The organism is Cryobacterium sp. TMS1-20-1 (assembly GCF_004402355.1).
Classification (GTDB): domain Bacteria; phylum Actinomycetota; class Actinomycetes; order Actinomycetales; family Microbacteriaceae; genus Cryobacterium; species Cryobacterium levicorallinum.
In genome coordinates this window covers 1-99,150 of record NZ_SOGF01000037.1, presented here as the reverse complement: position 1 = coordinate 99,150, position 99,150 = coordinate 1, and the positions used below count along the sequence as shown (strand labels likewise).

At 65.9% G+C, this 99,150-nt stretch carries 88 protein-coding genes, 1 tRNA gene and 1 other RNA gene; 59 read left to right on the top strand and 31 right to left on the bottom strand.

The annotated features are described in order from the left end of the window. Positions 1-128: 128 nt before the first annotated feature. Complete coding sequence (locus tag E3O45_RS08340) at positions 129-974, bottom strand: NAD(P)-dependent oxidoreductase (protein WP_134442979.1); 846 nt, start codon at positions 972-974, stop codon at positions 129-131. A 36-nt stretch (positions 975-1,010) separates the two neighbouring features. Then, a complete protein-coding gene (locus tag E3O45_RS08335) occupies positions 1,011-2,015 on the bottom strand; it encodes an aldo/keto reductase family protein (protein ID WP_134442988.1) in 1,005 nt (334 codons plus the stop codon). A 138-nt stretch (positions 2,016-2,153) separates the two neighbouring features. Between E3O45_RS08335 and E3O45_RS08330 the strand changes: the two genes are divergently transcribed. The 5 genes from E3O45_RS08330 to E3O45_RS08310 all read left to right on the top strand — a co-directional run bounded on the left by E3O45_RS08330 (position 2,154) and on the right by E3O45_RS08310 (position 9,067). Further along, on the top strand, positions 2,154-3,386 hold the full coding sequence (locus E3O45_RS08330; protein WP_134442987.1) for an ROK family transcriptional regulator: 1,233 nt from the start codon (positions 2,154-2,156) through the stop codon (positions 3,384-3,386). A 22-nt stretch (positions 3,387-3,408) separates the two neighbouring features. Further along, positions 3,409-4,686: a multidrug effflux MFS transporter gene (locus E3O45_RS08325; protein WP_241985281.1), complete on the top strand. Its 1,278-nt coding sequence runs from the start codon at positions 3,409-3,411 to the stop codon at positions 4,684-4,686. 100 nt (positions 4,687-4,786) lie between these two features. After that, entirely contained in the window at positions 4,787-6,472 is a 1,686-nt protein-coding gene (locus tag E3O45_RS08320; RefSeq protein WP_134442978.1) for an HNH endonuclease signature motif containing protein, read from the top strand. Positions 6,473-6,965: 493 nt separating this feature from the next. Then, on the top strand, positions 6,966-7,679 hold the full coding sequence (locus E3O45_RS08315) for a phosphatase PAP2 family protein (RefSeq protein ID WP_134442977.1): 714 nt from the start codon (positions 6,966-6,968) through the stop codon (positions 7,677-7,679). Between the two features lie 5 nt (positions 7,680-7,684). Further along, positions 7,685-9,067 (top strand): NAD(P)/FAD-dependent oxidoreductase, encoded by a 1,383-nt coding sequence (locus tag E3O45_RS08310; RefSeq protein ID WP_370450346.1) that lies wholly within the window; start codon positions 7,685-7,687, stop codon positions 9,065-9,067. A gap of 12 nt (positions 9,068-9,079) precedes the next feature. Here the strand turns inward: E3O45_RS08310 and E3O45_RS08305 are convergent, their stop codons facing one another. Then, on the bottom strand, positions 9,080-9,640 hold the full coding sequence (locus tag E3O45_RS08305) for a hypothetical protein (protein WP_134442976.1): 561 nt from the start codon (positions 9,638-9,640) through the stop codon (positions 9,080-9,082). Between the two features lie 328 nt (positions 9,641-9,968). On the opposite strand from E3O45_RS08305, the gene E3O45_RS08300 reads away from it, so the two are divergent. From E3O45_RS08300 to E3O45_RS08290, 3 genes are read left to right on the top strand one after another with little or no spacing between them, the layout of a single operon-like run. Then, positions 9,969-11,360, top strand: a complete 1,392-nt coding sequence (locus tag E3O45_RS08300) for a TrkH family potassium uptake protein (protein WP_134442975.1) — start codon at positions 9,969-9,971, stop codon at positions 11,358-11,360. After that, complete coding sequence (locus E3O45_RS08295) at positions 11,353-12,051, top strand: TrkA family potassium uptake protein (RefSeq protein WP_241978809.1); 699 nt, start codon at positions 11,353-11,355, stop codon at positions 12,049-12,051. Before E3O45_RS08300 ends, E3O45_RS08295 begins: the two co-directional genes overlap by 8 nt. Then, positions 12,048-12,284, top strand: a complete 237-nt coding sequence (locus E3O45_RS08290; protein ID WP_134442974.1) for a ferrous iron transport protein A — start codon at positions 12,048-12,050, stop codon at positions 12,282-12,284. The genes E3O45_RS08295 and E3O45_RS08290 overlap by 4 nt, the downstream gene beginning before the upstream one ends. Here the strand turns inward: E3O45_RS08290 and E3O45_RS08285 are convergent. Genes E3O45_RS08285 through pdhA form a run of 3 tightly spaced genes read right to left on the bottom strand, consistent with a single transcriptional unit; the run spans position 12,281 to position 15,690 of the window. Further along, positions 12,281-13,585 (bottom strand): dihydrolipoamide acetyltransferase family protein, encoded by a 1,305-nt coding sequence (locus tag E3O45_RS08285; RefSeq protein ID WP_134442973.1) that lies wholly within the window; start codon positions 13,583-13,585, stop codon positions 12,281-12,283. The genes E3O45_RS08290 and E3O45_RS08285 overlap by 4 nt on opposite strands. Positions 13,586-13,594: 9 nt before the next feature. Then, positions 13,595-14,614, bottom strand: coding sequence for an alpha-ketoacid dehydrogenase subunit beta (locus E3O45_RS08280; RefSeq protein ID WP_134442972.1), 1,020 nt, complete (start codon positions 14,612-14,614; stop codon positions 13,595-13,597). Continuing rightward, positions 14,614-15,690 (bottom strand): pyruvate dehydrogenase (acetyl-transferring) E1 component subunit alpha, encoded by a 1,077-nt coding sequence (gene pdhA / locus E3O45_RS08275; RefSeq protein WP_134442971.1) that lies wholly within the window; start codon positions 15,688-15,690, stop codon positions 14,614-14,616. The genes E3O45_RS08280 and pdhA overlap by 1 nt, the downstream gene beginning before the upstream one ends. Positions 15,691-15,857: 167 nt before the next feature. Here pdhA and E3O45_RS08270 point away from each other — a divergent pair, with 167 nt between their 5' ends. The 7 genes from E3O45_RS08270 to E3O45_RS08240 all read left to right on the top strand — a co-directional run bounded on the left by E3O45_RS08270 (position 15,858) and on the right by E3O45_RS08240 (position 25,557). After that, entirely contained in the window at positions 15,858-16,565 is a 708-nt protein-coding gene (locus E3O45_RS08270; RefSeq protein ID WP_134442970.1) for a metalloregulator ArsR/SmtB family transcription factor, read from the top strand. A gap of 106 nt (positions 16,566-16,671) precedes the next feature. Further along, entirely contained in the window at positions 16,672-20,436 is a 3,765-nt protein-coding gene (locus E3O45_RS08265; protein WP_134442969.1) for a nitrate reductase subunit alpha, read from the top strand. Then, the gene (narH, locus tag E3O45_RS08260) at positions 20,436-22,136 is read left to right on the top strand and encodes a nitrate reductase subunit beta (RefSeq protein WP_134442968.1); all 1,701 of its coding nucleotides are present in this window, start codon (positions 20,436-20,438) and stop codon (positions 22,134-22,136) included. The genes E3O45_RS08265 and narH overlap by 1 nt, the downstream gene beginning before the upstream one ends. Then, the gene (narJ, locus tag E3O45_RS08255; RefSeq protein WP_241978808.1) at positions 22,133-22,867 is read left to right on the top strand and encodes a nitrate reductase molybdenum cofactor assembly chaperone; all 735 of its coding nucleotides are present in this window, start codon (positions 22,133-22,135) and stop codon (positions 22,865-22,867) included. Before narH ends, narJ begins: the two co-directional genes overlap by 4 nt. 17 nt (positions 22,868-22,884) lie before the next feature. Continuing rightward, a complete protein-coding gene (gene narI / locus E3O45_RS08250; RefSeq protein WP_134442967.1) occupies positions 22,885-23,643 on the top strand; it encodes a respiratory nitrate reductase subunit gamma in 759 nt (252 codons plus the stop codon). Between the two features lie 9 nt (positions 23,644-23,652). Then, a complete protein-coding gene (locus E3O45_RS08245) occupies positions 23,653-24,003 on the top strand; it encodes a DUF488 domain-containing protein (protein ID WP_134442966.1) in 351 nt (116 codons plus the stop codon). 168 nt (positions 24,004-24,171) lie between these two features. After that, positions 24,172-25,557: a dicarboxylate/amino acid:cation symporter gene (locus E3O45_RS08240; RefSeq protein WP_370450344.1), complete on the top strand. Its 1,386-nt coding sequence runs from the start codon at positions 24,172-24,174 to the stop codon at positions 25,555-25,557. 133 nt (positions 25,558-25,690) lie between these two features. Here the strand turns inward: E3O45_RS08240 and E3O45_RS08235 are convergent, their stop codons facing one another. The 3 genes from E3O45_RS08235 to E3O45_RS08230 all read right to left on the bottom strand — a co-directional run bounded on the left by E3O45_RS08235 (position 25,691) and on the right by E3O45_RS08230 (position 28,798). Beyond that, positions 25,691-26,920: an NAD(P)/FAD-dependent oxidoreductase gene (locus E3O45_RS08235; RefSeq protein ID WP_134442964.1), complete on the bottom strand. Its 1,230-nt coding sequence runs from the start codon at positions 26,918-26,920 to the stop codon at positions 25,691-25,693. Positions 26,921-27,219: 299 nt separating this feature from the next. After that, positions 27,220-27,393 carry a hypothetical protein gene (locus tag E3O45_RS17515; RefSeq protein WP_166789438.1) on the bottom strand — a complete coding sequence of 58 codons (174 nt, stop codon included), beginning with the start codon at positions 27,391-27,393 and terminating at the stop codon, positions 27,220-27,222. Positions 27,394-27,472: 79 nt separating this feature from the next. Beyond that, entirely contained in the window at positions 27,473-28,798 is a 1,326-nt protein-coding gene (locus E3O45_RS08230; RefSeq protein ID WP_134442963.1) for an MFS transporter, read from the bottom strand. Positions 28,799-29,043: 245 nt separating this feature from the next. Here E3O45_RS08230 and E3O45_RS08225 point away from each other — a divergent pair, with 245 nt between their 5' ends. Together E3O45_RS08225 and E3O45_RS08220 are read left to right on the top strand one after the other, a co-directional pair. After that, complete coding sequence (locus E3O45_RS08225; protein ID WP_092448274.1) at positions 29,044-29,559, top strand: molybdenum cofactor biosynthesis protein B; 516 nt, start codon at positions 29,044-29,046, stop codon at positions 29,557-29,559. 50 nt (positions 29,560-29,609) lie between these two features. Further along, complete coding sequence (locus tag E3O45_RS08220; RefSeq protein WP_134469628.1) at positions 29,610-30,041, top strand: molybdenum cofactor biosynthesis protein MoaE; 432 nt, start codon at positions 29,610-29,612, stop codon at positions 30,039-30,041. Positions 30,042-30,158: 117 nt separating this feature from the next. Here E3O45_RS08220 and E3O45_RS08215 read toward each other — a convergent pair whose 3' ends face one another. Genes E3O45_RS08215 through E3O45_RS08190 form a run of 6 tightly spaced genes read right to left on the bottom strand, consistent with a single transcriptional unit; the run spans position 30,159 to position 34,850 of the window. Then, the gene (locus tag E3O45_RS08215; RefSeq protein ID WP_092448272.1) at positions 30,159-30,398 is read right to left on the bottom strand and encodes a MoaD/ThiS family protein; all 240 of its coding nucleotides are present in this window, start codon (positions 30,396-30,398) and stop codon (positions 30,159-30,161) included. Further along, the gene (locus E3O45_RS08210; RefSeq protein WP_134442961.1) at positions 30,398-30,670 is read right to left on the bottom strand and encodes a DUF6457 domain-containing protein; all 273 of its coding nucleotides are present in this window, start codon (positions 30,668-30,670) and stop codon (positions 30,398-30,400) included. The genes E3O45_RS08215 and E3O45_RS08210 overlap by 1 nt, the downstream gene beginning before the upstream one ends. A gap of 5 nt (positions 30,671-30,675) precedes the next feature. Then, positions 30,676-31,560 carry a molybdenum cofactor guanylyltransferase gene (locus E3O45_RS08205; protein WP_134442960.1) on the bottom strand — a complete coding sequence of 295 codons (885 nt, stop codon included), beginning with the start codon at positions 31,558-31,560 and terminating at the stop codon, positions 30,676-30,678. 4 nt (positions 31,561-31,564) lie between these two features. Next, the gene (moaC, locus tag E3O45_RS08200; protein ID WP_134442959.1) at positions 31,565-32,080 is read right to left on the bottom strand and encodes a cyclic pyranopterin monophosphate synthase MoaC; all 516 of its coding nucleotides are present in this window, start codon (positions 32,078-32,080) and stop codon (positions 31,565-31,567) included. Continuing rightward, a complete protein-coding gene (gene glp / locus E3O45_RS08195; RefSeq protein ID WP_134442958.1) occupies positions 32,077-33,558 on the bottom strand; it encodes a gephyrin-like molybdotransferase Glp in 1,482 nt (493 codons plus the stop codon). Before glp ends, moaC begins: the two co-directional genes overlap by 4 nt. Further along, positions 33,555-34,850 (bottom strand): ThiF family adenylyltransferase, encoded by a 1,296-nt coding sequence (locus E3O45_RS08190; RefSeq protein WP_134442957.1) that lies wholly within the window; start codon positions 34,848-34,850, stop codon positions 33,555-33,557. The genes glp and E3O45_RS08190 overlap by 4 nt, the downstream gene beginning before the upstream one ends. Positions 34,851-35,166: 316 nt before the next feature. Between E3O45_RS08190 and E3O45_RS08185 the strand changes: the two genes are divergently transcribed. The 5 genes from E3O45_RS08185 (at position 35,167) to E3O45_RS08165 (ending at position 39,642) form a co-directional block, all read left to right on the top strand. Further along, positions 35,167-35,571: a molybdopterin-binding protein gene (locus E3O45_RS08185; protein WP_092448266.1), complete on the top strand. Its 405-nt coding sequence runs from the start codon at positions 35,167-35,169 to the stop codon at positions 35,569-35,571. Then, positions 35,568-36,365 (top strand): molybdate ABC transporter substrate-binding protein, encoded by a 798-nt coding sequence (modA, locus tag E3O45_RS08180; RefSeq protein WP_134442956.1) that lies wholly within the window; start codon positions 35,568-35,570, stop codon positions 36,363-36,365. The genes E3O45_RS08185 and modA overlap by 4 nt, the downstream gene beginning before the upstream one ends. Positions 36,366-36,642: 277 nt before the next feature. Then, complete coding sequence (locus E3O45_RS08175) at positions 36,643-37,425, top strand: ABC transporter permease (RefSeq protein WP_134442955.1); 783 nt, start codon at positions 36,643-36,645, stop codon at positions 37,423-37,425. 241 nt (positions 37,426-37,666) lie between these two features. Then, positions 37,667-38,905, top strand: coding sequence for a sulfate/molybdate ABC transporter ATP-binding protein (locus E3O45_RS08170; protein ID WP_241978806.1), 1,239 nt, complete (start codon positions 37,667-37,669; stop codon positions 38,903-38,905). Between the two features lie 224 nt (positions 38,906-39,129). Beyond that, positions 39,130-39,642, top strand: coding sequence for a DinB family protein (locus E3O45_RS08165; RefSeq protein ID WP_134442954.1), 513 nt, complete (start codon positions 39,130-39,132; stop codon positions 39,640-39,642). Positions 39,643-39,766: 124 nt separating this feature from the next. On the opposite strand, the gene E3O45_RS08160 is transcribed toward E3O45_RS08165, so the two are convergent. After that, positions 39,767-40,600: a hypothetical protein gene (locus tag E3O45_RS08160; protein ID WP_134442953.1), complete on the bottom strand. Its 834-nt coding sequence runs from the start codon at positions 40,598-40,600 to the stop codon at positions 39,767-39,769. A 468-nt stretch (positions 40,601-41,068) separates the two neighbouring features. Then, positions 41,069-41,156: transfer RNA gene (locus tag E3O45_RS08155), tRNA-Ser, on the bottom strand. A 107-nt stretch (positions 41,157-41,263) separates the two neighbouring features. On the opposite strand from E3O45_RS08155, the gene ffs reads away from it, so the two are divergent. The 11 genes from ffs (at position 41,264) to E3O45_RS08100 (ending at position 57,496) form a co-directional block, all read left to right on the top strand. Further along, positions 41,264-41,360, top strand: an RNA gene (ffs, locus tag E3O45_RS08150) — signal recognition particle sRNA small type. 234 nt (positions 41,361-41,594) lie between these two features. Then, positions 41,595-44,045: a phosphoketolase gene (locus E3O45_RS08145; RefSeq protein WP_241985282.1), complete on the top strand. Its 2,451-nt coding sequence runs from the start codon at positions 41,595-41,597 to the stop codon at positions 44,043-44,045. Positions 44,046-44,272: 227 nt separating this feature from the next. Next, complete coding sequence (gene pta / locus E3O45_RS08140; protein WP_134442951.1) at positions 44,273-46,489, top strand: phosphate acetyltransferase; 2,217 nt, start codon at positions 44,273-44,275, stop codon at positions 46,487-46,489. Further along, on the top strand, positions 46,486-47,700 hold the full coding sequence (locus tag E3O45_RS08135) for an acetate/propionate family kinase (protein WP_134442950.1): 1,215 nt from the start codon (positions 46,486-46,488) through the stop codon (positions 47,698-47,700). Before pta ends, E3O45_RS08135 begins: the two co-directional genes overlap by 4 nt. Positions 47,701-47,898: 198 nt before the next feature. After that, positions 47,899-50,985, top strand: a complete 3,087-nt coding sequence (locus E3O45_RS08130; protein ID WP_134442949.1) for a DNA polymerase III subunit gamma and tau — start codon at positions 47,899-47,901, stop codon at positions 50,983-50,985. Positions 50,986-50,988: 3 nt separating this feature from the next. Next, positions 50,989-51,588, top strand: coding sequence for a recombination mediator RecR (gene recR, locus E3O45_RS08125; protein WP_134442948.1), 600 nt, complete (start codon positions 50,989-50,991; stop codon positions 51,586-51,588). Between the two features lie 576 nt (positions 51,589-52,164). Next, the gene (locus E3O45_RS08120) at positions 52,165-53,442 is read left to right on the top strand and encodes an aspartate kinase (RefSeq protein WP_134442947.1); all 1,278 of its coding nucleotides are present in this window, start codon (positions 52,165-52,167) and stop codon (positions 53,440-53,442) included. Between the two features lie 332 nt (positions 53,443-53,774). Further along, entirely contained in the window at positions 53,775-54,851 is a 1,077-nt protein-coding gene (locus tag E3O45_RS08115) for an aspartate-semialdehyde dehydrogenase (protein WP_134442946.1), read from the top strand. A 205-nt stretch (positions 54,852-55,056) separates the two neighbouring features. Further along, positions 55,057-55,518 (top strand): hypothetical protein, encoded by a 462-nt coding sequence (locus E3O45_RS08110; RefSeq protein ID WP_134442945.1) that lies wholly within the window; start codon positions 55,057-55,059, stop codon positions 55,516-55,518. After that, a complete protein-coding gene (locus tag E3O45_RS08105) occupies positions 55,515-56,993 on the top strand; it encodes a malate:quinone oxidoreductase (protein ID WP_134442944.1) in 1,479 nt (492 codons plus the stop codon). Before E3O45_RS08110 ends, E3O45_RS08105 begins: the two co-directional genes overlap by 4 nt. Before the next feature lie 194 nt (positions 56,994-57,187). Beyond that, positions 57,188-57,496 (top strand): hypothetical protein, encoded by a 309-nt coding sequence (locus tag E3O45_RS08100; protein WP_134442943.1) that lies wholly within the window; start codon positions 57,188-57,190, stop codon positions 57,494-57,496. Positions 57,497-57,688: 192 nt separating this feature from the next. Here the strand turns inward: E3O45_RS08100 and E3O45_RS08095 are convergent, their stop codons facing one another. The 3 genes from E3O45_RS08095 to E3O45_RS08085 form a co-directional block, all read right to left on the bottom strand. After that, on the bottom strand, positions 57,689-57,970 hold the full coding sequence (locus E3O45_RS08095) for a hypothetical protein (RefSeq protein WP_134442942.1): 282 nt from the start codon (positions 57,968-57,970) through the stop codon (positions 57,689-57,691). 16 nt (positions 57,971-57,986) lie between these two features. Continuing rightward, positions 57,987-58,346, bottom strand: coding sequence for a hypothetical protein (locus E3O45_RS08090; RefSeq protein WP_134442941.1), 360 nt, complete (start codon positions 58,344-58,346; stop codon positions 57,987-57,989). Positions 58,347-58,435: 89 nt separating this feature from the next. Then, entirely contained in the window at positions 58,436-59,665 is a 1,230-nt protein-coding gene (locus E3O45_RS08085; RefSeq protein ID WP_134442940.1) for a DNA topoisomerase IB, read from the bottom strand. A gap of 295 nt (positions 59,666-59,960) precedes the next feature. On the opposite strand from E3O45_RS08085, the gene E3O45_RS08080 reads away from it, so the two are divergent. The 5 genes from E3O45_RS08080 (at position 59,961) to E3O45_RS08060 (ending at position 65,441) form a co-directional block, all read left to right on the top strand. Continuing rightward, the gene (locus E3O45_RS08080; protein WP_134442939.1) at positions 59,961-61,151 is read left to right on the top strand and encodes an Rv2578c family radical SAM protein; all 1,191 of its coding nucleotides are present in this window, start codon (positions 59,961-59,963) and stop codon (positions 61,149-61,151) included. A 69-nt stretch (positions 61,152-61,220) separates the two neighbouring features. Next, positions 61,221-62,558 (top strand): sensor histidine kinase, encoded by a 1,338-nt coding sequence (locus E3O45_RS08075; protein WP_134442938.1) that lies wholly within the window; start codon positions 61,221-61,223, stop codon positions 62,556-62,558. Further along, complete coding sequence (locus tag E3O45_RS08070; RefSeq protein ID WP_134442937.1) at positions 62,555-63,964, top strand: hypothetical protein; 1,410 nt, start codon at positions 62,555-62,557, stop codon at positions 63,962-63,964. Before E3O45_RS08075 ends, E3O45_RS08070 begins: the two co-directional genes overlap by 4 nt. Further along, entirely contained in the window at positions 63,964-64,593 is a 630-nt protein-coding gene (locus E3O45_RS08065; RefSeq protein ID WP_134442936.1) for a thymidine kinase, read from the top strand. The genes E3O45_RS08070 and E3O45_RS08065 overlap by 1 nt, the downstream gene beginning before the upstream one ends. Positions 64,594-64,892: 299 nt before the next feature. Continuing rightward, the gene (locus E3O45_RS08060; RefSeq protein WP_134442935.1) at positions 64,893-65,441 is read left to right on the top strand and encodes a sortase; all 549 of its coding nucleotides are present in this window, start codon (positions 64,893-64,895) and stop codon (positions 65,439-65,441) included. A gap of 178 nt (positions 65,442-65,619) precedes the next feature. On the opposite strand, the gene E3O45_RS08055 is transcribed toward E3O45_RS08060, so the two are convergent. Continuing rightward, positions 65,620-66,462 (bottom strand): type II CAAX prenyl endopeptidase Rce1 family protein, encoded by an 843-nt coding sequence (locus E3O45_RS08055; RefSeq protein ID WP_134442934.1) that lies wholly within the window; start codon positions 66,460-66,462, stop codon positions 65,620-65,622. A 147-nt stretch (positions 66,463-66,609) separates the two neighbouring features. On the opposite strand from E3O45_RS08055, the gene E3O45_RS08050 reads away from it, so the two are divergent. The 9 genes from E3O45_RS08050 to E3O45_RS08010 all read left to right on the top strand — a co-directional run bounded on the left by E3O45_RS08050 (position 66,610) and on the right by E3O45_RS08010 (position 77,734). Continuing rightward, entirely contained in the window at positions 66,610-67,962 is a 1,353-nt protein-coding gene (locus E3O45_RS08050; protein WP_134442933.1) for a polysaccharide biosynthesis tyrosine autokinase, read from the top strand. A gap of 147 nt (positions 67,963-68,109) precedes the next feature. Next, entirely contained in the window at positions 68,110-70,023 is a 1,914-nt protein-coding gene (locus tag E3O45_RS08045) for a DUF4012 domain-containing protein (RefSeq protein ID WP_134442932.1), read from the top strand. Positions 70,024-70,073: 50 nt separating this feature from the next. Further along, positions 70,074-70,598 carry a hypothetical protein gene (locus tag E3O45_RS08040; protein WP_134442931.1) on the top strand — a complete coding sequence of 175 codons (525 nt, stop codon included), beginning with the start codon at positions 70,074-70,076 and terminating at the stop codon, positions 70,596-70,598. Between the two features lie 107 nt (positions 70,599-70,705). After that, positions 70,706-72,145, top strand: coding sequence for a polysaccharide biosynthesis tyrosine autokinase (locus E3O45_RS08035; protein WP_134442930.1), 1,440 nt, complete (start codon positions 70,706-70,708; stop codon positions 72,143-72,145). Continuing rightward, positions 72,142-72,744 carry a low molecular weight phosphatase family protein gene (locus tag E3O45_RS08030; protein ID WP_134442929.1) on the top strand — a complete coding sequence of 201 codons (603 nt, stop codon included), beginning with the start codon at positions 72,142-72,144 and terminating at the stop codon, positions 72,742-72,744. Before E3O45_RS08035 ends, E3O45_RS08030 begins: the two co-directional genes overlap by 4 nt. Next, on the top strand, positions 72,744-73,772 hold the full coding sequence (locus E3O45_RS08025) for a hypothetical protein (RefSeq protein ID WP_134442928.1): 1,029 nt from the start codon (positions 72,744-72,746) through the stop codon (positions 73,770-73,772). Before E3O45_RS08030 ends, E3O45_RS08025 begins: the two co-directional genes overlap by 1 nt. Positions 73,773-73,854: 82 nt before the next feature. Further along, entirely contained in the window at positions 73,855-74,178 is a 324-nt protein-coding gene (locus tag E3O45_RS08020) for a hypothetical protein (protein ID WP_134442927.1), read from the top strand. A gap of 261 nt (positions 74,179-74,439) precedes the next feature. After that, complete coding sequence (locus E3O45_RS08015) at positions 74,440-76,590, top strand: acyltransferase family protein (protein WP_166789437.1); 2,151 nt, start codon at positions 74,440-74,442, stop codon at positions 76,588-76,590. A gap of 151 nt (positions 76,591-76,741) precedes the next feature. Further along, positions 76,742-77,734, top strand: a complete 993-nt coding sequence (locus E3O45_RS08010; protein ID WP_166789436.1) for an acyltransferase family protein — start codon at positions 76,742-76,744, stop codon at positions 77,732-77,734. A gap of 112 nt (positions 77,735-77,846) precedes the next feature. Here E3O45_RS08010 and E3O45_RS08005 read toward each other — a convergent pair whose 3' ends face one another. The 3 genes from E3O45_RS08005 to E3O45_RS07995 all read right to left on the bottom strand — a co-directional run bounded on the left by E3O45_RS08005 (position 77,847) and on the right by E3O45_RS07995 (position 79,817). Then, positions 77,847-78,590, bottom strand: coding sequence for a hypothetical protein (locus E3O45_RS08005; protein WP_134442924.1), 744 nt, complete (start codon positions 78,588-78,590; stop codon positions 77,847-77,849). Then, positions 78,587-78,880: a hypothetical protein gene (locus E3O45_RS08000; protein WP_134442923.1), complete on the bottom strand. Its 294-nt coding sequence runs from the start codon at positions 78,878-78,880 to the stop codon at positions 78,587-78,589. Before E3O45_RS08000 ends, E3O45_RS08005 begins: the two co-directional genes overlap by 4 nt. 547 nt (positions 78,881-79,427) lie before the next feature. Then, positions 79,428-79,817, bottom strand: a complete 390-nt coding sequence (locus tag E3O45_RS07995) for a tyrosine-type recombinase/integrase (protein WP_134442922.1) — start codon at positions 79,815-79,817, stop codon at positions 79,428-79,430. A gap of 111 nt (positions 79,818-79,928) precedes the next feature. On the opposite strand from E3O45_RS07995, the gene E3O45_RS07990 reads away from it, so the two are divergent. Further along, the gene (locus E3O45_RS07990) at positions 79,929-80,513 is read left to right on the top strand and encodes an ArsR family transcriptional regulator (protein WP_134442921.1); all 585 of its coding nucleotides are present in this window, start codon (positions 79,929-79,931) and stop codon (positions 80,511-80,513) included. Positions 80,514-80,854: 341 nt separating this feature from the next. Here E3O45_RS07990 and E3O45_RS07985 read toward each other — a convergent pair whose 3' ends face one another. Continuing rightward, entirely contained in the window at positions 80,855-81,481 is a 627-nt protein-coding gene (locus tag E3O45_RS07985; protein WP_134442920.1) for a hypothetical protein, read from the bottom strand. Between the two features lie 355 nt (positions 81,482-81,836). Here E3O45_RS07985 and E3O45_RS07980 point away from each other — a divergent pair, with 355 nt between their 5' ends. The 3 genes from E3O45_RS07980 (at position 81,837) to E3O45_RS07970 (ending at position 84,819) form a co-directional block, all read left to right on the top strand. After that, on the top strand, positions 81,837-82,511 hold the full coding sequence (locus E3O45_RS07980; protein ID WP_370450339.1) for a FadR/GntR family transcriptional regulator: 675 nt from the start codon (positions 81,837-81,839) through the stop codon (positions 82,509-82,511). Positions 82,512-82,591: 80 nt separating this feature from the next. Next, complete coding sequence (locus tag E3O45_RS07975) at positions 82,592-83,365, top strand: SDR family NAD(P)-dependent oxidoreductase (protein ID WP_134442918.1); 774 nt, start codon at positions 82,592-82,594, stop codon at positions 83,363-83,365. Next, entirely contained in the window at positions 83,362-84,819 is a 1,458-nt protein-coding gene (locus E3O45_RS07970; RefSeq protein WP_241985280.1) for a four-carbon acid sugar kinase family protein, read from the top strand. Before E3O45_RS07975 ends, E3O45_RS07970 begins: the two co-directional genes overlap by 4 nt. 11 nt (positions 84,820-84,830) lie before the next feature. On the opposite strand, the gene E3O45_RS07965 is transcribed toward E3O45_RS07970, so the two are convergent. From E3O45_RS07965 to E3O45_RS07945, 5 genes are all read right to left on the bottom strand, one after another. Then, positions 84,831-85,655, bottom strand: a complete 825-nt coding sequence (locus E3O45_RS07965) for a DeoR/GlpR family DNA-binding transcription regulator (RefSeq protein ID WP_134442917.1) — start codon at positions 85,653-85,655, stop codon at positions 84,831-84,833. Positions 85,656-85,660: 5 nt separating this feature from the next. Next, positions 85,661-87,166 (bottom strand): GntP family permease, encoded by a 1,506-nt coding sequence (locus E3O45_RS07960; RefSeq protein ID WP_166789435.1) that lies wholly within the window; start codon positions 87,164-87,166, stop codon positions 85,661-85,663. 360 nt (positions 87,167-87,526) lie between these two features. Beyond that, positions 87,527-87,901 carry a rhodanese-like domain-containing protein gene (locus E3O45_RS07955; protein ID WP_134442916.1) on the bottom strand — a complete coding sequence of 125 codons (375 nt, stop codon included), beginning with the start codon at positions 87,899-87,901 and terminating at the stop codon, positions 87,527-87,529. Beyond that, positions 87,894-88,505, bottom strand: coding sequence for a bifunctional 4-hydroxy-2-oxoglutarate aldolase/2-dehydro-3-deoxy-phosphogluconate aldolase (locus E3O45_RS07950; protein ID WP_134442915.1), 612 nt, complete (start codon positions 88,503-88,505; stop codon positions 87,894-87,896). The genes E3O45_RS07955 and E3O45_RS07950 overlap by 8 nt, the downstream gene beginning before the upstream one ends. Positions 88,506-88,514: 9 nt before the next feature. After that, the gene (locus E3O45_RS07945) at positions 88,515-89,411 is read right to left on the bottom strand and encodes a sugar kinase (protein WP_134442914.1); all 897 of its coding nucleotides are present in this window, start codon (positions 89,409-89,411) and stop codon (positions 88,515-88,517) included. Positions 89,412-89,567: 156 nt separating this feature from the next. On the opposite strand from E3O45_RS07945, the gene E3O45_RS07940 reads away from it, so the two are divergent. The 8 genes from E3O45_RS07940 to E3O45_RS07905 all read left to right on the top strand — a co-directional run bounded on the left by E3O45_RS07940 (position 89,568) and on the right by E3O45_RS07905 (position 98,099). After that, positions 89,568-90,854: an alanine racemase gene (locus E3O45_RS07940; RefSeq protein WP_241985279.1), complete on the top strand. Its 1,287-nt coding sequence runs from the start codon at positions 89,568-89,570 to the stop codon at positions 90,852-90,854. Between the two features lie 140 nt (positions 90,855-90,994). After that, positions 90,995-92,254: an ABC transporter substrate-binding protein gene (locus tag E3O45_RS07935; protein ID WP_166789434.1), complete on the top strand. Its 1,260-nt coding sequence runs from the start codon at positions 90,995-90,997 to the stop codon at positions 92,252-92,254. A gap of 82 nt (positions 92,255-92,336) precedes the next feature. Continuing rightward, entirely contained in the window at positions 92,337-93,260 is a 924-nt protein-coding gene (locus tag E3O45_RS07930) for a carbohydrate ABC transporter permease (protein ID WP_166789433.1), read from the top strand. Then, a complete protein-coding gene (locus E3O45_RS07925) occupies positions 93,257-94,093 on the top strand; it encodes a carbohydrate ABC transporter permease (protein WP_134442910.1) in 837 nt (278 codons plus the stop codon). The genes E3O45_RS07930 and E3O45_RS07925 overlap by 4 nt, the downstream gene beginning before the upstream one ends. A gap of 5 nt (positions 94,094-94,098) precedes the next feature. Then, positions 94,099-95,280 (top strand): ABC transporter ATP-binding protein, encoded by a 1,182-nt coding sequence (locus E3O45_RS07920; protein WP_134442909.1) that lies wholly within the window; start codon positions 94,099-94,101, stop codon positions 95,278-95,280. 1 nt (position 95,281) lies between these two features. Continuing rightward, entirely contained in the window at positions 95,282-96,868 is a 1,587-nt protein-coding gene (locus E3O45_RS07915) for an amidohydrolase family protein (protein WP_166789432.1), read from the top strand. Positions 96,869-96,928: 60 nt separating this feature from the next. Continuing rightward, positions 96,929-97,660, top strand: a complete 732-nt coding sequence (locus tag E3O45_RS07910) for an IclR family transcriptional regulator (RefSeq protein ID WP_134442908.1) — start codon at positions 96,929-96,931, stop codon at positions 97,658-97,660. A gap of 52 nt (positions 97,661-97,712) precedes the next feature. Continuing rightward, the gene (locus tag E3O45_RS07905) at positions 97,713-98,099 is read left to right on the top strand and encodes a RidA family protein (protein ID WP_134442907.1); all 387 of its coding nucleotides are present in this window, start codon (positions 97,713-97,715) and stop codon (positions 98,097-98,099) included. Positions 98,100-98,203: 104 nt separating this feature from the next. On the opposite strand, the gene E3O45_RS07900 is transcribed toward E3O45_RS07905, so the two are convergent. After that, positions 98,204-98,866: a leucine-rich repeat domain-containing protein gene (locus E3O45_RS07900; protein WP_166789431.1), complete on the bottom strand. Its 663-nt coding sequence runs from the start codon at positions 98,864-98,866 to the stop codon at positions 98,204-98,206. Between the last annotated feature and the right edge of the window lie 284 nt (positions 98,867-99,150).

Genomic DNA, 99,150 nt, shown 5'->3' with positions numbered 1-99,150 from the left:
GAACAGGCCATCAGAATCGCTCATAATCAATTTTCCCAGACCAACACCCCAACCCCGGGAAATCGACCGGCGTTTTAAACTTTGGTACTACTGACCCACGCTCCTAGCAAGCACGCGTCAGCGAGCGGTTACACGTGATCCCGCCAGCTGTGCTCGGGACTAAAGCCGAGCATCCGCTTCGCCTTGTCGATCGACAGCAGTGTTTCGTGTTCGGTGACCGCTTTGACGACGTCGACGTTTGGAAAGACCTCGGCCGCCAGGCTTGCACTCGAACGGCTCATCACGGTGTCGGCGGCCGCGATGATGAACGTCTCGAAGCCCGGCTGGGCCTGCTCAAGCGCCCGCAGCACGGCCTGGGCGCCGTCGCGCCCGTCGATGTAACCCCAGAGGTTCCACTTGCGCAGGGTGGCGTCGGCGTCGTAACCGGGGAAGGCCGCGTAGTCGTCTTCGTCCATGACGTTGGAGAAGCGCAGCGCCGTGATGCTGAGCAGCGGGTCCCAGCGCACGAGCTGAATGGCCATCTGCTCTTCGAGGTGCTTGACCAGTGAATACGTGCTCTCCGGGCGGGCCGGGTACGCCTCATCGACGGGAATGTACGGTGGGTCGATATCGAAGGGCAAGCCCAGGGTCGTCTCACTGGAGGCGTAGACGATCGTCTTGATGCCCGCCCGCCGCGCGGCCTGGAACACGTTGTAGGTCGCGAGCATATTGTTATGGAAGGTGGCCACGTCGGGCAAAATGCCCGGGGCCGGAATGGCGCCGAGGTGCACGAGCGCGTCGAACCCGTCGGTGCGGTCGTCGATGCCGAACATCACGTCACTCACCTGGCCGTAGTCGGTCAGGTCGATCTGGGTGAATCCGGCGCTACGCACTCCCGACTGATCAAGGTTGGTGACGGTGTGGCCCTCGCTGGTCAGGCGCGCGACGACGCTGCGTCCGAGCTTGCCACTGCCGCCGGTAACGGCGATTCTCATTAAATACTCCTTCTTTTAATGACGGATGCCGCTGGCTTACGCTTCGCGCTGCTCCGGTGAGACGGTCTTGCGCGGGTCGAACTCGGCCAGGTCGCGTACGGCGGCGTCGATTTGTGTGAACACCTCAGAGTCGAGCTGCACTCCGGCGGCCTTCACGTTGTCGGCGACCTGCTCGGGGCGGGAAGCGCCCATGATGGCGGAGGCGACGTTCTTATTCGCGAGCACCCAGGCGAGCGCGAGCTGAGCCATGGTGAGCCCGAGGTCGTCGGCGATCGGGCGCAGCTTCTGCACGGCCGTGAGAACCTCGGTGCTCATCCAGCGCTGGATCATATTGGCGCCACCCTTGGCATCCGTTGCCCGGCTGCCTTCAAGGAGCGCCTGCCCCGGCAGATACTTGCCGGTAAGCACGCCCTGCGCAACCGGGGACCAGACGATCTGGGAAACGCCGAGTTCCTCAGCGGCCGGAACCACCTCGGATTCGATCACGCGCCAGAGCATCGAATACTGCGGCTGGTTGGAGATGAGCTGAATATTCAGGTCGGCGGCGAGTTTGTGGCCGGCTCGCAGCTGCTCGGCGTTCCACTCACTCACGCCAATGTAGAGCGCCTTGCCCTGGCGCACGACGTCGGCGAAGGCCTGCATGGTCTCTTCGAGCGGGGTCTCCACGTCGTAGCGGTGCGCTTGGTAGAGGTCGACGTAGTCGGTCTGCAGCCGGGTTAGTGAGCCGTCGATCGACTCGAGGATGTGCTTGCGGGAGAGTCCGACGTCGTTGTGGCCCTTGGGGCCGGTTGGCCCGAAAACCTTGGTGAAAATCTCGAGAGATTGGCGGCGTTCGCCCTTGAGCGCGTTGCCGAGCACCTGCTCTGCCATGGTGTTGGCGTACACGTCTGCGGTGTCGAAGGAGCTGATTCCCGCGTCGAGGGCCGCGCGCACGCAGGCCGTCGCGGCGTCGTTTTCGATCTGCGAACCGTGGGTCAGCCAATTGCCGTAGGTGATTTCTGAAACTTTTAATCCACTGTTGCCGAGATACCGAAACTCCATGACGTCCCTGTCTGGCACCCGTGTCCGTCAGCGCCGTCGATGATTTGTTGACTCTGGCAACGTATCACCCCACGATGTCTATCCGGAGCGGTAACCTGAATTCTGATCGAAAAATGAGAGTCGAGAGCAGTGGACGCCATGCAGGGCACCAACCATGACGATCTGCGTCGCCGCAACCTGTCGATCATTCTGCGCCTGGTGCACCGGAGCGGGGCAGCATCGCGCGCCCAGCTCACCCGACTGACCGGCCTGAACCGGTCGACCATCGGCGCCCTGGTTGCCGAACTCGTCGAGCGCGGGTTGGTTGAGGAACGCACGCCCGACCCGACCAAACTGGCCGGTCGGCCGAGTCCGATCGTCGCGGCGAGCGACCGCGTGGTGGCCCTCGCGGTGAACCCCGAGATCGACGCGATTACCGTGGGAGTGGTCGCTCTGAGCGGCGTCGTGCACCGCCGCATCCGCTTCGCAACGTCGTCGTCGCCGACGACCGCCGAGGCCGTCGCGATCACCGCCGGCATCATCGACGATCTGCGAAACGACCTGAGCGAATATTCCATAATCGGCATAGGCGTTGCTGTGCCCGGCCTGGTGCGTGCGTTCGACGGGCTGGTGCGCCACGCCCCACACCTCGGCTGGGTCGACGAGCCGCTCGGCGACCTCCTCGCGGCGGCAACGGGCCTGCCTGTCGTCGCGGCCAACGACGCGAGCCTCGGCGTCACCGCCGAAAGCTACTTTGGCGCCGGGCAGGGTATGACCGACTTGATCTACCTCAACGGCGGATCGAGCGGAATCGGTGGCGGCCTCGTCGTCGGGGGCGTCGCGGCCGGCGGTCGAGCGGGCTACGCCGGAGAATTCGGGCACATCCGGGTCAGTGCGAGCGGGCAGAAAGACTCGGCGGGCATCGCGGGCACCCTCGAAGCGGAGGTGACCCGCGACGCCCTGCTCGAAGTGCTGGGCCTGCGCTCGAGCGAAACGGATGCCGACACCCTCGAACGCGCGCTGCTCGCCTCCGATTCCGCGGCGGTGCACGCCGAGATCGCCCGGCAGCTCGACTTTCTGGCCGTAGCCCTGGCTGGCGCGGTGAACGTGCTCAACCCGCAGCTGATCGTGCTCGGCGGCTTTCTCGCCGCGCTGCACGCAGCCGACCCCGACCGGCTCAGCCGCGCGGTCGCCGCTCTGTCACTCGGGACAGCGTTCGACGGGGTGCAGATCGCGCCCGCGCTGCTCGGCTCGAATCTGCTGTTGATCGGGGCGGCCGAACTGGCCTTCGAGGCGCTGCTGCTTGACCCGCAGCTGGATCGGGGGAATACTTTCGCGCTCCCCGCGCTTAGCGCAAGGGTGGCCGTGTCGCCCGCCAGCCATCCTCACTAAACCAACCAAGGACATCCGCTACGTGATTACCGCCAGCATCCCCGTCATCAGTGCCGCGCAACTCTCCTCGACTGCCGTGCACCCCGGGGACAAGCTGAGCCGGCGACAGCGCATCGTCTACATTCTCATTCTCGGAGCCCTCACCGCCCTGGGCCCGTTCACGATCGACCTCTACCTGCCGGCCTTCCCGACACTCGAGAGCGAATTCGGTGTCTTGCCGTCGGTCATTCAGCTCACCCTGACCGGAACCATGATTGGTTTCGGGTTCGGGCAGCTCGTCGTGGGTCCGTGGAGCGACAAGGTGGGCCGCCGGCTGCCGCTCATGCTGGCGACCGGCGTGCACATCCTCGCCTGCGTCGGTGCTGCGATGTCGAACGACATTATTGTGCTCGCGGGGTTCCGCGTGCTGCAGGGCTTTGGCGCTGCGGCCGGTGCGGTCGTGGCGATGGCCATGGTGCGCGATCTGTTCGGCGGCAAGCCGCTCGTGCGTATGCTCTCCCGGCTGGCCCTGGTCAGCGGCCTCGCGCCGGTGCTTGCGCCGGTCATCGGTTCGCAGCTTCTGCTCGTGATGAACTGGCGCGGCATCTTTTGGGTGCTCGCCGCCTACGGCGTCATCGTGATTCTGGCCGTCGCGTTCTGGATCGTGGAGACGCTGCCCGAGAGCGAGCGCAACGTGAAGGGGCACAACACCCTGCCGCAGCGCTACAAAGCGGTGCTGAGCGACCGCACCTTCGTCGGCGTCGCGATCATCGGGGCGATGACCTTCACTGGGCTGTTCTCCTACCTCTCGGCGTCGCCGTTTCTCTTTCAGGATGTCTACCGGTTCAGTCCGCAGGAATACGGCCTGCTCTTTGCCGTGAACTCGCTCGGTGTCGTCACCGGTGTGCAGTTGAGCTCGCGGCTGATGCACCGATTCAACATTGGGCCGCAGTGGATTTTGTCGGTCTCTACCGTTGTGCTGCTGCTCACCGCTGGGGCGATCGTGCTTCTGGACGTTGCTGGCATGGGACTTTGGGGCACTCTGGTTCCGCTGTGGTTCTTCATCGCCGCCTGCGGCTTCACTTTGCCGAGCGTTCAGGTCATTGCCCTCAACGCGCACGGGCATGAGGCCGGAACCGCGGCGTCGCTGCTTGGTGCGGCGAACTTCGGTGTGGCCGGCCTGATCTCGCCGATTGTGGGACTGCTGGGAGTGGGAACGTCGATACCGATGGCATCCGTTATGGGAGTCGCCGCGGTGGTGTCGCTGCTCTCCCTCTGGCTAATCGTGCGCCCGCGCAGCGTTCCGGCGCTCGAGCGCTGACTTTCTCCGGAGCTTCTCCACAGGAGATAGGTTCGATTCGTTATCCACTGATAATGAGCTTTTCTCGTGGTTTCGGGGAGAGCGGTGGGAGAATTGGGGTATGCACAACCTCGCTGATGAGCTTCGCCAGGCGGCCGATCGGGTCGCCGCTCTGGGCGATTGCAGCGCGGCGTTTGATGCTTTGGGCGAGGCCGATGTGCTGGCCGGGCAGCGGTCACTGGCTGAGGCCCGGCGATTGCTCGACGTGTTTGCGGCGTGGATGGCCGGTACGGTCGCGCGCCGGTCCCGGCCCGAGCTGGGAAGCGAGGGTTTGGCTGCGCGGCAGGGGTTCGCGACGCCGGTGGCAATGGTGCAACACGTCAATGGCTCCAGCCGGGGGGAGGCGGAGAAGCTGGTCGCCTCGGGCATTTTGATGGGTGAAACGGATGCTGCCGAAAAGTTTTCGGCGGAAGGCGATGACGACGGTGCGGGTGGCATCGATGCCGGTGCACTGGTGGGCCGGCCGGTAGTGCCGTGGCAGGCGCCGATCGTGCATGCCGTTGCCGCCGGCACCCTCACGGTGGATCAGGCCGATGCGCTGCGCCGAGGTTTGGGCGAGATTGACCTGGCCGTGTCTGCCGATATTTTGCGCGCCGCGCTTACGGCGCTGGTGCCGGAGGTGACCGGGCTCAACGTTGAGCAGGTCTTCCGCCGGGCTCGCAGGTTGCGGGACCAGCTCGACGAGGCTGGCATTCGGGCTCGGGAGAAGCAGGCCCGCGACGATACCAAGTTCAAGCTGTTCCGCCGCCAGGACGGCATGGTCGTGCTCAGCGGGCTGTTCGCCCCCGAACAGGGCGAGTACTGGCTCAGTGCCTACGACTGCCTCACCAGCCCGCGCCAGCGCGGAGGCGTGCGCTTCGTAGATCCGGAGCAGGAGGCCTGGGCGGACCGGGTACGGAACGACCCGCGTACCGTGGACCAGATCGCCGCGGACTCCTTCACTGCGCTGCTCAAGACCGGCACCGACGCAGACCCCACCAAAATGTATGGCGGACGCCAGCCGGCGGTGCGGATCATCGTCACCCAGGCCGACCTTCAGCGAGCCGGACTCGTGCCGGCCGACGTCGCTGAAGCCCGGAACGAGATCACCGGGCAATCCGGCCTGAGCGAGCAGAGCGGCCTGAGCGAGCAGAGCGGCCTGAGCGAGCAGGCCGGCCTGAGCGAGCAGGCCGGGCATGCCGGGCAGACCGGGCAGACCGGGCAGGCCGGGCAGAGCGAGCAGGCCGGGCAGAGCGGGCAGAGCGGCCTGAGCGAGCAGACCGGGCAGAGCGGGCGGGTGGGGCATGGATTCCTTGAGGGCAACCCCGCCCCGATCTCCCTCGAAACGGTGCAACGGTTTCTCTGCAACACCGGCCAGCTGCGGCTGTTGGTAGACGAGGCGGGGCATCCGCTGAAATTGGGCCGCACCATGCGAACTTTCAGTGAGGCGCAGCGCGTGGCCATGGGCGTACGTGACGGCGGCTGCATGTTTCCGGGCTGCGACATGCCACCCTCCCGAACGGAGGCGCACCACGCCGACCAGTGGGTGCGCGACACTGGCGCGACCGACATCGACCTGGGGCTGTTGCTCTGCGGCCCCTGCCACCGCCGACTTCACCGGGAAGGCTGGCGGGTGATTGGCGAGCCGGGGGAGTTCTGGCTGCAACCACCCGCGAGCATCGACCCGACGCAGACGCTGATTCCGCTGGCCAGTAAGAGCCCGCTCATGCTCGAACTCAAGCGGAAGCAGGACGCCGAAGCCAACTGAACCCAGCAACGCGGATCAGGGAACGCGCCGCGGTGCGAATTGTTGGGTCTGAGCGGGTGCGGACCAGGCTGACGTGACCAGGCTGACGTGACCAGGCTGACGGGACCAGGCTGACGGGACCAGGCTGACGGGACCAGGCTGACGGGACCAGGCTCTGCGGGCGCACCTTACGGTCGCGGGCCCATGATCTAACCTGGGCCCGCGTTCCGGGCCCGGGCCCGGTGCAGGTGCGGGGGTGCACATCCGGGTTCACATTCGGGGGAGCGGATGGCGCGGGTCCGGCCCGGCGGGGAGCGCGCCCAAGATTTGCGGGAGCACGCGGGCGGGGCCCACCTTACGGTCGCGGGCCCATGATCTAACCTGGGCCCACGTTCCGGGCCCGGGCCCGGTGCAGGTGCGGGGGTGCACATCCGGGTACAGATTCGGGGAAGCGGATGGCGCGGGTCCGGCCCGCCGATGGCCCAATCCGGAGCGGCTGTTCTACGATGGCGAGATGACGAACCCGAAGTCTCCGGAGCGTGCCGCCGACCCCGCAGCGCGCCGCATCTCCCGCCGCTGGCCTGTGATCAGCGGGATAGCTGCCGTCGCATTGGCCGCACTGCTTGGCCTGGTCGTCGTCGTGCGTGCCAACGGACTCGCCCTCGAGGTCGACACCGAGTGGATGGGCGAGGTGATCGAACACCGCTCTCCGATCTGGGAGGTTCCGTCGCTGTTCATGAACGCCCTCGGTGGCGGTCTGTTCGGCGTGCTGATCGTGCCGATCGTCATCACCGTGGTCATCGTGTTCATCAAACGTCCGTGGGCGGCCGGCTACTATCTCGTGGCGACCGTGGTCAGTGCCGGCGCTGTGCAAGTCCTGAAGCAGGTCTTTGGCCGTGCCCGACCGGAAGACATGCTGGTCACGTCCGATTTTGGCTCCTTTCCGTCTGGCCACGTCGCCAATGCGGCGACCATGGCGGTGTGCCTCGCCATCATCTTTCCGCGGTTGTGGGTGGCCCTGGCCGGTGCCGCGTACACGATCGTCATGCTACTCAGCCGTACCTACCTCGGTGTGCACTGGCTGACCGACACCATCGGCGGGCTATTGATCGGTGCCGGAGTTGCAATTGTGCTGTGGGCTCCGGTCGCCGCGAAGCTCGATGGCGAGCGCGCACTCGCCGCCCGGCTGCGGCTTGAACGAGACCGAAAGAAGGCAGCGCAATCGTGACTCGAGTGACCCCGGTGCGCAATGGCGACGTCTCGTTCTGGTGGAACCAGCTCGGCCAGCCAGTGCCGCGGCCGACCCTGCCCGGGTCGACCCGTGCCGACGTCGTCATTGTCGGCGCCGGCTATACCGGACTGTGGACCGCGTATTACCTCAAGAAGGCGGCGCCGCAGCTACGCATTGTGGTGCTCGAAGCCCGTTTCGCCGGGTTCGGCGCCTCTGGACGCAACGGCGGCTGGCTCACCAACTCGATCACCGGTGGCCGCGACCAGTACCTGAAGCACCACGGCCGCCCGGCGGTTCAAAACTTTCAGGCCGCGATGAACGACACGGTCGACGAGGTCATCCGCGTGGCCGCAGCGGAGAGCATCGACGCCGGCATCGTCAAGGGCGGTGAATTCACCGTCGCCTACGATGCCCCGCAGCAGCACCGCCTCGAAGCTGCCGCCCGGGCCGAGCAGACCGGGGCGCACACCGACGTCGAGGTGCTCTCGCGGGCCCAGGCGCAAAACCGCATCAACGTGGCGGGAATGACCGGGGGTATGTGGCATCCGCACTGCGCCCGCATCAATCCGGCGGAGCTCGTGGCCGGACTGGCCCGCACGGTCGTTTCGCTCGGCGTTGAGCTCTACGAGAACACCCCGGTGAGCGAGATCGCGGCCAACCAGGCGGTGACCGAACACGGTACCGTCGACGCCGCGTTCGTTGTGCGTGCGACCGAGGGCTTCACGGCCACGCTCAAGGGGCTGCATCGCACCTGGCTTCCCATGAATTCGTCGCTGATCGCGACCGAGCCGCTCGACGCATCCGTTTGGGAAAAGATTGGCTGGTCGGGCCGGGAAACCCTGGGGGATATGGCGCACGCCTACATGTACGCGCAGCGCACGAGCGACGACCGCATCGCCATCGGCGGGCGCGGGGTTCCCTACCGATTCGGTTCGAAAACGGATGCCGACGGCCAGACCCCGCAAGCTACCATCGACGCTCTCCGCGCGATTCTGGTGCGCTTCTTCCCGGCGACGAAGGACGCGGGCATCGATCATGCGTGGTCGGGCGTGCTCGGTGTACCCAGGGATTGGGCCGCGACCGTCGGTCTCGACCCGCAGACCGGACTGGCCTGGGCCGGCGGCTATGTGGGCACCGGGGTGGCGACCACGAACCTGGCCGGCCGTACCCTGACCGACCTCATTCTCGGCCGGAGCAGTTCGCTCACCGAACTGCCGTGGGTGAACCATCGGGTGCGCCCGTGGGAGCCGGAACCGCTGCGCTGGCTCGCGGTCACGGCGCTCTATCGGGCTTACTCGCTCGCCGACCGCACCGAGCTGACCGGCCGCCGCACGACGTCACCGCTCGCGCGGGTGGCCGATGTGGCGTCGGGGCGCGGGCACTAGCGGTTCAGCCGTTCAGCCGTTCAGTCGGGCTGCGTGTCGCGCCAGGCGGCGCACCAGCTGAGGCCGCAGCTGGCCGAGTTCGGCCACGGTCAGCGGGTCGGGTGGGCGCAGCACAGCGACACCGAGCTGGTCGATCACACTCTCAATCGTGGACCGCGACCAGATTTGGCCACTCAGGTGCACGAGCACATCGCCGGCAGCATCAAGCAAATACAGGTGCGGCAGGCAATCGGCCGTCCCGCTCTGATAGAGCTCGACCAGCACCACGCTGCCGATATCGGCGGTGGCGACGTGCGTTTCGCGACCGAGCAGACTCCGAACCGATAGTCGGTCGGCGGTGACGCGCAGGGCCATTTTGCTGACTCCGAGCCCGAAGATCACACCAAGGGCGGTGAACCCGCATTGGATTTCGAGCACAAACGGCCAGGTCTGGCGAGGAATGGACAGCCAGTACAACACGAGAAAGAGCGGGATGAACAGGGCGAGCGCCGCGATGATCGAGTGCGAAACGATGCGCTCCCGCGGTCGCAGCACACGTATTTGCGCCGGTTCTACCTCATCACTTATCGTCATTGTCGATCCCCCAGGTTGAGTATTGCGCACTTGTTGTCGGAGTCGCCGACCGAAGTTGGGGGCTGGACGAAGCCCGTCAAACCGACTACAAATAACTGCCGCACAATCGAGGCTGGCACGTTCCTGTACGGGGCCCGGGCTCGGAATGCGGGCCCAGTCTAGAAACCGGGCCCAGGCTCGGAATGCGGGCCCAGTTTAGAAACTGGGCCCGGGTTCACAAGGTGGGCCCGGGGAGCCGGGTCCGCCCACGCGTCAGGCCCGGGGGGCCTGACGCCCCACATCCCTGCATGTCCGAGCCAGCGCGGACTCCCCGCGTAGAGTTGGCTCTGTGCACTCACGGGCCGTCCGCGAACGCGGCAACACATCGAAGCGGTATCGCCTGCACCCGGCGCAAGTCGTCGTCACCGGTTTTGCCCTGACCATCCTGGTTGGCACCGCGCTGCTCATGCTGCCGAACGCGCGGGTCGGGCCGGGAGGGGCGTCCTTCATGGAGGCGCTGTTCACCGCCACGAGCGCCGTCTGCGTCACCGGTCTGACCGTCGTCGACACGGCGGTCTACTGGACGCCGTTCGGCCAGATCGTGATTCTGGGGCTGATCCAGATCGGCGGCTTCGGTATTATGTCGTTCGCCTCGGTGGTCGGTTTGGCGATCGCCCGCAAACTCTCGCTGCGCTCGCGCATCACGGCCGCCGCCGAAACCAAGAGTGTCGGTCTCGAAGACGTCAAGGGACTCGTGCTCGGTGTTGTGCGCATCTCGCTGGCCATCGAGCTGACCGTCGCGATCATGCTGGCCGTGCGCTTCATGGTCGGCTACGGCGAACCGGTCGGCCGGGCCGTCTGGTTGGGAGTGTTCCACTCCGTGTCGAGCTTCAATAACGCCGGCTTTGCCCTGTTCAGCGACAACCTGATGGGTTTTTCAACGGATGCCTGGATCTGCCTGCCGATCAGCGCCGCCGTCATCCTGGGTGGGTTGGGGTTTCCGGTGATCGTTCAGTTGCGGCGGCAGCTGCGGCATCCTCGGTCAAAGAGTGCCTGGTCGATTCGCACCTGGACCATGAACACCCGCGTCGTCGTGGCCGGCACGATCGCATTGCTCAGTCTCGGAACGGTATATATCACCGCCGTTGAGTGGTCGAATCCGAATACGCTCGGGCCGCTCGACTGGCCCGGCAAGTTGCTGACCGGCTTCTTTCAGTCCGTGCAGACCCGCACCGCGGGTTTCAACAGCATCGACATTGGCCAGATGGATTCGGCGAGCCTGCTCGGAATGGACGTGCTCATGCTGATCGGTGGTGGCCCGGCCGGAACCGCCGGTGGCATCAAGATCACGACCTTCGCCGTCTTGTTCTTCATCGTCTGGACGGAGCTGCGCGGCGAGGTTGCCGTCAACGTTTTCGGCAAGCGGCTCTCCCGGGCGGTGCACCGGGAGGCGATCACGATCGCCCTGCTCGCGGTCGGCGTGATCATCGCCGCGACCGTGGCCCTCATGCTCATGACGGATATCTCAATGGACGCGTTGTTGTTCGAGGCGATCAGCGCCTTCGCGACCGTGGGATTGTCCACCGGAATCACTGCCGGGCTGCCCTGGGAGGGGCAGATCATTCTTATCCTGCTCATGTTCGTCGGCCGTCTCGGTCCGATCACCATCGGCTCTGCTATCGCCCTGCGCGAACGGCACACCACCTATGAACTCCCCAAGGAAAGGCCGATCATTGGCTAAATATTCGCTGTTCGGGCATCGTGACCCGGCCCGCCTGGCCGAAGCCGAATCGGTCGTCGTCATCGGCCTCGGCCGGTTCGGCAGCTCCCTGGCCCTCGAACTCATGAAGAGCGGCACCGAGGTACTCGGCATCGACGGTGACGAAGAAATCGTGCAGGCGCACAACCGGCTGCTCACGCACGTGGTGCGCGCCGACTCGACCAAGGAGGCGACGCTGCGCGAGCTCTCGGTGCCCGACTTCTCGAGCGTGGTGGTGGCTATCGGCGGTGACATTCAGGCGAACATTCTGACCGCGTCCCTGCTGCTCAAGCTCGGCATTCCGAATATCTGGGCCAAGGCTGTCAGTGACCCGCACGGGGAAATTCTTACCCAACTCGGCGTCAATCACGTTATCTACCCCGAAAAAGATATGGGCCAACGGGTCGCGCACCTCGTGCGCGGTGCCATGCAGGACTACATCGAGATCGGTGAGAACTTCGCGCTCGTGAAAACGGCGCCGCCGCGCGCGCTGATCGGGGTTCCGCTCGGCGAGGCGAAGGTGCGCGCCCGCTACGGTGTGACCGTGACGGCGTTTCATCGGCCTGGCGTGGGCTGGAGCTACACCTCGCTCGACACGGTGATCGAAGATGGCGACATCATTCTGATCGCCGGGGAGTCGGCGCGGGTCGAAAAGTACAGCCTGATGCGGTGAGCGATCCGTTCGCTTTTCTAGCGGATGCCCCGCTCGGCACCCGGGTCGTCGTGCGCACGCGAATCCACGGTGGCTATACGGACGCGCTCGGGTTTTTACGCAGCCGCAGCGCGGCATCCGTTTCGGTGGAAACCAAGCGCGGCCTGGTGACTCTGCTCATGGCCGACGTCGTCGCCGCCAAAGAAGTTCCCCCGGCGCCAGCGCCGCGCGAGCGCCGGGGTAGCCCGGGTTAGAGAACGATGCGCAGCGGCTCCTCGAGCAGCTGGGTCAGGTCGCGCAGGAACGCGGCCGCGACGGCCCCGTCGAGCACTCGGTGGTCGACGGTCAGGGTGATCTTGACCATGGGCACGCTGACGAGTTGGCCATCGCGCACCTGGGGGACCTCGGTGGCCGCGCCGATCGCCAGAATTCCGGCCTCCGGCGGGTTGAGTACGGCGGTGAACGAGTCGATGCCGAACATGCCGAGGTTGCTGATGGTGAAGGTTCCACCAGACATCTGCGCCAGGGACAGGCTGCCCGTACGGGCGAGCCCGGCCAGGGCGCGCGTCTCGGTGGCGATGGCGGCGAGCGACTTCTGGTCGACGTCGGCCACCACTGGAACGAGCAGTCCGTCGTCGGTCGCGACGGCCACGCCGACGTTCACGTGGTTGTGGCGCAGAATGACTCCATCGCCCCAGGATGCATTCACCTCGGGGTGCGCGCGCAGCACGACAGCGCAGGCGCGCACGAACAGGTCGTTCAGGCTGACCTTGCTGCCGACCGTCTCGAGCGAAGCGTTGACGTCGGTGCGGAACGCGACGAGACGTTCCACGTTGACGACGCTCGTCAGGAAGAAGTGCGGCACGGCCTGGCTCTCGGTGAGGCGGCGGGCCGTAACGGCGCGAATGCGGCTGACCGGCACGGAGACCGAGTCGGCCGAAACGGCGGTCGGGGCTGCCACAGCGGCTACCGGCACCGGAGCGGATGCTGCGGATGCCTGAGCCAGGATCGCCGTGTCAACGTCGGTGCGGGTGATACGGCCCTGCGGCCCGGTGCCCGCGATCGTGTGCAGGTCGATTCCATGCTCGCGGCCGATCTTGCGGGCCAGCGGCGAGGTCCGGAGCTCGCCGGTCGGCGTCGGCGTCGCGGCCGGAGCCTCCGGTGCGGCGGGAACGGTCGGAGCCACCGCGATGGGGGCCGGGGCTGACGCGGCGGGCAGTGCAGCCGGAGCTGCGGCATCCGCTGCCGGGGCAGTGGTCGCAACCGGAGCAGCCGTCGCAACCGGCGCAGCGGGTGTCGCGCCATCCTTGACGATATTGCTGCCGTCGCCGATGCGGGCGACTGCGTCGCCGATCGGCACCAGGGTGCCGGCGACGACGAGCAGCTGCTCGAGGACGCCGTTGTCGAAGGCCTCAAGGTCCATCGTGGCTTTGTCGGTTTCGATCTCGGCGAGCACGTCGCCCTTGTGGATCTCGTCGCCGACCTGCTTCATCCAGCGGCTGAGTTCGCCCTCCTCCATGGTGTCGGAGAGGCGGGGCATGATGACGTCGGGCATGGCCGGCTCCTACTTGTCGTTCGCGGTAGTTGAAATGTTGAGAACCTCACGCACGACCTTGGCGAGGTCGGCGGCATTAGGCAGCGCGGCCTTCTCGAGGGCCTTGGCGTAGGGCAGCGGAACCTCGGAGGCAGCGACGCGGCGCACGGGGGCGTCGAGAAAGTCGAACACGCCCTCGCCGATGGTCGCCGAGATCTCAGCGCCGATGCCGTAGCTGAGCCAGTCGTCTTCGAAGACGACGGCGTGGCCGGTCTTGCGAACCGAGGCGCAGATGGTGTCGCGGTCCAGCGGACGCAGGCTGCGCAGGTCGACGACCTCGATTGACAGGCCCTCGGCTTCAAGCTGATGGGCCACCTCGAGGGCAGTCGTGGTGCCGCGCGAGTAGCTCACGATGGTGAGGTCTGTGCCGGTCTTGACGACGGCGGCCTTGCCGATCTCGGCGACCTGTTCGCCGTCGGGAACCTCGCCCTTGGCGCTGTACAGCGAGAGGTTCTCCAGAAAGATCACCGGGTCGTCATCGCGAATCGCCGCGGTCAGCAGCGCCTTCGCGTCGGCCGGGGTCGACGGGGCGACAACCTTGAGCCCGGGAATGTGCGCGTACCAGACCTCGAGGTTCTGCGAATGGGTCGCGGCGAGCTGCTGGCCGCCACCACCGGGCATGCGAATGACCAGCGGAATGGAGACCTGACCGGCGAACATCGAGCGCATTTTGGCGGCGTGGTTCACGATCTGGTCGATCGCGATGAGGCTGAAGTTGATGGTCATGATCTCGACCACGGGACGCATACCGAGCATCGCGGCGCCGAGGGCCGCGCCCACGAACCCCTCCTCGGCGATCGGGGCGTCGAGCACCCGATCGGGTCCAAAGTCTTCGAGCAGTCCGGCGGTGATCTTGTATGACCCCTCGAACACCCCGATCTCTTCGCCGACCAGAAAGACCTTCTCGTCACGCTCGAGTTCGGCGCGCAGGGTCTCATTGAGTGCCTGGCGGTAGGTGATCGTGCGGGTTGTTGCTACTTCGGTAGTCATCACAGTGCGTCCATAACGGGTTCTCCGGGCAAAGCGGATGGCGCATTCGCCACCGGGGTTGCGTATACATACTTGAACAGGTCGGCGACCTCGGGCTCGGGGCTCTCGTCGGCGAAGTCGACCGCCTCAGAAACGCGCACGTCGGCGGCCTCGTCGATGGCGGCGGCATCCGCTTCACTGAGCACGCCGGAGGCGATCAGCTCGGTGCGAAAGCTTGGTACCGGGTCGGACTGCTGGGCGATCGTGGTGTCTTCGGGCGAGCGGTAGCGGGCCGGGTCGACCACGGAGTGGCCGCGCAACCGGTAGCACATGACCTCGAGCAGCACCGGCTGGCGGGATTCGCGAGCCTGCTTCAGGGCGTCGCGGGCGGCATCGCGCACGGCGAGAACGTCATCCCCGTCGACCCGGATACCGGGCATGCGGTACGACGCGCCGCGCTTGTACAGATCGGGTTCAGCGGATGCCTTCTCCACCGTCGTTCCCATGCCGAGGCCGTTGTTGACGATCACGTAGACGATCGGAAGCTTCCACAGGCCGGCCAGGTTGAGCGATTCGTGGAACGCACCGATGTTGGTGGTGCCGTCGCCGAGCAGGCACATCACGGCGGCAGCGTCGGGGCCGGCCGTTTCCTGATATTTCAGGGCGAGCGCGGCGCCGGTGGCCGGGGGAATCTGCCCGCCGACGATGCCGTAGCCGCCGAGCAGGCGCGCCTCGGCGTCGAACAGGTGCATCGAGCCGCCACGTCCGCCGGAGACGCCGGTGACCTTGCCGAACAGCTCGGCCATCACGCGCTCGGGGGAGAGACCGCGCATCAGGGCGTAGCCGTGGTCGCGGTAGCCGGTGAACAGGTAGTCGCGGGTCTCGATGGCGGCCATCAGACCGACGACTGTTGCTTCTTCGCCGAGGTTCAGGTGGCAGTAGCCGCCGATTTTGGCGCGAGCATACATCTCGCTGGAGCGCAGCTCGAAGGCCCGCACCAGCGACATCCGTTCGTAATAGTCACGCAGGATGTCTGCGGGTTCACCGCCAGTGGACTCGACTACTGCCTTTGGTCGCGTGCGGGCTTTTGCCGCCATGTGGTCCCACTTCCTGCGTGTTTCGTATGTTAAGACTATTACTTTGCGTTGAATGATTTGCTTCCCAGCCGCTCAGCCGGAGAATCTGCGGCGGGAGGGAGAGAAAGTGACAGTTTCTGCTGCTGCCCCCTGCAGTTGATTCACGCCTGGGAGGTCATAATGGAGTCATGGCCGCCCAACCTCCGAGTTACAAAACGCTCGCCAGTCTGAGCCGCATGAACCTGCTCTTTCAGCTGCAAAGTCGCGGAACGATGACGGTCAACGACCTCGCCGAAGCCGCTGGCCTGCACCCCAACACTGCCCGCGAACACCTCGATCGCCTGATCAACGACGGTTTCGTCACCTGTGCGCCCGAGCCGCGCGACAGCAAGGGTCGCCCGAAGATGCTCTACAGTGCCGCCGGCGGGGTCAGTACCGAACTCGGTTCGATTCGCGCCCGCAAGATCGAGGCCGCGCAGGAGCGTGCCGAGCAGTTGAGACGTATGCTGCTGCTTCTTCCTGCAGGCCAGCCCGCCTTGGCCGGCTGCACCGGCCCCGCAGCCCGGCGTCAGCTCGATGCCCTCGACGACCACCTGGATCAGGCCGGCTTCGATGCGAGCGTCGCCGCCAACGGTGAACAGGTCAACCTGCACGACTGCCCGTACTCGGAGATGGTCAAGGATCACCCCGAGGTCTGCGGCGTGCACTACCGGTTGATTCAAGGAGTGCTGGAGCAGGCCGACGGCCCCCTTCGCGCAGTCGGCCTGAACCTCATCGACGCCCCGCATCTCTGCGTGATCGACGTGGCTCCCCTTCCCGCTGAACGCGAGAGCGCAAAAAGTGCCCGATTGGACACCTCAAACGGGCACTTTTTGCGCTCTCGCGAACCGGGGTAAAACATTATTACCGGCACTTTGCGGTTGTCGGCCGCGGGGGGCACCGGCTTAGCTCGTTCTGAGGGGGAATAGCGCTTCGGCATTCCCCGGCAGGCAAGGGGCAGCCGTGAAAACACGCACAACGAGCACCACCAGCAAGCCCGGTACCGACGGTCCGGTCGCCGATTCGCTGCTCAAGCTCGGTCGCTTTCTGCGTCGCGGCGAAACCAGCGAGGACCTGCGCAGCGTGTTCAAGACCGGCGGCCGCGCCGCCGACGCGTTCTACCGTGACCGCTGGACCCACGACAAAGAGGTGCGCAGCACCCACGGCGTGAACTGCACCGGCAGCTGCTCCTGGAAGGTGTACGTCAAGGACGGCATTATCACCTGGGAAACCCAGCAGACCGACTATCCGAGTGTTGGCCCCGATTCACCCGAATACGAGCCCCGAGGCTGCCCCCGCGGCGCCGCGTTCAGCTGGTACACCTACTCGCCCACCCGGGTGCGGTACCCCTACGTTCGCGGCGTACTGCTGAACCTCTTCCGCGAAGCGAAGGCCCGTCTCGGTGACCCCGTGCTGGCCTGGGCTGAGATCACCGGCAACCCCGAAACTGCCCGCCAGTATAAAAGCGCCCGCGGCCAGGGCGGCCTGGTTCGGGCCAGCTGGGACGAAGCCGCCGAGATCGTCGCCGCCGCCCACGTGCACACCATCAAGCAGTACGGGCCAGACCGGGTGGTCGGCTTCAGCCCGATTCCGGCCATGTCGATCGTGTCGCAGGGCGTCGGCAACCGCTTCATCTCGCTGCTCGGCGGCACCATGCTCTCGTTCTACGACTGGTACGCCGACCTCCCCGTCGCCAGCCCGCAGGTGTTCGGCGACCAGACCGACGTGCCCGAATCGGCCGACTGGTGGAACTCCAGCTACCTCATCATGTGGGGCTCCAACGTTCCCGTCACCCGCACCCCCGATGCGCATTTCATGGTCGAGGCCCGCTACCGCGGCCAGAAGGTCATCACCGTCTCGCCCGACTACGCCGACAACTCCAAGTTCGCCGACGAGTGGCTCGCCGTGCACCCCGGAACCGACGGTGCCCTCGCCCTGGCCATGGGCCACGTCGTGCTCAAGGAGTTTCTGGTCGACCGCCGCACCCCGCGCTTCGTCGACTATATGAAGAAGTTCAGCGACTCGTCCTACCTGATCGCGCTCGTTCCGCGCCAGGATGCCTGGGTTCCCGGCAAGTTTCTGACGGCCGACGCGCTGCCTGGCACCGACGCATCCGTTTCAAGCGCAGCCTTCAAGACGGTCATGCTCGACGAGAACGGTGAGGCCTTCGTGCCGAACGGGTCGATCGGGCACCGGTTCAGCGAGGCCGACAAGGGCAAATGGAACCTCGACCTCGAGGGCCGCGACCCACTCCTTTCCATAGCGGATGCCCCCGACTACGACGGTCGCTCTGTCGCGATCGACCTGCCCCGCTTCGACGAAACGCCCGATGTTGACAGCCCCGCCGGGCAGCAGGAGGCCCAGCAGCACGCCGGAGCCGCCGGCATCGTGCGCCGCGGCGTGCCCGTGCGCGAGGTCGCCGGTGTGTTCGTGACGACCGTGTTCGACCTGCTGCTCGCTCAGTACGGCGTCGGCCGCGACGGCCTGCCGGGGGAGTGGCCAACCGGCTACGACGACGCCTCCACTCCAGGCACCCCCGCCTGGCAAGAGGAGATCACCTCGGTGCCGTGGCAGGCCGCGGCGCGCATCGGCCGGGAATTCGCGCAGAACGCCGAGGACTCCGAGGGCCGGTCGATGATTTTGATGGGCGCCGGCACCAACCACTGGTTCCACTCCGACACCATCTACCGGGCCTTTCTCGCGCTCACCACCATGACCGGCTGCCAGGGCGTGAATGGCGGCGGCTGGGCCCACTATGTCGGCCAGGAAAAGGTGCGTCCGCTCACCGGGTACGGCCAGTACGCTTTCGGACTGGACTGGGTGCGGCCGCCGCGCCAGATGATCGGCACCGGCTTCTTCTACCTCGCCACCGACCAGTGGCGGTACGACGGCCTGAGCGCAGACACCCTCGCCAGCCCGCTCGGCGCCGGGATATTCAAGGGACGCACCACCGCGGACACCATGGTCGAATCGGCTAAGCGCGGCTGGATGCCCAGCTACCCCACTTTCAACCGCAACTCGCTCGACTTGGTCGACGACGCGATCGCCGCTGGTCAGGAACCGGCCGAGTACGTCGTCGATTCGTTGAAGGACGGCTCGCTCGAGTTCTCCTGCGAAGACCCGGACGCGCCCGAGAACTTTCCGCGGGTGCTCGTGGTGTGGCGGGCCAACGTGCTCGGCTCCTCGGGTAAGGGCAATGAGTATTTTCTCAAGCACCTGCTCGGGGCGCCGTCCGCCGTGCGCGCCGTCGAGTCCATGCCGGCGCGCCGCCCGCAGACCATGAAATGGCATGAGAGTGCGCCGGAAGGCAAGCTCGACTTGTTGGTCACGAGCGATTTCCGCATGACCTCTACGACCATTTACAGTGACGTGGTCTTGCCGCCGGCCACCTGGTATGAGAAAAACGATCTCTCGACGACGGATATGCATCCGTTTATTCACTCGTTCAACCCCGCGATCGCGCCGCCGTGGCAGGCCAAGACCGACTTCGACATCTTTCACGTGCTCGCCGCCAAGATCTCCGAGATGTCCGTCACGCACCTCGGCGTGCGCAAAGACCTGGTCGCAGCGCCTCTGCAACACGACACCCCCGACGGCATGGCCACACCGCACGGCACCGTGCTGAACAACCAGCCGCTCATCCCCGGTGTCACCATGCCGAAGCTCGTCGTGGTGGAACGTGATTACCCGGCGTTCGCCGCGCAGCTTGGCGCGCTCGGGCCACTCACCGAAAAGCTCGGCATGGTCACCAAGGGAGTGAAATTCAACCCCGACGTTGAGGTTGCCTACCTCGGCAAGAAGAACGGTCTCGTGGTTGACGGCCCGGCCGCCGGCCGTCCGCGACTGTCGACCGCCATTCATGCTTGTGAAATGGTGCTCGCGCTCTCGGGAACGACCAATGGTCGTCTCGGCACCCAGGGTTTTCGGCAGCTCGAGGAACGCACCGGTGTGAAGCTGGCCCAGCTGGCCAGCGACAACGAGGGTCGGCGCTTCTCCTACCCGGATGTCCAGGGCGCGCCGGTCCCGGTGCTCACCTCCCCGGAATGGTCCGGCTCAGAGCACGGTGGTCGCCGCTACAGCGCCTTCACCATCAACGTCGAACATCTGAAGCCCTGGCACACCCTCACCGGACGCCAGCATTTCTACCTCGATCACGACTGGATGATCGAATTGGGTGAGCAGCTGCCGATCTTTCGGCCGCCGCTCGATATGCACCGCCTGTTCGACGACTCCATCGTCGGCGCGACCAGTAAGGCCCCGACCGGACACGCCGAGGTCGCCGTGCGCTACCTGACCCCGCACTCGAAGTGGTCGATCCACTCCGAATACCAGGACAACCTGCTCATGCTCTCGCTGTCCCGCGGCGGGCCGACCATCTGGATGAGCCCGCAGGACGCCGACAAGATCGGAGTGCGCGACAACGAGTGGATCGAGTCGTACAACCGCAACGGCGTCGTTGTGGCGCGGGCGATCGTGTCGCACCGCATGCCGGAGGGCACGGTGTACATGTATCACGCGAAGGACCGCACGATCAACGTGCCGGTGGCCGAAACCAGCGGTATACGTGGCGGGACCAACAACTCGCTCACCCGCATCCTCTTGAAACCGTCTCATCTGATCGGCGGTTACGCCCAGCTGTCCTTCGCCTTCAACTATCTCGGCCCGACCGGGAACCAACGCGACGAGGTCACCGTGATTCGTCGTCGCAGCCAGAAAGTGGACTACTAATGCGTGTCATGGCCCAGATGTCGATGATCATGAACCTCGACAAGTGCATCGGGTGTCACACCTGCTCGGTCACCTGCAAGCAGGTGTGGACCAACCGCACCGGCGTCGAGTACGCCTGGTTCAACAACGTGGAGACGCGGCCCGGCCTCGGCTACCCGCGCGAATACGAAAACCAGGAGAAGTGGAAGGGCGGCTGGGTACGCAACAAGCGCGGCCGGCTGCGGCTCAAGGCCGGCGGACGGCTGAAGAAGCTTTCGCAGATCTTCAACAACCCCAACCTGCCGCAGATCGACGACTACTACGAGCCGTGGACCTACGACTACGACATGCTCACCACGGCTCCGGCCGGCACCCAAAGCCCGGTCGCCCGCCCGAAATCGCTCTTGACCGGCCAGGACATCGACATCAAATGGTCGGGCAACTGGGACGACGACCTCGGCGGCTCGCAGGAGACCGCGAGCTCGGACCCGATCCTCGCCACGATGAGCGAGAAGGTGAAGATGGAGTTCGAAGAAACTTTCATGTTCTACCTGCCGCGCATCTGCGAGCACTGCCTGAACCCCGCCTGCGTCGCCGCCTGCCCCTCCGGCGCCATGTACAAGCGTGAAGAAGACGGCATCGTGCTTGTGGACGAAGACGGATGCCGCGGCTGGCGCATGTGCGTCTCCGCTTGCCCTTATAAGAAGGTGTACTTCAACCACAAAACGGGCAAGGCCGAAAAGTGCACGCTCTGCTACCCGCTGATCGAGCAGGGCAAGCCCACCATCTGCTCCGAAACCTGTGTCGGACGTCTGCGTTACCTTGGCCTCATGCTGTACGACGCCGACGCGGTGCTCGAAGCGGCCTCGATCGAAAACGAGCACGACCTGCTTGACGCCCAGCGTGCCTGCTTTCTCGACCCGTTCGATCCCGAGGTCATCGCCGCCGCCATGGCGGAGGGCATGGCCGACGACTGGATCGAAGCCGCCCAGAACAGCCCCATCTACAAGCTCATCTCCGAGTACGAGATCGCCCTGCCGCTGCACCCGGAATACCGCACCATGCCGATGGTCTGGTACATCCCCCCGCTGTCCCCGGTCGTCGACGTCGTGAGCAACTCCGGCAGCGACGGCGAAGACGCGCGCACCCTGTTCGCCGCGATCGACAAACTGCGCATCCCGGTGGAATACCTCGCCGGGCTGTTCTCGGCCGGCGACGTCGTTCCGGTCGAGCTGTCGCTGCGCAAGCTCGCCGCGATGCGCGCCTATATGCGGGGCATCAACCTCGGCAACGAGCCAGACGAGCGCATCCCGAACGCTGTCGGCATGACCGGCGAGACCATCACGGCCATGTACCGGCTGCTCGCGATCGCCAAGTATGAAGACCGTTACGTCATTCCGAAGGCGCACGTTGAGACCGCGCGGGAGCTCGACGAGCTCGGCTGCTCGCTCTCCAATGACGGCGGCCCAGGGATGGGCGGCCCGCGCGAGCACGCCGGCCCGCACAACGGCGGCGACGCCGGCCCCGCGGGCCCGTACAGCAATACCCCCGGCATGCCGCTGAACGCGACCGTCGACAACTACAACCAGATGGTCGGCGACTCGCCGATCATCAAGACCCGCCCAGTGACCCCTGGCCGGGTCAACCTGCTCAACTGGACTGGTGGCGGGGTGCCGAAGGGCATGTTCCCGCCCAAAGCGGATGCCGGGAGCGCGGCATGAGCGCCGCCACCCGCCTTCCTGCGGCACTCGCTGCGCGGGTGAATTTCGGCTTTCGGGCGCCGAAGGTGGCCCCGCGGTTCATGGCAGCCGTGCCGCTCACGCCCGAGCACGGCGTTATCGCGCACATGGCGGCGTCGATTCTGCTGGACTACCCCACGCCCCAGCGGCAGCGGCAGTTTTCGCTGGTGCGTTCAGGCGTTATTCAACTGCCCGAACCGCTGCGGGAGGCGTTCGTCGCGTTCTTCACGGCGATCGACGGCTGGAGCGAGCAGGAGCTCGCCACCCATTTCACCGCGATCTTCGATCTGAAGCGCAAATGCTGCCCGTACCTCACCTACTACGCGGCCGGCGATACTCGTCGCCGCGGCATGGCGCTGGTGCGTTTTGTCGAGGCGTATCGGGCGGCCGGCTGGCAGGTCGACGCCGACGAACTGCCGGATTACCTGCCGATGGTGCTGGAGTTCTCGGCGCTGTCGGACTCGCCGATCGCTCAGGAACTACTCGCCGCGCACCGCGACGGCATCGAGGTTCTGCGTGCGGCGCTGGAGAAATTCGATAGCCCGTACGCGCACCTGGTGCGCGCCGTGTCGCTGTCGTTGCCCGAGATCGATGATGAAACCCGCGAACGCTACCTGGACCTCGTCAACGAGGGGCCGCCGACCGAGACGGTCGGCATGACCTACCTCGGCAATTTGAAGCCGTTTTCCGTGCACGCGAATGAGGCCAGATAGAAATGGGTACTGAGAGTATGACCGCCTGGGATTACCTTCTCTGGGTCGCCTTTCCCTACGCCGCCTCCGGTGTGTTCGTGGTCGGGCATCTGCTGCGCTACCGCTACGACCAGTTCGGCTGGACGTCGCGATCGAGCCAGACCTACGAGAACCGACTGCTGCGCTGGGGCTCGCCGATGTTCCACTACGGCATGCTCATGGTGATCGGCGGGCACGTCGTCGGCCTGTTCATCCCGAAGCCGTGGCTCGAGTTCTTCGGGGTGACCGAGCATATCTATCACCTCGGGGCGACCTGGCTGGGAACCTTTGCGGCCGTACTCACGGTGGCTGGCCTCGCCATTTTGATCTACCGGCGACGCCTGACCAAACGGGTGCTGCTCGTCACGACGGTCATGGACAAGGTCATGTACGTGTTCCTGGCCAGCACGATCTTGTGTGGCACCACGGCGACGGTGCTGTACCAAATCTTCGGCGGCGGCTACGACTATCGTGGGTCGATTTCGCCGTGGATCCGCTCGCTGTATGGCTTTCAGCCCGATCCCTCGCTCATGAGCGACGTGCCGTTCTTCTTTCAGCTGCACGTGCTCACCGCGACGACGCTGTTTCTGCTCTGGCCGTTCACCCGGCTGGTGCACGTGTTCTCGGCGCCGCTCGGCTACCTCGTTCGCCCTTACGTCGTTTACCGTTCGCGCGATGACCCCCGCGGTGCCGGGTCGCGGCCGCCGCGGCGCGGCTGGGAGAAGAGCGAACGCCCGCTCGAACGCACACGAAAGTAGGCTGTTTTCATGGTGCGTATTAAGAGGGTGTACGACGAGGCATCCACTGACGACGGATGCCGGGTGCTGGTTGATCGACTCTGGCCGCGCGGTGTCTCGAAGGAGCGCGCCAAGCTCGACGAGTGGCTCAAAGATGTCGCGCCGTCGCCGAAGCTGCGCACCTGGTGGAAGCACGACCCGGAGCGAATGGATGAGTTTGCGCTGCGTTATCGCGCCGAACTCGACTCTGTGGCGGCGACCCAGGTGGCGGTCGCGGCGTTGCGCGCGCTCATCGCCGAGGGTGTCACAACCCTGGTCTACGGAGCCAAGGACCCGCACGTGAACCACGCTCGAGTGCTCGCGGAGTACCTCGCGGAGTAATCGGCGTATTGCCACAATGGGCCGAAGCGGAATAGTGCGCCGCCATTTGGGCTTGCAGCTAGAGCCGCCCACACGCGAACACTCGCCTCAACGAGTACTGGCCGGCCCGGGGAACGGGGCAGTCGAGCGTGCGCGGTACCACGAATGGCAACAGAAAGTGTCGTACTAGTGACTTCAGCAGATCGCGTCAGCACCAGCAGAATCCCCAAATGGGTACGCTCCTTCGGCGTTCAGATCATCGCCGCACTCATTATTGGCCTGGGCCTTGGGCTGCTCGCCAAATACACCGGTAGCACCGAAGAGAGCCCGACCGGTCTCGGCGCCACGCTGAAAATCATCGGATCGAGCTACGTCTCGCTGCTGCAGGCGGCCGTCGTGCCACTCATCTTTACGGCCGTGGTCAGCTCCATCGCCAATCTGCGCCAGGTATCCAACGCGGCGAAGCTGGCCTGGAACACCCTGCTCTGGTTCGCCATCACCGCGCTGATCGCCGTTGTGATCGGTATCGGCCTGGGCGTTCTGATCAAACCGGGTGCAGGAACCGGCATGGCCGAGACCGGCGAGTACTCCGGCCGAACCGGCGATTGGTGGGCCTTTTTGACCGGGTTGTTCCCGAAGAACTTCCTCGGTCTGGGCGCGAGCACCAGCGTCGTTGACGGCACCGCGACCACCAACATCAGCTTCAACGTATTGCAGATTTTGGTCATCGCCATTGTTGTGGGAATCGCGGCGTTGAAGGTGGGCAAGCTGGCCGAACCCTTCCTCAACCTGAACGCATCCGCTCTGGCGGTTATTCAGAAGGTGCTCTGGTGGATCATTCGAATCGCGCCGCTCGGCACGATCGGCCTGATCGGCAACGCGGTTGCGGTCTACGGCTGGGACACCATGGGGTCGCTCGGCAAGTTCGCGGTCACCATCTACATCGGCCTGGTACTCGTATTGTTCGTCGTCTACCCGGTGCTGGTCAAATCGCACGGGCTGTCCGTGAGGCAGTACTTCTCCGGCGTGTGGCCGGCGGTGCAGCTCGGGTTCGTGTCGCGCTCCTCCATCGGCACCCTGCCGTTGACCCAGCGCGTGACCGAGCGCAGCCTCGGTGTACCCCGCGCCTACGCATCCTTCGCCGTTCCGCTCGGAGCCACGACCAAAATGGATGGCTGCGCGGCGATCTATCCGGCCGTCGCCGCCATTTTCGTGGCCCAGTTCTTCGGCATTCAGCTGGACCTCACCCAGTATCTGCTGATCGTGCTCGTCTCCGTGCTGGGGAGCGCAGCGACTGCCGGTACCACGGGCGCCGTCGTCATGCTGACGCTGACCCTGTCCACGCTGGGACTGCCGCTGGCCGGGGTGGGCCTGCTGCTGGCCATCGACCCGATCATTGACATGGGCCGCACCGCTGTCAACGTCGCTGGCCAGGCGCTCGTGCCCACGATTGTGGCCAAGCGCCAGGGCATCCTGGACGAGACGCTCTACAACGCCCCGCGCACCGCGCAGCCGTTCACGGACGACGCCGCCGCGGAGTCGGCGCCGAGCGAGCTGGCCGACACGCGGGCCTAGCTCACTCGCGCTGCTCGTTGAGCGAGGAGCGAGCTAGCGAGCGATCGCGATCATGCGTGGATCTCGACCGCTCGTTCCTGGCGCCTCGACCGACTGGTGGCCTCGACCGACTCGTGGCCTCGACCAGCGAAGCCTAGACCTGGTCGAGGGGAATGGATTCGTCGGCGAGGCGAGCGGGATCGACCGGCTCGCCCCGACGAATCAGAGCCTGAACGGTGTCATTGACGTCCCAGACGTTGACGTTCATGCCCGCGACGACGCGGCCGGTCTGCTGCCAGAACACGATGAACTCGCGGGAATCCCGGTTGCCGCGGTAGACCAGCTCGGCGCCGTCGGTCAAGATGCCGAATCCGGAATACTCCATGCCGAGGTCGAACTGGTCGGTATAGAAGTAGGGAATGGCATCGAACGAAACGCTCTGGCCGAGCATCGCTCGGGCCGCGGCCGGACCGCCGTTCAGGGCATTCGCCCAGTGCTCGCTGCGCAGCCGCTGCCCAATAAGCGGATGCTCCGCGTTGGCCACATCGCCCGCCGCGAACACGTGGGGATCGCTGGTTTCCAGGCTCGCGCTGACCAGGATTCCATTGTCGACTGCGAGCCCGGCCTTTTCGGCCAGTTCGACGTTCGGAACCGCACCGATGCCCACCAGAACGAGGTCGGCCGGCACGGTTTCGCCGCCGGCCAGGAGCACCCCGGTGACCCGGCCATCCGTTCCGACCAGGCTTTCGACGGTCACGGAGCGGCGGATGACCACGCCGTTGCGCTCGTGCAGACTCGCGAACAGGTCGCCGAGCTCGTCGCCCAGCGCCGCAGCAAGCGGTACCGGGCCACGTTCCAGGATGGTGACCTCGTTGCCGAGGGTGCGGGCGGTTGCGGCGACCTCCAGGCCGATCCAACCGGATCCCACGACTACGAGTCGCTTGCCGCCGTCAGCCAGAACGGAGTGCAGCAGGTCGGAGTGGTCGAGGGTGCGCAGGTAGTGCACTCCGCCGAGGTTTGCACCCGGCACCGTCAGGCGTCGCGGCCGGGAGCCCGTGGTCAGGAGCAGCCGGTCGTAGCTCAGTTGCGCACCGTCGTCGGTATCGAGGAGGTGCGCGCTGAGGTCGAGGCTCACCGCCCGGGTGCCGGAATGCAGCTGCACCTCATGGTCGGGGTACCAGCTCGCACTCTGCACGAAGACGGAGTCGCGTTCGGCCGTGCCAGCCAGGTAGTCCTTCGACAGCGGCGGGCGAATGTACGGACGGTGTTCCTCGGCTCCGATCAGGTGAATCTCCCCGTCGAAGCCTTCTTCGCGCAAGGCTCGGGCAGCGCTCGCCCCCGCGAGGGACGCCCCCACAATCACAAAATTCTGCTGGTCGGCCATGTGTGGTCCTTCCTCGGGGGTGTGCTCTGACTGTACGAGGGTTTGGCGGTTTGGTCGAGGTGCGGCTGTGCCGGCCGCGCGCGCTACGCGGGACTTGCGCCAGTGCGCGGGAGTTCGGGACTGGCCAAAACTCCAGCGCCACGCGTCGCGCTGGAGTTGCGCCAGTGCGTGGGTGTTGCGCCTCCCGCGCAGCGGCGCATCACCCGCGCGATCGCTCGAGACCGCCATCGCCCAACGGTGGCTGCCCGCGGGGCGGCGGGACGGCGGGACGGCATCCGTTTAAAAGAGGATGCCAGGTTTCAGCTCGGTGCGACCAGGGTGTCGCAGCGCCAGCAGGTGGCGGGCAGCTCGCCCGGAACGAATGCACCGCACTCCGGGCAGACCTGTTCGAGCCAGCAGGCTGGGTCGCCACCAATCGGGTTGCCGCCGATTGCTGCATCGTCGATCGAGTCAGCGTCGTCGTGTGTGCTCATCGGTTCAGTATGGCCCTGGGCCGGGAAAGACCCGAAGCCCCCGCTGGAGGAGGAGGGGGCTCCGGGTGGGAGTCGAGAGTCAGCTCGGGTTGGGTGCGCCCGGGCGGGCGTAGTAGAACCAGGCCAGGCCCGTGCAGAGCACGCAGAATACCGTGCAGCCGATGAAGAAGGTGGTCGGGCTCATGGCGGTGAGGGCCATTCCCACGATGAATGGGCCGAAGGCGGCGATCGCGGCGGTCCAGCCGATCGCGCCGCCGGCCTGGCGCTTGGGGAAGATCATCGGCATCTGCTTGAACGTTCCGGCGTTGGCCAGGCCGGAGAAGAAGAAGATGGTGATCATGCCGGTGAGAAAGCCCTTGAACTCGTCGACGCTGGTCGGGGTGAGGAAGAACACCGTGACCAGGGTGCCGACGGCCATGCCGGCGCCGCCGATGAAGGTGAAGATGGCACCGCCGAACCGGTCGCAGAGCGGGCCGGAGGCCGCACGCACCAGGGCGCCGACGACCGGGCCGATGAAGGCGAAGGCGAGGGGGTTGGGTGCATCGGGGAAGTCGCCGTAGAGGTTGAGGATGATGAGGCCCATTTGGGCCGCCAGGCCGCTGAACGCGCCGAAACTCATGAGGTAGATGAGTGTCATGATCCAGGTGTGCTTGACCTTGAAGATGTCCATCTGCTGTCGAAAGTTCGCTTTGATCGGCACTTTACGTAGAAAAATGAGAGCGAGGACGACCGCGAGCAGCACCCAGGGGATGAGCACGAGGCCGCCGTTGTGCAGCCAGACCAATTCGCCGTTCGAGTCACTCTCCGGGGTCAGCACCGCGGTGCCGAGCAGGCCGAAGCCGACGACCCAGGGGGTGAGCAGCTGGATCAGTCCGATGCCGAAGTTGCCGAGCCCCGCCTGCAGGCCGAGGGCCGTTCCGGCGAGGCGCTTGGGAAAGAAATAGCTGGTCGAAGCCATGAAACCGGAGAAGCTGCCGCCGCCGATACCGGCTGCGAAGGAGAGCGCGAGCAGCACCCAGTACGGCGTCGACACGTCGCGGGCGACCATGGTCCAGCCGATCATGGGCAGCAGAAGGAGCGCACTGGAGAGGGCGACGAGGATGCGGGTGCCGAGAATCGGCGGCAGGAACATGAAGACGAGGCGCAGCAGGCCACCGGCCAGGCCGGGCAGCGCGACGAGCCAGTACAGCTGGCTGGTGCTCAGGTCGAAGCCGATGTCGTTCAGCCGCGGAGCGATCGCGCTGACCAGATACCAGGCCGCGAAGCCGAGGGTCATGCTGAACGTGGTGATCCACAGGGTACGCCAGGCGAGGTGTGAATCCCAGGTCTCTTCGTTTTCCGGATCCCAGTTCGAGAGGTCCGGCTTCAGCGTGGACGTGACGCGTGGTGGTGAGACGGTTGACATGGTTTCCTCGGCTGGTTGGTCGGGCAGCAGGCCCGCTTAGTAGCCAGCTTGTTCGCTTGCCGGTGCCGACGCATCGCACAAACGCCGTGAAAAATGATTCGGAGCGAAGCGGATGCCGGCGGCCCGGCGCGATCGCGTCCGCGGTCGCACCCCTCCGTTGATCGAGCTTGCCGTCGACCAAGGTGATTGAGTTGGGGGTCGCCGGCATCCGCTTCTCCCCGGGCGGGCCGCGGTACTGTAGAACGGTGAAAACTCAGCTCAAACTTGGGGCCGAACTCGGGGCCGTCGTGATCACCGTGTCTGATCGCTGTTCGCGCGGCGAACGCGAAGACAGGTCCGGCCCGGCCGTCGTCGATGCGCTCGGCGAGGTCGGCATTCCGTGCGGGCCGCCCCGGGTCGTCCCCGACGGAATTGAAAGTGTGGCTGGCTCTATTTCGGCGGCGCTCGCTGACGGCTCCCGCCTGGTCGTCACGACCGGTGGCACGGGCGTATCGGCGCGCGACCTGACGCCCGAGGGCACGGCGACGGTGCTGCACACGATTCTTCCGGGCATTTCCGAGCGGATGCGCGCGATCAGCGTCGCGACGATTCCCACCGCGGTGCTGTCCCGCGGCATAGCCGGCATCGCCGATTCGGTCGGCAACAACGGAGCCCTGGTGGTGAACCTGCCGGGTTCAGTTGGCGCGGTGCGGGACGGTGTGGCCATACTCGCGCCGCTCGTGCGGCACATCATCGACCAGCTCGACGGCGGCGATCACTGATGGGGGCACCTGCGTCGGACGCGGATTTCTCGGACGCGGATTCTTCGGGTGTGGGCCGCGCATCGCTCGGCTTCGCCCGTGTCACCGAGTCGCTGCTCGACGTCACCGAGCACGTTTCGGCCGTTTCGGGCGTTTCCCACGGTGCCGTGGTGACGTTCATCGGACAGGTGCGGGACCATGATCCCGATGCGCTCGGGCGCGTCACGGGCCTGGACTACAGCGCGCATCCCGACGCGGGGCGCATTATCGGTGAGATTGCCGAGCGGGTGTTGGCGCAGCATCCGCTGGTCGTATTGGCGGTCAGTCATCGCATTGGACACCTCGAGGTCGGCGACCTCGCCCTCGTGGCTGCGGTCGCGAGCGCCCACCGCGGCGACGCCTTTGCGGCCTGCGAAGCCCTCGTCGAGGCCGTCAAGGCAGAGGTCCCGATCTGGAAGAAGCAATACGAGGTCGACGGAACGCACTCCTGGGTTGGTTTGTAGCCTCGCCGACAGCGCTACTTCGCGGGTGCCGTTCAGAATCGCGGAGATCGCTGTTTCGGCGGCTGATCGGGGCCGTTGGGCGAAATTCTCCGCAGTTATGCGGGGAGCCGCTGGTACTTAGCCGCCGGCGAAGGGCGGGAGGACGTCAACGGTGTCGGTCGGCGCGAGCGCAACGGTGTCATCGGCGGCGCGGGCGCCGTTCACCAGCAGCGAGCAGAGGCCGAGCACGCGCACGAACTCGCTGCCGTAGCGTTCGCCGAGCTCGGCGCGCAGCTCGCCGATCGTGCCGGCATCGAGCGTGGCCGTTTCGGTCTGGGCGGCTTCGGCCGCTCCGGCGAAGAACCGCAGTGTCGCCATCACGGTTTTTCGGGAGTCCAGTCGAGGGCCAGTTCGCTCGCGGCGGCGCAGGCGGCCTCAATTGCGGAACCGCTACCCCCATTCTTCGCGGCTGCGAGGCCGATCAGAAAGGTGCTGAGTGGTGCAGCCGGCCGGGCCACATTGTGGGCCACGTCGCGGGCCACGTCGAGCAGGTCGCCGACCGGCACGTCGGCCGGATCGAGCTGGAGCCGGTCGGCGAGGGCGGTCAGCCAGTCGTCGAGCGCTTCGGGAGGCAGCGGTGCTGAACTCATTCTGGTCACTCCTCGGGTCGTGCTTCGGGTGCACCGGTCAAACGCGCGGTGCTGCTCTCAACATCCTGCCACGTGTCGACGTCGACCCCGGTTTCAGATTCGTCCATCAGCCCTATGAGCTTCAGCCCCGACAGTAGGTTGCGCATGCTGGCGCCGTTGACGCGATCGCCGAGGCGGTCCACGGCCGCGCGCAGGGCGGGCGCCCGGTAGATTCCGGCGAGCCACTGGGCGTGGCCGGTGTAATCGGTGAGGTGCACGCCGTCGGTCTGTTCACCGATCTCCTCCAGAGCGGATGCCGCGGTGATCAGCAGGCGCGCAGCATCCGCTCCCCACGGAAGATCGCAGGCGAGCACGAGCAGCCAGGTGGCGGGCTCGTCAACGTTCGCTTCGACCTTGGTCGCGCCGTGTGCGTCGCACTGTACTTCGACGTGTGCTGCGCCGTGCGCCTCGAGCGCGGCGAGGCCGGCCGCGATTCCGGCTACCGGGCCGCCGAACGGTGGGTCTTCGAGTGCCCAGATCAGTGCGGGCGGCGTGGCGGTTCCGGCTGCGGGCGTTGCGGCTGCGGGGCTTAGGGCCGTGGCCGTGGGCGACGCGAGATCGGGTGCGGGTGCGGGTGCAGGTACAGATGTTGAGGGTGCGGGGTGCGCGGCGAGTCGAGGCGTGTCGGCGGCGGGCACCGCTGCGGGCGGGCCGACAACGACGGTGTGCCGGGCGACCGGTCGGGCGTCGAGCACCCTGGAGAGCAGAGTGCGCCCGGCCACCTCGACTGCGGGTTTGAGCACGCCGCCGAGGCGGCTGCCACGCCCGCCCGCGAGCACGATGAGGTCAATGGTGAGTGCCGGAAGTGGGCTCATGAGGCGTGCCCTGGGCGCGGTCACGGGCGGGATCATCCGCTTAGCCTTGGCTGCGCAGCCAGTCGCCGGACTTGCCACCGCTCTTGGAGAGCAGCCGCACGTTCTCGATCGTGACGGACTTGTCGAGGCCCTTGACCATATCGACGATGGCGAGAGCCGCGACCGAGACGGCGGTGAACGCCTCCATCTCGACGCCGGTGCGGTCTGCGGTGCGCACGGTCGCGGTGATGCTCACCCGGTCATCCTCGACGATCAGTTCGACGACGGCGCCGTGCACGCCGATGACGTGGGCGAGGGGGAGCAGGTCGGCGGTCTTCTTGGCGCCCTGGATTCCGGCGATGCGGGCCACGGCGAGCACATCGCCCTTGGGAGCCGTGCCGTCGCGGAGCGCCGCGATCACCGTGGCACCGCAGCGCACGAAGCCCGCCGCGGTGGCACTGCGAACGGTCGGAACTTTGTTGGTGACGTCGACCATGCGGGCTTGTCCGGCCGAGTCGAGGTGCGTGAACGGCTGGGTGGGCACTGTCGCGTCGGGAATGTCGGTGGTGTGCGTCATGATGACAGCATGACAGTGATGAGGTCGCCGCCGCGAACGTGAGTCGTGTCTTCGGACACGATGGCAAGACCAGTTGCCTGCGCCAGCCCGGCGACGAGGTGCGAACCCGACCCGCCGCGGGAGGCCGGGCGCACCTCGATGTGGGTTCCGTCTCGGGTTCCGTCGGTGCCGGTGTCAGTCCCGGTGTCAGTCCCGGTCTCGGTTCCAGAATCGGTACGGTGCGTGACGATGACGGGCATGTACTGGGCGCGTCCGGGCGGGGAATTCCAGCCGTCGGCGACGGTCGCCGTGATGGTGCGGCGGTGCAGCTCCGGGTGCCCGAGCAGGCGGCGCAGCGCGGGTCGCACGAACACCTCGAACGACACGTAGGCGCTGACCGGGTTACCGGGCAGGGCGAAGATGAGCGGTCCGGGCACGTTTTCGGTAGCGGGCCAGCGTCCGAACCCCTGGGGCTTGCCGGGTTGCATCTTGACCGGTCCGAAGTGCACGGTGCCGAGCGGCTGCAGCACGGCCTTGACCACGTCGTACGCTCCGACACTGACGCCGCCGGAGAGCACAATCACGTCGACCGTTCCGGCCAGGTCGGTGAGCAACGCGCGCAGAGTGTCGTCGTCGTCGGGCACGGCGCCCACCCGAATGGCAACGCCGCCGGCTTCGGTGACGGCCGCCGCCAGCAGAAAGGAGTTGGAGTCGGGAATCTGACCGCGCCGGGTCGGGCTGCCTGGGGTGACGAGTTCGCTGCCGGTGGAGATGACCGCGACGCGCGGCGCCGGGTGCACCAGCACAGAGCTGGTTCCGGCGCTCGCCGCTGCGGCGACCCGGGTCGGCCAGAGCACGCTTCCCGCGCCCAGCACGCGGTCCCCGGCGTGGGCGTCTTCGCCGGCGCGGCGCACGTGCGCCGCGGCCGTGGGGGCGCGCACGATGGTGACCCGGTCGGTGCCCTGGTCGGTGTCTTCGATCGGAACGACGGCATCCGCTCCGTCGGGAATCGGCGCGCCCGTCATAATGCGCGCGACGTGCCCGGGCATCAGGTGTGGGTTCTCGGCGGTGCCGGCGGCCAGGTCGGCGACGACGGGCAGGCTGATCGGGTTCTGCGCCGAGGCGCCGAGCAGATCGGCGCGGATCACGGCGTAGCCGTCCATCGCGGAGTTGTCGAACGGAGGAGTATCGGTCGCTGACAGCACGTCCTCGGCGAGCACCAGGCCGCGCGCGGCATCGAGCGACACACGCACCGGAACCAGCGGCTTCAGGTTGGCCAGAATGACCGCCAGTTGTTCGGCGACGGTGCGAGCGGATGCGGCCGGCGCGCAGGCATCCGCTCTGTCGGAATGCATGTGGTCGTGCCTATGCCCATCTTCGTGCGCGCTGCCAGCGTGCGCACGTCGAACCTCGGACGGCTCCCCGGCGAGCGCATCGTGTTCGTTCGACAGGGATGATGTGTCCGGAGCGGAACCGCCGGGCAGATTCGTCTCGGTCATCGGCTAGTTGTGGCTGTCGGGCTGGCGGGCGCTGCCCTGTTATCCGGAGCCGACGCGTGGCGCCCGGTCGGAGTCGGCTCGAGGGACGGCCAGCGGCTGCCGATGCCGGGCGCGCGTCCGGCCGTGACGAGGTCGTCCCAGGCCACGATCCCGCCGGTGAGCACGGAGACGTCGGTGAATCCGGCCTCGCGCAGCGCGGCAGCAGCGCGGGCGGCTCGCCCCCCGGCGTGGCAGTGCACGATCAGCGGGGTCTCCACCGGGAGGGCGGCCCGGCCGGTGTCGGAGAGTACCCCGTCGGTGAGGAGCTCACCGAGCGGCACTAGTCGGGCCGTCGGAATGGAACTCTCGGCATTCTCGTTCGGCTCGCGCACGTCCAGCACGAGAAAGTTGTCGTTTCCGGCGCGTTGGGCTTCGAGGCGCTCGACGAGTTCGGCACCCGAAACCTCGGCGGTATTCTCTGCGGCGACGCGGGCGGTTTCGGCCGCGACCTCGGCAGCGGTCGGCTCGGCGGCGATGCCGGTTCCGACCAGTGGAATCTCGCTGAATCGGCCGGACAGGGCATCGATCACGAGCACCCGGCCGATCAGCGGGGAGCCGATTCCGGTGATGAGCTTGATGGTTTCGGTCGCCATGAGCGATCCGACCTGGCCGCAGAGAGCGCCGAGCACGCCGGCATCGGCGCAGTTGGGCACTTCACCGTCGGCCGGCGGTGTCGGAAAAAGATCGCGCAGGTGCACTCCGGTGACGCCTGAGCCCGCCGGCGGCGTGGCCCAGAACACCGAAAGCTGGGCATCGAATCGCAAAACGGATGCCCACACCAGCGGCAGTCCGAGCCGCGCGCAGGTGTCGTTCACGAGGAACCGGGTCGGAAAGTTGTCGGTGCCGTCGATGACCACGTCGTAGCCGCCCAGGATCTCGGCGGCGTTATTCGCGACCAGACGCTCGGCGTGCCGAACGACGGTGGTCTCCGGGGCGATCTCGGCGATACGCTCGGCGGCGCTGTCTACCTTGGGGCGACCGACATCCGCTTGACCGTGAACGATCTGGCGCTGGAGGTTGCTCGGTTCCACGTCGTCGCCATCGACGATACCGATGGTGCCGACGCCCGCTGCCGCGAGGTAGAGCAGCGCGGGGGAGCCGAGCCCGCCGGCGCCGAGCACGAGAACCCGAGCGTTGGCGAGGCGGCGCTGGCCGAGTTCGTTGAGCTGGGGGAGGCGGCGCTGGCGAGCGGTCCGCACGGATTCGGATGCGCTGAGGCGGTCAACGGGATCAACGAGGGGAGGAATGGCCATGGCTTAACGCTAGGCGTTGCGCGGCCCCTCGGCCACCCATCCCGCGCGCTCTCCTCTGCCTTCCCATCCGTCCAGCGTGATGTCACGAACCCCATCCGCCCCGGGTCGCCGGCGCCTAACTCCTGCAATTTCTCGCTCCCGGCAGTGCGATGCCCGTATTTACGGGGGCTTGGCCGACCGCCGCGATCAATTTGCAGGAGTTATGCCCCGGTGGTCGGGCTCACTTGGTGGCTTCCTGAATTAGCCACGACCGATCGCGAAGACAGGGACCCAGACACCGAGTCAAAACCGCAGATGCGGTGCTATCGTGCAATTCATGACGCAATATCGGATCAGTGAGGCCGCCGAGCTGCTCGGCGTTAGTGACGATACCGTGCGCCGCTGGGTCGACGGTGGCCGTCTCGTGGCGGATGCCGATGCATCCGGTCGCCTCGCGGTTGACGGAGCGGCGCTCGCCGCCTTCGCCGTCGACCAGGCGAGCACCCCGGCAGACCCGTCGAGCGTGGGCCGCAGTGCCCGCAACCGCTTCGTCGGCATCGTCACCGCCATCACCATGGACACGGTCATGGCCCAGGTTGAGCTGCAGTGTGGCCCGCACCGCGTCGTCTCACTCATGTCGAGCGAGGCCGTGCGCGAACTCGGGCTCGAGGTCGGGTCGCTCAGCGTCGCCGTGATCAAGGCCACCAATGTGATCGTCGAAACTCCGGGACGGATGCCGTGACCCGCCTCCCCCAGGCCCTCGCCGTTCTGGCCGTGCTCGCCCTGGCCCTCACCGGTTGTGCACCCTCGACCGTCACAGACACCGGGGCAACCGACTCGGCTGCCGCGGGCACTGAACTTGAGCCCCAGACCCTTAGCGTCTATGCCGCCGCGTCGCTCACCGGCGCTTTCGACGAACTCGCGACACTGCTCGAGCAGCAGAATCCGGCCGTCGATGTGCAGCTCACCTACGACGGATCTTCCACCCTCGCCACCCAGATCGCCGCCGGCGCCCCGGCCGACGTGTTCGCGAGCGCCGACCAGAAGAACCTGCAGCCGCTGGCCGACGACGGGCGCGTCGGCCCGGCCACCGTGTTCGCCGGCAACACCCTGCGCATCGCGGTCGCCCCGGGCAACCTGCTGCAGATCGACACCCTCGAAGATCTGGCCCGCCCCGGCGTAATCACCGTGCTGTGCGCGGCACAGGTGCCGTGCGGCGCGGCATCCGCTGCCCTGCTCGCCAACGCCGGTGTCACTCTCACGCCCGCCAGCGAGGAACAGAATGTGACGGCCGTCGTTACCAAAATCGCCGGCGGCGAAGCGGATGCCGGCCTCGTCTACGCGACGGATGTCGCCGCCAACCCCGGCCGCATCGACGGCCGGACCCCGGCCGGAGCCGACGCGGTCATCGGGCACTATCCGATCGCGGTCGTGGCGGGCAGCGCGCACGCCGAGGCGGCCCAAGCTTTCGTTGACCTCGTGCTCTCGCCGGCGGGGCAGTCCGTGCTCGCCGCCCACGGATTTCTCGCCCCGTGAGCGTTTCATGCCGACCGGGCCTGGGCCCGGAAACCGGGCCCAGGATAGAACATGGGCCCACCGACCGGGCCCGGGCCCGGACCGGGAGAAACCTCCCGCGGCACATCGCAGGCTGCGACGAAACGGCTACCGTTCGCGGATACGGGATCGCCCGCCTGGGCCCACCTTATGCAACCGGGCCAATGATCGAACATGGGCCCGCTTTCCGGGCCCGGGCCCGGGAAGCAATGCTCAGACACGTCACTCCCTCTGGACCGAGCACCGGGCACGGTCGCGCATGATTCCGCGCCTGCTCTACCTGCCCGCGAGCATCGGCCTCGCCCTGCTCGTGCTGCCGCTCGCCGGTCTGCTGTTCAAGGTCGACTGGCCCGGCCTCCCCTCCCTGCTCCTCTCGCCGGAAGCCCTGCAGCCGCTGGGGTTGTCGCTCGCGACGGCATCCGTTTCGACGCTGCTCTGCCTGCTGTTCGGCGTGCCGCTCGCCGTTGTTATCGCCCGGTCGCGGCCGCGCGTCGCCGGCCTGTTGCGCGCACTCGTGACCGTGCCGCTCGTGCTGCCGCCACTGGTCGGCGGCATCGCGCTGCTCTCCCTGCTCGGACGCGGCGGCGTGCTCGGCAGCACCCTCGAACTGGTCGGGCTGCGCATTCCGTTCACGACCGCGGCCGTCGTCCTGGCGCAGACCTTCGTGGCCTTGCCGTTTCTCGTGATCGCCGTCGAGGGCGCGCTGCGCACCGCCGGCACCCGCTACGAGAGGGTCGCCGCGACCCTCGGCGCCCATCGCGGCACCGTCTTCGCCCGCATTACGCTGCCGCTTGTCGGCCCCGGACTACTGGCCGGCACCGTTTTGAGCTTCGCCCGCGCCCTCGGCGAATTCGGCGCGACCGCCCTATTCGCCGGCAACCAGGCCGGAGTCACCCGCACCATGCCGCTCGCCATCTACACCGCCTTCAACGGCTCGGGCGTCACGACCGACCAGGCCGTCGCCCTGTCGCTGCTGCTGATCGCGGTCGCCGTGATCATTCTCGTGCTGGTCGGAACCCGCCGAGCGAGCGTACTGTCGTGACCATCCCGAAAACGGATGCCGCTGGCCGCGCCAGCTCCGCCGACACACTCCGGCTGGGGCGCACGTTTCGACCGTGCGCGCCGGTGTCACCGAGGGCAGTCGGCCGCGCCCAGCCCGAGAGCCGACGTCAGCCGATCGGGACAACGAACCAGGAAAGAGCTCGAAACGTGACCGTGAAGCCGACCTTGTTCCCGGCAGGGATGGACCTCCGAATCGCTGGCCAAAGTCGGAGCCCGCTCTCGTGACTCCCGCTCTCTGGAAATCCGCCGCCAACGACCTCCTCACCGCCACCCTGCACCTCACCCGCGACTCGTTCACGCTCGACCTGAAGCTCGCTCTCGCGCCGGGCGAAGTGCTCGCCCTGCTCGGCCCGAATGGCTCAGGCAAGTCGACCGTGCTCGAGCTGCTCGCCGGCCTCGCGACGCCCGACTCCGGAACCGTCACGATCGACGGCGCAGTCCTTACCGCGCCCGGCCGATTCATTGCGCCGGAAAAAAGGGCCATCGGGCTCCTCGGGCAGGAGCCCCTGCTCTTTCCTCATCTCAGCGCTCGCAACAATATCGCCTTCGCCCTGCGCGTCGGCGAAGCACATTTGAACGCCGCCGAGGCCCGAAAACAGGCCGACCGCTGGCTCGACCGCGTTGGTTTGCACAGCCTCGGCGAGAGCAAGCCCGGCGCTCTCTCCGGCGGGCAGCAGCAGCGCGTCGCCCTCGCCCGCGCGCTCGCCGCCGGCCCGCGCGTGCTGTTGCTCGATGAGCCGATGGCCGCCCTCGATGCCGAAACTGCGCCGCTTATGCGCCAACTCATCCGCGAGCAGCTCGCCGACACCGGCACGAGCGCCATCATCGTCACCCACGACATCGTCGACGCGGTCGTGCTCGCGGATCGCGTCGCCGTGCTGCACGACGGCGCGCTCATCGACGAGGGCACGACCGCCGCGGTACTCGCCGCCCCGCGCAACCCGTTCGTCGCGGCCCTCGCCGGCGTTAATCTCGTCGTCGGCACCGTGCAGAACGGGGCAATTGTCGCCCCCGACGGTCGCATCTTTTCGGTGCGCCCAACGGATGCCGCCGGCCTCTCGTCCACTGTTCCCTCCGTCACCCCCCGCGCCTCCGCAGCCGTTCCCGTCTCCACCTCGACCGTCGAGGCCTCGAGCGCAGAGGCACCCGCCTCCGCAACTCCGATCGCTGACGCCCTGGCCAACACGTCGGACCAGAACGCACCCGCCGCCGCGGTCTTTCGCCCGGCATCCGTTGTCGTGCAGACCGAACAGCCGCGGCATGCCAGCCCGCGCAATGTCTGGTCGGCGCGGGTGACCGGCATCGAACCGGGCAGCGGCGGAGTGCGCCTGCGCACGAGCGGCGACCCCGAGGTCATCGCCGAACTCACCCCCGCCGCGGTCGCCGACCTCGGTCTGCAGGTCGGCTCAACCGTCTGGCTGTCGGTTAAAGCCACCGAAGTGAGCGCCTACCGCCGCTGACACTGACACTGCTATCGCCGCTGTTACCGCCGCTGTTACCGCCGCTGTTACCGCCGCTGTTACCGCCGCCGGTGGCCCGGGCCTGGCGCACAACCGCCGCCTTCCGGGCCGGGAAGGCGGGCCCTGGGCCCAGCTTAGAATCTGGCCCCAAGTTCCGGGCCCCGAATGCAGTGGGCGCACGACAGTCGCCCGCGGTACGGTGGCAGAACCGACCGAGGAGATTTATGATCCCGTCCGAACTGCTCATCGAAGAGTTTTCCCGTATCCAGGGATATGTAGGTGCGACCCTGAAAAACGCTACCGTCGCCACCCTCACGTATCGAGCGGATGCCGACGCCAACACCATCGCCTGGCTCATCTGGCACCTGTCCCGCGTGCAGGACGACCACATCGCCGACCTGGCGGGCACCGCGCAGGTGTACACCGGGCAGGGCTGGGCCGAACGATTCGACCTTCCGTTCGGGCCGACGGCCACCGGCTATGGCCACACCTCTGCCGAAGTCGGCACCGTTCGCGCCGACGCTGAACTGCTCGTCGGCTACTACGACGCCGTGCACACCGCGACCGTGGCGTACCTGGGTACCCTCGTCGAGGCCGATCTCGACCGGGTCATCGACGAATCCTGGACCCCCGCCGTCACCGTCAGCGTGCGCCTCGCGAGTGTGCTCTCCGACGACCTGCAGCACGCCGGCCAGGCCGCCTTCGTGCGCGGTCTCGCCGATCGCGCCGCCGTCTAGCGCCCCGGCGTCTGCAGTCTGCCCGACCCGTGGAAGATATTGCAGGTCGCGTCTGCCGGCAAATTCCTGCCGGCCTATGCCAGGCAGTTATCAGGCCTGTAGGCCGCGGACCGCAATCGCTGGGTCAGAGCCCGGCTCTGGCCTTGTAGTCGATTTCATAGTTGGACCGGTTGCCGACCAGCAGCCGCGTCTCAGTCGAATAGGCGTAGGTGAACGTTCCGTCGAGAAAAATGTTGTTCTCGCCCGTGCCGTCGAATAGTTCCGGATGCTCGGCCTGCACCGATTTTTTGGTCTTCTCAGGTGAATAGCGAAGTTGAAAGGCGACGGTATCGGCATCAATGGCCCGGTATGAAGCCTTGGCGTTCAAGGTCACGATCACCTGGTTTGCAGTGCCCCTCGACAAGGGACCCGCGTAGACGCTCGTGACCGTGATGGAGCTTTGCACGAGGCGAGGGCCGCCATCCCGAATCAACGCGGGGGTATACCCGTTGACCACGACGGCGTTCGAATAGAGACCACCCTCCGCGGTGTACGGGTCGGACCATCCCGGGTCAAATAACGTTAGATTCTGCTCCACCCAGGCTTGACCGGCCGTGTCATTTCCGACAGTTCCGTCGGTATTGGTATCGAGGGCAGAAGAATCCAGGCCCTCGCTTCCGAGAAATTCGACGGCGGATCTCTGAAATGCGAGAGCGTCGTCGTCGCTGATCGCATACTGCGTCAGCGAAGCCCTGTCATATTTGCTGACGTCCTCCTTTATTGCGTCAGCATTCGGGTTGATGACGGTTCGGCAGTACGTACCCAGGTCGTCGGTGACGGTGCTATCGGCAACAGAATCACCGTAGCTATCGCTGGCTGGATTGCAGAGTTCGGCGCTTGCATCCGCCGTTTGGGTCGGTTGCGCGACCTTCTCGTTCTCAACGGCGCCTGCACAACCGGCCAGGCCGAGAACCAGCACACCGGGCAAGCTCGCGACAAGGAAGACGTGGCTCAACTTCGCTAGGCGGGGCGTGGTCGACCGTTGGCGCAGTGCGCGACCGTTGACGTTCGAAATAGTATCTTCGATTCGGTTCTGCACCGGATTTACCCCCATATGGCGCTGCTTCCTGCAGCCAACTGTTGACCAAACCTAACCCGAAATACCCAACGCACGGTACCGGTGAGTCGTGGCTCCAGCAGGGTCACGAAGGAGCGACAGGCGGCTCGTCGCGCTCGGCAGAGATGAAGCGGATTTCCCGGCAGCGGATCGCCGCGGTGCCCGCCGTGCTCGGCCTGCCCGCTCTGGCGGAGAATGGGGGGGATTCGAACCCCGCGAGTGGGGTTTGTGCGTCACCCAACACGCTGTACTGCAAGTCTGGCGGAGAATGGGGGATTCGAACCCCGCGAGTGGGGTTTGTGCGTCACCCAACGCGCTGCACTACATGTCTGGCGGAGAATGGGGGATTCGAACCCCCGAGGGCTTTCACCCAACACGCTTTCCAAGCGTGCGCCATAGGCCACTAGGCGAATTCTCCTGGCCGCCGTTCAATAAAGCAACGGCACCACAGAATCTTACCTGTTTCCAGCGGATGCTGCCGCCACCCTCGGTTGGTGCAGTCTCGTCGCGTGCCCTAAACTGAGGGTCGGCTCCTCGCGTGGCGCCACCCAGGCCAATTCCCCCAGGACGGAAACGTAGCAAGGGTAACCGGGCTCTGGCGGGTGCGCGAGGAGTCTTTTTCATACCCAACGCGCAAGGGTACCCGGGGCTGTGCCCCTGTACCGAGGTGCGCGAGGAGTCCTTTTTGGCCCCACCAGCATCCGCTTTCGCGTAATGAGCGTGAAATCCGCGTGAACGCTCGCGGGTCGGGACCTTTGGCCCTGCGCTGCGCAGCCACGGCTCAATAGGATTAAAGCAGCGCGGCTATGTCGCCGCACCACACTGCGGAGGACCAATGAGCCACGATTCCGGCACCATGCCCTGGCCCACACGCGCGCCGAAACCGCTCAGTGCAGCGGCGCTGGCTAGCATCGACGCCTGGTGGCGGGCCGCGAACTACCTCGCCGTCGGCCAGATCTACCTGCTCGGCAACGCCCTGCTCACCGAGCCGCTCACCCGCGATCACGTGAAGCCGCGCCTGCTCGGCCACTGGGGCACCACGCCCGGCCTCAACTTTCTCTACGCACACCTGAACCGCGCGATCGCCGAACGCAGCCAGAGCACCATCTACATCACCGGCCCCGGCCACGGCGGCCCCGGCATGGTCGCCAACGCCTACCTCGACGGCACCTACACCGAGGTCTACGCCGACATCGAGCAGAACGCTCAGGGCGTGCAGAAACTGTTTCGCCAGTTCTCCTTCCCCGGCGGCATCCCCAGCCACGCCTCGCCCGAGCTGCCCGGATCCATCCACGAGGGCGGCGAACTCGGCTACGCCCTGAGCCACGCCTACGGTGCCGCGTTCGACAATCCGAACCTGCTCGTGGCCGCGGTGGTCGGGGACGGCGAGGCCGAAACCGGCCCGCTCGCCACCAGCTGGCACTCCAACAAATTCATCGACCCGCTGCAGGACGGCGTCGTGCTGCCCATTTTGCACCTCAACGGGTACAAAATCGCCAACCCCACCGTGCTCGCCCGCATCCCCGAAGACGAGCTGCAGGACCTCATGCGCGGCTACGGTCACACTCCTTATCTGGTGAGCGGCGGCTTTGACGGTGAAGATCCGATGCTCGTGCACGCTCGCATGGCCGAGACTCTTGATGACGTGCTCAACCAGATCGCCGAGATCAAGGCCGCAGCCGCCCAGGCCGCCACCAACAACGAGGATTTCGCCCGCCCGCGCTGGCCCATGATCATCCTCCGCACCCCCAAGGGCTGGACCTGCCCCGCCCGTATCGACGGCGTTCAGGTTGAGAACACCTGGCGCGCCCACCAAGTTCCGCTGGCAAACGCCCGCGACACCCCGGCGCACACTGCCCTTTTAGAAAAGTGGATGCTCTCCTACCGCCCCGCAGACCTGTTCGACCAAGATGGTGCTCCCGTGAAACAGATCACTGACCTCGCCCCACAAGGCGACCTGCGCATGAGCGCCAACCCGATCGCCAACGGCGGAGTGCTGCGCCGCGACCTGCACCTGCCCGACTTCCGTGATTTCGCCGTGGACGTGCCCGAGCCGGGTGCAACGCGGAATGAGGCGACGCGCGTGCTGGGCGGCTACCTGGCCGAGGTCATCCGCTTGAACCCGGATAACTTTCGCATCTTCGGACCCGACGAAACCGCCTCGAACCGGCTCGCCCCGCCGGTCTACGAGGTCACCGACAAGCAGTGGAACGCCGAGATCCGACCCGGCGACACCAACCTCGCCCGGGCCGGCCGCGTGATGGAGATGCTGAGCGAACACCAGTGCCAGGGCTGGCTCGAGGGCTACCTGCTCACCGGGCGGCACGGGCTGTTCAACTGCTACGAGGCGTTCATTCACATTGTGGATTCCATGTTCAACCAGCACGCCAAGTGGCTCAAGGTGACGGCCGATATCCCGTGGCGGGCGCCGATCGCGAGCCTCAACTACCTGCTCAGCTCGCACGTCTGGCGGCAGGATCACAACGGGTTCAGCCACCAGGACCCCGGTTTCATCGACCACGTCGTCAACAAGAGCGCCGACGTGGTGCGGGTCTACCTGCCCTTCGACGCCAACACCCTGCTCAGCACCTACGATCACTGCCTGCGCAGCGTCAATTATGTGAACGTCGTCGTGGTGGGCAAGCAGCCGGCGCCGAACCTGCTCACCATGGACGAGGCTGTCGCGCACTGTACCCGAGGCCTCGGCATCTTCGACTGGGCTGGCACCGAACTTGCCGGTCAGGAGCCGGATGTCGTGCTCGCCGCCGCCGGTGACGTGCCGACGCTCGAGGTGCTCGCCGCCGCCGAGATTCTGCGCGAGAACCTGCCCGAGCTCAAGGTGCGGGTCGTGAACGTCGTCGACCTCATGCGGCTGCAGTCGGCGGAGGACCATCCGCACGGCCTGAGCGACAGCGCCTTCGACGCCGTCTTCACGCCCGACAAGCCGATCATTTTCGCCTATCACGGGTATCCGTGGCTGATCCATCGGCTCACCTACAAGCGTCACGGCCACGACAACCTGCACGCCCGCGGCTACAAAGAGATCGGCACCACGACGACCCCGTTCGACATGGTCATGCTCAACGACCTCGATCGATATCACCTCGTCATGGACGTCATCGACCGCACTCCCGGCCTCGCCGCCCGCGCCGGCCTGCTCCGGCAGCGGATGCAGGACGCCCGCCTGGCCGCGCGCCAATACACCCGAGACCACGGCGAAGACGCTCCCGCCATCACCGACTGGTCCTGGTCTGCCCAAGCGGATGCCGCTCCCCGCGCCGCCTCGACCGGCAGCGACAATGTCTAACCCAGCACTGCTCCGGCCTCCACCCGCGCGCGGGACGCCACCTGGCGTTGGTCGAGTTTGACGACCGCCATCGCCCCGCGCTGGCCGTCTGCGGAACCCCGCCATCCGCGCAGGCTAACCCAGCTCGACCGCCATCGACCCACCCAAACTCGGTATAGCGTGGGTTACGACTTACCTCTATGATCCCGCCGACGCACTCCCACTCCGAATACGCTTGAATGGATACCGTGGCTCGAAGCATCTATATCACCAGCGCAGAAGGCAATACCGGCAAGTCGACGATCGCCCTCGGCGTGCTCGACACACTCACCCACCTCGTGGAGCGGGTCGGTGTGTTCCGCCCGGTCGCCCGCACCGCGACCGAGCCCGACTACGTCGTCGAGCTTCTCCTCCGGCACCTGCAGGCGAACGCCGGCCCCGGCGCTGCCGCCGGGCAAACCTACGAGCAGAGCATCGGTGTCAGTTACGACGACGTCAACACCGATCCAGACGCTGCCCTGGCCCGCATCGTTGCGCGGTATAAAGCGGTCGAGGCCAACTGCGACACGGTCGTCGTCATCGGCAGCGATTACACCGACGTCGGCAGCCCCACCGAACTCGCCTTCAACGCGCGTATCGCGGCCAACCTCGGCGCCCCCGTACTGCTCGTGCTCGGTGGCCGAGTCGGCCCGGGCGAGGGCGAACGCCTCGGTCAGAGCGACGCCCGCTCGTCCGTGGACATCGCCCAGCAGACCGACGTGGCGCTGGCGGAATTGCGCGACGAACACGCATCCGTATTGGCGATCATCATCAATCGGGCCGACGAGAACGCGCTGCCGGCCATCATTGACGCGGTGCGGGCCACCACCAATGCCCAGCCGGCCCGGTCCGGCGGCGCTTTCGGCGTGCCGATCTGGGCCATTCCCGAAGACCCGTACCTCGTCGCACCGAGCATGCAGAGCATTATGGAGGCCACCGAGGGCACCCTGATCAAGGGCGACCCTGCCCTGCTGGCCCGTGAGGCGCTCGGCGTCGTCGTGGCCGCAATGTCGATGGTCAACGTGCTGCCGCGTCTGATTCAGGGCGCCGTCGTCGTTGTGCCGGGCGACCGCGAAGACGTGCTGCTGGCCGTGCTGCTGGCCAACGCCTCCGCAACCTTCCCGTCGATCGCCGGCATCGTTCTCAATGGCGGCTTCGAGCTGCCCGAGGCGATCCAACGGTTGATGGAAGGCCTCGCCCCCTCGCTTCCGATCATCAGAACCTCACTCGGCTCGTACGACACGACCATGCGCATCACGCGCGCCCGTGGACGCCTCGCCGCCGACTCCCAGCGCAAGCACGACACCGCGCTGGCGTTGTTCGAGACTCACGTCGACGCATCCGCTTTGCTGGACCGACTCGATGTGAGCCGCGCGGAGGTCGTCACGCCGCTCATGTTCGAGTACGCGCTGCTCGAACGCGCGCGCCAGAACCGTCAGCACATCGTGCTGCCCGAGGGTGAGGATGACCGCGTGCTGCGCGCCGCCGCGACCCTGCTGGCCCGCGACGTGGTCGAGCTGACCATCCTCGGTGAGGAATTCGAGGTGCGATCTCGAGCGATCGGCCTCGGCCTCGACATTTCCAAGGCCCACGTCGTGAGCCCGTACGACGATCTGCTGCGAATCAAGTTCGCCCACGAATATATGCAGTTGCGAGCACATAAGGGAATTTCACTCGACCAGGCCAATGAAACCGTCACCGATGTGAGCTATTTCGGCACGATGATGGTGCAGCTGGGCCTCGCCGACGGCATGGTGTCTGGCGCGACGCACACCACCGCGCACACCATTCGGCCGAGCTTCGAGATCATCAAGACCCAGGCCGGCGTCGGCGTGGTGTCGAGCGTGTTCCTCATGGCGCTCGCCGACCGCGTGCTGGTCTACGGCGACTGCGCCGTCATTCCGGTGCCGACGGCCGAGCAGCTGGCCGACATCGCCATCTCGGCCGCGGCGACGGCCGTGCAGTTCGGCATCGAGCCGCGCATCGCGATGCTGTCCTACTCCACCGGAACCTCCGGCGAGGGCGCCGACGTCGAAAAGGTACGCTCCGCGACCGCCCTCGTGCGTGAGCGCCGACCCGATCTGCTGGTCGAGGGTCCGATTCAATACGATGCAGCAGCGGATGCCGCGGTCGCGGCCACCAAGATGCCCGGTTCCAGCGTGGCTGGCCGCGCCACGGTGTTCATCTTTCCGGATCTCAACACCGGCAACAACACCTACAAGGCGGTGCAGCGCAGCGCGGGAGCCGTCGCGATCGGACCGGTGCTGCAGGGTCTGCGCAAGGCGATCAACGACCTGTCGCGCGGCGCCCTCGTGCAGGACATCGTCAACACCGTGGCGATCACCGCAATTCAGGCGGCCGGACTGACGGATGCCGCGGCCCTGGCGGCGGCAGTGGATGCGACGCCGGCTGGAGCCATTCGATGACCGCGGTTCTGGTCGTCAACTCGGGGTCGAGCTCCTTCAAATACCAGCTGATCGAGATGGACACCGAGACCACCCTCGCGAGTGGACTGGTCGAGCGTATCGGCGAGCTCATGGGGCACTCGTCGCATTCGGTGAGCGGTGTGGGTGGCGCCGAGAGCGCCAAGACCTGGCGTGAACTGCCCATTCCCGACCACACGGCCGGGTTCGCCGTCATGCTCGAGGCCTTCCACGCGCATGGCCCCTCGCTCGCCACCCATGCGCCGGTCGCGGTCGGCCACCGGGTTGTTCACGGCGGGGCTCGTTTTCACGAGCCGACCCTCGTCACACCGCAGGTGGAACGCGACATCGACGAGCTCTCCGGGCTCGCGCCGCTGCACAACCCGGGCGCGCTGCAGGGCATCGTGGCCGCTGAGATCGCCTTTCCCTCGGTGTCGCACGTGGCCATCTTCGACACGGCCTTTCACCAGACCCTCCCGCCCGAGGCGTTCACCTACGCGATCAACGTGGACCTGGCCGAGCGGTTCCGCATCCGTCGCTACGGGTTTCACGGTACGAGCCACAGCTTCGTCTCGCGGGCCGCCGCGGAATTCGTCGACCGTCCACTGGCCGACCTGAACCAGATTGTGCTGCACCTCGGCAACGGCGCATCGGTGTGTGCGGTGCGCGGCGGCCGATCGGTGGAGACGAGCATGGGCATGACCCCGCTCGAGGGACTCGTCATGGGCACCCGCTCGGGTGATATCGACCCGGGCGTGCTCTTTCACCTGCACCGCCGGGCCGGTCTCGACATGGACGAGCTCGACACCCTGCTGAACCGCGGCAGCGGGCTGCTCGGCCTCACCGGTCGCGGTGATATGCGCGACGTGATCGTAGCGGCGGAGTCCGGCGACGGTCCGTCCCAGCTCGCCATCGACGTCTACGTGCACCGGCTCAAGCACTATGTCGGCGCCTACTTTGCCCAGCTGGGGCGGGTCGACGTGATCACGTTCACGGCGGGAGTCGGCGAGAACGACCCGATGCTGCGAGCGCGCGCGGTCGGTGAACTCGAGGCGTTTGGAATCCGGATCGACCCGGAGCGCAATGCCGCTGCGAATCGAGGTGCGCGGCGCATCTCGGCCGACGACTCTGCGGTCACCGTGCTCGTCATCCCCACCAACGAGGAGCTGGAGATAGCCCGCCAGACCCTCGCCACGGTGCGCCAGCTGCACTGAGTCAGATCACGATCAGCAGAAAGCAGAGAAATGTCACTGCGCTCAGGCTGATTTGACGCTGAACTGAACCTTAGCGCGCGCGATCTTCGCACTTAAGCATGCCCGGTCGCGCACGTCATCCGTGGGTTCGGGGGTCTTGACCTTCAGGCTGACGCCTGCGCGCGGCCGAGTGTCGGTTGCGGCAAGTACCATTAGAGCGTGGTTACCGCCCTGTATCGCCGCTATCGGCCAGAGACCTTTGCCGAGATGATCGGCCAGTCCCAAGTGACTGATCCGCTGATGACGGCGCTTCGCACCAACCGGGTGAATCACGCCTATCTGTTCAGCGGCCCGCGCGGCTGTGGCAAGACCACGAGCGCGCGCATCCTGGCCCGCTGCCTGAACTGCGCCGAGGGCCCCACCGACACTCCGTGCGGCGTCTGCCCGAGCTGCGTTGAGCTCGCCCGCGACGGCGGCGGGTCGCTCGACGTCGTCGAAATCGACGCGGCCAGCCATAACGGTGTCGACGATGCCCGCGATATTCGTGAGCGCGCTATCTTCGCGCCGGCCCGCGACCGTTACAAGATCTTCATCCTCGACGAGGCGCACATGGTGACGCCGCAGGGCTTCAACGCGCTGCTGAAGATCGTCGAAGAGCCGCCGGAACACGTGAAGTTCATCTTTGCGACCACCGAACCCGAAAAGGTGATCGGCACCATCCGTTCGCGCACCCATCACTATCCGTTCCGGCTGGTGCCGCCGGGTCCGATGCTCGAATACGTGCAGCAGATGTGTGACGTCGAGAAGATGGTCGTCGCTCCGGGCGTGCTGCCGCTGGTCGTGCGCGCCGGCGGAGGCTCGCCGCGCGACACCCTGTCACTGCTCGACCAGCTCATGGCCGGGGCCGACGGTCAGTCCATTGAGTACGAGCGCGCCGTCGCCCTGCTCGGATACACGAGCGCCTCGCTGCTCGACGAAGCTGTCGACGCCATCGGAGCCCGCGATTCCGCGGCCGCGTTCGACGCCGTCGACCGGGTCATCCAGACCGGGCAAGATCCGCGCCGGTTCGTCGAAGACCTTCTCGAGCGGATGCGAGACCTCATCATCGTCGCGGCCACCAGCGTCGCGGGAGCAGCAGCGGTGCTGCGCGGGGTACCGCAAGACGAGCTGGAGCGCATGAGCGTGCAGGCATCCGCTTTCGGGCCAGCCGAACTCTCGCGTACCGCCGATATTTTGAACGCCGCCCTGACCGAGATGAGCGGGGCAACCTCGCCGCGCCTGCACCTCGAACTGATGATCGCGCGCGCCCTGATTCCCGCGACCGATGACACGACCAGGGGCGCCCTCGCCCGGGTCGAGCGGCTCGAGCGTCGCATCGGGGTCGACGGGGTCGGTGCGTCGGCGCCCGCGCCCCGGTCGGCCAGTGGCGATCTCGGCAAGCTCGATCAGCGGGTGGGGGCCCCGGTCGCGCCCGCGGCGGCACCGCAAGCTGGCGGCGTCGCCGCTCCCGGTGCTCAGTCGCCCTCCGCGCCAGGCTCTGCAACACCTGCCGCCTCCGCTCCCGGCGCGACCTCGGCCGCGCGAGCAAACTCCGCGACGCCTCCTGCTCCGCTGGTCCAGCCTGTTGAAACCGCCATCCCGGGAACTCAGGGCGCCTCCGCGGCATCACCTTCCTCCGCGGGTCCCGCGTCATCTTCCGGCTCCGCCCCTTCCGCGGGCGCAGCACCTTCTTCGAGCTCTACGCCGGGCTCCTCGTCTGCCGCTTCCGGCGCGCCTGTAACCTCCGCGGCCTCACCCTCTCCGCTGGTCGAAATCTCGACAGGCTCGATCCAAGGCCTGCCCAACGAGACCGCCATCCCGGGGGCGCAGACTGCCCGCCCGGCCGTTGTTCCGGGGGCGCCGGTCTCCCTGCAGCAGTTGAAAGACGCCTGGCCCGAAATTCTCGAGGCCGTGAAAACGGAAAAAACGACCGCGTGGCTCGTCGTCTACACCGCGCACGTGCTCAGCCTGAACGGTGACGTACTCGCGCTGTCGTTCCCGAGCGTTGCCGACGTTGACAGCTTCAAGCAGCAGAAGGTTCCAGGAATGGGAACGAGCGACTTCCTCCGCACCGCGATCGTCGCCGTGCTCGGCTTGCGCGTCAAGTTCATCGCCCGGGTCGATGCCGGCCGTGAAATGTCCTCGCCGAGCGCATCGTCCGGCGACTCGACGACCGTCGCCGCGGAGCCTGCGCCAGCGGTTCCCGCACCGAAACCGCCGGCAACTTCTGTGCCGACAACTTCCGTGCCGGCAGCTTCTGTGCCGGCAGCTCTCGGAGCCGACTCTGTGTCGAGCGCATCACCTGGGTCGACTGAAAACGCGGCCGACACAGCAGAATCCGCGCTCACCGATCCAGCCTCGACCGAGGCCGCGCAAGTCCGGTCGCCTGCTTCCGCGCCTGCGACCTCCGCGCCCTCTGCGTCTGCGTCCGGGGCTCCCGGGCCGGCTACTCCCACCGCTGCGCTCGCTGCGCTCGCTGCGCGTGCTACTGCGGCTACTGCGGCACCCGCGGCGGCGCCAGCTTCCACACCAGCAGGTGCCTCGGCCGTCGCCGCCTCGACCAGTGGGTGGGCCACCGTGGCGATTCCCGGCTCGCCCAACGGCCCGGCATTGCCTGCCGTCGTCGACGACACAACGGATGCCCCGGCCCCCGCCAGTCCCGCGGCTCCGATATCAGACGTACCCGACGCGGCTTCGGTCTCGGCTTCCTCGTCGTCGTCAACTCCAGTCTCAGCGCCGTCTTCGCTCGCCGACTCCGCGTCCCCGCGCCGGGACGAGCCGCCATTTGACGATGCGCCCCCGCCATTTGACGACGACGACGCGCCGCCCGAAATGGACGCGCCCGCGGAGGAACGCGTGCCCGACTACGGGGCCGACGCCGAGGCATCCGCTTCGCAGCTGACCTCGGGGCAGCCAAGCAGTGCAGGGCAGCAGGATTCGCGTCGCTCAGGCCAGCAGAACGCGGCCCACGCTCCCGGCCAGCAGCCTTCCGGCCAGCAGGGCCAGCAAATCCCCGGCCAGCCGAACGACCAGCGCAACGCTGGCCAGCCGAGCGATCAGCAAAACCGCGGCCAGCAGTCTGCGCCGGCGCAGCGTCAACACCCGAACGCATCCGGCCAGCGCGGAGCCGCGAAAGACCCGTCCCGCGCGCCGTCCTTCGCTGAGAAGCAGCGCTATGGTGAGGCCGTGGTGCGCGAGATCCTGGGCGCGACCTTCATCGAAGAACAGCCGTACACCGCGGCGCCCCGAACCAGAAACGACCACTAAACCATGTATGAAGGCATCGTTCAAGAGCTGATCGACGAGCTCGGCCAGCTTCCCGGCATCGGACCGAAGTCGGCGCAGCGCATCGCGTTCCACATTCTGCAGACCGAGAAATTCGACGTGACCCGGCTCGCCAACGTGCTGCTCGAGGTGCGCGACAAGGTGCGGTTCTGCGACATTTGCGGCAACGTGTCCGAGCAGCCGACCTGCCTGATCTGCCGCGACCCGCGCCGCGACCCCACCTCGATCTGCGTGGTCGAAGAGGCCAAGGACGTCGTCGCGATCGAACGCACCCGCGAGTTCAAGGGCCTGTACCACGTGCTCGGCGGAGCGATCAGCCCGATCGACGGCATCGGCCCCGACGACTTGCGTATCCGCCAGCTGATGCAGCGCCTCGCCGACAACACAGTGCAGGAGGTCATTATCGCGACCGACCCGAACCTCGAGGGGGAGGCGACTGCCACCTACCTCTCGCGCCTGTTGACGACGCTCGAGATCAAGGTGACCCGTCTCGCCTCGGGCCTGCCCGTCGGCGGCGACCTCGAATACGCCGACGAGGTCACCCTCGGCCGAGCCTTCGAGGGCCGCCGCGAGGTCACCCACTAGCCACCCGCCACCCGCCGCACCTGCGGCCGCCCCGCGCGGTCTCGTAGTACTTCCCGGGCCCGGGCCCGGAAACTGGGCCCATGCTTGATCATGGGCCCGGTTCCCTATCCTGGGCCCGGCGTCCGGATCTGGACCGCGGTTCCCTAACATTGGGCCCGGCGTACGTATTCGGGCCCGTCGGGTGGTTCGGTGCGGTGGCTTCCCCACGCGGTCTCGTAGTACTTTCCGGGCCCGGGCCCGGGCCCGGAAACTCGGCCCACGCTTGATCATGGGCCCGGTTCCCTATCCTGGGCCCGGCGTCCGGATNCCCGGGCCCGGGCCCGGAAACTCGGCCCACGCTTGATCATGGGCCCGGTTCCCTATCCTGGGCCCGGCGTCCGGATGGCGCCCTCCCCCGCCCCCGCCTGCACGCGTGCACGCGCACTCCTGAGTGCCCGCCCTGCACGCGTGCCCCTGAATTCGCTGAACGCCGCCGCACAGTGTCACATGGCACCCACCCGTCAGCACCAGCATTTAGGATGGGAACTTGGACGCGGCCCGAACATCGGCCAGCGACACCCCCATCTCAGGAGTCACATGAGCTTGATCGTGCAGAAGTTCGGCGGATCGTCCGTCGCCGATGCCGAAAGTATCAAGAGGGTTGCCAAGCGCATCGTGGACACCCGCAAGGCCGGCAACGAGGTCGTCGTCGCCGTCTCGGCGATGGGAGACAGTACCGACGAGTTGCTCGACCTCGCCCATCAGGTCACGCCGTTGCCCGCCCCGCGTGAGCTCGACATGCTGCTCACCGCGGGCGAACGCATCTCCATGGCGCTGCTCGCGATGGCCATCAAGAGCCTCGGCTACGACGCCCGCTCCTTCACCGGCAGCCAGGCTGGCATGATCACCGACGCGAGCCACGGCTCGGCGCGCATCGTCGACGTCACGCCCGGACGCATCCGCGATGCCCTCGACGAGGGTGCCGTCGCGATCGTCGCCGGCTTCCAGGGCTTCAACCGCGACACCAAAGACATCACCACCCTCGGACGCGGCGGATCCGACACCACCGCCGTCGCACTGGCCGCCGCCCTCGGCGCCGACATTTGCGAGATTTACACGGATGTCGATGGCGTCTTCACCGCTGATCCCCGCGTCGTTCCCAAGGCTCGCAAACTCGAGCGCGTGACGAGCGAAGAGATGCTCGAACTCGCCGCCGCTGGAGCCAAAGTTTTGTATATTCGCGCTGTGGAATATGCTCGCCGCCATGGGGTCACGCTGCACGTGCGCTCCTCCTTCAACAACAACACCGGCACCATCGTCTACAACGCCGCGACCGCGCGAGAAAATGGAGAAATTGTGGAAGAGCCCATCATCGCCGGAATCGCCGCCGACCTGAGCGAAGCGAAGGTCACCGTCGTCGGCGTTCCCGACATTCCCGGCAAGGCCGCCCTGATCTTCAAGATCGTCGCCAAGACCAACGCCAACGTCGACATGATCGTGCAGAACGTGTCGGCCGCGTCGACCGGACTCACCGACATCTCCTTCACCCTGCCCAAGTCGGAGGGCCAGCAGGTGCTCACGGCACTGACCAACGAGCGCGACCGCATCGGATTCGCTGGCCTGCAGTACGACGACCAGATCGCCAAGCTCGCCCTGGTCGGCGGCGGCATGCGCACCAACACCGGTGTCTCAGCGAAACTGTTCGAGGCGCTTTACGAAGCCGGGATCAACATTGAGATGATCTCGACGAGCGAGATCCGCATTTCGGTCGTCACCCGCGCCGACACCATCAACGAAGCCCTCCGCGTGGTACACACCGCGTTCGGGCTCGACGGCGACGCCGAAGCCATCGTTCACGGCGGCTCCGGCCGCTAACTCCCGCACACACCTCGGCGAGCGGATGCCCCGCCTCACCACCCAGTCCAGCCCCAGCCCGTTCATAACTCTTGCAAATTGTCATCATCGACTTTGACTGCCCTGTAATTGCGCGGGACTGAACCGGCGGGCGACGAAATTGCAGGAGTTATGCGCGAAGTGGGGGGAGAACCTCGCATCAACCACCCGCACCACCTCGTCACCCCACCTTTTGGGAGTTAATTCAGGGAATCGACCCGCAGCATCCGCTCTGGGGAGAAAATATCGGCAGGATCGCCGATGTTTCCTGAATTAGCCACGGGAGACAGCCCCAACGACGTTAGGAAACACACGTGACCACCTCAGTCAGCACTTCTGGAATCAACATCGGCGTCGTCGGAGCCACCGGACAGGTGGGCGCCGTCGTGCGTCGTCTGCTGGAGGAGCGTGACTTTCCGGTGAAGAGCATCCGCTTCTTCGCGTCGGCACGCTCGGCCGGCACCACCCTCACCTTTCGGGGCGAGTCAATCACGGTCGAAGATGCCTCCGTCGCCGACCCATCCGGGCTCGACGTTGCTATCTTCTCGGCCGGGGCCACGCTCTCCAAGGCGCAGGCTCCCCGCTTTGCGGCAGCCGGCGTGCTCGTCGTTGACAATTCTTCGGGCTGGCGGATGGACCCAGACGTTCCCCTCGTCGTCAGCGAGGTCAACCCCGAAGCCATCAAGCTCGCCGTCAAGGGCATCATCGCCAACCCGAACTGCACCACCATGGCCGCCATGCCCGTGCTCAAGGTACTGCACGACGAGGCCGGGCTCAAGCGCCTGATCGTCAGCACCTACCAGGCCGTCTCCGGCAGCGGCCTGGCCGGAGCGTTCGAACTCGCCAGCCAGGTGCGCGTCGCCGCGCAAGACGAGAACCTGTTCCAGCTCGTGCACGACGGCAGCGCCGTAGCCCTGCCAGAGCCCACCATCTACGCCCGGCCCATCGCGTTCGACGTGATCCCGCTGGCCGGCGCCATCGTCGACGACGGCCAGTTTGAAACCGACGAAGAGAAGAAGCTGCGCAACGAGAGCCGCAAGATCCTCGGCCTGCCGGAGCTGCTCGTCTCCGGCACCTGTGTACGCGTGCCCGTCTTCACCGGCCACTCCCTCTCGATCAACGTCGAGTTCGCGAAGCCGATCAGCGTCGCCCGCGCCGAGGAACTGCTCAAGACCGCGCCCGGCGTCGAACTGACCGACATCCCCACCCCGCTCCAGGCAGCAGGGCAGGATGCGAGCTTCGTCGGCCGAATCCGTCAGGATGAAGGCGTAGCGGATGGCCGTGGCCTGGCCCTCTTCATCAGCAACGACAACCTGCGCAAGGGTGCGGCGCTGAACGCCGTACAGATCGCCGAGCTCATCGCTGCCGACCGCCTCGTGCCCCAAGCCTGACCCGCGAGCGCGCCGAGACGTTCCGGGCCCGGAACGGGGGCCCAGTCTAGAAACTGGGCCTAGGTTCACAGGGTGGGCCCGGCCCAATACGGCCCAGTACGGCCCAGTACGGCCCAATACCGGCGCCGCAAGCCCACACAATCACCCGCACCAATACCCCCGCTCCGGCCCTCCTCCGGGGGTAAGTTGCGTTGGCTTTGACTGAGTGAGCCGAAGAAAGATTTGGGGCGTGCTGCAGCGCGTCTCCTTCGGAGTATTCGGCATCCTGGGCCTCGTCTTTTTTCCCCTGGCCGTCGCCGGGGTACTCGAAGATCTGGGCAGCAGAATTGTGCCGGTGCGCACGGCCTCGACCTACTGGTCCCAGGTCGGCCTGCCCACACCGGGAGAAGGTCGCACCGCTATCCAAACTGCCGTCGGTACCCTGCTGGGAAGCTTCGTTTTGGCCCTCGTCGCTATCGTGCCGCGCACCATGTGGGACATGCGTCGCCGTATCAACGGGGTCGTGCTCGGCAGCAACATTCTCAGCGCCACCCGCCGACTCGATTCAGCGGCCGAAGTGGCCGAGGCCCTCTGCCATGCCACGGCCAGTGCGGTCGGTGTGGTGACCCGCACTGAGCGGAGGTCGGGTCAGGGGCATCCGCTTGCAGCGATACACTCGACAGTGTGAATTCTCAGGGAACTGTCGACGTTGTCCTCATTGGTGGCGGCATCATGAGTGCCACCCTCGGAACGCTCCTCAAGGAGCTGCAGCCCAACTGGCGCATCGAGGTGTACGAGCGCCTCGGTGAACTGGCCCAGGAGAGCTCGAACCCGTGGAACAACGCCGGCACCGGGCATGCCGGGCTGTGCGAACTCAACTACATGCCGCAGGCTGCAGACGGTTCGGTCACCGCCGACAAGGCCGTTGTGATCAACGAGCAGTTCCAGATCAGCCGGCAATTGTGGGCGCACCTCGTTTCTATTGGTGCCCTGCCGGAGCCTGAAAAGTTCATCAATTCCACGCCGCACATGACCTTCGTGCACGGCAAAGCCAACGTGGAGTACCTGCGCAAGCGGCACGCCGCACTCGTCACCGAACCGCTGTTTGCCGGCATGGAGTTCAGCGACAACGTCGAAAAGATCGGCACCTGGACCCCGCTGCTCACCCGCAAGCGTCCGGCTGGCCAGAAGATCGCCGCCACGCGCATCGCGAGCGGCACCGACGTCGACTTCGGCGCCCTCACCCGGTTCATGTTCGACAACCTCGAAAAGCAGGGGGTCAACATGCACATGAACGAGCAGGTCGTCGGCCTGGGGCACAAAGCGGATGGTTCGTGGAACCTCAAACTGCTGCGTCAGGTCGGGCAGACCCGCAGCACCATCAACGCGCGGTTCGTCTTCGTCGGCGCCGGCGGTGGCGCGCTCGCGCTGCTGCAGCAGAGCGGAATCCCTGAAATTCAGGGGTTCGGAGGCTTTCCGATCAGCGGCCAGTTTCTGCGCACGAACAACCCCAAGCTTGTCGCCCAGCACCAGGCCAAGGTTTACGGCAAGGCGGCCAAGGGTGCCCCGCCCATGTCGGTGCCGCACCTCGACACCCGCGTGGTCGATGGCGAAAAGTCGCTGCTGTTCGGCCCGTACGCCGGATTCAGCCCGAAGTTCCTGAAGACCAGCACCTGGTTCGACCTGCCGTTCTCCATTCGCCCGCACAACCTCGGGCCGATGCTCGCGGTCGCGCGTCACAACTTCGACCTGATGAAATACCTGATCGGCGAGGTGTTCGCCTCGCGCAACGCCAAGCTCAAGGCCCTGCGTGAGTTCATTCCCGCCGCAGATTCAAAGGACTGGGAGCTCATCACGGCCGGCCAGCGCGTGCAGGTCATGAAGAAGGATGCCAAGCTCGGCGGAGTGCTGCAGTTCGGCACCGAGGTCATCACCTCGTCCGACGGTTCGATCGCCGGACTGCTCGGTGCCTCGCCGGGAGCCTCGACGGCCGCGCCAATCATGGTGGACCTGCTGGCCCGCTGCTTCCCCGACCGCATCGAGGGCTGGAAGCCGCGCATCCGCCAGATGATTCCGAGCTACGGCACCCGCTTGTCCGACGACCCCGCAGCTGCCGCCGCGTCCCTCGCCGCCACCGCTGAGGTTCTGCACCTCAGCAACTAGCACCCTCGCGCGAAAGCGCAAAAAGTGCCCGATTGAACCCTTCAATCGGGCACTTTTTGCACTCTCGCGGCCTGGTAGATGGGCGTTTCGTGAGAGTCACGTAGGAGGGGGCCGTCAACCCCGTCAACCCCGTCAACCCCGTGAAGGAGTGAGTGGGGCTACCTGACGGTCCCAAAGCGGCCCGGAGGCGGCAAGTGAACCCGAACAATGGCGTTTCGGATGCGGAGAACCTGCGCGTATCGCAACTCGGCATCCTCCAGCTCACACCCACCGAATGGCTGGTTCGAGATCCCGCACTACCGGACGGCGACCCGGCCGCCCTGATGGGAATCATCGAACAAATCGGGGGTGCCTACGGAGTGACCAAGCTCGGCGTGCTCAACACGCGCTGGTTCTACTCCTCGTTCGACCGCGCCCAATCCAGCTTTCTGGTGCCGGGTGCGCCCGAGCCTCCCGCCACATTTGGGCCGACCGAGCCCGTGAGCTCACGCGTCACCGACTAGCGCGCCCGTCGCCGAGTCGGTCGCTCTGATACACCAGGCGTTTGGCCCGCAACGCGACCCGGTGCCCAACCACGAGCCTGGCCCCATATCAAGGACGGGACTGGGACTAATCACCGGCGCGGGCGCCCGGGAGACCACCCGGCCGGACACCCCTACCGGGACTCCAGCCGGGGCGTCGGCGTCGTGGAGGATTTACAGGTCGTGGCCGTCGGCATCCGGGGTCGGATTTGCCTTGCGCTCCTCCTTCTTAATGGATGCCTCGGCCTGGTCGAGCAGACCGCTCACCTTGGTCTGCGCGACGGTGGCGGCGTCGCGCGCGATGCCTTCGGCCTGCGAGATGACCTTCTGGGTGCCGGGGTCGCCCCACATTTGGCGGGCCTTTGCGGCGATGCGGTCGTAGGCCTGGCGACCGGCCTTGGATCCGAGTACGAAGCCGGTCGCGGTGCCGGCGAGAAACAGAAACTTGCCCTTCATGGGGGACTCCTTGGGGTTAGGCGGTTGGTTCGGCGAGGTTGGGGGCTTCTCCATCGATATCGTGGCCGACCAGATCGGGGTTCGATGGGTTGTCGGCGGGGTCGATATCGTCGAGGTTCGGTTCGTTGTCGGGCTCGACCGGGCTGGCTGTGGCGGCTTCTCCGGCCGCAGAGCCGTCATCGCTCGGTGCGGGGCCGCCGGGACCGGTCTCGGCGCTGGCGACCGGAACGGCCGCTACGGTGCTTTCATCAGTTGAGCCGGCATGTTCCTGCGCCGGGCCGTCGGGTCCAACGAGCTGGTCGGGGTTTGTGGGAGTATTGGGCGGCTCAGGAATGTCCAGGGGTGGTTCTTCAACGGGGTCAGAGTCGTGGGTCACGGGCATACCTTTCTTATAGACAGCGGCCGGATCAGCTGAGCGGCACTCAAGTTATACCGCGAACGTGCGACATTCTTAAGCGTCGTTTCTCAAACATCGTCACCAAGTACGAGCGTGCGCAGTGCCGTCTCTGCCGAGACGCGGCCGGCCGGGTCTATGGTCTCGCCGGCGCGAAACAGATCCACGATGCGCGGGTCGACGTAGCTCGTGCGGGCGATCGCGGGGGTGTTGCCGAGCACCGCGGCCGCCTGCCGCATCGCTTCGGCAATGGCACGGGTGTCGGCGCGACGGTTGCGCGACGCCGCCCGCGGTTGCCGTGAAGCGGATGCTGCCGGCACGGCCCCAACGCCGGTCGCCGTCGCTGTAGTGCTGGGTTTCGTGCCGGCTCCGGCGGCGCCGTCCCTTGCCCCCTTCCCGGCGGTGCCGGATTTTGTCCCGCTCCCGGCGGTGCTGGCCTTCGCCCTGCTCCCAGCGCTGCCCGATTTTGTCCCCGCGTCGCTGCTCGCCTCATCCTCGTGCGTGGTCATGCCAGCCGCCGCCCTCAGATTCTGCGCGAGGCTCTGGGCCAGACTTTGGGCCGCAGCGGCCGTGCCCCGCAGGGTACGAAAGTCCTTCGCGCTGAACTCGCCGCCGGTGCGTTCCTTGATGAACGAGTTGATATCGGCGGCCGAGAGAGCACTCTCCTCCCCGTCGACCACCCAGGACAGTAGCGGGGCAGCCGGGCGCTCGCGCAGGCGGGCACGCAGATAGGTCGCGAGGTCAGCATCCGTTATCACGCCTTGAAATTGTTGGCCACTCTTGGCGGGAAAGTCCAGCCGCACCACGTCTCCCCGCACCGACACGTGCGAGCAGAGCAGGGTGGAGAGCCCGTGGCTACCGTAGTCGTCGGCATAACGCTCGCTGCCGATGCGCAACGAGGCGAGGTCGAGCATGCGAAATGCCGCGGCGAGGGCCCGCGCGCGCGGCTCGCTGTCCCCGCGCAAATCCCGGGTCACCTGACCACGCACCCGGGGCAGGGAGGCGGCCAGCTCCAACGCGCGCTCAAACTTGAGGCGGTCCTTTTGTTCGCGCCAGGCCGGATGGTAGATGTACTGGCGGCGCCCGGCCGCATCGAGGCCGATCGCCTGGATGTGCCCGTTCGGGTGCGGCGAGATCCACACGTCGGTCCAGGCGGGCGGAATCGCTAGCTCCGTGAACCGCTGCCGCAGCTGCTTCTCGGTGACCTTCTGCCCGGCCGGGTCGCGGTAGCTGAAGCCCGTGCCCGCGCGCCGCCGGGAATACCCCGGCCGGGTCGGGTCGCTGCGCCGCAGCCGGGTCACGCGGGTGCCGTCGGTGTGCGCATGCTGAAACAGTAGTGCGAATCGCCCTCGTCAGCACGAAAGCGGATGCCGCTGCCCGCCCATCGCCTGCCCGCCACGCTCTCGCTGGGGCCCGCAGCGCTGGCCGAGCTCGCGGCACTCGTGGCACCCCTGCGTCGGGGTGCCCGCGTCTCGAACGAGTGCCGCGACGCGCGTCCGCGACCGTTTCGGCGCGACGCGAGCTGCGGCATCCGCTTCAGTGCGGTTTTTTCTGGCATCACTTGCACTTTCCTAGAACTTGTGTTCGACTATAGCCATGCGGTGGAGCTCACAGGAACTACAGACCGAACAGGTCGGCGCCCTGCCCGGACTCGCCCGCCTGAATAACCTCGTACGCAGCGTGCAGACGCCCGAGTTCGCCGGAATCACGTTCCACGAGATCCTGTGCAAGTCGGCGCTTAACCACGTACCCGGTCAGAGCGCGCTGCCGTACGGCTACACGATCAACCCTTATCGCGGATGCTCCCACGCCTGCACCTACTGCTTCGCCAGGCCGACCCACCAGTACCTCGACCTCGACGCCGGCAAAGACTTCGATAGCGAGATCATCGTCAAGGTCAACGTGGCCGAGGTGCTGCGCAAGGAACTCGGCAAGCCCACCTGGGGGAGGCATCCGGTGGCGCTCGGCACCAACACCGACCCATATCAGCGCGCCGAGGGACGCTATCGACTCATGCCCGGCATCATCGCAGCCCTCGCTGACAGCAAAACCCCCATCTCCATTCTTACCAAGGGCACACTGCTGCGCCGCGACCTGGACCTGCTCGTCGAAGCGAGTGAGCACGTTCCAGTCGACCTGGCCATGTCAATTGCCATCTATGACGATGAGTTGCAGCAATCCGTCGAGCCGGGAACTCCCACGACGAAGGCTCGCCTCGCCACTGTGACCGCGGTGCGCGAACGGGGACTCGACTGCGGCGTCTTTCTCATGCCCATTTTGCCGTTCCTCACCGACACCCGCGCGCACCTCGATGAGGCGCTGCGGCAGGCCAAGGCGGCCGGAGCCACGAGCGTGCTCTACTCCGGCCTCAACCTCAAGCCCGCCGTCAAGGACTGGTACCTGCGCTGGCTCGACCGCGAGCATCCCGAGCTGGTTGCCCGCTACCTCGAGTTCTACGCCGGCGGCCAATACGCGCCCAAGGAGTACCGCACCTGGCTCGCCGCGCGCATCAAGCCGCTCATTCGCGCGCACGGCCTCGAACGCGGCATCGTCGACCCCGCGACCGGCGGCCTCCGCTCCAGCGCTCTCCCGTCTTCCCCAGAACGGATGCCCGCCGCCCGCCGGACGCCCGCCTTCACCCCCGCCCGTTCACCGGGCCCGGGCCCGGAAACGGGGCCCATGATGGATCATGGGCCCCGTTCCCTAAGGTGGGCCGGGAGCACGGAGGCGCCCCGTTCCCTGATCGCCGCCGAACTCCCGCCCGACTTGGCCCCGACCCTGTTCTGACCCCATCACTGCCTTCCCCGCACCCAACCCCTACCCACCCCGATGGCATACTTACCTATTGGGGGAAATATGTCTCTAGGGTTACCCGGCCACCTGGTCCAGCGCACGCTCGCACGCGCCATCGCACGGGCCGCGCACTGGTTCGCGCTGACCTGCTTTAGCGCCGCGATCCTGTCAGTCAGTATCCTGAGCCTCAGTACCCCCGAACTCTGGATCACCATCGTGGTTGTGGCCGCCATGGCAGCCCCGCTCATCCTCTTCACCCGGCATCGGCGCATCCCGCTGGCCGTTGCCTATCTGCTCGTTGGAACCCTCGGCGTTTACGTCTTCACAGCCACCGTGCTCGGCGTACCCGACGTATTCCCCGCGTCGAATATGTTCCTCGTCGCCCTGCCGAAGATGGCCCTCGTCATGGTCGGCGGCGCGGGATCCACCGCCCTCGCCGGCGTGCTCTGGAGCACCGCGGCGTTTCTGCTCGCCGAGGCGGCTGCGCTCCTCGCCATCGTCGGCGCGACCGTGCCCTACCAGCCCTACCAGCCCGACCTGTTCACCCTTTCGACCTACCTCGTACTCGTCGGGGTTATGGTGCTCGCCGGAATCGACCGCCGCGCCAGCAACGCCGCCCAACCCGCCATCCACCGCGCGGTGCAAGACGGCGCCAACCGCCAGCTGCGCGATGCCCTCGACACCCGCGCCATCGCTTTGCTCAACGACACGACCGTCTCCCAGCTCGTCGCGCTCTCCCTGGCCGAACCCGGCGCTCTCTCGCCGGGCCTCAAAGCCAGCCTGAGAGACACCCTGACCACCCTGCACGACACCAACTGGCTCGCCGATATCGACGCCCGCACGACCACGTCACCGCAGCCAACCGTCCACGAGCAAGCGCCAACACCAAGCCCGGCCTGGCGCTCCAGCGCCGTCTACACCGCCGTCGAACGCTGCCGTGATCGTGGGCTGAAAGTCGAGGTCACCGGCGACCGTGACGCCCTCGCTCGCCTCGACGCCGGCAGCGATCGCGACGTCGGCCTCGCCGTGCAGCAATGCCTCGTCAACGTCATCCTCCACGCCGGCATCGACTCCGCCGAACTCGCCATCGAGTCTGACCGCACCACTATTTCACTCCTCATAACGGATGCCGGCCGCGGCTTCACGGAATCGGAATCCGCTTCCGACCGGCTCGGTCTACGGCAGTCCGTGCGGCGACGTATCGAGCAGCTCGGCGGATCCGTGCTGATCTGGAGCCGCCCGGGCGCCGGCGCAAGCGTGCGACTGACCGTGCCGGCCGAAACCCCCAGCATCAAACCGAAGCCAACCCTGCCCACCCACCACACGCCGGTCCGGCCCGGCAGCCTCAACGCCAACCCGGCCAACGGCAACGCCACCCCCGCCCCCCGGAACCCCCGATGACCCGCGCGACCCCCACACCGCGCCGGCCGCGCGCACCGGCATCCGCTTCACAGCAGCGTCTCGACCCCATCGGTGGCCTGGCCGCCTGGCCGATCGCCCCGGTTGTCGCCCTGATCGTGGTGACCTACGCGATAGCCGCGACCGTGTCGCGTCCGCACGAAATCCAAATTGAGGAGCTCGCGGTCTCGGCCGTCGCCGCGCTCATTATCGCGGCCGCCGTGCTGGTCTGGTCGGCGCGCCCCGACCTGGCCCCGTTCACCCGCAGCCGTGCGATCGTCGTCGTGGCCCTCGGCCTGGTCGCCCACGTGCTCGCCGCGGCCAGCGCCTGGCAGTACAACGGCATGATCCAGGACGACTTCGCCCCGATCGGACTCGGCCTGCTGCTGCTCGCCCTCGCTCCGTTCCGGCCGTGGAAAGAAATCCTCGCGCTTGGCGGAATCTCAGCGATCATCGTCGGCGCCACCGCCCTCGGGCAATCGCCCTTTCTCGGCGTGCGAACCCCGCCCGCCCTGTTCGCGATCATCGCCATGACCCAGGTGCTCGCGCCCAGCCTCGCCGCCGCCGCGTTCTCGCGCCAGGTCGTCAATTCCATTCACCGTTGGCAAACGGATGCCCGCCGCGCGATCCGCGGGCGCACCGAGGAGAATCGCGACCTCCTCGCGCACGAGGTCGTCGACCATCGCGTCAAGAACCTCGGTGCAGATGTGCTGCCGTTCCTGGCCGATGTGCTCGAGCGGGATGCGCTCACCGCCGCCGACGTGAAGCGGGCCCGCTCCCTCGCTTTCCAGGTGCGTCGGGTGCTCGTGGCCGAAGTCGACCACACCTGGCTCGACGACCTGATCGAACGTGAGCGCGCCGGACTGACCGAGCGCGGCGTCAACCCGCTCTGCGTCATTGCCGACCTCGAGCGCCGAGCGACCGCCTTCGACTCCGACCAGCGTGCCGCCGCGGGCGCTATCCTCGTGGCGCTCTGCACCCTTAAGGGCTTTGATCCGACCAGCCTCGTCGTGCAAATCGACGGGTCCGGCCCCGCCCCCGCCGACACCGCCCAGGTCACCCAGGCCTTCGGTACCCGCGGAGCCCTCCCCACCCCGGCCACCGACACCACGACCATCGCCATCGTGACCGCCGCCCAGGAGCAAGCCGCCGCGCAGGCCCGCACCCAGGCCCAGGCACAAGCGCAGCTGAAGCCCCGATCGCGCTCGACCGGTGCACGCGCCGTCGACACCATCACCATCCAGGCCGGAATCTCGCTGCCCCCGTATCAGCGCCGCCGGGCCCTGCGCCCGTACCTCAGCGTGCTCCGCGCCGTCTTCTCCCAGGTGCGCGTGACCAGCCGGCATCCGCTTCTCACGCTAGAATTTGACGCTGACCGCAGCGGCTCAAACTCAACCAAAGGCATCTAATGGCGAAACTGTACTTTCGATACGGCGCCATGAACAGCGGCAAGAGCACCTCTATGCTGCAAGCGGCATACAACTACGAGGAACGCGGCCACCACGTGCTGCTCGCCAAACCGTCGGTCGACACCAAGGGCGACCGCGGAATTCTCTCCCGTCTCGGCGTGATGCGCGCCGTCGATTTTCTGCTCACCCCGCAAACGGATGCCTACGCCGTGTTCCAGCAGCACCGCGCGCAGGTCTTGAAAGAGTCCGGCCGTGACGTGAGCGCCCTGTTGCTCGACGAGGCCCAGTTTCTCACCGAGACCCAGGTCGACGACCTGCTGCGCATCGCCATTCTCGAGAACGTGCCCGTGCTGGCGTACGGAATCCGCACGGACTTTCAAACCGTCGCCTTTCCGGGAAGTCGCCGTCTACTCGAAGTGGCCCACAGCCTCGAAGAGCTCAAGACCATCTGCCGCTGCGGACGCAAGGCCGTGTTCAACGGGCGCCAGATCGACGGCGTCTATGTGTTCGACGGCGACCAGGTGGCCATCGACGGCGAAGAGGTCACCTACGAATCGCTCTGCGGCAGCTGCTACCTCGAAGAGAGTCACGGCGTGCTCAATAACCGCAGCCGTCCGGCACCGGAGTAAGCCAGCGCCCCAACGCTGCACGCACGCGTCGCCGAAATCTCAGGCGCTCTGGTTCCAAATCCGCAAACGAACAGGATGCTCCTTACAAGCGGCAAAGGCCCACGCGCGGGAGGCGTTAACCCCCATTTCAGGGTGAAACCCTTGATTTACTGCCCGTTAACCGAATGTTTTTGCAACCAGATTGTGTATTGCACCACTGTTCCCACTAACCTGAGAGCCACCTAGGTATTTCAAGATGATCTGCCGGGACTCGCCGTCTACGGCGTACACACCATCCAAATACCGGGGGGACCCTCATCATGTTCAAGAAAAGCCTGGCCACTGCGGCACTCGCCGTCATCGCCGTCTTCGCCTTCGCGCCGGCCGCCAACGCCGCCGAGTACGTTTCTGACACGCTCATCACCGTCGCGGCTGCTCCGGTAGCCGGCGAGTCCACGCCCGTCGCCTTCGACGACGGCGCCTTCGCAAATGGCGAAGACGTTGAGTTCTCGGTCACCGGTTCACACACCGCCGTCCTATCGGTCGTCAAGACCGCCGTCACCTCGTCGCTGACCAAGACGGCCACCGGCGCCGGCGCCGTCACCGTGACCGTGGCGATTCCCGCCGAGGCCACCGGCGACTACACCGTCTCCGCACGTGGAGTCACGTCCGGCATCGTCGGTACCGCGACGCTCGCCGTCGTTGCCGCCGACGCTGGAACTGCTGCCGTCAGCACCGACACGGGCCTCGCCTCCACCGGCTTCAACGCTCCGGTCCTCGTCATCTGGGGTGCCGCTGGCGTTCTCGTTCTCGGCGTCGCACTCGTTCTCGTGCGTATGTCGGTTCGTCGTCAGCACGCTGCCGCGTAATTAGCTTTCTCGAGTAGCCTCAGGGCCGCTCACCGAAACGCCTCGACCACCATACGGTGTCGGGGCGTTTCGTGTATCCTTGGGCCCGCCCGCCAGGGCGAAGGTGCGCGCCTGGTGCTCGGCAATCTTGGCCTGCGGGGGCCTGTGCCGCGCAGGCTGCGCCCCACGCACAAGAGGTTCAGATCCCCAGCAGCGCCGGCACGATAACGAGCCCGTTGAACGTCACGTGCGCCACGATCGCGCCGCCGATTCGTCCGGTTGCCAGCGCGAGCCCGGCCGCGGCGAGCCCGAAAATCAGGGTCGAGGCTCCGACCACGACCACGGTCGCCGTGTTTCCCGGGTCGATCGTCACGAGGTGCATGAGCGCAAACATCAGTCCGCTCACGCCGACCGCGATCGGCGCCGCCCAGCGCGCCGCGCCGAGCGTCGCCACTCGCGCATAGACGCCCCGCAGCACGAGCCCGCGAAAGAACAGCTCCTCCACGAACGGAGCCAGCAGCACCGGGGCCAGCAGCGCGCCGAACAGCCACCAGCCGTCGTAGACGGTCTCGCCGAAGGTGGCGCCGGCAGTTCCGATGCTGCCGAAGCCCAGAATCTCGATCAGGCTCGCCACCGTGCGAGCCAGCAGGCCGACCCCGAGTCCCCAGATCAGGTCGATCGGCCGAATCGATAGCCGGAGCAGGCTTTTTCCAGAACGGATGCCGTTCCCCGCGTCGTCCCCGCCCGCCCCAGCAGGAGCAGAGTCGCGACCCCCCGTCGGGTTTGAAGCCGACGCGGCCGTAGCCGCGTCGCGGCGATCCGCCGGACCCGGCCCATCCAGCGCCGAGCCCCAGCCGCCACGCGCCAGGCCAGCCCCGGCCACCCCAATCGCCACCAACATCGGAACCCACACGCACAGGTACCCCAACAAATTGGCCACATTCGCGTCCCCGAACGACGTGGAATCGGCCGATATCAGCAGCACAATGGCCACCACAAGGCCGAAGCCCGCCGGCATGAGAACGCTCACAGACTGTTGCACAACCACTTTCCCCATAAAGCCCAATTTACCGGCACCCACCGCCGGTCGGCGCGAGTCCCAAAGTTCGGTACCCTCAGAAGAGGGGAACCGCACGTTCGTGCGGTGCAGTACGGGTTGTATTCCTCGACACGAGGGGATCACCCAAGCATGGAACTTCGCGATTATATTCGCATTCTGCGCAAGAGCTGGGTACTCATCGTGCTGTGCACGCTGGTGGCCGTTGGCGCGGCATCCACTTATTCGATTCTGCAGACACCACAGTACAGCGCCACGTCCAAGGTGGTCACCCTGACGCAGTCCAGCGGGTCCACCGCTGACCTCGCCCAGGGCAATAACTTCTCGGTCGCGCGCGTCAAGACCTATGCCGAACTCGCGACCACGCCGATCGTGTTGCTGCCCGTCATCGCCAGCCTCGACCTCGGCATCACGCCCGCCGAGCTGGCCAAGAAGGTTGCCGCCGCCGCGCAGCTCGAAACCTCGATCATCGACGTGACCGTCACCGACACCGACCCGGTGCGGGCTGCCGACACGGCCAACGCGATTTCTAACAGCCTCACCCGCGTCGTCGAGGAGATTGAAACTCCGGACACGACCGACGCGACTTCGCCGGTCAAGCTCACCCTCACGCAGGAAGCGACCGTTCCGATCGCACCGGTCAGTCCCAACGTGCCGCTCAATATCGCCCTCGGAGCGCTCGTCGGGCTGGCCCTCGGCGTCGGCATCGCTGTGCTGCGCGAAACCCTCGAGACGCGCATTCGCAACACCCACGACGTGGAGCAGCTCACCGACCTGCCCATTCTCGGCGGCATCGTCTTCGACCCCAAGGCCAAAGAACGACCGCTCATCGTGCACGTCGACCCGCGCAGCCCGCGCGCCGAGTCGTTCCGCTCCCTGCGCACCAACCTGCAGTATCTCGACGTGGGCCGCGTCGACCGTTCCTTCGTCATCACCTCCTCGATCGAGAGCGAGGGCAAGAGCACGACGGGCGCCAACCTCGCCATCGCCCTGGCCGACGCCGGATCCCGCGTGCTGCTCGTCGACGCCGACCTGCGCCGCCCCAAGGTCGCCGACTACATGGACGTCGAGGGCGCCGTCGGCCTCACCGACGTGCTCATCGGCCGCGCCGACCTGGCCGACGTCATTCAGCCGTGGGGCAAGGGCCAGCTCTTTGTCCTCCCCGCCGGTCACGTACCGCCCAACCCGAGCGAACTGCTCGGTTCGACCCGCATGACGCAGCTCATCGCCGAGTTCAATCGGGCCTTCGACGTGGTCATCTTTGACGCACCGCCCCTTCTGCCGGTAACGGATGCCGCCATCCTCGCCAAAAATGTGGGTGGCGCCCTTATCGTCGTGGCCGCCGGTCGCACGCACAAGAACCAGCTCACCGGTGCCATCGCCGCTCTCAATAATGTCGGAGCCCCGATCTCCGGCCTCGTGCTGACCATGCTCCCCACCAGCGGCCCAGATGCCTACGGTTACGGCCACTACGGCTACAGCTAAGGCGATCCCGAGGCCATTGCGCCCTCGATCCCGGCTGAACCGGCCCGCGCCCGCGGCGCGCGCGTCAAGTCCTAGCCAGCCCGAGCGGGGCGTGCCCAGGTGCGCGCGTCAGTCCTGGCCAGTCCCGCGCTCTGCTTGAATAGGGCCATGCCCCCTCCAGACTCGGCACGGCTTGCATTCGACTCTGACGACCCCGCGCCGCACGCGGCCGACGTAGCCTCCGCTGTGCCCGAAGTTCCCGAGGCTGCACGGCCTGTGCCCGTCACTCCCGAGGCCGCCTCGCCCCCCACACCCCCCACACCCCCCACGCGCCGCCGCAGCATCGTCGGGCTCGTCGTCCTCGGCCTGCTCATCCTCGTCGTGGCGGCCACCGCCTGGGTCGGCGTTCGAGGTCTGCAGGCCAAAGATGCCCTCGAAGCTGCCGTGCCGCTCGCGTCGACCATTCAGGACCAAATCCTCGCCGGTAACGGTGAACAGGCGGCCCAAACCGCCGCCGACCTGGCCGAATTCGCGGCAATAGCGCGGTCGCGCACGAGCGACCCGATCTGGCGCGGCTACGAATTTTTGCCGTTTCTCGGACCGAATCTCACGGCCGTGCGCGAACTCGCCGTCGTCGTCGACGATGTCGCCCAGAACGCCGTTACCCCGCTGGCCGGTCTGGCCGGCACCCTCGACCTGAACGCGTTCAAGCCCATCGACGGATCGATCGCCCTGCAACCCCTGCTCGACGCACAGCCGCCAGTTAAACAGGCCAGCACCGCCCTCGCCCGCGCCACAGAAAATGTCAATTCCATCGACACCGACAGTGTGCTCGCCGTCGTGCGTGAGGCGGTCACCCGGTTGCAGACCGTCACAGAGCAGACCTCAAGCAGCCTGAACGCCATGGACCGCGCCGTCACCCTGCTGCCGGCCATGCTCGGCGCGAGCGAGCCGCGCGATTACATTCTGCTGTTTCAGAACCTGGCCGAGCTGCGCGCGACCGGCGGCATTCCCGGCGCTCTAGCCTTGGTGCATACCGATCAGGGCAGCGTCGAACTCACCCAGCAGGCCACCGCTGAGGACTTCGACCCGTTTGCCGCCCCGGTGCTGCCGCTCGGCGACGACACGACCCTCATCTACGGGGACATCACCGGCGAATACATCCAAAATGTTAGCCTCACGCCCGACTTCGCCCAAACCGGAGCCCTCGCCCGCGAAATGTGGCGCCTCCAATTCGGCCTCGAAGCCAACGGCGTGCTCTCGATCGACCCGGTTGCGCTCAGCTACCTGCTCGATGCCACCGGCCCGATCACCCTCGCCACCGGCGACGAACTCACCGCCGACAACGCGGTGTCACTGCTCCTGCGCGACGTGTACGCGCGCTATGACGACTTGAAGCAGCAGGACATCTTCTTCGCGGCCGCCGCCGGCGCCGTGTTCGACGCCGTCAAGAGCGGCCGCGCCGACCCGACCAAACTCATCAGTGCGCTCGCTCGCGCCGGAGCCGAACACCGCGTGTTGGTCTGGAACGCCGACGAGGCCGAACAGGCAGTGCTCGACGACACCACTCTGGTCGGCGGCCGCCCGGTCAGCGACGAGTCGACGAACCGATTCGGCCTCTACCTCAACGACCTCTCCGGCGCGAAAATGGACTTCTACCTCGACGTCGAAACCGCCATCGGCCAGCAGACCTGCCGCACCGACCGGCGCCCGCAATACACGCTCGAGGTCACCGTCACGAACACGGCACCAGCGGATGCCGCCACCTCCCTTCCCATCTACGTCACCGGCCGCGGCATCTCGGGGGTGCCGCTCGGCAACATCAAGACTCAGGTCTCGGCCTACGGTGTTCCGAGAATGTACAACCTCGGTGTCACACGGGACGGCGTCGCCGCCGAACATGTGCTGGCGACCGATGCCAGCTATCCGGTGACCTCGCTGGTTTTCGAACTGGCGCCCGGCGAAAGCACCGTATTGCTCTTCAACTGGCTCGGTGCGGCGCCGTTCTCCGGCGATCTCGAGCTGCGCAGTACCCCACTGGTCGCGCTCAACGACACGGCATCACTAGACTTCAGTTGCTAGGGGTTCGCCCAGAGCGTTCAAGCAACACAATGCACTGCGGGGGATTCGTCTTGTTTAGAAAAGTTCTTGCCACGCTCGCGCTCGTCGGAGTCGCCGTTTTCGCCGGTCCAGTGGCCGCGCACGCCGTCGGCTACGTGGCCGCCGACCTCATCACCGTGTCCGGCAGCCAGAGCGCTGGCAGCACCGTCACGGTAGCGTTCGATGACGACGCTTTCACCGCCGAGGAACAGGTGTCCATCGCGGTCTCCGGTGAAGGTTCAGCCACCCTGGCCACGCTGCGTGCCGCTACCGTCGACACCCGGAAGGCGGCCACTAGTACCGGCGCCCTCGACCTCAAGGTCACCCTGCCCAGCGACGCCACCGGGTCCTACACCCTCACCGCCATCGGAGACAGCTCGCAGAACATCGGCACCGCCACGATCACGGTCGTTGCCGCCGACGGAGCCAGCCTCGCCACCGCCGGATTCGACGTTCCGACCGCACTCATTTACAGCGCCGCCGGCGCACTACTGCTCGGCCTGGGCCTCGTCATCACCCTCCGCGTCACCCTGCGCCGCCGCGCTACCACCGCCTGATTCGACAGCTCACCCCCTGATTGTGGGCCGCTTGCGCAACCAAGTGGCCCATTCACCTGTGTCAAGCTACTGGCTGGCAACTTTGTCTCGCAACGAAAGGTAGCAGCGTGGAACTCCGCGACTACATCCGCATCCTTCAGAAGAGTTGGATGCTCATCGTGGCGCTGACCCTCGTGGCCGTCGCAGCGGCATCCGTTTTCTCGATTTTGCAAACACCGACGTTCAGCGCGACGAGCCGGGTGTTCGTATCGACACAGTCCAGCGGCAGCACGAGCGAACTCGTCCAGGGCGCGAGCTTCACGGTCGCTCGGGTCAAGACCTACTCTGGCATCGCGGTCTCACCGCTGGTGCTGCTGCCGGTCATCGAGACCCTCCGGCTCGACCAGACCGCAGCCGAACTCGCCAAGGACATCGCTGTGTCGGCGCCGCTCGATACCGCGATCATTGACATTGCCGTCACCGACGACGACCCGCGCCGCGCCGCCGACATCGCCAACGCGGTCTCCGAGAGCCTCGCCGTTGGCGTGCAGGAGATCGAGCAGCGCGACGCGGTCACCGGGGCGCCCACCGTGAAACTGACCCGCATCCAGGTGGCCAGCGTTCCGTCCGTTGCGGTCGCCCCGAACGTTCCCCTCAATATTGCGCTCGGCGCGCTCGTGGGCCTCGCCCTCGGCGTCGGCCTCGCGGTGCTGCGCGAAACGCTCGACACCCGCATTCGCAGCCAGCGCGATGTGGAACAGGTCACCGACCTGCCGATCATCGGCGGCATCGTGTTCGACCCGAAGGCGCAGGAGCGCCCGCTCATCGTGCACGCCGACCCGCGCAGCCCCCGCGCGGAGTCCTTTCGCACGCTGCGCACCAACCTGCAGTACCTCGACGTGGAGCGGGTCGACCGCTCGTTCGTGGTCACCTCCTCGATCGGGAGCGAGGGCAAGAGCACCACGAGTGCCAACCTGGCCATTTCACTAGCGGATGCCGGCACCCGCGTTCTGCTCGTTGACGCCGACCTGCGCAAACCCCGCGTCGCCGACTACATGAACATCGAGGGCGGTGTCGGCCTCACCGACGTGCTCGTCGGCCGAGCCGAACTCGAGGATGTCATTCAGCCCTGGGGCCGCGGCCAGCTGTTCGTGCTGCCCGCCGGGCATATCCCGCCGAACCCGAGCGAGCTGCTCGGGTCGTCGCGCATGGCGCAGATCATCGAGGACTTTAACAACACTTTCGACGTGGTCATTTTCGACTGCCCGCCGCTGCTTCCCGTGACAGATGCCGCCATCCTCGCCAAGAGTGTCGGCGGCGCCATTCTCATCGTCGCCGCGGGCCGTACCCAGAAGAACCAGCTCACCGGGGCCATCGCAGCGCTCGACAAGGTCGGCGCTCCGATCAGCGGCGTGGTCATGACCATGCTGCCGACCAAGGGACCGGATGCCTACGGTTACGGCCACTACGGCCAGTACGGTTACGGGCACACCTACGGCGACACCGGTCCGGCCCCCGAGGAGGCCATCGCTCCCGCCTACTTGCGCCGATCCAGGGCCAAAGCATGACCGCCCGCATCCTCATCGTCTGCACCGGAAACATCTGCCGGTCGCCACTGGCCGAGCAGCTGCTGCGGGATAACCTGCGCAGCGCCGGCATCGACGCCGTGGTCACGAGCGCCGGAACCCGCGCCATGAGCGGCAGCGCCATGACCCCAGAGGCCGCTGCACTGTCATTGCAGTACGGGGCGTCAAACACCGAGCACGTCGCGCGGCAGCTCACCGAGAAGCTCATTGCCGACGCCGACCTCGTGCTCACCGCGACCCGCGATCATCGTCGGGATGTCGTCACTCTGCTGCCCAAAGCCACTCGCTACACCTTCACTCTCAACCAGTTCGCCCGCCTGGTGGCCCCGGCGGATGCCGAAGACGGCACCGCGTTCGCCGCTGACGCCTCCCGCGCTGACGACCAAACAGGCCTCGACTTCCCGGCCTTCATCGCATCCGTCGCCTCGACCCGCGGCCTCCACCCCTCGCCCAACCCGCCGACCCTCGACGACGTCGAGGACCCTTACCGCCAGCCCGCTGCCGTCTATGACCGCGCCGCCGCGGCGATCAACGCCTCCGTCACCACGATCACCGCCGCCCTGATCGCGGCAGGAGCCTGATGACCCAGCACCCCCGCCGGCGTCGCATCATCGCCTACTCCGCTATCGGACTCTTCCTGCTCATCGATGCCGTGCTTATCACGAGCGCACTCACGTCGACCTCGGTTGATGCTGCCGTCGATGCGTCTTCGGAGCCGGCCGCCACGGCATCCGCTTTTCCCGTGCCGAGCGCCACCCCGACAGCCTCGCCAACAGTCGCGCCAGCCGTGATGCCCCTGCCGGCAGCCCGCCTGCTCTCCGCGGTCTCGGCCACCGCCGCCTGGCGTGCCAGCACCGGAAACTGCAGTGCCCCGGCCGCACCCGAACTCAGCACCGACTCCGGATCCAGCTGGACCGCCACCGATGCCACCGGCCGCTCCGGAGCCACCGCCCTGCAGTCCATCGCCGCCCAGAGCGAATCGGTCGCCGAGTTCATCGGCCTCGACGAAGACTGCGCCCCGCAGTTCATCAAGACCTTCGTCGCCGGAGACAACTACTCCAGCTACCCCGACGAGCTCGACGACGCGTGGTACGTCGACCCGGCCGACCGCGCCGCCGTGCACGGACCCGACGGCCTGGCCTCGGCGCCGTGCGACGCGGTCGTCGCCCTCGCCGCGAGTCCGGCCGACGCTGACTCCGCCGCCGTTCTCTGCGCCGACGCACGCATCTTCGCCACAACGGATGCCGCCGCCTCCTGGTCAGCGCCCCTGACCGTCCCCGGAGTGCTCACCCTCACCGCCACCGACCTGGGCTACATCGCCCTGGCCGCGGGGGAGCCTGCCGCCTCGTCGACGGACGCCGCCTCGGTCGCGTGCCTCGGCCTCAGCGTCGTCGACGTCAGCGTGATCGACCCAGCCGCTGACCCGGCCACCGACCCTGCCACCGAGACCGCTGCACTGAGCGCGAGCACCACGGGTTGCTACGCCACCGACGAAGCTCCCGCCGAGCTGGCCGCAAACATTGCGGTCGCATCCGCCGACGATACCCTCTGGCTCTGGATCGGGGACCTCACCCTGCGCTCCACCGACGCCGGCCAGTCCTGGCTCTAGTTCCCCCGAGTGTGCGGCGCCCACTTCTCCACAGTTCCTAGAATCCCCAGCACACCCCTGCCAGCGGGACTAGTCTCACTCCATGGACGACAACGTCTCGTGGCTGTTCGAGAAGCAAGACGTGCAACGTCCGCGCCTCTGCTCGCAATGCGGGGACGCCATGGAGGTTGCCTGGCACGGTGACGGCTATGACTACGGCTGCACGAATCTCGGCTGCACGCAGCTCTACTTCGGGCCGCCCTATTCCGAGGCCGAGCTGGCCAGCGATGCTCCGCTCGAGCTGAGCCCGCCCAATTGCCCCCGCTGCCTGATGCGCATGGGGGCTGTTTCCGACGGAGAGACGTGGCAATTCGTTTGTCTCCAAAACGGATGCGACGGCATCTGGCCGCCCCGCGACTCCCGTTAGCGGCCTCTCCCGCTGACCGCCCCGCCCCCGCGTTGGTCGAGACGCGAGCCCCTGTTCGCTGGTCGTTTCGCAAGAAACGAACGATCGAGACCTTTCGTCCGGGATCTCGATCGCTCGTAAGCTCGCGCTTCGATCGGCGAGTCGGATGCCCCCAGTTCGCGCACGAATAGCGAGCAACCCTCACAATCCGCTACCCTCGACACGTTAGGACCATCACGCATCCAGCGCTGAATGCACACTGCCCCGACCACAGGGAGAACAATGTCATCCACCGCTCAGCTGCGGCGCGCGCCGACTGTCACGAGCGGCGTCCGTGCCGACATCCAGGGGCTCCGTGCGCTCGCCGTCGTGGCCGTCATTTTCGACCATATCTGGGCGTGGCCATCCGGCGGCTTCGTGGGCGTCGATGTCTTCTTCGTCATCAGCGGCTTTCTCATAACAGGACTCCTGCTGCGTGAGCATGAGCGCACCAACCACATCTCGTTCACCGTCTTCTATCAGCGCCGCATCAAGCGCATTATCCCGGCAGCGACGCTCGTCTTACTGGTCACCGTGGGTACGGCACTCCTCCTGTTCAACCGGGGCCGGTTCTACCAGACCTTCTGGGATGCGATCTGGGCGTTCTTCTCCACCGCGAACTGGCACTTCGCAGCCACCGGCACCGACTACTTCCTGGCGGATGGCCCCGTTTCCCCCCTGCAGCACTACTGGTCGCTCTCCGTCGAGGAGCAGTTCTACTTCGTCTGGCCGTGGCTGATGCTGGCCGTCTTGATTCTCGCCGCCAAGGTAGGAGTCAACCGTCGACGCCTGGTTACCGGCCTCGTCATGGCCATCATCATCGGCGCGTCCTTCGTCTGGGCCATGTTCGACACGCAGGCCAACCCGACCCTGTCCTATTTCTCCACCCTCACCCGGGCCTGGGAACTCGGCGTCGGCGCGCTCATCGCCATCACGGCGCCGTGGTGGTCACAGTTGCCGGCCCGAATGCGTCCCGTTCTCGCGTGGGTGGGCTTGCTCGGCATCATCGTCTCCATCTTCGTCATCAACGGCACCATGCCCTTCCCCGCGCCGTGGGTGGTGCTCCCCGTCGTCGCCACGGCCCTCGTTCTTGCAGCCGGAATAGGAGGCGAACAACGTTTCCTCTTTCCGCTGACGAACCGGGTCAGCGGCTACCTCGGCAACATCTCCTACTCCCTGTACCTCTGGCACTTCCCGGTCATCATCTTCGCCGGCACCCTGATCCGGCCATCGTCGCCGGTGTACTCCGTTGTCGTTGTCGCGGCCATCGCGGTGCTGTCGGCGCTCGCCTACAACCTGGTTGAGCTGCCCCTGCACAAATCACCGTGGCTGGGCGGCAAGATGAGTCGCCATCGCCGCCGATCCGAGTGGTTGGCCTGGCGGCGACAGTACGCTCCGGCCATGAAACGCAACGGGCTGGCCGGTGCCTCGCTCCTGGCCTTGGGCGTCGTCGTCCTCGCCATTCTCCCGTCGCTGTCACCCAACCCCGCAGCCGGCTACGTTCCGCCGGCTCCCACGACGGGCCCCTCCACCTCTCCGCAGGCCGATGCCGTGCAGGCGCAGCTCTCCGCGGCGTTATCGGCGTCAACCTGGCCCGAATTCAACCCGCCGATCGTCAATTTGGCCGATCAGCGAGTGCCGCAATGGACCGAAAACGGATGCCTGAACGTCACGGCCCGCAATTTCGATCTGTGTTCCTACGGAGCATCCGCTCCCACCCGCACCGCGGTCGTCATGGGCGATTCCATCGCGACCAGCTGGCTTCCGGCCGTGATCTCGGCGCTGGAACCCCTCGGCTATTCGGTACAGGCACTCACCAAGGAGAGCTGCCCCATTGCCAGAACGGATGTCTTCGACCCGGCCGCCCGAGACACAGTGTTTACCGCGTGCGCATCATTCACCGACTGGGCGCAGCAGAAGGTGCAGCAGCTCGACCCGGACCTGATCATCCTCTCCGATTCTTTTCTCTCCATCAAACGACTTGCGTCTCAGGCGGAAGGGCCGGTCGCGGAATCCGAGTGGACCGCTGCCTACGCGGCCGCGCTCGCCGAGCTGCCTGCCCGCGCGTCGAAGGTCAGCCTGATGCCGCCGCCCGGTGCCCAGAATTTGCAGTCCTGCTACACCCCCTTGTCTCAACCGGGTGATTGCATCCGTTCGATTCAGGATGACTTCAATCTTCTCCTCCGTGCCGAAACGAGCGCCGCAACTACGGCAGGCACCACTTTCATCAACACCCAGCCCTGGTTTTGTATTGACGCTCTGTGCCCCGCCTTTGTCGGCACATCAGCCGTGTACGCCGACTCCGGTCATCTCACCGCGACCTACAGCGAAAGCATCGGTGCAGTGCTCCAAGAAAAACTACTCTCCATCAAAATCGCTCCGCCGAGCCCCTAAGGTCGCGCGTCGGCTGCAACCGGCTCAACTCACTGCTCGACGGTTAGGGGAAAGGGGTCAGGGTGCAAAATCTGCCCCGGGGTGGCGCGAGCGTGCGGCTCGCCAGAAGAAGTTCAGCGAGCTGGAAGCGCGGAGCCCTAGGCTTCGCCAGGTGGACAGTACAAGAATGCGCTCGGCCGCGATCGATGGCTTGCGCGTTATCGGCATTGTGGCCATCGTGGCTGGGCACGTCTGGTCGGACCAGAGCAATGACATCGCCCGCATGGGTCTCTACACCTGGCACGTTCCCGTGTTCTTCTTTCTCAGCGGATACCTCTGGGCCAACGAACGCACGCTGGGCGTCGAATTCAGCAAGCGGGTACGCACTCTGCTCGTGCCCTACGTCGCGTGGCTGCTCGCTATCGGCGCCGTCTACGGCACGTACCTCTGGGCAAACGGGCAGGCTCTGCACGTAGGTAACGTGTTGCTCGGCGGTTCCTACATGGGCGCACCATTCTTCGCCTTCTGGTTCGTTACCGCGCTCTTCGGCGCCTGCCTGTTGCTTCGTGCACTGCAGCGCTTTCCCGTCTGGCTACCCTGGGCGGTTGCCGTTGCCGGGTTGACCGTCGCCTACCTCGCCCCCGACGCGTTGACCGCCGTCCCCTTCTCGCTGGGCGTTGCCGTGCCCGCCATGATCTTCATCCTCGCGGGCATTTCCTTTCGCCGGATCGCCCCGCGGCTCAGGTCGAGGGGCTGGGTTTCAGTGGCCCTCCTGGCCGGCTCAGCAGCCCTCATCGTCACCGGCCTCTCGCAGCCACTAGACATGAAGCAGGGTGATTTTGGCACTCCTGTCGTGAGCGTCGTGGTTGCCAGCGCCATCTCTGCAGGTCTCGTCCTCTTATTTCAAAGGGTGTTTGCTTCCATCAGGCCACGGGTTGCCGGAGCTGTTACGCGGGCGGCCACCGTCGGGCTCGCGGTTGTGCTGACCCACAGTGCATTCATTTTGTTGTTGAGCAAGATCCCGCTCTATATGCCCCCGGTCGCGCACTTCGTCATTGTTCTCGTGGTGGCATGGTCACTCGCGTACCTCCTCAGTCAGACGCCGCTCGGTAGCGTATTCACCGGTGCTGCCGCGACTCCCGCTCGACGACCGAGCGACAGTTAAGTGCGGCTTGCCACCCGGACCCGCAGTGGCGCGACAGCGACAGCAGGGAGGAGCCAGAGTTGACGATCTCATTGCTCGAGGTCACCACGATGCCGTGTGGCTTCACGACTGACTACTTGCCCAGCAGCTCCGATAACTCGGCGAGCGTTTCACGTCCGAGCGCCTGAACGACGTCATCATGGTTGGCCCAAGGCCCTGTCTGCTCGGTCAGTACATTGACAAGTGCTCGCACCCGTCGGCGGCTTCGTTGGCTCAGCCCGATCAGCGCCTCGCGGGCATCATCCATACAGGCGAGAAGCACCACTGCGTCTTCAGCGTGTCTGCCTCGATCTCGGGAGTCTTCCAGATAGGCACCTCCTTTGAGTACCAGCGCGCCACGGACAGTCGGGATGACGAGCCTGACCGTGTCCGCTTCGGTCAATACATCAATGTTGATTGTCTGCTGCAGTGCGCGGGTCCCTCCGGGGATTCCGAACAGCGGGCGGCCGTCGTAGCGGGGGCGTTTCCACGTGGATTGACGGTCTGAGCACATGAGGTCCACGCGATCTGGTCCTCGATCGAAACGATATGCGTGCTTGGTTGTTGTGTCCAAGACGTAGCCAGCTCCCTGCAAACGTGTGGCTGCCTGGGCAAAAGTGTTCGCCCGGGTTTCGAGGTGAAGGGCAGAGTCCACGTCTACAGTCGTGCGCGGGGCCGGCAGCCCAGCCAGCTCAGCATGAAGTTTCACCATGAGGCCACCAACGAGTGTCCATGAGCCCTGCGGAAGCAGGCGCGCGAGCTCGAAGGCCGACGGCCAGGGTGGTTCTTCCCATTGGCTCGATCGAGCGTCAATCTTGATCAGCGGGCGGTCATTCATACGCCTTCCTGGGCAGAGGTGATCCATTGGGTCGCGGCTGAGCATTCGCGCGCATCGCCGTAGGTGTAGAGAGCCAGGGCTTCAAGCACTCGGCGGTGTACCTCGTCGCCTTCAATGACAGCAATATCGCCGGAGTCATCGAGGCCCAGACGAGACCTTCTGGCCGCTCGGCTGGCGTCATGTGCGACCACTACGCCCAGTCCGCCGCCAGCGGAGAGGCCAAGCTCACTGACCAGCACGGAAACGAAACGACTCTTGGCCTCGTCGCTTGCAGCTCGTCTCAGCGACACCCGGCCCCGAAGGACCTGGCCCGCGAGCGCGCCTACGTCCAAGCTCCGGACGCGGTGCTTCAGTCGGCTCCGTTCGGTGCTGCTCAACTCAGTTGTCTTCCCCGTGGCGAGTAGGTCAAGAGCGGCCTTCTGTACCGCGTCTGTCCAGTTGCGGCCCCGGTGCGCCGTGCGCTCAAGGGCCTGAATCTGACGCTGGGAGATTGCGTGGGAGGTGCCGTACTTCGCAGCAACTATGCGACCACTCGCGACCGCTCGCCTCACCTGCCGGGCGGTAACCCCCAGCTCCGTCGCAGCTTGAGACGTAGATAGGTGCATGCACATATGGTCCCATGTCGGACTATATCTGTCAATATTGTGTGGATTTTGCTGCGGCGGTTAATGGCGGGCACCGAGTGAAATCTCGCTGACACAAGTGCGTGATTGCACGGCACCCTTGCCCCGAACGTCAGTTGCTTGCTAATAAGCGGATGCCGCACCCCGACGATACCGCCGCCTACGTCGCTGGATGCTCGCGACGTGGGCATGCTTCCTCCGGCGATGTACGCGCTCACCCGGTGTGCGGCGTGCCGCTCTTGGTGAGCACGACGGGGCCGGTGGTCCGGTCCCCGGCAGCCGCGAGGAGGGCGCGCAGCACCGGCTCCGGTAGGGGCATTGTCGCGTCCTTGTTGCCCTTGCCGGTGAGTCGGAGCACGCGGTGCCCGCGAACCTCGTCCTGGAAGTCTTCGATCTGCACATCGCAGGCCTCGCTCACGCGGAGGCCCATTAGTCCCATGAGCGCAAATAATGCGCCGTCGCTCGGGGAGGACGCCGATGCAACCTGTAAGAGCTTGCCGAGTTGAGACCGGTCGAGGCCGAGCGCGCGCGTCTCGTCATAGGTATGCCAGCGTTTCGCTCCCACTCGGGCGCGCAGCGTCACCACAGCCCGAGATGCTGTCATTCACGCAGGCCGCGAGCTAATTCGGCCTGGTGGAGCGGTCAGGGGCCGACGCAATAAATCGCGGCGCAGCGCCCGCTTGACTTTCAATAAAGATTGCATATGCTTTCTTTTATGAAACCGTCCGTCCCCCTGCTGAGCCCAATCCTGCGGTCTGACACCCAAGGACGTCTGTTGGCTCAGCTTTTCGCGCACCCGCAGCGAGAGGTCAGCGTGAGTGAGCTTGCACGTTTGGCTGAAGCCACGTTGCCCACGGCACTCAGAGATGTCGATCGTCTCGTCCAGGGGGGCTATCTGACCGAACGCCGCGTGGGACGCAACCGCATGATCCGTGCCAACGAGGAGCATCCGCTCTATGCAGCCCTCAAGCAAATAGTCACCTACGGATATGGGCCGACTGTCGTCATTCCCGATCTGCTGCGCGGTCTGCCCGGTATCGATGCGGCATACATCTACGGTTCGTGGGCCGCTCGTCTGGACGGCGAGCCGGGGACCGATCCGAACGACATTGACCTGCTGGTGGTCGGCGACGTCGAACCAAGCCAGTTCTACCCGATAGCACTCGAGGCAACGAAAATGCTGGGTCGTGAGGTGAGCATCAACGTGATCTCACCGAACCGTTGGCAGCGTGCTGACGACGGATTTATCAAGACGGTGCAGGCCCGGCCACTCGTGCCGCTCGATTTGGGGGGATCGTGATTGCGCGCTGGCAGCAGGGACGAGCCGGAGTCGACGATCTCATCGCTCGCGGTCACATCGAGAGAGTGCGAGCCGACCGCGCGTTGGCGGACCTCATGCTGCAGGAAGCCGTTCGGCACCTCGCGTCGTCCCGGCTAACCGCGGATACCGACCCGAGCCGCGACTCCGACACATGCAACAGACTCGGTCAGACAGTTCCGTTCGCTGCGGCCATCCACGGCACAATACAAGCGGATGCCGCTCAATCCACTGGTCGAGCTTGGCGAGACCGCAGTCGACCAACGCGGGCTGTCTGCGGAACCCAGCGGGCACATACGACGACAATGGCGCCCTGCACCCAGCTACCCCGCGAACTCAAACTCGACAATGACCTCAGGGTCGACGCTTGCGATGATCCCGGAGTAGAACACCGCGGCCTGATCTCTCAGCGCTGCTGCGTTCTGGGTGATGTACTCCTGCTTGTTCTCATCGCTGAGAATGTTGTTGATCAGGCGAGTTTGCACGGCTGCCGGTGTCAGCCAGCTCAGCGCGTTGTTGCTCTCAAGAGCGTCTTCAAACACGGGATCGTCAAAACCGATCCCAATAAATTCAGGGATAGTCACGCGAAACGACTCCGGGCCGGTGGATTCGATCTTCACCTGTGACCCATCGATGCCTAATTTTGCGTCGAAGCTGTACTGAAGAAGCGTCGTTTTCTCGCTCGCGGGCACGGCCACGCCGAATATCTCTCCACTGCTTTCGTGCTTCGAGACACCCTCAATGTGCAGGCTGAGCAGGGCGACCTCTTGCACGCTCGTGACGGACTCAACGACCTGCGAATCGCGTTCGGTCGAGCTGCTGGTGAAAATTGAGCTGAGAGCGAGAGCATTGAGGCCACCGAATACGAAAGCGGCACCCATTCCCCCGACAACCAGCACGCCGATCAGCAGCAGAGGCCAGAGCAAAACTCGTGCTTTGAAAAAGATCATGAAAGTCTCCAGATTTGTTCGACGTTGAAACGCCCTCGCAATTGCGCGGTGTGAACCGGCCACAACAGATCGCCGCGTCAAGCCCCGCCTCGAACCATATACGTATGCAGCGACTTGTCGATAGCTGCGCGCCCCACCGGCCAACCCTCTGGTCGAGGCGGCGGCGTGCCGGTTGTTGAGCTTATCGAAACACGCCAGCATCTCGAGACCGCGCTCGTGCAACCAGCCGGGGGAGCACGCTCGCACCCTGATCGACGCACAATCAGCGGGCTCGATACACTGAACCGAGAGTCCGACGCCGCGCCGGGACGAAGGAATAGGTTTCATGAGTCGAACATCGCTGGTCGATGACCTGGTGGAGAGTCTCCTCGACCGGATTCTGCGGGGGGTGTTCGCGGCGCAGGAGATGCTTCCTCCGGAGGCGGTTCTGGCCGAGGAAGCCGGCGTCAGCCGCCTGACGGCCCGCGAGGCGATCAAGACCCTTCAGGCACAGAAGATTGTCTCGGTCCGGCGCGGGCTTGGCACCTTTGTCAACCCACCTTCGCACTGGTCGAGCCTCGACGCGATCCTGCGCGCCGCCGCGCACGACCTGGGCAGTTCCGAGGTGCCGCTGCGGCTGCTCGAGGTGCGGCGCATGGTGGAGACCGGCTCGGCCGAGCTGGCAGCGCGCAACCACCAGGACAGCGACCTCGTGTCGCTCGATGCGACGATCGCCGAAATGGAAGCCGCCTACGTGGATGGCGACCTCGACCGCCTCACCCGGAACGATATCGCGTTCCATGACATCATCCTCGCGGCCAGCGGCAACCCCTTCGTGCCCGCTCTGATGGGACAACTCGGGCAACTGCTCTATACGCTGCGGCGGGAAACATCCGCTTTCACTGAGGTGCAGGAACACGCCATCGCGCATCACAAAATCGTGCGCTCGGCGATTGCGAGCCGCAACCCCGATGAGGCGCGCCGCGCCATGGAAGCGCATATTCAGCAGACCTTTGCGGATTACGAGAACTTCATTCAAGGGCAGTCCTAACGAGACATCAGACGTCAGATATCTATTAGGCTGGTGGTGCGGTCCACACAGAAGTGGGCCCTCGACCGAAGGAATGACCCGTGAGCGACATTACTTTTCCCACCGACCGCACGGCAGTCTTGACCGGTGCCGCCTCCGAACGCGGAATCGGCCGGGCAACGGCCGACAAGCTTGCCTCGCTCGGCTGGTCGATTGCCATCGTCGACATTGACGGCGATGCGGCGCGAGAGGCGGCCGCCGCGATTACGGCGGCTCGCGGCATCCGTGCGATCGGCGTCGCTGCCGATGTCTCGGACAAGGAATCGGTCAACGCGGCCATCACCGAAATCGAGGCCGCGATGCCACCGATCGTGGGCCTCGTGAACCTCGCCGGCATCAGCTCACCCACCGAATTCATGAATGAAACCGTTGAGGCCTGGGACCGCGTCTTCGCCATCAACATGCGCGGCTCGTTCCTAGTCTCTCAGCGCGTGCTCGCCGGCATGATCGAGCGGCATCTCGGCCGCATCGTGAGTATCTCCTCCATCTCCGCCCAGCGCGGTGGCGGCACCTACTCCAAGGTCGCCTACAGCGCCTCCAAGGCCGCCATCATCGGCTTCACACGCGCCCTGGCCCGCGAAATGGGCCAGCACAACATCACCGTGAACGCCGTGGCTCCCGGCCCGATCGACACCGACATCATGGGCGGCACCCTCTCAGACGAGCGCAAAAACGCTATGTCCGCCGATATTCTCATGGGACGCGTCGGCACCCGCGACGACGTCGCCGCGCTGATCGCCTTTCTGCTGAGTGCGGACGCCGGCTACATCACCGCAGCGACCTACGACATCAACGGCGGGCTGCAGGTTTCATGAGCCCCACCGACGGCGCCGGGCGGATGCTCGCCCAGGAGCTGCTGGCGGGGTTCCCCGCTGAAGTGGAAGTGCTGGCTCAGGATGTCGCCGCCGTTGTGGCCGCAACCGGTCGCGTTCTGATCGTGCTCGATGACGACCCCACCGGAACCCAGTCGGTAGCCGACCTGCCGGTACTCACCCACTGGGAGCCCGAAGACTTTCGCTGGGCGCTCGGCCTCGGGGCGCCGGCGATCTATGTGCTCACCAATACGCGCAGCCTGGAACCCAGCGCGGCCGCCGAGCGCAACCGCCAGGTCGTCACCAATGCGCTCGCCGCCGCCGACGGGGCCGCGCTGGCTTTCGTCAGCCGGGGGGATTCAACCCTGCGTGGTCACTTTCCGCTCGAACCCGACGTCATCGCCGAGACTCTGCGCAGCCGCGCCGGGGCGGAGACCGATGGCGTTGTGATCGTTCCAGCTTTTCCGGATGCCGGGCGGGTGACCATCGGCGGGGTGCACTACATGCGCTCCGCGGCCGATGAGCTCACTCCCATCGCCGACACCGAGTTCGCCCGGGACGCAACGTTCGCCTTCGCGCACTCGCGCCTGGCCGACTACGTCGAGGAAAAAAGCGGCGGACGGCTGCCGGCCTCGGCCGTCATCGGCATCGACCTGGCAATTTTGCGCGCCGGCCCCGGAGCGATCGCAGCCGCGATCGAGCCCGCCACCGATGAAACCTCGATCGTCGTCGACGCGGCCACCGAAAATGACCTGCGCCTGCTGGCCCTCGGCCTTGACGAAGCAGAGCGGCGCGGCAAACGACTGATCTACCGGGTGGGCCCGCCGTTTGTGCGGGCACGCATCGGCCAGGACGTACGCCAACCGCTCAGCGCAGCGGATGCCTTCGGCGACACCGTTCCGGCCCGCGCGGGCGGCCTGATCGTCGTGGGCTCGCATGTAGCCATGACCACTCGCCAGCTCGACGCCCTCACGAGCGCGCACTCGGCGGCCCAGGTGGTTGAGATCGACGTTGCCGGGCTCCTCTCGCCCGATTCGCCGGCCGACCTGGGCGTGGTTGTCGACCGTGTGGTCGACGCACTTGCGGGCGCCGACGTCATCCTGCAGACCAGCCGGGTGCTGGTGAGCTCGACGGACCCGGCCGACAGTCTGCAAATCGCCCGAACAGTCTCCGCCGCGGTTGTCGAGGTCGTGCAAGGAGTGGTGGCGCGCACCCGTCCGCGGTTCGTTATCGCCAAGGGCGGTATCACCTCCTCGGATGTCGCCGCGCTCGGCCTGCAGATTCGCCACGCGATCGTGCGCGGGCCCATGTTGCCCGGCATCGTCTCGCTCTGGCAGCCGGTGAACGGGCCAGCAGCCGGCATCCCCTACATCGTGTTTGCCGGCAACGTCGGCGACGATGAATCGCTCCTCGCCGTCGTGCGCACACTCAGCGCGTTTGGTGTGGCGCCGGAGTAGTCCCGATTCGGTCAGCGAGGCTCGGCGCCCACCTCGACCGAGATGACGGCGACACCCTCCGACCGGTAACGGTCGAGGATGTCGTCGTCGACCTCGTTGGTGATCAGGGTCCACCCGTGCGGCAGTGGCGCCCAGGCCGGCACCGCGCCGCGGGCGAGCTTGCTCGCATCGGCCAGAACGACGACGCGGCGCGCGCGGCGGGCCGCCGTGTCTTTAACCTGAGCCTCAGACAGTGTTGGCTCGCCGACGCCATCGACGGGGTCAACGGCGTCGACCCCGAGAAAGGCGACGTCCACCATGTAGCGGCCGAGGGCGAGATCTGTGAGTGGCCCCACGAGCCCGTGGCTGGTGCGGGCCACCCGGCCGCCGGTGACGACGACATCGACGCCGGGAGCGGATGCGAGATACAGCGCGCTATCGAGGCTCCGGGTGACCACGGTGAGACCCTCGGCGTGCCAGAGCTGCCGAGCGACTTCCCCGCAGGTAGACCCGGCATCGAGAAAGATGGTGGCGCCTGGCGGCACGAGTTCGACGGCGCGGGCAGCAATCGCTACTTTTGCCGCGTGCTCAACGGTGACGCGGTCGCTGAGTTCACGCTCTCTAAACGGCGGTGCAGAGCTGGCGCCGCCGTAGGTGCGGGTGATGGCCCCGGTGGTGTTGAGGTGGGCCAGGTCGCGCCGCACGGTGGACCGTGAGATCTGGAGTGCGGTCGCGAGCTCGTCGACCCCCGTCGATCCGGCCCGCACCAGAGCGAGGAGTCGTTCGTGCCTCACCCGGGTGCCGCGTCGGTAATCGGTCGGCGCCGGGGCATCCGTTTTGCTGGGCCTGGTCGCCATGAGCGTTAGCCGAGGATCAGGTTTGCGAGGAACAAAAGCGGGATGGAACCGGCCCAGATGGCGGTGGTAATGCCCGACCAGCCCTTGAGCGCGCTCGTGCCTTCGAGACCGGTGAAGGTGGTGACGACCCAGAAGTAGGAGTCGTTGAAGTAGCTGAACACCATGGAACCAGCGGTGCAGGCCAGAACGGCGACGATGGGGTCGATGCCGAGGGTTGTGACCAACGGAGCGGAGACGGCGGCTGCAGTGATCATGGCGACGGTACCGGAGCCCTGGGCGATGCGCACGACGGTCGCGATGAGAAACGGGATGAGGAAGGCCGGCAGGTTGGTGGAACCGATCGCTTCGGCGAGGGCGTCGCCGACTCCAGAGGTGCGCAGAACCTGGCCGAGTGCGCCGCCGGCACCCGTGATGAGCAGAATGAGTCCAGCGGATGCGGCGGCCTCAGCGAGCCAGCCGTTGACCTTACCGCGCGGCGTCCAGCGGGGGAGGAGCACGTAGACGGCGAGCAGCATGCCGATGATGAGTGCGATCACCGGGTTTCCGATGAAGGCGAGGGGAACGACCCAGCCCGAGGGCACGTAGTCGCCGGTAAGGGCGCCCTGGGCGCTCTTGTCAATGGCGGTTCCGACGGTGTTGATCAGAATGAGCAACAACGGCACGGCGAGCGGAAGGCCGGCAAGCAGGGCGTTGACGCGATGCGGCTTGGCGCCAGCGGGCGGCGTGCCGAGGTCGGGTTCGTCGTCGGCCTCGAGCTCGGCGAAGAGTGAGCCGGCGTCGGTCGAGTCGGTGTCACGCTCGAGGGTTGCGGTGGTCGTCGTGGCGCTGCCGCCATGCGACTGGCGGGTCACGGCAACGGTGCCGTAGACGGCCTGGCGCACTGCGGGGGTCACCGAGGACTCGAGCTTGGGGCCGATCCACTTGGCGTAGAGCACCACGATGGGCAGCAATAGTACGGTGAAGATGCCGCCGACGACGATGACCATGCCGAGGTCAGCGCCCAGAATGCCGGCGACCGCGAGGGGTCCAGGGGTGGGCGGTACGAGGTGGTGGGTGAGGGTCATGCCGGCGCCGAGGGCGAGGGCGATGGTCACGTAGCCCCCGCGCTTGACCCGCGCGATCGAACGGGCCAGCGGGTTCATGATGACGTAGCCCGCGTCGCAGAATACGGGAACCGACACGATGGCGCCGACGCTGCCCATGGCCCAGGGCTCGCGGCCCTTTCCGAAGAGCTTCAGGAACGCCTGTGCTAGTGATTTCGCTGCGCCGGAGACTTCGAGGATCTTGCCGATTCCGACTCCCAGCCCGATCACGATGCCGATCGACGCGAGGGTGTTGCCGAACCCGGTGGTGATGGCGGTGACAATCTCGAGGGCCGGTTGGCCGGCAACGAAGCCGGTGACCAGGGCTGCCGCGAGGAGAGCCGCAAAGGCGTCCAAGCGGGTGCGGAGCACCAGAACTATGATCGTCGCAATCCCTAGAACGAGAGCGGCGATGAGTCTTATATCCACGGTGATATCTCCTTGAGCAGGGCGAGGCCCGGCAGCAGCGCGCGGACTTTTCCAGTATGTCTAATGAAGATGCGCAATGCAAGCGACTTGGTGGGTCATGCTGCGCTTTTCATTCACATCTGCTGAACACTTGCGCAAGTTTGAGGCGAAGAGATTTACCCAAAATTCTGTGGGAACGCACCCAAATGCACATGCCGGGCGAGATTAACGCGACACCGCTGGAGAAGCTTTTCGGACGCCGCGGAGCGTTCGATGAGATTGTCGCGGGGCGTGGAACGACCCCCTCTCGCTCGAGGTCCCGGGCTGGGCTGACGCGGTGCGGGAGGATCTGCTCTAAGCTGTCGAACCCTCGAGCGGATGCTACAGCGCCCCGCCCGCCGCCCCAACCAGCGGGTCCACCCGCGGATGCACAACGCCACCAGCGGTTTCGACCGCCAGCCCAGAGCGGTACCAGTACTCGAAGCCACCGATCATTTCACGCACTGAGTAACCGCGCGCGATGAGCGAAGCGGCCGCTCGGGTTGCACCGTTACACCCCGGGCCCCAGCCGTACACGACCACGGTGCGCCCGGCCGGAATGTCGTCAAGCAGACGAATGGCGCCCAGCGCATGCCCGTGATCCCAGGATGCCTGCTTGCGCGTGTCCACGAGAATGAATTCGCCCGAGTCCAGCCCGGCCGCCGCATCGAGCACGTCTACCTCGTAGGCGAGCTTTGCCGTCAGGTAGTCAAGCATGGGCGATGGCTGCGAGCAGCTTCAGCTGATCGGGATCGCCAAGTGCCGATCCCACGGCCACGGTGCGCACGCCACTAGCCAGAAAAATCTCAGCATTTGAGGCGTCCATGCCGCCCGTAGCCACGAATTTGGCCTGAGGAAAGGGGCCGGCCATGGTCGTGAACCAGGTCGGTCCCAGAACGCTGGCCGGAAAAGCCTTCAGCCAGGTCAGGCCCGAGGCAAGCGCGGCCTGCATCTCCGAAGCCGTGGCAACGCCGGGCAGAGGTGGCAGTCCAGCATCAAAAGACGCACGCACAATTGCCGGGTCATAGCCGGGGCTTACCGTGAATGCGGCCCCCGCATTGTGGGCCTGGCGCACGTGCTCAAGGGAGACGATCGTGCCGGCCCCGACCGATTTACCGAGCGAGGCACCGGCGGCCACCACGGCGCAGAGCGCATCGATATCGCGGTTCGACTGGATCGGTAGCTCGACACAGTCGATGCCGAGAGACCAGGCTTGCTGCGCCAGCTCCACGCTGCGGTCAACGCCGAAGCCACGCAGGATGGCCATCAAGCGCTGGCCGTCGAGCAGGGGGCTGAGTGATTCGTTCGATAGTGCGATCATGGGTGCCTCTCAGGTATGGATGTGCAGAAAATCGCTGGTGGATTGCAAGACCAGCACGGCCCGTTCGTGTCCGGCCTGCAGGCGCGCAGCGCTGTCATGGCCGTGCAGCAATGCGTTCAGGTACCCGGCGGCGAACGCATCACCAGCACCAACCACCTCAACGACGTCGGTCGGCGTGGCCGGAACAAACACGGTGCCCGCGGAGGAGTACTCGGTCGCGCCGACGTCGCCGTCCTTGACGATCAGGTACGGCACTCGGGCGAACATCGCGCGCACCTGGTCAGGTGTGCGAGTCTCCCAGAGGGTTCGGGCTTCATCGAGCCCCACAAAAACGATGTCGGCTCCGCTTGCTGAGTGCGCGAGCGCGGGCGCCGCCTGGGCGACGGTCCACAGGGCGCTGCGATAGTTCACGTCGAAGCTCAAAAGCGCTGGCGCTGCGGCGACCCGAGAAATTACGGCCTCGACCATAGCTGCACAACTTGCCGACAGTGCTTCTGTGATCCCCGAAAGGTGCACGAGCCGAGCGCTTTCCAGGGGAACCGAAGAGATCGTGTCGGCGTTCATGCCTGACGCCGCAGACCCGGCGCGAAAATATTGCACGCCATTGCCGGGGTCTTTGAAGTACACACCCGTGGGCGCTGAATCAACCCGTCGCACCCACCGAGTGTCCACGTGACGTTCACGCAGCAGCCGTTCAATCCGGCGACCAAGTGCGTCGTCGCCGAGCTGGCTGACCCAGGCTGCCGGGGTGCCCAAAGTGCTCAGGTGGGAGGCCACATTCGACTCTGCCCCACCAGCATCGAGCCGAAATGAGCTGGCCGTTTCGAGTGGCTCGGCCTCAAACGGCGTCACGAGCACCATGGTTTCGCCAATGGTGATCACGTCGGGGGGTGAGGTCTGGCTCATGGCTCCATAGTCAACTATGTGCGCGTATATTGCAACATCGTTGCAAATGCTGCAACATGCTGGCGCGCGGGCGCCGCGTCTGATTAGATAATCGATAATAGAAAATGCAACTGCATGTGCAAGGCATGCAACAATCTGGATCGGAACGGTGTCGTTGTGAGTGCAGATAACAAAGTGGATGGCTCCCTGCTGTCGCCGCGCGACAAGGGGCTCCCGGCACGCGCTGCCGGAATGAGCGTCGAGCACTTCCTGGCCACCACGCCACGGCTATCCGAATTCTGGACCCCGCTCCTCGTGCTCAGCGATGACGCCCTCGCTCACAATCTGGCCGTCATGGCTGACTGGTGCACGCGGCACGGCTTCTCGCTCATGCCGCACGGCAAGACCACCATGGCGCCGACTCTTTGGCAGCGCCAACTCGAGGCCGGGGCCTACGGCATCACCCTTGCCACGGCGGGGCAGGTGCGCATAGCCCGCGACTTTGGCTTCGGTTCGATCATGCTGGCCAACGCGCTGACGGATGCCCGCGGCTTGCGTTTCGTCGCTGCCGAACTCGCCGACCCGGCCTTCTCCTTCAGCTGCTGGGTCGACTCCGTCGAGACCGTCGAGCTCATGGAGCGGGCGCTCACCGGCGTCGAGCTCGCCCGGCCGATCAATGTTTGCGTGGAACTTGGCGCCGCCGGCGGCCGCACGGGAGCGCGAACCGCGGCCGACGCGCGTGTCGTGGCCAAACGCATCCGTCAATCAGCGGTGCTCCGTCTGGCGGGTGTCGCGGGCTACGAGGGCTGCCTCGCGCACGATCGCAGCGAGCAAGGACTCGCAGCCGTGCGCGGATACCTCGAAAAAATGCTTGCGCTGCACGCGAGCCTGGCCGATGACTATGACGACCAGGAGGTCATTCTCACCGCCGGCGGCAGTGCCTACTTCGACATCGTCGACGAGGTCTTCAACGCCGTGAACAACCCGCTTCCCCGCACCCGGTACGTGCTGCGCTCTGGTGCCTACCTCACGCACGATGACGGCTTCTATCGAGGAATCTCGCCGCTCGACTCGTCACGTCTCGACGACCCCGATCCGGCGCAGGCGCTCCGACCGGCTATGCGCGGGCTCGCGCGCGTAGTGTCCCGACCCGAGCCGGGCCTCGCGCTCCTCGATGCCGGCAAGCGCGATTTTCCCTACGACGAGGGGCTGCCAGTGCCGTTCGCTTGTTCGCCAGACCTGGGCTCAGCCGGGTCGACGAAGCTCGCCGGGGCATCCGTCAGTGCGATGAACGACCAGCACAGCTTTCTGCGGCTCGAGCCGCAGCAGGAGCTCGCCATCGGAGCGGTGGTCACCCTCGGGCTGTCGCACCCCTGCACCGCCTTCGATAAATGGCGGTACATCCCGGTCGTACAGAGCGCGCAGTCCGACCTCGTCGTTGGTCTGGTCCAAACCTATTTCTGACCAAATGTGCAATATACGCACATAGTCGTGCAAATGTTACAAACCCGCAACATGCCGCGCTTCCGCCCGACCCAGGGCTGCACGATACTGAGTTCACAGCATCTGCAACATGCGTTGCAGTATATGCACAAGGAGGAAACGTGAAGGTTCTTAAGACAGTCCCGATCGCCGCAGTCGCGGTCGTCGCACTTGCACTCTCGGGTTGCGCAGGCGGTGGCGACGAAGCCGCCGAAACAACTGCCGCCGGTACGTTATCTGTGGCCACCTGGCAGTTTCTGGAGCCCACCCGCGGCGACGCCCTGTTTGACACCATCAACGGTTTCACGGCCGACAACCCCGATGTCACGCTCGAAAAGGTCGAGATCGCTCGGGCCGACTACGAAAAGACCCTCAGCACGCAATTTGGTGCCGGGGCTGGTCCCGACGTGTTCGTGATTCCCGACGCTTACTTCCCCCAGCTTGCGGATGCTGGCCTGCTCGAACCGCTCGACGACGTCGTCAGCGAAGCTGATCCCGCCGGGTTGCGCAGCATCAACGACAACTACGCCGTCGACGGCAGCCAGCTCGGCCTGGTCTGGGAAGTCGTTCCCTATTCTTTGTTCTGGAACACCGACATCCTCACCGCAGCCGGTGTCGAGCCGCCGACCACCGTCGACGAGCTGATCACCGCTGCGGCCACGATCACTGAGACCACCGGCAAGACCGGGTTCTCGGTGCGTCACCAGATGAACGAAGAAACCCCGTGGTGGACCGACCAGTCCAACTGGGAGTTCGGCTACGGCGGTGAGTGGTCCGACGGCGAGAACCTCACCATAGACTCCACCGAAAACGTCGAAGCCGTCGAAGCCTTCAAGTCGGTCTATGACTCCCCGGGCTTCGGCAAGGGCCAGGACGCCTCCACCTACCGTTCGGCTTTCGCGGCCGGTGAACTGGGAATGTCCATCGACAACTCCTCCGCCGTCATGACCCTCGTCGGCGATGCCGTTCCCGCCGACAAGATCGGCTCGGCCGTCCTGCCCTTCCCCGAGGGTGGCTCCGCCTACGCGGGCTTCGCCATCGGCATCAACGCTAACTCCGAGAACAAGGAAGCGGCCAAGGACTTCATCAAGTGGATGCTTTCCGACGACGCCCAGCAGAGCCTCGCCGATACGCTCTTCCCGTCGGCGATTGCCACCGAAGTTGACGCGTCCGACGAGCTGCTCAGCGCCAACCCCTGGGTCGGCGCGTTCCACGAACAGGTCAACAACGCCAGCAGCGTGATCATCGCCGGATTCGAGGCAGACACCTCGGCCATCCGCACGATCGTGCTCACGCAGATCGAACGCGTGCTCACCGAGGGCGTGTCCGCCGAGGACGCCCTCGCGGAAGCGCAGAAACAGGCCGAAGCACTCACGCAGTAGTACAGCCTGAACGGGTGCGATGGTTGCCGTTCGCCATCGCACCCGTGCAGGGTCGATTCCCGCCCGACTTCCGAGGAGTCGCATGGTCTCCGTAATTCCGCAGACGCGGCCCGCACGTGTCAAGAAACGCGCACGCTTGGCCCCGTACATCTTCATCGGCCTCGCCGTGCTCTACTTGCTCTTCTTCACGGCGTACCCGCTGCTGACCGGGGTGAACCTCAGCTTCACGAATAGCAAGCTGCTCAACCCCTCGGCCGGAACCTACGTCGGGTTCGACAATTACACCTCGCTCATCGCAAGCGGCGCGTTCATGAAGTCCGTTTACACGACGCTCGTCTACACCGCTGCCACCGTGGTCGGGTGTCTCGTTCTCGGTACCGCGTCGGCGCTCGTGATCAATGGATTCCTGCCCGGTCGGGCGATTGCCCGCACCATCATGGTGCTGCCCTGGGCGGTGCCGACCGTTGCCCTCGCACTCGTCTTTCGGTGGATCTACAACGACACCAACGGCATCGCGGGCGACGCTACTCAGGCGCTCGGGCTCGGTCAGATCGGCTGGCTCATCGACCCGAATTACGGAATGCTCGCGGTCGTGATCGCGACGGTCTGGAAACTCGCACCCTTCGTCATGCTCATCGTGCTCGCTGCGCTGCAGTCCGTTCCCGAAGAACTGTACGAGGCCACGCGCGTTGACGGGGCGGATGCCTTCACCACGTTCAAACAGATCGTCCTGCCGCAGATCGCCCCCACGATGCGCGTCGTGGCCCTGCTCATGACGATCTGGTCCTTTCGCCGCTTCGAAATTATCTGGCTGCTCACCGGTGGCGGTCCGGTCGACGCAACGACGACTATCGTGATCAACGTCTACCGGCAGGCATTCAACAACGGAAACCTCGGGCTGGCTGCAGCCGCCGGAGTGCTGGGTCTGCTCCTTTCCTTCATCGTCACCGTCGTCTACTTTTTCGTCGAACAACGCGCGATCAAAGCAAACGGGGCTGAATCATGATCGGCAGGCGCAATCTCACGATCGGGGTACGTTCAGTGCTGGCCCTTCTGCTCGTGATCCTCGCGGGGTTTCCCGTGTTTTGGATGATCAACACGGCGATGACGCCGACCGGAGATCTTTACTCCAACAACCAACGGCTCATCCCCGATTTCAGTCGCACCCTGAATATCTTCCAGGTGCTTGTGAGCGACTCCCCGTTCCTGCGCTGGTTAGGCAATTCCGCGCTCGTGGCTGCCGGAACGACATTGCTGAGCTTGTTGCTGGCGTGCCTGGCCGCCTATGCGCTGTCCCGCTACAAATTCGTCGGCAAGGGTCTGATGACCTTCGGCTTCTTCGCCACACAAATGCTGCCCGAAGCCCTGCTCATCGTTCCCCTCTATTCCATGTTCATGACCCTTGGACTGCTCAACGAGCTCTATGGGCTCGTGCTCGTGAACACGGCCTTCGCTATGCCCGTCGCCGTGTTCCTGCTGAAATCGGCCATGGACACCGTGCCCTACGAGATCGAGGAATCCGCGCGGGTCGACGGCTGCAATCCGCTCACGATTCTGCAGGTCATGTTCATCCCTCTCATTGCGCCCTCCCTCGCGGCCGCGGCCGTCATTACCTTCTTCGACGGCTGGAACGAATACCTCTTCGCGACAACGTTTATCCATGACACGTCGAATTGGGTCGCCTCCACGGGGTTGGCCTCCTTCATCGGGGAATTCACCACGCCGCTCGACATGGTCTTCAGCGGGGCGATTGTCTTCACGATTCCCGCGGCCATTTTCTTCCTTCTAATGCAACGCAAGATTGTCGCCGGTCTCACCGCCGGCTCTGTGAAAGGCTGACCCCGATGGCATCGCTCACATTTGACGCCCTGTCCAAGACTTATGGCGCCAACACCGTCATCAGCGACTTCAGCGCCACCGTCGAAGACAAGGAATTTCTCGTTTTGCTCGGTCCGTCCGGCTGCGGCAAATCCACCATGCTGCGCATGATCGCCGGTCTCACCGACATCAGCTCCGGCACCCTGAAATTCGGCGACGACCTGGTCAACGCGCTCACTCCCAAGCAGCGCAATATCGCGTTCGTGTTTCAGTCCTATGCTTTGTACCCCCACATGACTGTGCGGGCCAACATCGCGTTCCCGCTCATCATGGACAACTTTCGCTGGTGGCACCACTTTCCATTCGTAGGCTCGGCGATCAGATCGCGCCTACTGAAACGCCCAGACATAAAGGCGAAGATCGAGCGCACCGCCGAGATGCTCGAGCTCACCGACTACCTCGAACGGCGACCGAAAGCGCTTTCCGGCGGCCAGCGTCAGCGAGTGGCCGTGGCCCGGTCCATCATTCGTGAGCCGGCGATCTACCTCTTCGACGAACCGTTGTCCAACCTCGATGCCAAACTGCGCATGCAGATGCGGGCCGAAATTTCTGCCCTGCACGAGCGTGTGCAGAAAACGTTCGTGTACGTCACCCATGACCAGGTCGAAGCGATGACGATGGGCACGCGCATCATCGTGATGAACGAGGGCGTCGTGCAGCAGTACGGTACGCCCGCCGAGATCTATGGTGCACCGGCCAACGAATTCGTGGCCCGTTTTATCGGGTCGCCGCCCATGAACATCTTTACCGCCACTGTGCGCGAGGGTCTGCTCTATGTCGGCGACGCGCCGGTGCGAAATTCTGCCGGCTGGGCGGCATCCGTTTCTGCTCTCGGTCTGGAGACGGTATCTCTCGGCGTGCGGGCGGAGAAAATCGGGCTCAAGTCCGACGCGCCTGCCGGTGATCTGCTCTCGATCGAGGCGCACACTCTCGTGGTCGAACACCTCGGCGCCGAGACCATCGTTGGTGTCAAGACCGGGCCGGTCGGTGCCACGGTTGACGTGGGTGTCGGGGCCAGCCGTGGTTTGCACTACGCGCGCATCGCCGGTGAAGAGCAATTCACGACCAACAGTTCGTGCCGAATCACGTTTGCCAGCGATGCGTTGCACCTATTTCACCCCGAATCCGGCACCCGGCTGGAGCCCTGACATGTCCGGTTCGGCACGCCAGGTCTTGCGTAACGGCATGATCGTCGACGGCAGCGAGGGGGAGCCCTACCTGGCCGATCTGGCTATTCGCGGTGACCGCATCGAAGCCGTCGGTGATGTTCCGGCCGAAAGTGGGGACGTCGACGTGGATTGCACGGGACGGCTGCTGATGCCCGGATTCGTGGACGCGCATTCGCATGGCGACGGCAAGGTGTTTGATCCCGACGTGCAGCTCGCGCTGCTGCGCCAAGGCGTGACCACCCTCATCGGCGGCCAGGACGGGGTCTCCTATGCGCCCGGAAACGGGCACTATGCAGCGGAGTATTTTGCGGCCATCAATGGCCCCCACCCGACTTATCGCGGTTCACGTGTGTCACATCTTCTGACCACCTACGATCACACGACTCGAATCAACGTTGCCTACCTCGTGCCGGCGGGAACTGTGCGCCATGAAGTGATGGGCCGAAGCACGGCCACGGCCACCGCCCAGGAGATGGGCCGCATGCGCTACCTCATTACTGAGGGGTTGCGCGATGGCGCCGTTGGCTTGTCGAGCGGTCTCGATTACGTGCCTGGGCTCTACTCGGATACGGCCGAGCTGACCGCACTGTGTGAGCCTGTCGCGGCAGCAGGCGCGGTCTACGTCACTCACATGCGCGGCGGCTATGAAGCCAACTCGGCTGCCGGCGTCAGCGAGATCGCCGCGATCAGCCGGCACTCCGGAGTGCGAACCCACATCTCCCATTTCCACGCCGCAGCCGACACTCTCCTCCCAATCCTGGCGGGGCTGCGCAACGATGGCATTGACACCACGTTTGATGCCTACCCCTATACGCGCGGATGCACGCTGCTAGCTATGCCGCTACTGCCGCCGGAGCTTGCCATTCGCCCGGTGGACGAAATTCTCGTTGAACTGGCCAGCCCCAAGACGCGCGCTGCGTTGCGTCGGGACTGGTTTCCTCTCGTCGATCAGAAACCGAGTCTCGGGCCGGAATGGCCCACCATGATCACCCTGGGCCACATTCGCGCGCCCGAGTATGCGTGGGCCCACGGCCTGACGATTGCCGAGGGAGCCGTGCGGGCCGGAGTTGACGTGATCGACTTCGCCCTCGACGTGCTGCTGGCCTCGCAGCTTGAGGTCAATGCGATCATGGCGGTGCGTTATGCCCGCCCGGTGGCGGAACTGGGGCGCATCCTCTCCCATGATCAGCACGTCGGCGGGTCTGACGGCATCTTCGTCGGGGCACACCCGCATCCGCGAGCGCACGGAACATTCGCCCGATACCTTCGTGAGTTCGTGCGCGAACACAATTTCTACACCTGGGCTGTCGCGGTAGCCCACCTGGCGACTCGGCCGGCCGAGATCTTCCAGTTGGGTCAACGCGGGAGGTTGGCACCCGGTCAGATCGCCGACCTGATCGTCGTCGATCCCGCTGCGGTCGTTGATCGTGCTACCTACGAGCACCCCCTCACCCTCGCCACCGGCATCGGCGATGTCTTCGTCGCGGGGGAGCGGGTGCTACGCGACGGCCACCTCACCGAGGTGCTGCCCGGTCGGGGATTACGGCGCGTTCCAATTGGGCGATAACGTCACAGTGTTGCAGTATTTGCATCATTCAGTTCGGTACTAAAACGGAAAAGTGGTCACATGTCGAAGAGTGTTCGTCGCGCTGCGCTCATCATCGACTCCATTGCGGAGGGGCCGAAGACGGTGGTGGAGCTATCTGAAATGTTCGAGCTGCACCGATCCACCATGTTCCGCGAGCTGCAGTCGTTGGAAGAGGTCGGGTACGTGCATCGACGTAAATCCGGCCAGTACACCCTCGGGTTGCACCTCATCTCGCTCTCCAAGCTGGCATTCGACAACCTGGACCTGCGCGAGGCAGCCCACGATCACATCCGTCGGCTGCACAAGACGGTCGGCAATACCGTGCACCTGGCCGCACTGATGGAGAGCAGCATCGTCTACGTTGACAAGGTCGAAGACCCCAACGGTGTGCGCATGTACTCCCGCATCGGCAAGGCGGTTTTGCCCTACTGCAGCGGCGTCGGCAAGGCCATCCTGGCCGGCCTCGACGAGAGCGGTCGGAATGCGGTACTGGCAGGGTCGACCTGGGAGAAATTCACAGAACACACCATTACCTCCCGGGATGCCCTCGACCGTGAGCTGGACATCATTAAGAAACAACGGTGGGCCGCCGATGACGGGGAGTTTGAAGACTTCGTCAATTGTGTGGCCGTGCCGATCCATTCTTCGATGGGTGTGGTCGGCGCATTGTCAGTCACAGCCATCCGCATGGTGCAGAACCTGCACCAGCTCAAGGCGCACCTCCCCTTGATGCAAAAGACTGCCGAGCTCATTTCTCGAGAGCTCGGATGATACAGGGTTCGGCGCCACAACTGTGGCACGCACCCACCACGAAAGGAACAACATGACAAAAATCGCCATCAGAACCGCCAACGCTCCCCAGCCGGCCGGCCCCTACAGCCAGGGTGTCGTAGCCAACGAGTTCTTCTACAGCGCCGGTTTCGGCCCGCAGCACCCCGAGACCGGCGAGAAAGCCGAGACAGTGGGCGAGCAGACACGCCAGGTGTTGCGCAACATCTCAGCTGTGCTCGCCGAACGCGGACTCACCCTTGATGACTCCGTCAAGGTCACCGCACACCTGCAGAACCTCAACGAGGACTTCGGCGAGTTCAACGAGGCCTACAAGGAGTTCTTCACCGCCCCGTTCCCCGTGCGTACCACGGTCGGCTCCCAGCTTGCCAACATTCTCGTCGAGATTGATGTGGTCGCGGTCCTGCCAGCCGGCGCATAGCCGCAGCGGTCGTAACCGCGTCGGCTGCACGGCTGGGGATGCGCATCAGGCGCCTACCCCGCCGTCTCGCCGGCGCCCGACGCCAGCGCGGCACGCAGCCTGAGTCACGAATACGCCACAGCGGCATAACCTCTCCAGGTCGGCGATGTGAACCCCGCAGCCTGGTAGTACCCGGTGACGCCATCATCAAAGGATGAAAGCTCAGCGCCGAAAATCGACGGCGCTGCACTGACGAACGTCACCGAGGCCAGGGGCGACCCCGTGAACTCGCCGGCACCGATACTGCGCACCGACGCCGGAATGGCAACAGCGGTCAGCTTGGTGTGCGCAAACGTCCAGTCGCCAATATTCGTCAAGCCGTCATGCAGCGTGACCGAGGTGAGCGGATTATAGGTAAACGCGTCGCCTTCGAGCACGGTTACAGACGCCGGAATGTCGAGATGACTCAGCCGGTTCCACCCGAAGGCAGCATCACCAATGTGGGTCAGCGAGTTCGGAAGGGACACGGTCGTCAGCCTGTTTTCGAAGAACGCCTCGTGACCAATATCGGTCACGTTCGCGCCGATCGTGAGTACTGTGAGACCGGCGCGCGCGAAGGCCTCCGCTTCAATGGCGGTAACGAGGTAGATCTCGCCGTCGTGTTCGACCGAGTCGGGAATGACGACGGTCGAGGAGATGCGGTTATAGCGAAGCGCGGTCAGCGTGCCGGCTGCTGCGCCCAGTCCGTAGGTGATGCCGTTGCCCGCCAGGAAAGTCGGTGCGGTCACTACGCTCTGACGCCGTATCCCGCCAGCGGATGCCGCAGCCACCCCCGAGAGATACCGTCGCGTTGCTGAGATCAGAGCTGGCACTGCTGCCCTCCAAATAGGACCACTGGCCCACCGGACGTGCGGATGCGCCGAAACCTGAGCCTATGTCCAAGGCTGTCCAGTTGCCCCCGCTTTAGCCTGAATCCACCGGTCGGCCTCTGAAGAATTCTTGATTTGGGCTCGATCCTCTTTCGTAGTTTTGGGCGCGGTCAAGCTTGGGGCCTCGATGCCTGGGTGTTCCA

Bases quoted from the DNA above. Each gene is read 5' to 3' on its own strand.
- E3O45_RS08070 (WP_134442937.1), top strand. From the start codon at position 62,555: ATGACCCGCGCGACCCCCACACCGCGCCGGCCGCGCGCACCGGCATCC.
- moaC (WP_134442959.1), bottom strand. From the start codon at position 32,080: ATGACGCACACCACCGACATTCCCGACGCGACAGTGCCCACCCAGCCG.
- E3O45_RS08060 (WP_134442935.1), top strand. From the start codon at position 64,893: ATGTTCAAGAAAAGCCTGGCCACTGCGGCACTCGCCGTCATCGCCGTC.
- pdhA (WP_134442971.1), bottom strand. From the start codon at position 15,690: ATGGCGGCAAAAGCCCGCACGCGACCAAAGGCAGTAGTCGAGTCCACT.
- E3O45_RS08025 (WP_134442928.1), top strand. From the start codon at position 72,744: ATGACCCAGCACCCCCGCCGGCGTCGCATCATCGCCTACTCCGCTATC.
- recR (WP_134442948.1), top strand. From the start codon at position 50,989: ATGTATGAAGGCATCGTTCAAGAGCTGATCGACGAGCTCGGCCAGCTT.
- E3O45_RS08335 (WP_134442988.1), bottom strand. From the start codon at position 2,015: ATGGAGTTTCGGTATCTCGGCAACAGTGGATTAAAAGTTTCAGAAATC.
- E3O45_RS08230 (WP_134442963.1), bottom strand. From the start codon at position 28,798: ATGTCAACCGTCTCACCACCACGCGTCACGTCCACGCTGAAGCCGGAC.
- E3O45_RS08045 (WP_134442932.1), top strand. From the start codon at position 68,110: ATGCCCCCTCCAGACTCGGCACGGCTTGCATTCGACTCTGACGACCCC.
- E3O45_RS08190 (WP_134442957.1), bottom strand. From the start codon at position 34,850: ATGGCCATTCCTCCCCTCGTTGATCCCGTTGACCGCCTCAGCGCATCC.
- E3O45_RS07915 (WP_166789432.1), top strand. From the start codon at position 95,282: ATGTCCGGTTCGGCACGCCAGGTCTTGCGTAACGGCATGATCGTCGAC.
- E3O45_RS08135 (WP_134442950.1), top strand. From the start codon at position 46,486: ATGACCGCGGTTCTGGTCGTCAACTCGGGGTCGAGCTCCTTCAAATAC.
- E3O45_RS08185 (WP_092448266.1), top strand. From the start codon at position 35,167: ATGACGCAATATCGGATCAGTGAGGCCGCCGAGCTGCTCGGCGTTAGT.
- E3O45_RS08205 (WP_134442960.1), bottom strand. From the start codon at position 31,560: ATGATCCCGCCCGTGACCGCGCCCAGGGCACGCCTCATGAGCCCACTT.
- E3O45_RS08005 (WP_134442924.1), bottom strand. From the start codon at position 78,590: ATGAATGACCGCCCGCTGATCAAGATTGACGCTCGATCGAGCCAATGG.
- E3O45_RS08215 (WP_092448272.1), bottom strand. From the start codon at position 30,398: ATGGCGACACTGCGGTTCTTCGCCGGAGCGGCCGAAGCCGCCCAGACC.
- E3O45_RS08320 (WP_134442978.1), top strand. From the start codon at position 4,787: ATGCACAACCTCGCTGATGAGCTTCGCCAGGCGGCCGATCGGGTCGCC.
- E3O45_RS08235 (WP_134442964.1), bottom strand. From the start codon at position 26,920: ATGGCCGACCAGCAGAATTTTGTGATTGTGGGGGCGTCCCTCGCGGGG.
- E3O45_RS07925 (WP_134442910.1), top strand. From the start codon at position 93,257: ATGATCGGCAGGCGCAATCTCACGATCGGGGTACGTTCAGTGCTGGCC.
- E3O45_RS07990 (WP_134442921.1), top strand. From the start codon at position 79,929: ATGAAACCGTCCGTCCCCCTGCTGAGCCCAATCCTGCGGTCTGACACC.
- E3O45_RS08210 (WP_134442961.1), bottom strand. From the start codon at position 30,670: ATGAGTTCAGCACCGCTGCCTCCCGAAGCGCTCGACGACTGGCTGACC.
- E3O45_RS17515 (WP_166789438.1), bottom strand. From the start codon at position 27,393: ATGAGCACACACGACGACGCTGACTCGATCGACGATGCAGCAATCGGC.
- E3O45_RS08270 (WP_134442970.1), top strand. From the start codon at position 15,858: ATGGCCGCCCAACCTCCGAGTTACAAAACGCTCGCCAGTCTGAGCCGC.
- E3O45_RS08030 (WP_134442929.1), top strand. From the start codon at position 72,142: ATGACCGCCCGCATCCTCATCGTCTGCACCGGAAACATCTGCCGGTCG.
- E3O45_RS08165 (WP_134442954.1), top strand. From the start codon at position 39,130: ATGATCCCGTCCGAACTGCTCATCGAAGAGTTTTCCCGTATCCAGGGA.
- E3O45_RS08175 (WP_134442955.1), top strand. From the start codon at position 36,643: ATGATTCCGCGCCTGCTCTACCTGCCCGCGAGCATCGGCCTCGCCCTG.
- E3O45_RS07930 (WP_166789433.1), top strand. From the start codon at position 92,337: ATGGTCTCCGTAATTCCGCAGACGCGGCCCGCACGTGTCAAGAAACGC.
- E3O45_RS08315 (WP_134442977.1), top strand. From the start codon at position 6,966: ATGACGAACCCGAAGTCTCCGGAGCGTGCCGCCGACCCCGCAGCGCGC.
- E3O45_RS08020 (WP_134442927.1), top strand. From the start codon at position 73,855: ATGGACGACAACGTCTCGTGGCTGTTCGAGAAGCAAGACGTGCAACGT.
- E3O45_RS07995 (WP_134442922.1), bottom strand. From the start codon at position 79,817: ATGACAGCATCTCGGGCTGTGGTGACGCTGCGCGCCCGAGTGGGAGCG.
- E3O45_RS07965 (WP_134442917.1), bottom strand. From the start codon at position 85,655: ATGGCGACCAGGCCCAGCAAAACGGATGCCCCGGCGCCGACCGATTAC.
- E3O45_RS08120 (WP_134442947.1), top strand. From the start codon at position 52,165: ATGAGCTTGATCGTGCAGAAGTTCGGCGGATCGTCCGTCGCCGATGCC.
- E3O45_RS08080 (WP_134442939.1), top strand. From the start codon at position 59,961: ATGCGGTGGAGCTCACAGGAACTACAGACCGAACAGGTCGGCGCCCTG.
- E3O45_RS07985 (WP_134442920.1), bottom strand. From the start codon at position 81,481: ATGATCTTTTTCAAAGCACGAGTTTTGCTCTGGCCTCTGCTGCTGATC.
- glp (WP_134442958.1), bottom strand. From the start codon at position 33,558: ATGACCGAGACGAATCTGCCCGGCGGTTCCGCTCCGGACACATCATCC.
- E3O45_RS08280 (WP_134442972.1), bottom strand. From the start codon at position 14,614: ATGACTACCGAAGTAGCAACAACCCGCACGATCACCTACCGCCAGGCA.
- E3O45_RS08305 (WP_134442976.1), bottom strand. From the start codon at position 9,640: ATGACGATAAGTGATGAGGTAGAACCGGCGCAAATACGTGTGCTGCGA.
- E3O45_RS07905 (WP_134442907.1), top strand. From the start codon at position 97,713: ATGACAAAAATCGCCATCAGAACCGCCAACGCTCCCCAGCCGGCCGGC.
- E3O45_RS08015 (WP_166789437.1), top strand. From the start codon at position 74,440: ATGTCATCCACCGCTCAGCTGCGGCGCGCGCCGACTGTCACGAGCGGC.
- narJ (WP_241978808.1), top strand. From the start codon at position 22,133: ATGAGCGCCGCCACCCGCCTTCCTGCGGCACTCGCTGCGCGGGTGAAT.
- E3O45_RS07955 (WP_134442916.1), bottom strand. From the start codon at position 87,901: ATGCTTGACTACCTGACGGCAAAGCTCGCCTACGAGGTAGACGTGCTC.
- E3O45_RS08340 (WP_134442979.1), bottom strand. From the start codon at position 974: ATGAGAATCGCCGTTACCGGCGGCAGTGGCAAGCTCGGACGCAGCGTC.
- E3O45_RS08075 (WP_134442938.1), top strand. From the start codon at position 61,221: ATGTCTCTAGGGTTACCCGGCCACCTGGTCCAGCGCACGCTCGCACGC.
- E3O45_RS07950 (WP_134442915.1), bottom strand. From the start codon at position 88,505: ATGATCGCACTATCGAACGAATCACTCAGCCCCCTGCTCGACGGCCAG.
- narH (WP_134442968.1), top strand. From the start codon at position 20,436: ATGCGTGTCATGGCCCAGATGTCGATGATCATGAACCTCGACAAGTGC.
- E3O45_RS07920 (WP_134442909.1), top strand. From the start codon at position 94,099: ATGGCATCGCTCACATTTGACGCCCTGTCCAAGACTTATGGCGCCAAC.
- E3O45_RS07910 (WP_134442908.1), top strand. From the start codon at position 96,929: ATGTCGAAGAGTGTTCGTCGCGCTGCGCTCATCATCGACTCCATTGCG.
- E3O45_RS08145 (WP_241985282.1), top strand. From the start codon at position 41,595: ATGCCCTGGCCCACACGCGCGCCGAAACCGCTCAGTGCAGCGGCGCTG.
- E3O45_RS07945 (WP_134442914.1), bottom strand. From the start codon at position 89,411: ATGAGCCAGACCTCACCCCCCGACGTGATCACCATTGGCGAAACCATG.
- E3O45_RS08330 (WP_134442987.1), top strand. From the start codon at position 2,154: ATGCAGGGCACCAACCATGACGATCTGCGTCGCCGCAACCTGTCGATC.
- E3O45_RS08050 (WP_134442933.1), top strand. From the start codon at position 66,610: ATGGAACTTCGCGATTATATTCGCATTCTGCGCAAGAGCTGGGTACTC.
- E3O45_RS08095 (WP_134442942.1), bottom strand. From the start codon at position 57,970: ATGAAGGGCAAGTTTCTGTTTCTCGCCGGCACCGCGACCGGCTTCGTA.
- E3O45_RS08245 (WP_134442966.1), top strand. From the start codon at position 23,653: ATGGTGCGTATTAAGAGGGTGTACGACGAGGCATCCACTGACGACGGA.
- E3O45_RS08285 (WP_134442973.1), bottom strand. From the start codon at position 13,585: ATGCCCGACGTCATCATGCCCCGCCTCTCCGACACCATGGAGGAGGGC.
- E3O45_RS08065 (WP_134442936.1), top strand. From the start codon at position 63,964: ATGGCGAAACTGTACTTTCGATACGGCGCCATGAACAGCGGCAAGAGC.
- narI (WP_134442967.1), top strand. From the start codon at position 22,885: ATGACCGCCTGGGATTACCTTCTCTGGGTCGCCTTTCCCTACGCCGCC.
- E3O45_RS07970 (WP_241985280.1), top strand. From the start codon at position 83,362: ATGAGCCCCACCGACGGCGCCGGGCGGATGCTCGCCCAGGAGCTGCTG.